This is a genomic window from Streptomyces diacarni, assembly GCF_003323715.1.
Lineage (GTDB): Bacteria > Actinomycetota > Actinomycetes > Streptomycetales > Streptomycetaceae > Streptomyces > Streptomyces diacarni.
Window position 1 is genome coordinate 459,002 of record NZ_QOIN01000046.1, and the last position, 93,067, is coordinate 552,068.

The window sequence follows — 93,067 nt, forward strand, 5'->3', positions numbered from 1 at the left end:
TGCTGGCCGAGGAGATCGAGCCCACGGACGTGGTGCGTGAACTCGTCGCCCTCGACATGAAGATCCCGCCGCCGCCCTACGGGCCCCGGCCCGTGCGCGGTGCGCTGCGCGCGGCCTGGCCGCTGCTGGCGCCCGGACTCGCCCGGCTGCGGCGGTTTGTGATCATCGGCCTGATGCCCCCCGACGCGCGGCGCGCGCTGCGGCTGCCCTGGAGCCCCCGCCAGGAGCGGCGCATGCGGCGGCTGGGTCGCGTCGTCGCCGCCGTCGTGCCCCGGCTGCCGGAACGCCTGCGCTACCTGCCGTACGCGTACCGGGCCCGGGCGGCCCGCTGAGCTCGCCCCGAGCGGTTCGGCACCAGCGCGCCGGCGGCCCCGGACCAGCGCGCCGGGCCGTCTGGAGCACGACACCGGGCCGGCCCCGACCTGGGGGCCGGCCTCGACGCCGTCAGTGGTGCGGGTGGTCGGCCGTGTGGATCTTCTTCCACGACTCGGGCTGCTCGGGCGCGGCCTTCGCCTTGAGCCCCGCCGCGGAGGCGGGCGGCTTGGCGGGCTGGAACAGCCAGGTGTCGAACAGCTCGGCCAGCGGCTCGCCCGACACCTTCTCCGCGTAGGCGACGAAGTCGCCCACGTCCGCGTTGCCGCCCTCGTGCTGCTGGGGCCAGCCCTTGAGGAGGGCGAAGAAGTCCTTGTCTCCGATCTTCTCGCGCAGCGCCTGGAGAGCCATCGCCCCGCGGTCGTAGACCGCCGAGTGGAACTGGTTGTCCGGGCCGGGGTCGCCCGGCTTCACCTTCCAGAAGTCGTCGTCGGCCGGGCGGGAGGCGTAGGCGTAGTCGGCCAGTTCGCGCGCCGTGCCCTCGCCCTGGTCCTCGGACCACAGCCACTGCGCGTAGGCCGCGAAGCCCTCGTTGATCCAGATGTCCTTCCAGCCCTTGAGCGAGACGCTGTCCCCGTACCACTGGTGGGCCATCTCGTGGACGACGACGGAGGTGTTGGAGCCGTCGGCGAAGTCGTCGGGACTGTAGAACGGGCGGGTCTGGGTCTCCAGCGCGTAGGTGGTGTCCGTGTTCGGGACGTAGCCGCCCATCGCGTCGAAGGGGTAGGTGCCGAAGTAGCCCTGGAGCCACTCGGTGATCTCGGCGGTCCGCTCGACGCTCGCCCGCGCCGCGCCCGCGTGCTCGCCCAGATCCTTGCTGTAGGCGTTGATGACGGGCAGTCCTGAGGCGGTCTCGGACGTGGTGATGTCGAACCTGCCGACGGCCAGCGTGGCCAGGTAGGTGGCCTGCGGGGCGCGGGAGCGCCAGTTCCAGCGCGTCCAGCCGGCCTCGGAGCGCTTCGACTGGAGGGTGCCGTTGCTGATCGCCTGGGTGCCGTCGGGAACGGCGACGCTCACGTCGTAGCTCGCCTTGTCCGAGGGGTGGTCGTTGCTGGGGAACCACCACCAGGCGGCTTCCGGCTCGTTGGCGGCCACGCCGCCGTCCTCGGTGCGCAGCCACGAGGTGAAGCCGCTCACCTCGACCTTCGAGGGGGTGCCGGAGTAGCGGACCACGACGGTGGCCTTCTCGCCCTTGGCGAGCGGCTGGGCCGGGGTGATGCGCAGTTCGTGCGCGCCGGTGGTGGCGAAGCGCGCCTTCTCGCCGTTCACCCGCACCTCGCTGACGTCCAGCGCGAAGTCCAGGTTGAAGCGCGACAGGTCCTGCTCGGCGGTGGCCAGCAGGGTCGCCGTGCCGTTCAGCTCGTCCGTCTTCGGCTGGTACCGGAGCCGGAGGTCGTAGTGGGAGACGTCGTAGCCGCCGTTCCCGTAGTCCGGGTAGTAGGGGTCGCCCACGCCCGGGGCTCCCGGGGACGGTTCGGCCGCCGAGGCCGGGACCGCGAGCAGCAGCGAGGCCGCCACCATGGCACCCGGGACGATCAGTCTGTGACGCACGAGTCCTCCAGCTCTTCCGTCAACCTTGCGGCGCCACCATCGGGTTCACATCCCGTCCCCGTGGCGCGTGGGGTGTCGCTTCGTTTGAAGGGTATGTACTCACGTGGCACACCGCATGTCCACAGCAACTACCGTCATGTGAGCGTCATCCGGCCGACACACGCCCCCTTCTGCACACGCGTGGTCGCGGCTACCGTCCCGGCATGGTGATTCGCGCGCGGCTCGGCCGCTCCCGGTGGAAGACCGCCGCCCTGACCTCGGCGGCGCTCCTCGTCCCCCTCCTCGCCACCACCGCGCAGGCCGCTCCGCGAGACGGCTCCGCCGCGCTCCGTACCGGCTTCGAACGCACCCACGGCCAGCACTGGACGACGCAGTCAGAGGAAGAGGAGTTCCTGCGCGCCGTCGACGCGGCGGGCCGCCGCGTCACCCTCGACACCATCGGCCGCACCGAGCAGGGAAGGCCGCTGCGGCTGGCCCGTATCGGCGCCCCGTCGCCTGAAGGCCCCGCGAAGGTCAGGCGCGGCAACTCCCTGCTGCTCATCTGCTCCCAGCACGGGAACGAACCCGCGGGCCGCGAGGCGTGCCTGAGCACCATCCGCGACCTCGCCTTCGCCGAGGACCGTGCCACCCAACGTTTCCTGTCCGCCACGACGGTGCTGGTCGTGCCCACCGCCAACCCGGACGGCCGCGCCGCCGACACCCGCGGCAACGCCGACGGCGTGGACATCAACCGCGACCACCTGGCGCTGGAGACCGCCGAGGCCCGCGCGATGGCCGCCGTGCTGCGCGACTACCGGCCCGACACCGTCTACGACCTGCACGAGTACGGCGCCCACGAGCCGTACTACGTGAAGGACCTGCTCTCCCTGTGGCCCCGCAACCTGAACACCGCGAAGGGCGTACACAAGGAGTCCGTGACGCTCTCGGAGAAGTACGCGCGCCCGTCCGCCGAGGACAGCGGCCACACCACCGGCATCTACGGCATCTGGACGGACCCGCAGACGGGCGAGCCCGTCAAGCAGGTCGCGGGCGACGGGCAGGAACGCATCCTGCGCAACACCGTCGGCGTCAAGGGCGGGGTCGGGCTGCTCGCCGAGACCCGCATCGAACCGCTCACCGGCGCCGACAAGGGCGACGAGGCGCGCAACAACCGGCGCCGTGTCGGCGCGCACCTGGCCGCGCTGGAGGGCGCGTTCGACTTCACCGGCGAGCGCCGCGCCCGCATCGAGAAGGCGACCGGGGCCGCGCGCAGGGCGGGCTTTGCCGACCGCGGCCCGGTGTACCTCGGTGGCGCCGACAACGAGCGGCCCGCCGAAGAGCAGGTGCTGGATGATCCGCCCTGCGGCTACCGGCTGACCGGCGACCAGTTCGAGGACGTCGAACCGGTGCTCGACCTGCACGGGGTCCGCGCCGAGCCCCGCAGGGGTGGCGGCGTCCTGGTGCCGCTGCGCCAGTCGCAGCGCGCCCTGGTCCCGCTGCTGCTGGACCCGCGCGCCGAGTTCGCGCTGACGGCGGGGGCGCCGGTGCGCGACTGCGGCTGAGCCCGGACAGGCGAGAGGTGCGGGCCCGGCTCACTCGCCGGTGGCCGGGCCCACCAGCCGTGCCGCGTCCACGGCGCAGCCCCACGAGACGGTGACACCCGCCCCGCCGTGCCCGTAGTTGTGCACACACAGCGACTCCCCGCCCCGCCCGTCGCTCAGCCGCTCGCTCTCCAGCCGGACGCGGGGCCGGGAGGGACGCAGCCCGACCCGGTGTGCGCGCACCGTCGCGCCGGCCACCTCGGGCCGTACCGCGGCGCAGCGCCGCACGATCGCCTCGGCGGTCGCCGTGTCGGGTTCGCGCTCCTCGGCGTCCTCGTGGGCCGTGCCGCCGAGGATCAGTCCGTAGGGCTGGGGCAGCAGGTAGGTGGTCTCGCTCGCCCCGCTGCCGGCGTCCACGTACCACTCCGTGACGCCCGGGTTCTCGACGACGAGGATCTGCCCCCGCACAGCACGCATCGCGGGGTCGGGCACCAACTCGCGGGCGCCGAGTCCGCTGCAGTTCACGACGACGGGAGCCTCGGCCGCCGCCTCGTGGAGCGAACGTGCCGCGCGCCGCTCGACGCGCCCGCCCGCGGCCTCGAACCTGCCCGCCAGATACGGGAGATAGGTCTCCATGTCGACAAGCGGGGCGCGCGGTGGAGTGCCGGTGAGCGCCGTCCACGCGGCGGGCGGCGCGCTGCCCGCCATCCGGCCCCGCAGCAGCCGCACCCCGGTGCTGTGCGGCTGCTCGGCAAGCCACGAGAAGTGCCGGAAGGAGCGGACCGACCAGTCCAGCGCCTGGGCCTCGGGCTCGATCCGGTAGGGCCACACCAGGCCGCCGGCGACCGCCGAGGTCGTCTCCCGCGGGTCCTCGGGGCTCCACAGCCGCACGTCCATCCCGCGCTCGGCCAGCACCACGGCCGTCGTCAGCCCGATGACCCCGCCGCCTATGACGACGGCGTCCGCCCTGCCGCGACCGCCGTCGCCCGCTGTCACATCGACCATGTCCGGACACTACGGCACGCCGCCGCCCGCCGGCACGCCGGCCGCACGGCCGGACCAGGCGGCACCGCACAGGCCGGCGTACCGGCTCAGCGCCGCGCCGGACCGCCCTCCAGCGCGGTCAGCAGCGCCAGCGGAGTGGCGGCCGCCCAGGCCTGCGGGGAGCACGCGTGCGGGTAGGGCACCGGGGCCCGGTGGTCGGCGCGGGGGTAGCCGGCGAGCACCTCGGGCAGGCGGTGGCCGTGCCGGGCGGCGGCGTCCAGCAGGCCCCCGGCGAGCCGGTCGACCTCCTCGTGCAGTCCGTAGCGGGCCAGGCCCAGCGCGATCAGGGCGTTGTCCTGGGGCCAGACGCTGCCGCGGTGGTAGGAGAGCGGGTGGTACGGGGCCTGCCCGGCGGCGAGCGTGCGGATGCCCCAGCCGGAGAAGAAGTCCGGCTCCATCAGTCTGCGCCCCACGGCCTGTCCCCGCTGCTGTCCGAGGATGCCGGACCACAGCAGGTGTCCCGCGTCCGAGGCGAGGGCGTCCAGGCGGCGTCCGGTCTCGTCCAGGGCGAGCGGCACGAAATCGCGGTCGGGCAGCCAGAAGTCGGAGGCGAACCGCTCGCGCAGCGCGGCCGCGGCACTCTCCAGCCGCGCCGCGTACGCCGTGTCGCCCCACGCGTCGCGGGCCAACGCGGCCGTTGCGCACAGCGCGTCGTAGGCGTACCCCTGCGCTTCGGCGACCAGCACCGCGCCGCTGGGCAGCGTGCCGTCGGCAGCGCAGACGGCGCCGGGGGAGTCCTTCCAGTTCTGGTTGGCCAGCCCGCCCTCGTGCGGCCGGTAGGCGAGGTAGCCGAACGCGTCGAGGCCGCCCCACCGGAACATCCACCGCACGGCGGCGCGTGCCTGCGGCTCCAGGCGGCGGACCAGTTCCGTACCGGCGGGGCCCTGCTGCCTGGCGTAGGCGCCGAGCAGAACGAGGAAGAGCGGCGTGGAGTCGACCGACCCGTAGTAGCGGCCGTACGGCACCTGTCCGAAGGCGGCCAGTTCGCCGTGGCGCACCTCGTGGACGATCTTGCCGGGTTCGGCGATCCGCTCCCGGTCCTCCTCCCGCGCCTGGGTGGCCGCCAGCGCGAGCAGCGTGGCCTCGGCCGACTCGGGGCGGTAGGGGAGGGCGAAGAGCGAGGTGAGCAGGGAGTCGCGGCCGAAGAGAGTGAGGAACCAGGGCACGCCGGCTCCGGGGACGCTCACGGGGGCGCCGTCGGGGCCCGGCACGGTCACCCGCAGCCCGGCCAGGTCGGCCAGCCCCTGCTCGCAGGCGCGGGCGAGCTCCGGTCCGCCGGCGCGGGCGGCGGGCAGCGGCCGCGCGGTCACGAACGCGTGGCGCTCGGCCGCCAGTCGGGAGCGCACGCGCGCCGGGTCGTCGTCGCCGGGCGCGCGCGGGGGCGCCGGCGGAGCGGTGCCGTGGGGCAGCGCCGTCACGCGCAGCCGCAGCTCGGCCGTGCCGTGCGGCGGCAGCTCCACCTCCCAGCCCAGCCGCCGTACCGTGGCTGAGCCCCCACCGGTCGCGTCCGCCCAGTCCGCGCTGTCCGGCCCCTCCACCGTGAGCGGGGCGGGATCGGCCGTCACGAGCGTCCGCGCGTGCCAGTCGGCGCCCCGCCGGTAGTCGAACTCGACGCCGCCGGGGCGAAGGGCGCTGCCGTGTACGGCTCCCGGCTTGGTGAAGGTGCGGTGCTGGGCGCGCAGCTCCATCTGGTCGGCGAAGTCGGCGTCCGCTGTCAGCGTGAGGCCTACGGTCGCCGCCGCACCCTGGTTGCTGACGACACGCAGCAGCTCCGTCAGCGTGCCGTCGGCGACGGCCTGTTCGCGGAAGACGGTGCAGGCCGGGGGCGCCTCGCGGGTGCCGCGCGGGGTCAGCACGGCGCAGCCGTCACCGTCACCCGCGCCCTGGGGAACCAGGACGACGGGTGGCGCACCGTCCAGGGCCAGCTCCCAGCGGCTCAGGTGGCGGGCGTCGCTGCGGAACAGCCCGTGCGGCATCGTGGCCGTCGGAGTTTCGGCGATGTCGCCGGAGGGCGCCAGTACCGCGAACGTGCCGTCGTGCACGAGCACCCTGTGCTCGGTCGCCGTCATCGGGTCAGGAGTCCTTTCTCGGAGCGGGCACGGGCACGGGCGCCGGGGCCTGGCGGGCCCGCCGTGCGAGCAGGTCGAGAGCGAGCGCGGCCGTCCAGCCGAAGTCGCGGGCGCCGCGGCCCGCGCCGGTGTGGGGATCGAGGTACTCGGCGAAGCGGCTGTCCGCCGCCGCCCGCAGGATCTCTTCCGCCAGCGCGTCGGCCCGCTGCCCGGCACCGTGGAGCCGAAGCCCGCGCTCCAGCAGCCAGTTGACGTTGAACCAGGCGGGCCCGCGCCAGTAGCGGTGCGGGTCGAAGGCCGCGCCCCGCAGGTCGTAGCTGGGCAGCAGCCGTACCGTCGTGCCCAGGCCGAAGTGCGGGCCCCGCACGGTGCCCAGCAGCGCCTCGACGACCGCCGGCGGCAGGTCGGGGGTGAGCAGGGGGAGCAGCCCGGCGGCGCTTCTGGCCGTCACCAGCTGCCCGGCGGTGCGCCCCGCGCCGTCCGCGCGCAGGTCGCGGCTGAGGAACTGTCCCGCCTCCGGCGACCACAGACGCTCCACGAGCGCGTCCGTCAGCGCGGCGGCCCGCTCCCGGTGGACGTCCGGTACACCGCCGAGCGTCCGGGCGATCCGGGCGAGGGCGTACTCGGAGGCGACGAGCAGCGCGTTGAAGCCCGGGTCCTCGACGGCGAACGGGTGCGGGGCCGCGGCGTCGCGGTAGCCGTGGTCGCGGTACTCGGCGGCCAGCCGCACGTACCGCCCGTAGTCCAGGTCGGTGGGACGGTCGGCGGCGGCCCCGTGCACCAGGTCGGCCCGGCGGAAGGAGTCCGCCGCCGCGGGCTCGATCCGCGCCAGCGGACCGTCCCAGCACGGGCTGTTGTCCATGCCCGGCTCCCACGGGTGCACCACGGCAGCCAGGCCGCCGCCGCCCAGGTCGCGCCGGTCGGCCAGGTACCTGTGCCAGGCCACCAGGCGCGGGTAGACGCGGGCCAGGAAGCCGCGCCGGGCCGAGGAGGCGGGGTCGGCCCTGTGCACCAGCCACGCCGCCAGCGCGTGCACCGGCGGCTGCACGATCCCGGAGGTCTCCAGGGCCGCGGGCGCACCGGCCGCCGCGCCCGCCGTCGAGGAGCGCCAGAAGTCCGGGCTGGGGAAGTAGGCACCCAGCGGCACCGCACGGTTGAAGACGATGTGCGGGACCCGCCCGTCTCCCCACTGCGCGCCCAGCAGCGTCTCCAGCTCGCGCTGCGCCCGCAGCGGCGACAGGTGGCGCAGCCCGATCGCGATGAACGCCGAGTCCCAGCTCCACTGGTGCGGATACAGCCCGTGGGAGGGCACTGTCGAGTGGCCCGTCCAGCTGCCGAGCAGTACGCGGCACGCACGGCGCCGCAGCGCCCGGTCGGCCTGCCCGAACGGCCGTGCGGGGGCGGGCGGCGGCGCCGGCGCCGTGCCCGGGCCCACCGCCACGGCCGAAGACGTCATCGGCCGGCCCCGCACGGTGCGGCGCCGCTCATCCGGGCCAGGAACGGCGGTACGGAGCGCACGGCCTCCGCCGGGTCGAGGTGCGGCGTCAGCCGGCACTCCAGCGCCAGGTGCCCCTGGTAGCCCGCGCTCTCCAGCGCGCCGAGCCACGCCGGCCAGTCCAGGTGGCCCGCGCCAGGCTGGAACCTGTTGGAGTCGCTGACCTGGGCGTGCCCGATGTAGGGGGCCGCCGCCACGATCGCCGCCGGCGGGTCGGCCTCCTCGATATTCATGTGGTAGCTGTCGATGCCGATCCGCACCGAATCGAGCCCCACTGCGCGGATCAGCTCGACCGCCTGCTCCAGCCTGTTGACCATGTGGTCCTCGTACCGGTTCAGCGGCTCCAGAAAGAGCGTGACGCCCTCCGCGCGGGCGTGCTCGCCCAGTTCCGTCAGCCCGGACAGCAGGACCTCGCGCTCCTCCTCCTCGCCGCGGGGCGGGGTGAACGGCGGCAGCCTGCGGGAGAACATGCCGTAGGAGGCCGGCGTCTGCGCCCCCGCGCCGCCGAGTTCGGCGATGACGGACAGCTGCGACGTCATCTGGGCGAGGGCGTCACGGCGCCGGTCGGCGTCGAACGCGGCGAAGAAGTGCGGCATGTCGACGCAGACGGTCGGCATCGGGACGCCGTCCGCCTTCGCCCCGCGCAGCTCCGGCAGGCGCTCGCGGAAGTGGTGGTCGCCCTTGCCGCGGAGTTCGATGCCGTCGTAGCCGGCCGCTTGGGCGAACTCCCACTTCTCCTGGAGGGTCGCGCCGGGGAGGAGCTGCTCCTGGCAGGCGGTGCGGAACATCTGTGGCCTTTCGTGGTGGGTGGAGGGCGGGTTCAGAAGGCGAGCACCATCTGCAACGCCTCGCCGGGCCGCTCGTCCAGCAGCTCGTACGCCTGTGCCGCGTCTGCGACGGGCAGCACGTGGCTGACCAGCGAGGCCACGTCCACGCGGCCTTCTCCGACCAGGCGCAGGAAGGTGCGCTGCAACCGCTCGACACTCCACCGGCCGTCGAGCGCCTGCGGGACGCCCCCGATCTGCGAGCACACCAGTTGGGCCCGGTTGTGGTGGAACTCGTCACCGAGCCGCAGCCCGGCGCCGTCGCCCTGGTAGAACCCGGCGGCGACGACCCGCCCGCCGACCGCCACAGAACGCAGCGCCTCGTGCAGCGCGGGATAGGCGCCGCTGATCTCGATGGCGGCGTCCGCGCCCCTGCCTTCCGTGGCCTCGCGGAGGCGCTCCGCGACGCTGTCGGTCCGCGCGTTCAGCGTCGTGGTGGCGCCGTGCGTGCGCGCGTGCTCCAGCCGTGCGTCCAGTGCGTCGACGGCGCTCACACGTGCGCCGTTGAGCTGGGCGAGGCGGGTGGTCAGCAGGCCGATGACGCCCTGGCCGAACACGGCGACGTCCTCGCCGAGGTGGATGTCCGCGCCGAGGACGGCGTTGTAGGCGATGGCGCCGACGCGGGCGAACGCGCCGGCCAGCGGGTCGAGTCCGTCCGGCAGCCGGTGGCCCGCCATGCGTGCGGCGGGGACGATGCCCTCGCTGCGGTGGCCCCAGATGCCCCAGGCCAGATCGCCCACCTGGGGGAGGCCGGGTGCGTCGGCCAGTTCGGGGGATACCTCGGTGACCTCGCCGACCTCGGAGTAGCCCCAGCCCACGACCGGGTAGGACATGCCGGCCGCGTCGTCGGTGAAGAGGCGGGACTCCGGGTCCCAGGTCCGCGTCAGGTACGGGTTGGTCCCCCTGTAAGCGGTAAGTTCCGTTCCTGCCGATATGCCCGAGTAGCGGGTGCGGACCCGCACGTGGCCGGGGGGCAGCGGCTCGCTCTCGTGCTCGGCCACCTCGACCGTGCGCGGGCCGGTGAACTGGACAACTCGCTCCACAAGGGACTCCGAACGCCGTGATTCCAGCAGTTTCGTCGAAGATACATCAGGGTTACGTCTTGTAAACAGACAGAACTGGTGCTGAGATGCGGAACTGGCAAGCGAAAGTCGGAACCGAGGGTGAGGCATGGGGAAGTGGACGCGGCGGTCGAGGGTGGCCGCGGCCGGACTCGCCGGGGTGCTCGGCGTGAGCCTCCTGGCCGGCTGCGCAGGCGGCGCCACGGCAGGTCCGGACAAACCGGATAAAAAGATAACGGTGTGGACACTGGAGAACCTGCCCGCACGGATGGCCGCGACCAAGAAGATCGTCTCCGGCTACGAGAAGCGCAGCGGGGTCCAGGTGGAGCTCGTCGGTGTCGACGAGGCCCAACTGCCGCAGCTGATCATGTCGGCGGCCGCCGCGGGAGACCTCCCCGACGTGATCGGCGCACTGCCGCTGGGCCAGGTCTGGCAGATGTACGCCAACGACCTGCTCAACACCGACATGCCCGCCCGGATCGTCGAGGACCTCGGTGCCGGCACCTTCGACGCCAACGCGCTGAAGCTGACCGCCGACGGGAAGAAACGGCTGACCGTCCCCTCCGACGCCTGGCTGCAACTCCTCGTCTACCGCAAGGACCTCTTCCAGGACGCGAAGCTGCCCGCGCCCACCACCTACGGCAGGCTGAAGAAGGCGGCCGAGGCGCTGGACGAGGGAGAGAGGGACGGCATCTCGCTGGCCACCGACCCCGGCGACGTCTTCACCCAGCAGAGCTTCGAGAGCCTGGCGCTGGCCAACGACTGCCGCCTCATCGACACGCAGGGCGGCGGAGGTGATAACGACCACGACGGCAAGGCAGACAAGGACGGCAAGGGTGCCGCGCTGGACTCGCCGTCCTGCCGCCGCGCTTTCAGCACCTACCGGACACTCGCCCGCGACCACGGCCCCGCCGGCACCCAGACGCTCGACTCGACCCGCGCCACCTACTTCGCCGGCCGCTCCCCGATGCTGATGTGGTCCTCCTTCCTGCTGGACGAGCTGGCCGGGGAGCGTGCCGACGCCCGGCCGAGCTGCCGCCAGTGCGAGAAGGACCCCGCGTTCCTGGCGAAGAACAGCGGGATCACCACCGCGATCAAGGGCCCGGACGCGCGGCGCCCCGGACAGTTCGGCGAGATCACGTCCTGGACGGTGACCAGAACCGCCGAGACCGAGGCCTCCCGCGGCTTCATCGAGTACATGATGGGCACCGGATACGAGGACTGGTTCGGCATGGCGCCCGAGGGCAAGATCCCCGTCCGCGAGGGCACCGCCGAGGAACCCGGCAAGTACACCCGCGCCTGGAAGAGCAGCCGCCTGGGCGTCGAGGCCACCCACCGCAAGCCGCTGAACGAGATCTACTCCGACGCGCTGCTGGACGAACTGGCGGACGGCGTGAGCCACATGCGGCGCTGGGGCATCGCGGAAGGCGAGGGCGCCCTGGTCGGCGCCACCAACGGCGAGCTGCCCGTCGCCAAGGCCGTCGGCGAGATGACCAGCGGCGCCACACCGGGCGACGAGGCCGCACGCGAGGCCAACGAGGAAGTCGGCGCACTGCGGAGGTCCCTGCGATGAGCACCACGTCCCCCACCCCGCCCGGCGCCGCCGCCGCGCGCTCGCCCCAGCGGCCCCCGACGGACGACGGGCGAACGGGTCCCGGCGGACCGCCGAAGCGCCGCCGCCCGCCGACCGGCGCGGCGCGGGAGAACCGCGCCGGGCTGGCCTTCGTGACGCCGACCTTCCTCGTCGTCCTCGTGGTCGTCGTCCTGCCGATCCTGTGGACGGTCCTGCTGGCCTTCCAGCACGCCCGGCTGGTCGACATCCAGGGCATGAGCCTGTTCGGCGACTGGACGCTGGACAACGTCACCGGCGTCTTCACCTCGCCCGGCTTCTGGGCCAGCCTGTGGACGACCCTGCTGTACACGATCGGGGCCACCGCCGGATCCGTCGTCCTCGGGCTGGTCGCCGCGCTCGCGCTGCGCAGGCCCTTCCGCGGCCGCGGCCTGCTCCGCGGCTCGATGCTGCTGCCGTACGTCGCACCCGTGGTGGCCGTCGCCTTCGTGTGGGAGATCGCGCTCAGCCCGCAGTTCGGCATCGTCAACGAGTGGGGCGGCACGCTGCTGGGCTGGGACGACCCGATCGCCTTCCTGTCCACCCGCTCCTTCGACGTCTCCCTCCTCGGGCTGCACTTCGACATCCCGCTCGCCCTGCTGACCGTCGTCGCGTTCGAGACCTGGCGCTACTTCCCGTTCGCCTTCCTCTTCCTGCTCGCCCGCCTCCAGGCGGTGCCCGACGGCCTGGAGGAGGCCGCGAAGGTGGACGGCGCCACCCACACGCAGCGCTTCCGCTACGTCCTGTTGCCGCAGCTGATGCCGGTCATCGCGCTGCTGTGCGTCCTGCGCTTCATCATGACGTTCAACAAGTTCGACGACGTCTACCTGCTCACCGGCGGCGGTTCCGGCACCGACGTGGTGGCCGTGCGCGTGTACGACTTCCTCACCGCGCGCTTCGACGTGGGCGCCGCCGCGGCCCAGGCCCTCGTCCTGGCGGCCTTCTTGACGGTGCTGCTGGGCGTGTACTTCACGTTCTTCGCCAAGAAGGTCCAGGAGGAGGCGTGATGAGCGCAGCGCATACGTCCCCGCGCGGCCGCCCGGCGGCGCGCCGGTTCAGCCGCGCCCGGTTCGAGGAGCGCCTCTTCGGCGTGCTCCGCTGGGTGGTGATCGCCTTCCTCGCCGTGATCACCCTTGCGCCCTTCTCCTACATGCTGCTGCTGTCGGTGAAACCCATCGACGCCCTGCTGCTGGACCCCGGCCGGCTGTGGGTGAGCGCCGAGGACTTCACGCTGTCCACCTACCGGGAGGTGCTCAAGCCCACGTCCGAGGGCGGCCAGGGGTTCGTGCACATGCTGGCCAACTCCGCGCTCGTCTCGCTCGGCGCGGTCGTCCTCACCCTGCTCGCCGCGATCCCCGGCGCGTACGCCGTCAGCCGGCTGAAGTTCTTCGGCGGCCGGCAGGTCAGCGCCCTCTTCCTCGCCGTCTACCTCTTCCCGGCGACGCTGCTGGCCGTGCCGCTGTTCGTGATGTTCGCCAAGATGGGTCTGCAGGGCAGCCTGGTGGGGCTCGCGATCGTCTACATCGCGCAGACCGTGCCGGTCTCGATCTACATGATGAAGAACTACTTCGTCACCATCCCGTACTCCATCGAGGAGGCGGCGGCCCTCGACGGGTGCAGCCGGCTCCAGACGGTCCGCAAGGTGATCCTTCCGCTGGCCGCACCGTCGCTGATGGCCACCGGGCTGTACGTGTTCATGATCGCGTGGAACGAGTTCCTCTTCGCGCTGCTCTTCCTGGCGGCCCAGCCCGACAAATGGACCGTCTCGCTCGGTCTTCAGCAGCTCGCGGGCGGTATCGAGGTCTCCAAGACCGTGCTGATGGCAGGATCGGTGGTGCTGACCATCCCCGTCGTCCTGCTCTTCTTCGCCGCGGAACGGCTCCTGACCGAGGGGCTGACCAGCGGCGCGGACAAGAGCTGAGGCGAGCCGCCGAGCACGAACGAGTAGACCGTGAGCTGAGGAGAGCATGACCGGTATCGCCGGGAACCAGTCGAGCGCGGGCCACCTGCTGCGTCTCATCAGGGAGGGCAAAGCCACCACCCGCGGCGCCCTGCAACAGGCCACCGGGCTCTCCCGCTCCACCGTCGGGCACCGCCTGGACCAGCTCTTCACGGCAGGCTGGCTGCGCGAGGGCGAGGCCGCGCCGATGGCAGGGTCCGCGGGCGGGCGGCCCTCGGCGCGGCTGGAGTTCGACGCGGAACACGCCGTGGTGCTCGCCGCCGACCTCGGAACCCGGCACGCCGCCGCGGCCGTCCTCGACCTGGCGGGCACCGTACTGGCCGAGCGCTCGGGCGAACTGCTGATAGGAGACGGGCCCGAACAGGTGCTCGACCGGCTGGCGCAGTGGTTCGCCGCGCTGCTGAAGGAACAGGGAGTGGGACCCGAACGGGTCTGCGGCATCGGCCTGTCGGTACCGGGCCCCGTGGACTTCGCCTCGGGGCTGGTCATCCAGCCGCCGATCATGCCCGGCTGGGACGGCTACCCCATCCCGGAGCGCATGCGGGAGGCGTACGCGGCCCACGTGCGTCCTGCGGCCCCCGTGCCCGTCCTGGTCGACAACGACGCCAACCTCATGGCCTACGCCGAGCAGCGCGCCGGACACCGCGACTGCGCCGCCTTCGTCCTGATCAAGGTCGCCACCGGTATCGGCGCCGGCGTCGTCGTCGACGGGCAGCCCTACCGCGGCATCGACGGCGGCGCGGGCGACATCGGACACATCCGGCTGCACGACTGCCAGGACGCACTGTGCATGTGCGGCAACCACGGCTGCCTCGCCGCCGTCGCCAGCGGCCGGGCCCTGGCCAGGCAGCTCACCGAGGCGGGCGTGCCCACCACCTCGGGCTCCGGCGTACGCGACCACCTCGCCGCCGGGCGCCCCGAGGCCGTCCGGCTGGCCCGCGAGGCGGGCCGCAGGGTGGGCGAGGTGCTGGTCACCGTCGTCACCCTGCTCAACCCCGGCGTGCTGATGATCGCCGGCGACCTGGCGAGCACCCCGTTCGTCACCGGCGTACGGGAACTGCTCTACCAGCGTGCCATGCCGCGCACCACCGCCCACCTGCACGTCGTCACCTCCGCACTCGGTGAGCGCGCCGGGCTGATCGGGGCCGCCGCCATGGTCGTCGAGGACCTCTACGCCCCCGACCGCGCCGACGCCCGACTGGCCGCCGCCGCCACGGCCGCCGGGTGACCCCTTCCCGACCCGAACGCAGGAGAACAGCACCGTGAAACCAGCCTGGCCCCACCCGCCGATACGCGTCGGCCTCGTCGGTGCCGGACCCTGGGCCCGCACCATGCACGCCCGGATGCTCGCCGCCGGGCCCGAGACGGAGCTGGCCGCCGTGTGGGCCCGCAGGAGCGAGGCCGCCGCCGAGCTCGCCGCCGCCCACCGCACCGAGGCCGCCGCCTCCTTCGAGGAACTCCTCGACCGGTGCGAGGCCGTGGCCTTCGCCGTGCCGCCCGCCGTCCAGGCCGCGCTCGCCCCGCGGGCCGCCCTGGCCGGGCGAGCCCTGCTGTTGGAGAAGCCGCTCGGCCCCGACCTGGCGGCCGCCCGCGCCGTCGCCGACGCGGTGGCCGAGCGCGGCGTCGTCTCCCAACTCGTCCTCACCAAGCGGTACCACCCCGCCACCCGCCGCTTCCTGGAACAGGCCCGCGCGACGCGTGTCACCGGAGCCCGCTCCTGCTATCTGCACGGAGCCTTCCTCGGCGGCGACCAGGCCACCACCTGGCGCCTGGAGCACGGCGCCCTCCTCGACCTCGGCCCGCACCTGCTGGACCTGCTCGACCTGGCCGTCGGCCCGGTCACCACCGTGCGCTCCACCGGCGACCCGCGCCGCTGGACCGAGCTGACCTGCGAACACGACAACGGCGCCGTCAGCCAGGCCTCCCTGTCCGGTGCCGTCGCCCTGCCCAGGGCCCGTACCCGCATCGAGCTGTACGGACCCGAGGAAGCGGACCAACTGGTCTACGACACCGCCGAGCTCGACCACGAGGAGTGCTGGCCTGTGCTGCGCCGCGACTTCGCGACCGCGGTGCGCAGCGGCCGCGCCGGCGACCTCGATGCCCGACGCGGACTGCGGCTCCAACAACTGCTGGCCCAAGCGGCGGCGTGACCCGGCGCTACAGTTCCTCGCCCGTCACCTCCCGCATCTCGCCCTCCGCCAGCCGAAGCCACCGGGTGATCCCCAGCTCCCGCAGAAACGGCAGATCGTGGCTGGCGACCACCAGCGCACCCTGGTAGGCGGCCAGGGCCTCACGCAGCTGCCGGACGCTGGCCATGTCCAGATTGTTGGTCGGCTCGTCCAGCATCAGCAGCTGCGGGCCCGGTTCGGCCAGCATCACCGCCGCCAGCGTGGCACGGAACCGCTCGCCGCCCGAGAGGGTGCCCACCGGGCGGTCCGCGCGGGCCCCGCGGAAGAGGAAGTGGGCGAGCCGGGACCTGATGTGCTGGTTGGTGGCCTCCGGGGCCAGGGCCGCCACGTTCTCCACCACGGACAGCCCGTCGTCGAGCACGTCCAGCCGCTGGGGCAGATAGCGCAGCGGCACGTGGGTGGCCACCTCGCCCGCGACGGCGGGCAGCAGCCCGGCGACCGTCCGCAGCAGCGTCGTCTTGCCCGCGCCGTTCGGACCGACCAGCGCGATCCGGTCGGGGCCGTGCACCTCCAGCTCCGCGCGGGCGCCGTTGCGCAGCTCCACGTCCCCCAGCGTGAGCACCCGACGGCCGCGCGGCACCGCCGTGAACGGCAACTCCACGTGGATCTCCGCATCCTGGCGCACCCGCTCGCCGGCCGCCTCCAGCCGCTCCTTGGCATCCTCCAGACGCTGTTCGTGCAGGACGCGGCTCTTGCCCGCGGTCTCCTGCGCCTTCCGTTTGCGCGCGCCCAGCAGGATCTTCGGCTCGCTCCGGCTGGCGGCCACCTTCCTGCCCTGGCGCGCGCGCCGCGCCAGCTTCGTCTGGGCCTCGGACAACTCGCGCTTCTGCCGCCGCACATCCGTCTCGGCCGCGCGCACCATCCGCTCGGCCGCCTCCTGCTCGGCGGAGACAGCCTCCTCGTACGCCGCGAGGTTGCCGCCGTACCAGGTGACCTCCCCGTCGCGCAGATCTGCGATCCGGTCGACCAGCGCGAGGAGTTCCCGGTCGTGGCTGACCACGACGAGCACGCCGGGAAAGGCGGCGACCGCCGCGTACAGCCTGCGCCGGGCCACCAGGTCGAGATTGTTGGTGGGCTCGTCCAGCAGCAGCACGTCGGGCCGGGCCAGCAGCAACGCCGCCAGCCGCAGCAGCACCGACTCGCCGCCCGAGACCTCACCGATGGAGCGGTCGAGGCCGACGTGCTCAAGACCGAGCTCGTCCAGCGTCGCCCTGGCACGCTCCTCCACGTCCCAGTCGTCGCCGACGGCGGTGAAGTGCTCCTCGGCGACATCGCCCGCCTCGATGGCGTGCAGCGCCGCGCGGGCGCGGGCGATCCCCAGCGCCTCGTCGACGCGCAGCGACGAGTCCAGGGTCAGGTCCTGCGGCAGATAGCCGACCTCCCCGGCGGCCTTGACGCTGCCGGAGTCGGGGCGCAGCCGGCCTGCGATCAGTTTCAGCACGGTGGACTTTCCGGTGCCGTTGAGCCCGATCAGCCCCGTGCGCCCGGGGCCGAAGGACAGGTCGAGAGCGGTGAGGACAGGGGTGCCGTCCGGCCAGGAAAAGGTCAGCCGGGTGCAGGTCACAGCGGGGGAAGGGGTGTTCACGGGGGCCTCCTGGTCGCCTCGCGAAGGGCGGTGGACAACGCGGGAGACACCGGACCCCGAAGACGGGATACGCGGGGCGGGAACCAGCAGGAGAGCGGCTCCGACACGGGGTCGGCTCACTTCCGAGGTCACACACGTGGCACACAGACGGGGCACACGGCGTCTCAGACCTCAGACGAGCAAGACCTCTCCGATCAACGACAACAGAGCCACCAAAGACCATACGGGGCGGCCGCCCGCCACGCAAGACTTTCCCGGCGGGCGGCGGTGTGCTGTGCTGCCGCTATGGTCCATACCACGCAGTCCGATCAGGGGCCGACCCCCCGTCCGACCGTGCCGCTGCGGCCGATGCGGGTCACCGCCCAGCAGGCCGAGGAGCGGGCCGAGACGTTCCACGCCCTCATGGAACGGCGCCGCACCGTCCGCGACTTCGACCCCGGGCCCCTGCCCGAAGGGGTGCTGGAGTGGGCCGTGCGCACCGCTTCCACCGCCCCCAGCGGTGCCCACGTCCAGCCGTGGCGCTTCGTCGTGCTCACCGACCCCGCGCGCAAGCGGCGGCTGCGCGAGGCGGCCGAGGCCGAGGAGCGCGAGTTCTACGGGCGCCGGGCCTCCGACGAGTGGCTGGAGGCCCTCGCTCCGCTGGGCACCGACGCGCACAAGCCGTTCCTGGAGACGGCGCCCGCCGTCATCGTCGTCTTCGAGGTCCACAAGGGCCCGCACACGCCGCGCCCCTACTACACGAAGGAGTCCGTCGGCATCGCCGTCGGCTTCCTCCTCGCCACGCTCCACCAGGCGGGCCTGGCCACCCTCACCCACACCCCCAGCCCCATGCGCTTCCTCAACGAGGTCTGCGAACGGCCCGCCGAGGAGCGCGGCGCCTACGTCATCCCCGTCGGCTACCCGGCCCCCGGCGCACACGTGCCCGACCTGCGACGCAAGCCGCTGGACGAAGTGATGATCGTGTTGTGACCATCCTGCCGTCCTGCCCGTGCCCGGCACCGTGCATACTCCTGCTCACCACAGTGACGAAGGGGAACACACATGCACAGCTGGGCACGGGGGACAGCGGGCCTCGCCTGCGCGGGCAGCCTCGTCCTCGCGGCGGCCGGGTGCGGCGGCTCGGACGGCGCGCAGGACGCGGCAGGCGGCGGCCACAAGGCCGCGGACGCCAAGGACCGGCCCGCGACAGGGGTCGTCACCCGCGCGCAGGCCGGCAAGATCTTCGACCGCTACGAGCGCATCAACAACCGGGCCAACAAGCACTCGGACGCGAAAGTGATCTCCCAGGCCGAGGCCGGGCCCGTCTACCAGGAGAGCAAGGCCACCTTCCGGCTCCAGAAGAACTGGAAGAAGAAGCGGATCGAGGAGTACAAGGAGCCCTTCAACTACATCGACCGGAAGTTCTACATACCGCGCAAGGGCACCGCCGACTGGTTCGTGATGGTGGCCCACTCCAAGAGCCCCGGCCAGAAGAAGAACAAGTATCCCGGCATCTTCGTCATGCAGAAGAAGAGCCAGGGCTGGCGGCTCGTCGCCGCCAGCTACAGCGACACCACCAAGATCCCGCGCATCGCCAAGGACGAGGACGGCTTCGCGCAGCCCGTGACCGACCCGGACAAGAAGCGCGGCGCGCTCGCCCCGTCCGGCCTCTCCGACGCCCTGTTCGACCTCTACAGCGAGGAAGGATCGACCGAGTCCACCGGGTTCGCCTCCTCCAAGGCCACCCACTGGATCCGCAAGGTACCCAAGACCCAGAACAAGCTGCTCACCCCCTACGCCGAGGCCGTCTTCAGCCGCGGCGAGTCCGGCGACGAGCAACTGCACGCGCTGCGCACCAGCGACGGCGGCGCGCTCGCCCTCTTCAGCACCCAGGTGCGCGAACACGACCGGGGCACACAGGCGACCGCCACCATCCACCCCTCCGGCGAGATGAAGGTCTACGTCGGTGAGACGGGACGGCCCTCCTTCTTCGTCGACTGGCTGCACCAGTCCAGCGCCCACCTGCCGCCCCACGGCAAGGCCCGGCTGCTGTCCTCCGAATACATCATGACCGGCGCGGCGCCCGGCACCGACTCCGAGGGCCGCATGCCGGGCGTCACCAGCTGAGACGCCGCTTCGGTGGTGTCCGCGGTCCGCCAGGGCACGGACACCACCACGCGGCGCGGAACCTCAGGCCAGGCCGGCCCGGCGCAGAGCCTCCGCCATCTCGCTGTTCGCCGGCGCGGACGCGGCGGACCCGCGACGCTTGCCGCCGCCACCGCCCTTGCCGCCCGCGCTACCGCTGCTCTTGCCGCCTGCACCGCCGCTGCCCTTGCCGCCGCCGCTCTTGCCGCCCTCGCGGGGCGAACCCTGGCGCTGGCGCGGGGCGCCGCCCCGCTGCTGCTGCCGGTCCCGGGAGCCGCCGCGGCGGCCCTCGCCGCCCTGCGCGCCCGGCTCGTCGTCGAGACGCAGCGTCAGCGAGATCCGCTTGCGGGCCTCGTCCACGTCCAGCACGCGGACCTTGACGATGTCACCCGGCTTGACGACGTCGCGCGGGTCCTTCACGAACGTCCTTGACATGGCCGAGACGTGGACGAGGCCGTCCTGGTGGACGCCGACGTCGACGAAGGCGCCGAACGCCGCGACGTTCGTCACCACGCCCTCCAGCACCATGCCGGAAGCCAGGTCGCCCAGCTTCTCGACACCCTCCTTGAAGCTCGCCGTACGGAAGGCGGGGCGCGGGTCGCGGCCCGGCTTCTCCAGCTCGCCCAGGATGTCGGTGACCGTCGGCAGACCGAACGAACCGTCCACGAACTGCTGCGGATCCAGCGCCCGCAGCACCTTCGTGTTGCCGATCAGCGACGGCACGTCGGTACCCGAGGTGGCGACGATCCCGCGCACCACCGGATACGCCTCCGGGTGCACCGCCGAGGCGTCCAGCGGGTCCTCGCCGCCGCGGATGCGCAGGAAGCCCGCGCACTGCTCGAACGCCTTGGGCCCGAGCCGCGAGACGTCCTTGAGGGCCGTACGGCTGGTGAACGGCCCGTTGGCGTCCCGGTGGGCGACGATGTTCTCCGCGAGGCCCGAGCCGATGCCCGAGACCCGGGAGAGCAGCGGCGCCGAGGCGGTGTTGACGTCCACACCGACGCCGTTCACACAGTCCTCCACCACCGCGTCCAGCGAGCGCGACAGCTTCACCTCGGACAGGTCGTGCTGGTACTGGCCGACGCCGATGGACTTCGGGTCGATCTTCACCAGCTCGGCCAGCGGGTCCTGGAGGCGGCGCGCGATGGAGACGGCGCCGCGCAGGGACACATCCAGGTCGGGCAGCTCCTGGGAGGCGTAGGCGGACGCGGAGTAGACCGAGGCGCCCGCCTCGGAGACCGTCACCTTCGTCAGCTTCAGCTCGGGCTTGGCGGCGAGGAGTTCACCGGCGAGCTTGTCCGTCTCCCGGGAGGCCGTGCCGTTGCCGATGGCGACCAGCTCGACCTCGTACGTCTCGGCGAGCGCCGCGAGCCTGGCCAGCGACTCGTCCCACTGCTTCTGCGGCGCGTGCGGATAGACCGTGTCGGTGGCGGCGACCTTGCCCGTCGCGTCGATCACGGCCACCTTCACGCCCGTGCGCAGCCCCGGGTCGAGGCCGAGGGTGGCACGGGTGCCGGCGGGCGCGGCGAGCAGCAGGTCACGCAGGTTGGTGGCGAAGACCCGCACCGCCTCGTCCTCGGCGACCGTCCGCAGCCGGGTGCGCACGTCGATGCCCAGGTGCACCAGCACGCGCGTACGCCACGCCCAGCGCACCGTCTCGGCCAGCCACGCGTCGGCCGGGCGCCCCTCGTCGCGCACGCCGAAACGCTGCGCGATGGAGCGCTCGTAGGACGTGGGGCCCTCGCTCTCCTCGCCCGCCGGCTCCGGGGCGAGGGTCAGGTCGAGGACCTCCTCCTTCTCGCCGCGCAGCATGGCCAGGATCCGGTGCGAGGGCAGCTCGGTGAAGGCCTCGGAGAAGTCGAAGTAGTCGGCGAACTTCGCGCCCTGCGCCTCCTTGCCCTCGCGCACCGTGGCGGCCAGCCGGCCCCGCTCCCACATGCGCTCGCGCAGCTCGCCGATCAGGTCGGCGTCCTCGCCGAAGCGTTCGGTGAGGACGGCACGGGCGCCCTCCAGCGCGGCGGCCGCGTCCGCGACGCCCTTGTCGGCGTCGACGAAGGCGACGGCGGCCGCGGCCGGTTCCACCGTCGGATCCGCCAGCAGCCCCTCGGCCAGCGGCTCGAGACCGGCCTCGCGGGCGATCTGCGCCTTGGTGCGCCGCTTGGGCTTGAACGGCAGGTAGATGTCCTCGAGCCGGGCCTTGGACTCGGCGGCACGGATGCGCGCCTCCAGCTCCTCGGTGAGCTTGTCCTGCGAGCGCACGGACTCCAGGATCGCCTCGCGCCGCTCCTCCAGCTCCCGCAGATAGCGCAGCCGCTCCTCCAGTGAGCGCAGCTGCGCGTCGTCGAGCATCTCGGTCGCTTCCTTGCGGTAGCGCGCGATGAAGGGCACGGTCGACCCGCCGTCGAGCAGCTCGACAGCGGCACGGACCTGCCGCTCGCGTACGCCGAGCTCCTCGGCGATCCTGCCTTCGATGGTCGTCGTCACGATGGTTGGTTCCGCCTTCTCGGTGCTGTGGTCCCCCGGTAGGCATGCATTGTGGCAGGCCGGTCCGACACCCGGGCGCAGGCGGGCGCGGTCGGAGCCGTCCCGTGCGGGCGCGAGACGGCCCGTACGCGGCCCCCGGCAGGCTGTGTGCTCAGTCCTTGCCGAACGCGTCGGCGGGGAAGGCGCCTGCCTCGGCCGCGGTGCGCGCGAAGCCCGACGCCAGCTCGGTCAGCCGGGCCACGTCCGCGGCGCCCAGCAGCTCGTAGGGGCGCCGGTCGAGCCGGTCGGTCTCCTCCTCCAGGTGCTTGCGCAGCGCGGTGCCCGCTTCGGTCAGCTCCCCGTCGCCGCCCAGCAGCCCGCGCTCGGTCAGCCTGCGCTGGGCGGCCGCCCAGTCCTGCGCGTTGTAACCGCGGGTGCTCATGGCCCACTTGGGGCTCATGCCGCGCCCGCTGGCGGTGTGGCTGACCACGGCCTCCAACGCGTCGAGCTCGGCGTGCTGGAGCGCGGCGATGTGGCCGTCCCCGCGGTGCTCGCGCAGCAGCGTCGCGGCGTGCCACAGCGCCAGGTGCGGGGCCGTCTCGAGCGGTGGGGTGGGCAGGTCGGCGTTGGCGGAGTGGAGCGGGCGCCCCGAGCGGGTGCAGCCCTCGGTGGCGCGCAGGGCCAGCCGGGCGGCCTCGGCCATGTGGGGGGAGGCGACGGTCTCCTCGCCCAGCAGGTGCCGCAGCGTCGCGTCGACGGCCCGCAGCCGTGCCGCCAGCACGGTCTCGGGGGAGGCCGCGTCCCACACCTCGGGGACGAAGCGGGCGACGAGGGAGTGGCTGTAGTTGTAGAACGTGGCCGTCACCGTGCCGGCGCCCACGGCACCCAGCGGCGCGGAGCGCGTGGCCAGGTTGATGGCGTGCGGGTCGTCGATGCCGTAGGGCGCCAGTTCCCTGCCCAACGCGGGTGAGAAGTACAGCGCGGAGTGCAGGACGTTGAGGGCGTTGTGACAGCGCCGCCCGGCGCGTTCGGGAAGTGACGTCATGCCCGTACGCTACCGGGCGGTACGGTCGACCAGAAGGGCAGGGGAACCGGCTGTTCCGCTCCGCCGGGCCCTCCTGTCACCGCCGCCACCCGAAGCGTGCCTCCCTGCGCTCCAGGAAGGCCGCCACCCCCTCGGCGGCCTCGTCGCCGCCCGCCGCCTCACGCCGCCAGTGCGCGACGCGGTCGGGCCCCGTGCGGCCGTCGGCGAACTCCTTGGCCGCGGCCTGGGTCAGCGCGGAGCGCTCCGTGAGCGTGTGCGCGAAGCTGGTGACGCGTGCGTCCAGCGCGTCGGCCGGGTGCACCTCGTCGACCAGCCCGGTGCGCAGCGCGCGTGCGGCGTCGATCAGTTCCCCGGAGAAGAGCAGGAACTTGGCGGTCGCCGGCCCGGTCAGGCGTACTGGGGGTACCTCCCAGCCGGAGGCTGGGGGAGCTCGGTGGAGGAGGCCGGGTAGACGAGGCCCAGTCTGGCCGGGGTGATGCCGAAGAGCGCGTCGTGAGAGGCGAAGCGCAGGTCGCAGGCGGCGGCGAGCTGGCAGCCGCCGCCCACGCAGTGCCCGCGTACGGCCGCGAGCGACGGCTTGGGGAAGGCCGCCAGCGCCTCCTCGGCCGCCACGGCGAGCGTCTGCTGCTCCCGGGCCGCGCCGCCTGCGGCGTGGCCGTCTGCCGCGTCGCCGTGTGCCGCGTGGCCGGGCGCGGCGTCGCGCAGTGCGCCGATGTCCGCGCCCGCGCAGAAGGTGCCCTCCGCGCCGGTCAGCACCAGCACCCGTACCCGGGGCTCGGCGGCCAGTTCCGCCAGCAGCGCGGGGAGCCGGCGCCACATGCCGGGGGTCATCGCGTTGCGCTTGGCCGGATGGCGGACGGTGACGGTGGCGACGCCCGCGTCGTCGCACGCCGTGAGCAGGGTGGGCTCCATGGCGCGTGATCGTATCCGGAGCCCACCAGGTTTCTGTCAGCTAGGCGACCGGTGCGTAAGTCTTCTGTCAAATGCCATCGATAAGTGCCCAGTTGCGGTCAGCCGCACAGACCGGCCCCGCGCGGTACGACCATTCAGTGCAAGTGCATCTGCAAGTACAGGCCAGATGTGTGGCCACGAGTCCGACCGAGAGAGCGGGGTACTCAGATGGAGAGCCGCGGTGCACAGCGTTCCGCCGTCATCGACGAGGCCCCCGCGGCCACCGGGAGAACACCGTCCCCGGCCGCGGGGAGCGCCGGGGAGGCGGAAGCCGCGGGCACGGCGAACCGGGCGGCGAGGGCAGCGCCGCCGCGGGAGCGCGGCGAGCGGTCCGTGCACCGCACCGTCGGCTGCGCGCACGACGGCGGGCCCGAGTACGCACGCACCCGCACGCCTGCGCCCGCCCAGGAGGGCGCCTGGCAGGAGGGCAGCTGGCGGTTCGCCGCGCCCGCCACCGACGCCTCGGTACCCCGGCTCCGCCACGCCGTGCGCGACCTGCTGGCGCGACAGCCCACACACGTGCCGGACGAGACGCTCCAGGGCGTGCTGCTGATCCTCTCGGAGCTGGTCACCAACGCGGTACGGCACGCCGCGCTGCTCTCGCCGACGATCGGGGTCGAGATCGCGCTGGGCGGCGGCTTGCTGCGGGTGGCCGTCGAGGACGGCCACCCCTACCGGCCCAAGGCGCTGGCCGCCGAGCCGGCCGGGGACCACACGGGCGGCCGCGGGCTGCTGCTGGTCAAGGCGCTCACCGCGGAGGCGGGCGGCGTCTGCGACGTGGAGCAGACCGGTGCGGGCGGCAAGGTCATCTGGGCGGCACTGCCGTTGGCTGCCGCGTAGGGCCTTTCCTGCGGCTCTTGACCTTGCCCTTGTTCGAGCCGGGGGTGCCACTGTCCGCGGTGTGCGGTCTGCGGGTGGGTTGTGCTTTGTGGGGGCACCTCCCGGCCGAAGGCTGGGGGAGCAGTTCCCCGCGCCCCTCCGGGGCGCCCTCCCACATTCCTGCGTCGGGGCCCTTCCCCTCAGCTCACCAGTCGCCGGCGCCGGCTGTCACCTCGCGGGCCGTGGGGCGTGCGGCGTCCAGCACGGTCATGAACCAGGTCGAGAAGGTGTCCGTCGCGTGCCGCTTCTCCAGTTCCCCCGCCGTCACGAACGCGACCTCGGCGATCTCCTCGGGATCCGGGCGCAGTTCCTCGCGCAGCAGCCCCACGAACAGGTGGTTGTACTCCTGCTCCACCAGGCCCGAGGCCGGGTCGGGGTGGTTGTAGCGGACGGTGCCCGCCTCCCGGAGCAGCGCGGGCGCGACGCCCAGTTCCTCGCCGACGCGCCGGGTGGCGGCGGCGAACGGCGCCTCGCCGGGGTACGGATGCCCGCAGCAGGTGTTCGACCACACGCCCGGTGAGTGGTACTTGCCCAGCGCGCGGCGCTGGAGCAGCAGCCTTCCCTCGTCGTCGAAGAGGAAGACGGAGAAGGCGCGGTGCAGGCGGCCGGGCGCCACATGGGCGGAGAGCTTCTCCGCGGTGCCGATCGTCGTCCCGTCCTCGTCGACCAGTTCGAGCATGATCGGGGCCGCTGAGCTGTTCGCCATGGTCATCCTTCTCGTGGGCCGGTGGGCAGCGCGACCCAGTGTGCCGTAGGTTGCGCCGCAACTGTGCATTCTGCGCGAATTTGTCGCTTTCGCGCACGATCGTGCCGCTGTCCGATCGCGCGAGCCCCCTTTGTGTCCGCCGCGTCGCCGTGCGTGCCGTTCAGGCCCACACATGGATTCAGCGACCCGGTGCGGTGCGGCGGTACGGCCCAGACCGCACGAGACGGCTCAGCCGGCCGCGGTGCGCGCCTCGGGGTGCCGCAGCAGCCAGCCCTCCCACGCCGTGGCGACCATCTCGCGCACCCCGAACCGCGGCTGCCAGCCCAGCTCCTCGCGGATGCGCCGCGCCGAGGCGACCACCCGCGCCGGGTCGCCCGGGCGCCGCGGCCCCACCTCGGGCGCGGGCTCGTGCCGCCCTGTGACCTCGGCCACCAGCTCGGCCATCTCCCGCACGGAGACGCCCTCGCCCGTGCCCACGTCGAGCGTCAGGTCGCGGCCGTCCGCGGCGCCGCCGCCCGCGGCCATCGCGCGCGCGGCGGCGGCGTGCGCGTCGGCCAGGTCCTGGACGTGGATGTAGTCGCGGACACACGTGCCGTCCTCGGTCGGGTAGTCGTCCCCGAAGATCCTGGGCGCCTCGCCGCGCGTGAGGGCGTCGAAGAACATCGGCACGATGTTGAAGACCCCCACGTCGGCCAGCTCGGGGGCGGCGGCGCCTGCGACGTTGAAGTAGCGCAGGCAGGCGGTGTCGATCCCGTGGGCGCGGCCCGCGGCGCGCACGAGCCACTCCCCGGCCAGCTTCGTCTCGCCGTAGGGATTCATCGGCACCGTCGGGGTCCGCTCGGTGACCGCGTCCACGTCGGGCATCCCGTAGACGGCGGCGGAGGAGGAGAAGACGAACCGGCGCACGCCCGCGTCCACCACGGCACGCAGCAGGCACGCCAGGCCGTGCACGTTCTCCTCGTAGTAGCGCAGCGGCTGCTCGACCGACTCGCCCACCTGTTTCCTGGCCGCGAGATGGATCACACCCGTCACCCGGTGCTCGGCGAGCGTGCGGGACAGCAGCGCCGTGTCCGACACCGGGCCGCGCACCAGTGGCACCTCGGCGGGCAGCCGCTCGGACAGGCCCGTGGAGAGGTCGTCCAGCGCCACGACCCCCTCGCCCGAGGCGGTCATGGCCCGCGCGACGTGCGCGCCGATGTACCCGGCGCCACCTGTGATCAACCACGTCATGTCCCGCACCCTATCGGCCCCGGTTGTGAGCCGAGCCGGTGATCGACCATGCTGGTGCGCGCAGGTGCGCCACCGGCAACAGCGGGCCGATGAACGCTCGGTGAAGGCTCGTTCCGACGATCGGATACTCTCTGCCGACGTGCTGCCGGCCCCGGAGGGCGACGGCGCATGCTGCCCGCTGCCTTCGTTGTCCCCTTCTCGCGCGGGCATGCCAGCTTCCAAGGAGTGAGTTCGTTCTGTCGACCGCCATCCTCACCGGTCCGCCGGTCGCCGGGTCGTCGCTGGAGGCCGACCTGCGCTCCCTCGGCTTCGACGTGCGCGTGGCCGACGACGCCGACGACGCGACCGCTGTGGGCGCCCACCTGGCAGCGGCGGCGCCCGGTGAACGGCTCGCCCTGATCGACCCCCGCTTCGTGGGGCACACCCACGCGCTGCGGCTCGCGCTGAAGGACCCCCGCTTCGCGGCGGGCGCGCTTCCCGGCGTGCTCGGCCTCACACCCGGGGCCCGCGCCGCGCTGGAGCCCCGGCTGGCGGGCGACCCCGACGAGGCGGCCCGCGCGTTGGAGGCCGCCGGGGTCGAGGTGCACCGCCCGGAGCTGGGCGTGCTGGTCGCGGACGTGCCCGCGAGCCAGACGCAGCGCCGGGAACGCGAGCAGGCCGTCGCCGCCGTGGACGACGAGCAGGTGCGGCTGCGCTCCGCGGTCAAGTCCCGCGACGGCTTCTTCACCACCTTCTGCATCAGCCCCTACTCCCGCTACCTCGCGCGCTGGTGCGCCCGCCGGGGGCTGACCCCCAACCAGGTCACCACCGGCTCGCTCGTCACCGCGCTGATCGCGGCCGCCTGCGCGGCCACGGGGGAGCGGTGGGGCTTCGTGGCGGCCGGCGTGCTGCTGATCGCCTCCTTCGTCCTGGACGCCACCGACGGGCAGCTCGCCCGCTACGACCTCCAGTACTCCACGCTCGGCGCCTGGCTGGACGCCACCTTCGACCGCGCCAAGGAGTACTCCTACTACGCGGGCCTGGCGCTGGGCGCCTCCCGCGGCGGCGAGGACGTGTGGGCACTGGCGCTGGGCGCCATGCTGCTGATGACCGCGCGGCACACCGTCGACTTCTCCTTCAACGAGGCCGGCCACGACGCCTCCGCCAACAGCAGTCCCACCGCCGTGCTCTCCCAGCGGCTGGACTCCGCGGGGTGGACGGTGTGGGTGCGCCGGATGATAGTGCTGCCCATCGGTGAGCGATGGGCCCTCATCGCCGTCCTGACGGCCGCCACCACGCCGCGCGTCACGTTCGTCGTGCTGCTGATCGCGGGCGCCTTCGCCGCCTGCTACACGACCGCGGGGCGGCTGCTGCGCTCCGTGCGCCGCAGGGCGCGCACCGACCGCGCCGCCGAGGGGGTGCGCGCGCTCACCGACAGCGGTCCGCTCGCCGAGCTCGCCGCCCGTGTGCTGCGCCCGGTCGCCCTGCCGAGCCTGGGCGTGCCCGCGCTCGCCCTGCTGGGCGGTGCCGTGATCCTGGCCACCGCGTGGGCCACGCCGCTGGGCAGCTACTGGCCTGTCCTGGCGGCCGCCGGGTACGCGCTGTGCTCGGGTGTGGCGCTCGCGCGGCCGCTCAAGGGCCCCCTCGACTGGCTGCTGCCCCCGATCTTCCGTATCGCGGAATACGGCACGATCCTGGTGCTGGCCGCACGCTCCCAGGCCGACGGCGCGCTTCCCGCGGCCTTCGGGCTGGTCGCGGCTCTCGCCTACCATCACTACGACACGGTGTACCGCATCCGCGGTGGCACCGGAGCGCCTCCGCACTGGCTGGTGCGGGCGGTCGCAGGGCACGAAGGACGGACCCTGGTGGTCGCCGTCGTCGCCGCCCTGTGGCTGGGCGGTGGGCACCCCGAGGGCTTCATCTTCGCGCTGACCGCGCTCGCCGTGGTCATCGCGGTCCTGGTGCTCGCCGAGAGCATCCGTTTCTGGGTGTCCTCGCAAGCACCCGCAGTACACGACGAAACAGGAGAACCCGCATGATCGGCCTCGTGCTGGCCGCCGGCGCCGGACGGCGTCTGCGCCCCTACACCGACACCCTGCCCAAGGCCCTGGTGCCCGTAGGCCCTGAAGAGGGGGGGGAGGCGACTACCGTCCTCGACATCGCCCTGGCCAACTTCGCCGAGGTCGGTCTCACCGACGTCGCGGTCGTCGTGGGCTACCGCAAGGAGGCCGTCTACGAGCGGCAGGCCGAGCTGGAGGCCAAGCACGGCGTCAAGCTCACCCTGATCGACAACGACAAGGCCGAGGAGTGGAACAACGCCTACTCCCTCTACTGCGCCCGCGAGGTCTTCAAGGAGGGCGTGCTGCTGGCCAACGGCGACACCGTGCACCCCGTCTCCGTCGAGAAGACGCTGCTGGACGCACGCGGCAACGGCCAGAAGATCATCCTGGCGCTCGACACCGTCAAGGACCTGGCCGACGAGGAGATGAAGGTCGTCGTCGACCCCGAGAAGGGCGTCCAGAAGATCACCAAGCTGATGGACCCGGCGGAGGCCACCGGCGAGTACATCGGGCTTACCCTCATCGAGGCCGAGGCGGGCGCCGAGCTGGCCGACGCGCTCAAGGCCACCTTCGAGAAGGACCCGCAGCTCTACTACGAGGACGGCTACCAGGAGCTGGTCAACCGCGGCTTCAAGGTCGACATCGCCCCGATCGGCGACGTCAAGTGGGTCGAGATCGACAACCACGACGATCTCGCCAAGGGCCGGGAGATCGCATGCCAGTACTGACCCGCCTCATTCCGTCGCCGGTCGTCGTGGACATCTCCCGCGGCGCCCTGGACGACCTGGCGGGCCTGTTGGCCGATCAGCGGATCTCCACCAACGGCAAGCTCGCTTTCGCGATCAGCGGCGGCTCGGGCGCGGCGCTGCGCGACCGGTTCGCTCCGCTGCTGCCCAACGCCTCCTGGTACGAGATCGGCGGCGGCACCCTGGACGACGCGATCAAGCTCGCCGACGCCATGAAGTCGGGCCGCTACGACGCGGTGGTCGGGCTCGGCGGCGGCAAGATCATCGACTGTGCGAAGTACGCGGCGGCCCGCATCGGGCTGCCGCTGGTCGCCGTCGCCACGAACCTGTCGCACGACGGCCTGTGCTCGCCTGTCGCCACCCTCGACAACGACGCGGGCCGCGGCTCCTACGGGGTGCCCAACCCGATCGCCGTCGTCATCGACCTCGACGTCATCCGCGAGGCGCCCGAGCGCTACATCCGCTCCGGCATCGGCGACGTGATCTCCAACATCTCCGCGGTCAAGGACTGGGAGCTGGGCCACGAGCAGCGCGGCGAGGGCATCGACGGGCTCGCCGCCGCCATGGCCCGCCAGGCGGGAGAAGCGATCCTGCACCACCCGGGCGACGTGTCCGACGACGGTTTCCTCCAGGTGCTGGCCGAGGGGCTGGTGCTCACCGGCATCTCGATGTCGGTCGCGGGCGACAGCCGTCCCGCGTCGGGCGCCTGCCACGAGATCAACCACGCCTTCGACCTGCTCTACCCCAAGCGGGCCGCGCCCCACGGCGAGCAGTGCGGACTCGGCGCCGCCTTCGCCACCTACCTGCGCGGGGACAAGGACACGGCCAAGCTGATGGTCGAGGTGCTGCGCCGGCACAGGCTGCCGGTGCTGCCCGCGGACATCGGCTTCGACCGCGACGAGTTCGTCGAGGCCGTCGCGTACGCACCGCAGACCCGCCCCGGGCGCTACACGATCCTCGAACACCTCGACCTGTCCACCGACCAGATCAGGGACGCGTACGCGGACTATGCACAAACCATCGGTAGCTGAGCTGCGGCCGGTCGTCCACCCCGAGGGTGTGAAGGACCGGCGCAGCGGTGAGCACTGGGCCGGCCGGCTCTACATGCGCGAGATCTCGCTGCGGGTGGACCGGCACCTGGTGAACACCCGGGTCACGCCCAACCAGCTGACGTACGTGATGACGCTCGCCGGCGTCCTGGCGCTGCCCGCGCTGCTGGTGCCCGGGATCGCCGGGGCCGTGCTCGGCGCGCTGATGGTCCAGGCGTATCTGCTGCTCGACTGCGTCGACGGCGAGGTGGCCCGCTGGAAGAAGCAGTTCTCGCTGGGCGGGGTCTATCTGGACCGGGTCGGCGCCTATCTGTGCGACGCAGCGGTGCTGGTCGGCTTCGGCCTGCGCGCCGCCGATCTGTGGGGGAGCGGGCGCATCGACTGGCTGTGGGCCTTCCTGGGCACCCTGGCCGCGCTCGGCGCCATCCTGATCAAGGCGGAGTCCGACCTGGTGGGCGTCGCCCGGCACCAGGGCGGGTTGCCGCCGGTCAAGGAGTCGGCGTCCGAGCCGCGTTCCTCCGGGATGGCGCTGGCCCGCAGGGCGGCGGCGGCGCTGAAGTTCCACCGGCTGGTCCTCGGCATCGAGGCGTCGCTGCTGATCGTGGTGCTGGCGGTCGTGGACCAGGTCCGCGGGGATCTGTTCTTCTCCCGGCTGGGTGTGGCAGTCCTGGCGGGCATCGCGGTTGTCCAGACGCTGCTGCACCTGGTGTCCATCCTCGCCTCCAGCAGGCTGAAGTGACAGGGGGCGACGTGAGCCGGGACAGCCAGGACGGTCGGGGCAGCCGGGACGGCAAGGGCACAGCGACGATGCGACTGGGCGCCGTGGTGCTGACCATGGGCAACCGCCCCGAGGAGCTGCGCGCGCTGCTCGACTCGGTGGCCGGGCAGAAGGGCGAGAGGATCGAGGTCGTGGTCGTCGGCAACGGCGCGCCGCTGCCCGACCTGCCCGAAGGCGTCCGCACGGTCGAGCTGGAGGAGAACCTCGGGATCCCCGGGGGCCGCAACGTCGGCATCGAGGCGTTCGGGCCCGCGGGCCGCGAGGTGGACGCGCTGCTCTTCCTGGACGACGACGGGCTGCTTCCTTCGCCCGATACGGCCGAACTGGTGCGCGAGGCCTTCGCGGCCGATCCGAGTCTCGGCATCATCAGCTTCCGCATCGCCGACCCGGACACCGGCGTGACCCAGCGCCGCCACGTGCCCCGGCTGCGGGCCTCAGAACCGATGCGCTCCTCGAAGGTGACCACCTTCCTCGGCGGCGCCAACGCCGCACGCACCAGCGTGCTGGCCCAAGTCGGCGGTCTCCCCGACGAGTTCTTCTACGCCCACGAGGAGACCGACCTGGCCTGGCGCGCGCTGGACGCGGGCTGGGGCATCGAGTACCGCGCCGACATGGTGCTGCACCACCCCACCACGGCGCCCAGCAGGCACGCGGTCTACCACCGCATGGTGGCCCGCAACCGGGTCTGGCTCGCCCGCCGCAACCTTCCGGCCCTCCTCGTCCCCGTCTACCTCGGCGTCTGGCTGCTGCTGACGTTGGCCCGCCGCCCCTCCATGCCGGCGTTGAAGGCGTGGCTGGGCGGATTCAAGGAGGGCTGGACGACACCCGCGGGCCCCCGCCGCCCCATGCGGTGGCGTACGGTATGGCGTCTGACGCGGCTCGGACGCCCGCCCGTGATCTGACAAGCTCTCCCTTTGAGAGCATCGGCTCCCAAACACCTGCGCAGTGTGAGGACGAAAGTTTCCATCGTGAGCGAGACAACCCACGACAGTGCCGTCGGTGTGACGCCCCCGCCGTCACCGGACGACGGTCTGACCTCGGCCGAACTCGCGGCCAAGTACGGCCTGTCGGTGAGCGGGGCGCGCCCTACGCTGCCCGAGTACGTGCGGCAGCTGTGGGCGCGGCGGCACTTCATCCTCGCCTTCTCCCGGGCGAAGCTGACGGCGCAGTACAGCCAGGCCAAGCTGGGCCAGCTGTGGCAGGTCGCCACCCCGCTGCTCAACGCGGCGGTCTACTTCCTCATCTTCGGCATCATCATGGGCGGCCGCGAGGGGATCCCCGGCGGGCAGAACCGCTACATCCCGTTCCTGGTCACCGGGGTGTTCGTCTTCACCTTCACCCAGACCTCGGTGCTCAACGGGGTGCGGGCGATCTCCTCGAACCTGGGGCTGGTGCGGGCGCTGCACTTCCCGCGGGCCTCGCTGCCCATCTCGATCTCGCTCCAGCAGCTCCAGCAGCTGCTGTTCTCGATGATCGTCCTGGTCGTCATCCTGCTCGGCTTCCGTGAGCTGCCCGGCTTCTCGTGGCTGATGATCGTCCCGGTCCTGGCCTGCCAGTTCGTCTTCAACACCGGGCTCGCGCTGATCATGGCGCGGCTGGGCAGCAAGACCCCCGACCTGGCGCAGCTGATGCCGTTCATCACCCGCACCTGGCTGTACGCCTCCGGCGTGATGTTCTCCCTGCCGTACATGCTCACCAAGCACAACGCGCCCGACTGGCTGGTCGACGTGATGCAGGGCAACCCGGCCACGGTCTACATGGACCTGATGCGGTACGCGCTGATCGACGAGTACGGGGTTTCGGACATGTCGCCGCTGGCCTGGCCGCTCGCCGTCTTCTGGGCGGTTGTGTTCGGCATCGGCGGATTTGTTTTCTTCTGGAAGGCGGAGGAGCGTTATGGCCGTGGCTGAGCAAACCGAGCGCAGCGGAGCGACCGCCCAGTCCGGTACGAAGACCGAGGCCCAGGCCGAGCGGACCCCGGCCCCGTGGGTGCCGACCGTGGTCGCCGAGGATCTGCACATCGTCTACCGCGTCTACGGCGGCGCCAAGGGCAGGGGCAGCGCGACCGCGGCGCTCAACCGGATCATCCGCCGCAAGCCGGGTGGCGGTATGCGCGAGGTGCACGCGGTGCGGGGCGTCAGCTTCACCGCCTACCGCGGCCAGGCCATCGGCCTGATCGGCTCCAACGGTTCCGGCAAGTCGACGCTGCTGAAGGCGGTCGCCGGGTTGCTGCCGGCCGAGCGGGGCCGCGTCTACACCGACGGCCAGCCCTCGCTGCTGGGCGTGAACGCGGCGATGATGAACGACCTGACGGGCGAGCGGAATGTCATCCTCGGCGGCCTGGCCATGGGCATGTCCCGCGAGGAGGTGGCCCGCCGCTACCAGGGGATCGTCGACTTCTCCGGCATCAACGAGAAGGGCGACTTCATCACCCTGCCGATGCGCACCTACTCCTCGGGCATGGCGGCCCGGCTGCGCTTCTCGATCGCCGCGGCCAAGAACCACGACGTCCTCATGATCGACGAGGCGCTGGCCACCGGCGACAAGAAGTTTCAGAAGCGCTCCGAGGCCCGCATCCGCGAGCTGCGCAAGGAGGCCGGCACGGTCTTCCTCGTCAGCCACAACAACAAGTCCATCCGCGACACCTGCGAGCGGGTGCTGTGGCTGGAGAAGGGTGAGCTGCTCCTGGACGGGCCCACCGACGAGGTCCTCAAGGAGTACGAGAAGTTCACCAGCAAGTAGCCCGCTCCCACGCGGTGCCGTGAACGGCGAGTGGCCCGCGCCCCCCCCGGTGGGGGCGCGGGCCACTCGCCGTTCGGCGGAGCCGGTTCACACGCCCGAGTGCACCGGTTCCTTGTCCTTGCCGCTGTCGTTGTCGGCGGTTGCGGACGCGTCCTCGGTCGCCTTGCCGGGGTCCGACTCGCTCAGCCCGACCCTGGCGTGCAGCCGCCGCAGCGGTCGGGGCGCGTACCAGGAGGTGCGGCCCAGCAGCCGCATGGCGGCCGGCACGAGTACGCCGCGCACCGCGACGGCGTCGATCAGGATGGCGAGCCCGCTGCCGAGGCCGAACATCTGCAGGAACGAGATCTGGCTGGTGGCGAAGGCGAAGAAGCTGACCGCCAGCAGTCCCGCCGCCATGGTGACGATGCGTCCGGTACGGGAGAGGCCGCCGGCCACGGCCTCACGGTCGTCGGTGCCCGCGTCGTGCAGTTCCTTGATGCGGCTGGTCACGAAGACCTCGTAGTCCATGGACAGCCCGAAGACGATGCAGAACATCAAAACCGTCATCGAGGTGTCCATCGGCATCGCGGTGAAGCCCAGCACCGAGGACAGGTGGCCGTCCTGGAAGACCCAGACCATGGCGCCGATGGCCGCCGTCAGGCTGATCGCGTTCAGCACCAGGGCCCGCAGCGGCTGGACGACGCTGCCGGTGAAGAGGAACAGCAGTACGAACGTCGAGCCGAGGACCCACAGCACGGCCGCGGGCAGCTTGTCGGCGATGGCGGTCTTGGAGTCGATGAGCGCCGCGTCCTGGCCGCCGACGAGTACGCGGACACCGTCGGGCCCCGGCATGGCGCGGAGGTCGCGGACGAGTTCTGCGGCCGCGTCCGAGGCGGGGGTGGTCTTCGTGGTGACGGTCAGCCGGTGGACACCGTCGCGTTCGAAGGCGGCGGCCGAGGCGTCCGGCTTCCGTACGGCGTGCCCCGCGGCCCAGGTGCCGGTGGCGGACCGGACGCGGACGACGCCCTCCAGCCGCGAGACGTCGGCGGCGTACCGGGCGACGGCCCGCTGTGGGGCGCTCTCCTCGGAGACCAGGGCGATGCTCGCGGCGTCGTTGCCCGCGAAGTCCTGCTGGAGCACCGTGGAGACCTGGCGGCTCTCGGCGGACTCGGGCAGCACCCGCTCGTCGGGGGAGCCGAACGTGGCACCCAGCAGCGGGCTCGCGGCCAGCAGCAGGACGGCCAGCACCGGCAGGGCCGTCAGCGCCGGCCGCCGCATGACGGTGGTCGCCATCTTCCGCCACAGCGGGGCCTCGGGGCGGCGCACCGCGTCGGCCCAGGGCAGCCGCCCCTTGTTGACCCGCTCTCCGAGCACCGCGAGCAGGGCGGGGACGATCAGCAGTGCGGCCAGTGCGGCGATGGCCACCACCCCGATGCCCGCGTACGCGAAGGAGCGCAGGAAGAACGGGGGGAAGAGCAGCAGTGCGGCCAGTGCGGCGACCACGGTGGCGGCCGAGAAGAGGATGGTGCGCCCCGCCGTGCGCACGGTCGTGCGCAGCGCCCGCGCCGTCTCATCACCTGCGCCGAGCCGTTCGCGGAAGCGGCTGACCAGCAGCAGTCCGTAGTCGATGCCAAGACCCAGACCGAGCGCCGTGGTCAGGTTGACGGCGAAGACGGAGACGTCGGTGACGCTGCCGAGGACGTAGAGCTCGGCGAAGGTGCCCAGGATGGCCACGACCCCGATGGCCAGGGGCAGCAGGGCCGCGACGACGCTGCCGAAGGCGATGATCAGCAGCACGAGCGTCACGGGGACGGCGATGGCCTCGGCCAGCGCGAGGTCCCCGGAGACCTGCGCGGTGATGTCGCCGTTCAGTGCGGCAGGGCCGCCCGCCTGGACGCTGACCGGGCCCTTCTCGCCGGTCCACTGGCCGGTCACCTCGGTGATCCGCTCGGTGTCGGCGTCGTCCATGTGGGCCAGCACGAGGGCGCGGTCGCCGTCGCGTGAGGTGAGCGCCGAGCCTCCCGGAGCCCAGTAGGAGGTCACCTGGGAGACGCCCGGCTCGGCGCGCAGGCCGCGTGTCAGCTTTTCCCCGGCCCGTTCGACGGCGGGGGCGTCCAGGTCGCCGTCCTGGGCGGAGACGAGCAGGACGAGATTGTTCTCTCCGCCGAACTTCTCCTCGATCAGTGCGGCGGCCCGTGAGGAGGGCGAGGCGGGATCGTCGAATCCGCCGCCCTTCAGCTTGCCGAAGGCGCCGAAGCCGACGGCGGCGAGCGCCACCACCGCCAGCAGGGCGAGCAGGAGCACGGTGCGCGCCCTGCGGTAGGTGAAGTCGGCTGTGCGGTCGAGCACGTGGTTCCCCCCGGTGGATGTGGCAGTGCGAAGGCGGGCGGCGGCCCCGCAGGATGTTTACGCCGTCAACATGATGATGGCGGCGAATGTTACGGCCGTCAACATCGGGCAGGATGGAGGCCATGGAGGCGAACAGTGCAGCGAGGGGGCGGACGGCCCCCGGTGAAACCAGGGCGAGCGGTGGCAAAGAGGGCCGCTACCACCACGGCGACCTGCGCAACGCGTTGATCCGAGCCGCCATCGAACTGGCTGCCGAAGGCGGTCCGGACGCCGTGGTGCTGCGCGCCGCCGCCCGCAAGGTCGGCGTCTCCGCCACGGCCGCCTACCGCCACTTCGAGGGCCAGGGCGATCTGCTGGGCGCGGTCAAGGAGTACGGCCAGCAGCGCCTCGTCGCCTGCATGGAGGCGGTGGGCCGCGCGAGCGAGGACGTGGGGCCCCGGACGGTCACGGACCGCATGATGGAGCTCGGACGCGGCTACGTGCGCTTCGCCCGGGAGGAGCCCGGCCTCTACCGCACGGCCTTCTGCCGCAAGGCCCTCGGCGCCGTCGGCCTCACCGAGGAAGGGGGTCTGGCCGACGTGGAGGGGGAGCAGCCCGGCTGGGAGACCCGCTCCTTCGAACTGCTCACCGAGACGCTGGACGACGCCGTCGCCGCCGGTCTGATCACGCCCGAGCGCCGCCCCGGGGCCGAGCTGAGCGCCTGGGCCATGGTGCACGGGGTGGCCATGCTCTTCCTCGACGGCCCGCTCGGCACCCTGACGGACGAGGAGTCCTCCTACGTCGTCGACCGCGTTCTGACCGACATCCTGGCCGGTTTGATGTCCTCCTGACGGGTGATCACGAATGTCGGACCCGGGATGGTGACCCACCGCACGGGGGATTGATGTACGGCGTAAGCTGTTTCGGTGCTGATGCGCGGTAAGTCGGGCGAGTCGGTCCTGGGCGAGGTGTGCCACGGGCCGCTTCCGCAGGCCAGCGCGTGCGGCGTGTCCGAAATAGGATGTTCTGGCGCGGCGGTGTAGAAACGGAGATGTGACGGCAATGGCCATGGGCAGTACGTGGTGACCGCGGAGGAGGACGCGCACGCGAGCGCGGTGCTCTCCAAGGCCAGGGCGGAGAACTTCCCGGTGGCGCCGCGCTTCCTCCCCCGCGAGTGGCGTGACGACCTGATGGCCGTCTACGGATTCGCCCGCCTGGTCGACGACATCGGCGACAGCGACCTGACCTTCGGGGCCGAGCACGCCGTCGCCCTCGGCCTGGCACCCGAACAGGCGGGCGACCCGCTCGCCATGCTCGACGCGTTCGAATCCGACCTGCACCGCGTCTTCGAGGGCACCGCAGGAGGCGCCGGCCCCACCGGCCGTACGGGCCCCACCGGCCGTACGGGCCCCACCGGCCGTACGGGCTCCGCCGCCGCGGCGCGCGAGCCCGGCCACCCGCTGCTGCGCGCCCTGGTGCCCACGGTGCGCCGCAGGGGCCTGACCCCCGAGCCGTTCCTCGCCCTGGTCGAGGCCAACCGGCAGGACCAGAAGGTCCGGCGCTACGCCACCTGGGGCGAACTGCTGGCCTACTGCGAACTGTCGGCCAACCCCGTCGGGCACCTCGTCCTGGCGATCACCGGCACCTCGACGCCCGAGCGGGTCCGCCGCTCCGACGCGGTCTGCACCGGGCTGCAGATCGTCGAGCACCTCCAGGACGTCGCCGAGGACCTGGCCCGCGACCGGATCTACCTGCCGGCCGAGGACATGGACCGCTTCCGCGTCAGCGAGTCGGACCTGGCGGCCCCCACCGCCAACGCCTCGGTCCGCGCCCTGGTCGCCTTCGAGGCCGACCGGGCGCTGGGCCTGCTGGACGAGGGCACGCCGCTGGTGCGCAGCGTCCACGGCAGGCTCAGGCTGCTGCTCGCCGGGTTCACCGGCGGCGGCAGGGCGGCGGCCGGGGCGCTGCGGGCCGCGCGGTACGACGTACTGGCAGGGGCTCCCAAGGCGGGCGCCGCGAGCGTGCTGCGCGAGTCCTGGGCGAGTCTGCGAGGAGAGGGGTGACCGGGACGGTGGGAAAGACAGCGAAGACCGCCAGAGCGGGCCGGGCCACGGAGGCCGGGTCCGCGCAACAGCTTCCGGGTCCCGTGAGCGCCGCCTACCGCTACTGCGAGGCCGTCACGGGAGCGCAGGCCCGCAACTTCGCCTACGGCATCAGGCTGCTGCCCGGGCCCAAGCGGCAGGCCATGTCCGCGCTGTACGCCTTCTCCCGGCGCGTGGACGACATCGGCGACGGCGACCTGCCCGCCGAGGCCAAGCGCGAGCGCCTGGAGCGCACCCGGGACCTGCTCGCCCTGGTCAAGGACCGCCAGATCCGCGACGACGACACCGATCCGGTCGCCGTCGCGCTCAGCCACGCCGCCGACCGCTTCCCCCTCCCGCTCGACGCGTTGGACGAACTGATCGACGGCGTCCTGATGGACGTCACCGGCGCCACGTACGAGACGTGGGACGAGCTGAAGGTCTACTGCCGCTGCGTGGCAGGGGCCGTCGGACGGCTCTCGCTGGGCGTCTTCGGCACGGTGCCCGGCGCGCGGGATGCGGCCCGCGCCCCCGAATACGCCGACACCCTGGGGCTGGCTCTCCAACTCACCAATATTCTCAGGGACGTTCGGGAAGACGCGGAGGGCGGGCGTACGTACCTTCCCTCGGAGGACCTCGAGAAATTTGGCTGTGCCGCGGGATTCAAGAGCACTGCGGTGCCGGACGGCGCCGACTTCACCGGACTGGTGCACTTCGAGGTGCGTCGCGCACGGGCACTGTTCACCGAGGGGTACCGGCTGCTGCCCATGCTCGACCGGCGCTCCGGCGCCTGCGTCGCCGCCATGGCCGGGATCTACCACCGCCTGCTGGACCGCATCGCGGCCGACCCCGCGGCCGTCCTGCGCGGCCGCGTCTCCCTGCCGGGACGGGAGAAGGCCTACGTGGCGGTGCGCGGCCTCTCAGGACTCGACGCCCGGCAGGCCTCCCGGCGGAGCGCCTGATGGCCGCCACCACGCGGCGCGGCGCAACCCGCCGCCCGGATGCGGCGTCCCAGCGGGCGCGGACGGCGGCACCCGGCAGCCGGTCCGAGGGGAGGAGCGTCCATGACAGCGGACGACACACCGTCCGGTGACCGTCCCGCCGGCCCCCGGCGAGCCGTGGTGCTCGGCGGCGGCATCGCCGGCACGACAGCCGCGCTGAGACTGGCCGAAGCGGGCCTTGAGACCACCTTGGTGGAGACCAGGCCCCGGCTCGGCGGACTCGTCTTCTCCTTCCGCCGCGACTCCGCCGCGGGGCCGCTGAACGTCGACAACGGCCAGCACGTCTACCTGCGCTGCTGCACCGCCTATAGCTGGTTCCTGGAGCGCGTCGGCGCCGCCGGGCTCGCCCCGCTCCAGGACCGGCTCGACGTCCCCGTGCTGGACGTCGGCGGCAGGCGGCCCCGGCTGGGCCGCCTGCGGCGCACCGGGCTGCCCGTACCGCTGCACCTGGCGGCGAGCCTGAGCACCTACCCGCACCTGTCCGCGGTCGAACGCGCCTCCGTCGCCCGCGCCGCGCTCGCCCTGGGGAACCTCGACCCGGCCGACCCCGCGCTCGACGCCCTCGACTTCGCCACCTGGCTGCACCGGCACGGACAGTCGCCGCGCGCCATCGAGGCGCTGTGGGACCTGGTGGGCACCGCCACCCTCAACGCCCGCGCCCCGCACGCCTCCATGGGGCTGGCCGCCAAGGTCTTCCGCACCGGACTGCTCAGCGACCCTGGCGCCGCCGACATCGGCTGGGCCCACGTGCCGCTCGGCGACATCCACGACGTCCTCGCCCGCGCCGCCCTCGACGACGCGGGGGCCCGCACGCTGCTGCGCACCCGGGCACGCGCCGTCACCCGGACCGAGGACGGGCGCTGGCGGGTGACGGTCGAGCAGGCGGCCGAAGGGACCACGGAGCTGACCGCCGACACAGTGGTCTTCGCCGTACCGCAGCGGGAGGCGCACAGGATGCTGCCCCCCGGCGCCCTCGCCGACCCGGGCAGACTGCTGGACATCGGCACCGCGCCCATCCTCAACGTGCACGTCGTCTACGACCGCAAGGTGCTGCGCCGCCCCTTCTTCACCGCGCTCGGCACCCCCGTGCAGTGGGTCTTCGACCGCACCAGCGCCTCCGGGCTCACCGGCGGCGGGCAGTACCTGGCGCTGTCCCAGTCCGTCGCGCACGAGGAGATCGACCTGCCGGTCGCCACCCTGCGCGAGCGCTACCTGCCCGAGCTGGAGCGGCTGCTGCCCGCCGCGCGGGACGCCGGAGTGCGCGACTTCTTCGTCACCAGGGAGCGCACCGCCACGTTCGCACCGACGCCCGGGGTCGGGCGCCTGCGCCCCGGCGCGCGCACCGCGTCCCCGGGCCTCTACCTCGCCGGCGCATGGACCGCGACCGGCTGGCCCGCGACCATGGAAGGCGCCGTCCGCAGCGGGGCGCAAGCCGCGCGTGAGGCTCTCGTCGCGCTGGGCCGCCCGTACGGGAGGGAACCGGTCCCCGGCATCGAAGGAAGAGCGCATGAGCACCACTGACGCAGCAAGCACCGCCAGCCAGGGCCGGCCGGCCGACCCGACAGCACCGCACCAAGGAGACCCTGTGATCCCGGCGAAGCCGCATCTCGCAAACGCCGAGAACGACGACGGCGAGGGCACCACGAGCGAGGAGACCGGCAGTAGGGCAGTGGCCGCGCTGCTGGAGCGCGGACGTACGCTCAGCACGCCGGTGCTGCGGGCGGCCATCGAACGGCTGGCCCCGCCGATGGACGCCGTCGCCGCCTACCACTTCGGCTGGATCGACGCCGCGGGCCGCCCCTCCGAGTCGGCCGGCGGCAAGGCGGTGCGGCCCGCTCTCGCGCTGCTGTCCGCCGAAGCCGCCTCGGCGGCGCCCGAGGTGGGCATCCCCGGCGCCGTCGCCGTGGAGCTGGTGCACAACTTCTCCCTGCTGCACGACGACCTGATGGACGGTGACGAACAGCGCCGCCACCGCGACACGGTCTGGAAGGTGCACGGCCCTGCCCAGGCCATCCTCGTCGGCGACGCGCTGTTCGCGCTGGCCGGCGAGATACTGCTCGAACTGGGCACGGTGGAGGCGGGGCGGGCCACCCGCAGGCTGACCACGGCCTCCCGCAAGCTCATCGACGGGCAGGCGCAGGACATCTCCTACGAACACCGCGACGTCGTCACGGTGGAGGAGTGCCTGGACATGGAGGGCAACAAGACCGGCGCGCTGCTGGCCTGCGCCGCCTCCGTCGGCGCCGTGCTGGGCGGCGCCGACGAGCGCACAGCGGACGCACTGGAGGCGTACGGCCACCACCTGGGCCTCGCCTTCCAGGCCGTCGACGACCTGCTCGGCATCTGGGGCGACCCCCAGGCCACCGGCAAGCAGGCCTGGAGCGACCTGCGGCAGCGCAAGAAGTCGCTGCCGGTGGCCGCCGCACTCGGCTCCCGGGGCCCGGCCGCCACCCGGCTCGCCACGCTGCTGTCGGCCGACGCGGCCAAGAGCCAGGCCGAGTTCGAGGACTTCCACGAGACGGAGTTCGCCGAGCGGGCCGCCCTCATCGAGGAGGCCGGAGGCCGCGAGTGGACCTCCCAGGAGGCCCAGCGCCAGCACACCACGGCCATCCAGGCGCTCGACTCCATCGAGATGCCGGGACGGGTGCGCGAGCAGTTCGTCGCGCTGGCCGACTTCGTCGTCGTACGGCAGAGGTGAGTGCCCCGGCACCACACGGCTCCGAGCGATCGGACACTTCGGAAGGAGAAAGGGATGACCGCAACGACGGACGGACCCGCCGGCCCAGGCGTCTCCGGAACGAAGAACACCACGCGCGTCGCACCCCCCGCCGCCCCCGCGGCGCAGGAGAGCGTGACGGCGCTGGCGGAGCGGACCGCGGCCCGCGCCGTCGACCACCTGCTCGCCCGCCAGGACGAGGCCGGCTGGTGGAAAGGGGACCTGGACACCAACGTCACCATGGACGCCGAGGACCTGCTGCTGCGCGAGTTCCTCGGCATCCGCGACGAGCCGACGTACGCGGCCGCCGCCCGGTGGATCCGCTCCCAGCAGCGCGAGGACGGCACCTGGGCCACCTTCCACGGCGGCCCAGGCGACCTGTCCGCCACCATCGAGGCCTACGTCGCCCTCAGGCTGGCCGGTGACCAGGCCGAGGCCCCCCACATGACGCGCGCGGCGGCGTGGGTGCGCGAGAAGGGGGGAGTGGCCCGCAGCAGGGTCTTCACCCGCATCTGGCTCGCCCTCTTCGGCTGGTGGAGGTGGGAGGACCTCCCGGAGATGCCGCCGGAGATCATCTACTTCCCGAAGTGGTTCCCGCTCAACATCTACGACTTCGGCTGCTGGGCCCGCCAGACCATCGTGCCGCTCACCGTCGTGTGCGCCTTCCGCCCCGTCCACCCGGCGCCGTTCGCCCTGGACGAGCTCCACCGCGACCCGGCGCACCCCCGCCCCGACGCGACGATGGCACCCGCCACCACCTGGGACGGCGCCTTCCAGCGCATCGACCGCGCCCTGCACGCCTACCGCAAAGTGGCCTCACGCCGGCTGCGCCGCGCCGCCCTCAGGGAGGCCTCACGCTGGATCATCGAGCGGCAGGAGAACGACGGCTGCTGGGGCGGTATCCAGCCGCCCGCCGTCTACTCGGTCATCGCGCTGCGCCTGCTCGGCTACGACCTCGACCACCCCGTGCTGAAGGCGGGCCTTGCCTCCCTCGACCGGTTCGCCGTCTGGCACGACGCGGACACCCGGATGGTCGAGGCCTGCCAGTCCCCGGTCTGGGACACCTGCCTGGCCTCCATCGCGCTCGCCGACGCGGGGCTGCCGCGTGACCACCCCGCGCTGGTCAAGGCCGCCGACTGGATGCTGGGCGAGCAGGTCGTGCGGCCCGGCGACTGGTCGGTGCGGCGCCCCGGACTGACACCGGGCGGCTGGGCGTTCGAGTTCCACAACGACAGCTACCCGGACACCGACGACACCGCCGAGGTCGCCCTGGCCCTGCGCCGCATCCAACACCCCGACCCCGAGCGGGTCGAGCGGGCCCTCGCGCGTGCGGTGCGCTGGAATCTGGGCATGCAGTCCCGCGACGGTGCCTGGGGCGCCTTCGACGTCGACAACACCAGCAAGTTCCCCAACCGGCTGCCCTTCTGCGACTTCGGCGAGGTCATCGACCCGCCGTCCGCCGATGTGACAGCGCACGTGGTGGAGATGCTGGCCGCCGAGGGCAAACAGCACGACCCGCGCACCCGCAAGGCCCTCGCCTGGCTGCTGTCCGAACAGGAGGCCGACGGCTCCTGGTTCGGACGCTGGGGCGTCAACTACCTCTACGGCACGGGCTCCGTACTCCCCGCCCTCGTCACCGCAGGGCTGCCCACCTCGCACCCGGCGATCCGGCGCGCGGTGCGCTGGCTGGAGAAGGTGCAGAACGAGGACGGCGGCTGGGGCGAGGACCTGCGCTCCTACATCGACTCCGAATGGGCCGCCAACGGCACCTCCACCGCCTCCCAGACGGGGTGGGCCCTGATGGCGCTGCTGGCGGCGGGCGAGAAGGACGGCAAGGCCGTCGAGCGCGGCATCGGCTGGCTGGCCGAGACCCAGCGCGAGGACGGCTACTGGGACGAGCCGTACTTCACCGGCACCGGCTTCCCGTGGGACTTCTCGATCAACTACCACCTCTACCGGATGGTCTTCCCCCTCACCGCGCTGGGCCGCTACCTGCACGGCGACGGCCTGGAACGCCTCGCGCGGCGGGTCGCGTGATGGCGAGCCCGGAAGCCCCTCAGCCGCTGCTGGTCGCGTGCGCGCTCGGCATCGAGCACCTCGCGCTCCGCCGCGGCCTGGGGCGCCCGGGCGACGGCCGACCGGGCGGCGGGCCGCGTGCCGCCGACGTGACGCTGCTGCGCAGCGGAATGGGCGCGCAGGCCGCGCGCCGCGCCGTGACCAGAGCGCTCGCCGACGAGCAGGTGCCCGGCGCCACGCCCGTGCTGGCCACCGGCTTCTGCGCGGGCCTGGTACCCGGCATGCGCCCCGGCGACCTGGTCCTCGCGGAGGAGACCCGCGACCAGCTGGGGCGCACCCGCTGCGCCGGAACCGACCTGCTGGCCACCGCGCTGGCCCGGCACGCCACCGGGCGCACCGTCCACGTGGGCACCCTCGCGGGCACCGACCGCGTGGTGCGGGGCCAGGCACGGACCGCGCTGCACACCGCCGGAGCGATCGCCGCCGACATGGAGTCGGCCGCCACCCTGGACGCCGCCGCCGCGGGCACGGCCCGGCGCCCGGTTGCGGCTGTACGGGTGGTCGTGGACGCTCCCGGACATGAACTGATCCGCATCGGGACACTGCGGGGTGGAATATCGGCATTCCGCGTCCTTCGCGGTGTCCTGCCCGCATTCCTCGAATGGCACCGATCCCTGCTGCTCCCCTGGAGGTGAGCCAGAAATGGCCATGCCGCTCCGCCAGACAGTCCGTATCGGGACGTACTTGTTCCAGCAGAAGCTGCGCAAGCGTGAGAAATTCCCCCTCATCGTGGAGCTCGAACCGCTCTTCGCGTGCAATCTCAAGTGCGAGGGCTGCGGAAAGATCCAGCACCCCGCCGGGGTGCTCAAGCAGCGCATGCCGGTGGCACAGGCGGTGGGGGCCGTGCTGGAGTCCGGGGCCCCGATGGTCTCCATCGCGGGCGGCGAGCCGCTGATGCACCCCCAGATCGGGGAGATCGTGCGGCAGCTGGTGGCCAAGCGCAAATACGTCTTCCTTTGCACCAATGCCATGCTGCTGCGCAAGAAGATGGACCAGTTCAAGCCGTCACCGTATTTCGCGTTCGCCGTGCACATCGACGGGCTGCGTGAGCGGCACGACGAATCCGTCGCCAAGGAGGGCGTCTTCGACGAGGCGGTCGAGGCGATGAAGGAGGCCAAGCGGCGCGGCTTCCGCGTCACCACGAACTCCACCTTCTTCAACACGGACACGCCGCAGACCATCATCGACGTCCTGAACTTCCTCAATGACGAGATCGAGGTGGACGAGATGATGATCTCGCCCGCCTACGCCTACGAGAAGGCGCCCGACCAGGAGCACTTCCTGGGCGTCGAGCAGACCAGGGAGCTGTTCAAGAAGGCGTTCGCCGGAGGGAACCGGGCCCGCTGGCGGCTCAACCACAGCCCGCTCTTCCTCGACTTCCTGGAGGGCAAGGCCGACTTCGACTGCACCGCGTGGGCCATCCCCAACTACTCGCTCTTCGGCTGGCAGCGCCCCTGCTACCTGATGAGCGACGGCTACGTGCCCACCTACCGCGAACTGGTCGAGGAGACCGACTGGGACAAGTACGGCCGCGGCAAGGACCCGCGCTGCGCCAACTGCATGGCGCACTGCGGCTACGAACCGACCGCCGTGCTGGCCACCATGGGCTCTCTCAAGGAGTCGCTGCGCGCGGCCCGCGAGACGGCCGTACCGAGTGGCTCGCGCTAGCGCCTGCCGCCGCACGCCACACGGAACCACTGGAGCACTGTCTCGTTCGAGCAGGGGGGCCTGCCATGTCCTTGCTGGAGTCCATCGACGGCGCCGCGCGCACGGGTGAGGGGAGCGTTGCGTGAGCGACTTCGACCTGGCGAAGCTGCTGGCCCGGCGCGGAGCCGAGCGCTACGACCTGCACGCGCGCCATCTCAACCACCAGTTGCCGCGCATGCTGCACACCCTCGGCTTCGACAAGGTCTACGAGCGGGCCGAGGGTGCCTACTTCTACGATGCCGAGGGCAACGACTACCTCGACATGCTCGCCGGGTTCGGCGTCATGGGGCTGGGCCGCCACCACCCCGTCGTACGGCAGGCGCTGCACGACGTGCTCGACGCGCAGCTCGCCGACCTCACCAGGTTCGACTGCCAGCCGCTGCCCGGGTTGCTGGCCGAGAAGCTGCTGTCGTACGCCCCAGGACTCGACCGGGTCTTCTTCGGCAACAGCGGCACCGAGGCCGTCGAGACCGCGCTGAAGTTCGCCCGGTACGCCACCGGCAGGCCCAGGGTGCTGTACTGCGCGCACGCCTTCCACGGCCTGACGACCGGCTCGCTGTCGGTCAACGGAGAGGACGGCTTCCGCGACGGCTTCGCACCGCTGCTGCCGGACACCCCTGTCCCGCTGGGCGACCTGGACGCCCTGGAGCGCGAGCTGCGCGCCAAGGACGTGGCAGCCCTGGTGGTCGAGCCCGTCCAGGGCAAGGGCGTGCACGCGGCACCGCCCGGATACCTGCGCGCCGCCCGCGAGCTGCTCGACAAGCACGGGGCGCTGCTCATCGCGGACGAGGTGCAGACCGGGCTGGGCCGCACCGGCGACTTCTTCGCCTACCAGCACGAGGACGGTGTCGACCCGGACCTGGTGTGCGTGGCCAAGTCGCTGTCCGGCGGGTACGTGCCCGTCGGGGCGACACTCGGCAAGGAGTGGATCTTCAAGAAGGTCTACTCGTCCATGGACCGGGTGCTGGTCCACTCCGCCAGCTTCGGGTCCAACGCCCAGGCCATGGCCGCCGGGCTCGCCACCCTGTCCGTCATGGACGACGAGCGGCTCACCGAGAACGCCCGCCGCACCGGCGAGGAGCTGCGCACCCGGCTCGCCGCGCTCGTCGACCGGTACGAACTGCTCCACGAGGTGCGCGGCCGCGGGCTGATGATCGGCATCGAGTTCGGCAAACCGAGGTCGATGGGGCTGCGCAGCCGCTGGACGATGCTCCAGACGGCGCGCAAGGGCCTGTTCGCCCAGATGGTCGTGGCCCCGCTGCTGCACAGGCACCGGATCCTCACCCAGGTCTCCGGCGACCACCTGGAGGTCATCAAACTGATCCCGCCGCTGGTGGTGGGCGAGGCCGAGGTGGACCGTTTCGTGAGCGCCTTCACGCAGGTCATGGACGACGCGCACAGCGGCGGCGGCTTCATGTGGGACTTCGGGCGCACCCTGATCAAACAGGCGCTGGCGACCCGCTGACCCGCGGGCCGTGCCGCCACCCGCGCGGGTGGCGGCACAGCCCGCGGACCGGGCCGCTCACGCCCTTCCGGGCAGCTCCCCGCGTACCGTCCGCGCCGCCGCGGTGAGGTTGGCCAGCGAGGCGCGCACCTCGGGCCAGCCCCGCGTCTTGAGCCCGCAGTCGGGGTTGACCCACAGCCGGTCCGCGGGCAGCGCCGTCAGCCCCTTGCGCAACAGCGCCGCGACCTCGTCCGCGCCGGGGACGCGCGGCGCGTGGATGTCGTACACGCCGGGGCCCGCCTCGCGCGGGTAGCGGTGCGCGGCCAGCTCGTCGGCGACCTGCATGCGCGAGCGGGCGGCCTCCAGGCTGATCACGTCGGCGTCGAGGTCGTCGATGGCCCGCAGGATGTCGCCGAACTCGGCGTAGCACATGTGGGTGTGGATCTGCGTGTCCGCGCGCACCCCGCTGGTGGTGAGGCGGAACGCCTCGGTGGCCCACGCCAGGTAGCCGGGCCGGTCGGCGGCGCGCAACGGCAGCGTCTCGCGCAGCGCGGGCTCGTCGACCTGGATGACGGCCGTGCCCGCGGCCTCCAGCTCGCACACCTCGTCGCGCAGCGCGAGCGCCACCTGGCGGGCCGTCTCGGCGGCGGGCTGGTCGTCGCGGACGAACGACCAGGCGAGCATCGTCACAGGACCCGTCAGCATCCCCTTGACCGGGCGCGTGGTGAGGGACTGGGCGTACTGGGTCCAGCGCACCGTCATCGGCTGCGGCCTGGAGACGTCACCCGCGCAGATGGGGGGCCGCACGTAGCGGGTGCCGTAGGACTGGACCCAGCCGTGCCGGGTGGCCAGGTAGCCGGTCAGCCGTTCGGCGAAGTACTGCACCATGTCGTTGCGCTCCGGCTCGCCGTGCACCAGCACGTCCAGGCCGGCCTCCTCCTGGAAGGAGACGACCTCGCGGATCTCGGCCGCGATGCGCCGCTCGTACGCGGCCTCGTCGATGCGCCCGGCGCGCAGATCGGCGCGGGCCGCGCGCAGCTCGCCGGTCTGCGGGAAGCTGCCGATGGTGGTCGTGGGCAGCGGCGGCAGGCCGAGACGGGTGCGCTGCGCGGCCGTGCGCCGGGCGTACGGCGCCGAGCGGCGGGCGTCGGCCTCGGTGACCGCCGCCGTGCGGGCGCGTACCGCCGCGTCGTGAGTGAGCGGCGAGGCGGCGCGCGAGGCCAGGTCGGCCCGGTTGGCGGCCAGTTCGCCGCCGATGGCGCCGGTGCCCTGGGACAGTCCGCGTGCCAGGGTGGCGGCCTCGGCGGTCTTCTGCGCCGCGAACGCCAGCCAGCGGGCGACCTGCGGGTCGATGTCGCGCTCCGCCCCGGCGTCCAGCGGGACGTGCAGCAGCGAGCAGGACGGTGCCACGTCCACGCGGTCGGCCAGCCCGAGCAGCGTCCCCAGGGTGGTCATGGACCGCGCGTAGTCGTTGATCCACACGTTGCGCCCGTCGATGACGCCCGCCACCAGCCGCTTGCCGGGCAGCCCGCCGGCCGCGGCGAGTGCGTCGAGGTTGGCGGCGGCGGGTCCCGTGAAGTCGAGCGCCAGCCCTTCGACGGGGGTCTTGGCCAGCACGGGCAGCGCTTCTTCGAGCCGGTCGAAGTAGGAGGCGACCAGCAGCCGCGGCCGGTCGGCGAGGCCGCCCAGCTCCCGGTAGGCGCGGCCCGCGGCCGCCAGCTGTCCGTGGGTGCGGTCGGGCACCAGCGCCGGCTCGTCCAGCTGCACCCACCGTGCCCCGGCGGCGCGCAGGTCCGCCAGCACCTCCGCGTAGACGGGCAGCAGCCGCTCCAGCAGGGTCAGGGGCTCGAAGTCCTCGGGTGCGCCGGGCGCCGGCTTGGCGAGCAGCAGGTAGGTGACGGGCCCCACCAGGACGGGGCGGGCCTCCACCCCCAGGGCGAGGGCTTCCTTCAGCTCGCCGGTCTGCTTGCCCGAGTCGGCGCGGAAGACCGTCTCGGGGCCGAGCTCGGGCACGAGGTAGTGGTAGTTGGTGTCGAACCACTTGGTCATCTCCAGCGGCGCGGCCTCCTGCGTACCGCGGGCCATGGCGAAGTAGCCGTCCAACGGGTCGGCCTCGACCGCGGCGCGGTGCCTCTCGGGTACGGCGCCGACCATGACCGTGGTGTCCAGTACGTGGTCGTAGTACGAGAAGTCACCCGTGGGCAGCTCGTCGAGGCCGGCCTCGGCCATCGCCCGCCAGTTGGCGCGGCGCAGCCCGGCCGCGGTGGTGTGGAGGGCCTCGGCGCTGACCCGGCCCCTCCAGTAGCCCTCGATGGCCTTCTTCAGCTCACGGCCCGGGCCTTGGCGCGGGTAGCCGTGCACGGTGGCGCGGGCCGTGGAGGCCCGGGGTGTGGTGTCGGTGGTGCCGGTGGTGTCCGTGGCGTCCTGGGGGTCCGACGCGGCGTGTGCACCTGTCGCTGTCACGCAACTCTCCTTCGCGAGGTGACCGAAGCGCTCCCGGGACCGGGGCGACGACGCGAAGGGGCGCGGCGCTGACGGGGCCGCGTGGGCGCCCGCCTGGGCGGACGGATTGGCGCCGCCCGCACTGCTCCGCTCTCCGACCCGCCCTCGAGGTCTCGGGAGAACCGCACGCGTGTGCGTGCGGGCAGCGGGCAGGTCTTCGGACTCGCGGGCACGCCTGCCGGACTCCCGGCGGGCACCTACCGGCCGTCGCTTCCCGGACCGTTCCATCCAGTGCGTATGACGGCTCTCGTTCCCACTCACCGCTGCGGGGCAGTCCCGGATTCCCACCGGGTTCCCTCTTGCGACGCCTCCGCCTGGCGGGCGGGGCGAACCAGCTGCGCCGGCCAGCCTAGCGGCTTCGCCCGCAGGTGTCTGCGGGGCCCCGTGGCCCGACGTCCCGGCTCAGGACTCCAGCATCCTGGACCTGAGACGGGTGCGGGTCGGGTCGGTGAGACCGAGCCCCTTGGTCAGGTAGGTCTCCACGTCGCCCCAGGTCTCGTCGATGGTGGTGAAGGCCGCGTGCAGGTACGCGGCGCGGGCGTCGAACAAGGGCGCCAGCAGCTCCAGCACCTCCGTCGACATCCCGGCCTTCGACTTGGCGCTGCGGTGCACCTTGTACCGCCGGTGCGGGTCGTTGGACAGGAGGTAGTCGGCCTCGATCGCGCCGCGGTCGACGCCGAGCGCCAGCAGCGTGATCGCCACCGACAGCCCCGCGCGGTCCTTGCCCGCCGCGCAGTGCATCAGCGCGGGCACGCTGTCCTCGGCGAGCGCGTGCAGGATCCGGCTGTGCTCGGCGGTCCGAGAGGTGATCATGGTGCGGTACGAGGTCGTCATCCGCTCGACGCCCAGCCCGTCGCCGAGGATGGTCTGGAGCTGGTCGAGCTCGCCGTCGCGCACCATCTTCCAGAACTCCGCGCCGTCGGCGGGGTCCGAGAGCGGGATGTTGACGTTGCGCACGCCCGGCAGCATCACGTCGGGGCCGTCGAGCTTCCGGTCGGCGGCGTTGCGGAAGTCGAAGACCGTGTGCAGTGCCAGACCGCCGAGGAAGGCGGCGTCCTCGGGCGTCGCGTGGGCCAGATGTCCGCTGCGGAAGAGGACCCCGCGCCGTACCCGCCGCCCGTCCGCTGTGGGCAGTCCTCCGACGTCCCGGAAGTTCCGTACTCCGGCCAGCACCTTCTCGGCGGACTCCTGCGTCACGAGTGCGCTCCCTAGCGTGTAAGACGACCGTCCGTTCGACCATACGACATGGATGCCTGAGGCGATCAGTTCCGGCCGGCGCGACCCCCGCGACGGGCGCGGGCGCGGGCCGCGCCCGCGCCGTGAGCGCCCCGTACGCCCGCGCCGTCAGCGCCCCTACGCCCGTACCGCGGGTGCCCCCGTACGCTCGCACCGTGAGTGAGGAGCTGTTTCCGCGTCCACCGGCTCAGATGGCGCCGGGCGCCGTGCACCTGCCGGGATGGCTGGACGCCGGGGCGCAGGGAGAGCTGCTGGCGGCCTGCCGGCGCTGGGCACTGCCGCCCGCCGGGCTGCGGACGGTGCGGATGCCCGGCGGCGGCGAGATGTCGGTGCGCCAGCTGAGCCTGGGGAGGCACTGGTACCCCTACGGCTACGCGGAGACCGTCGTGGACGGCGGCGGTGAGCGGGTGAAGGCCTTCCCCGCGTGGCTGGGGGAGTGGGCGCGCCGCGCGGTGGACGACGCGGCCGCGGTGGCCGGCGACGGCGTCCTCGGGGCGGAGGCCCGCGCCGCCGCGTACGACATCGCACTCGTCAACTTCTACGGCGCTGACGCGAGGATGGGCATGCACCGGGACAGCGACGAGCGCTCCGACGCGCCCGTCGTCTCCTTCAGCCTCGGCGACGCCTGCGTCTTCCGCTTCGGGAACACCGAGGGGCGGGGCCGGCCGTGGCGGGACGTGCGGTTGCACAGCGGCGACGCCTTCGTCTTCGGCGGGCCCGCGCGCCTGGCCCACCACGGGGTGCCCCGCACCGAACCCGGCTCCGCGCCGCCCGCGTTGGAGCTCCGCGGGCGGGTCAACGTCACCGTGCGGGCCTACTGAGCCGGTGGGGGGGCGGATGGTGAGTCATCGCGCGGCCCTGTCAAGCGGAAGCCGGGCGGGTTCACTCTTTGGGAGCTGGCGAACCCTGGCGAATACCCCGTTCGGGTCAGCCGGGGGCGTGGCTGCGGGCTAGCGTGACCATGGCGTCGTCACCTCCCTCACACCGTCTTGACCTCAACTTCCCGAGGACCCCATGGTCGAACCTCCGAGCAACGCGGTGCAGGCCTCCGCAGGAATAGGAACCTCCGCTTCCGGTTCACTGGTCGCCTCAGCCTCCGCGGCCGCATCCGCATCCGCCTCCGGAAACACCGGCAGGCACGGCGCCGCACGCCGCCGGCACGGCAAGCCCCGCACCCGAGAGAACGTGCGCGAGAACGTGGGAGACGCCGCCGTCCGCCGACGGCTGGTGCGGCTCGCCGTCCTGCCCGCCGGACTCGTCGCCCTCACCGGCGCAGCCGTCGTCGTCTGCGTCCTGCGCGGCCGCGGCGGCGCGCCCCTCGGCGCCCCGGTCTGGGGAGTGCTGGCCGCCGGGGCGTTCATCTGCTGCGTCGTGCCGGGCGCCGCCGCCTACCTCGCCGCGGCCGAAGCCCGGGGGACCGCCGAGCGCTGCGCCGCACTGCGCCGTGCCACCGCCCGCGGTCAGGCCGAACTCAAGTCCATGCTCTGGGCGTTGCGGCACGGTGAGCGCCCCGTGCCGCGCACCCGCGCCCCGCAGGGCGAGCCGGTCGGCGACGGGCTCGACCTGCTCGTCCACCAGGCCGCGCTCGCCCAGTGCGGCGCCGAGGCCGCCGTCGCGGAGGCGGTCGCCCTCATGGGCAGGGCGCGCGGGGAGGGCGAGGAGAAGATGGAGGTGTTCGTCAACCTCGCCCGCAGGCTCCAGTCCCTGGTCCACCGCGAGATCCGGTTCATCGACGACCTGGAACACGAGGTGGAGGACCCCGACCTGCTCAAGGGCGTCTTCCACGTCGACCACCTCGCCACCCGCATCCGGCGCCACTCCGAGAACCTGGCCGTCCTCGGCGGCGCCGTCGCCCACCGCCAGTGGACGCGTCCGGTCTCCCTCTCCGAGGTGCTGCGGTCCTCCGTCGCGGAGGTGGAGCACTACACCAGGGTGCAGTTGGTCCCGCCGATCGAGGGCGCCGTGCGCGGGCACGCCGTCGCGGACGTCATCCACCTGCTGGCCGAACTGATCGAGAACGCCACCGTGTTCTCCGCGCCGGAGACCCGCGTCCTGGTCCGCACGGAACCGGTGACCGCCGGGCTCGCCGTGGAGGTCGAGGACCGGGGCCTCGGCATGGACCCCGAGGAGCAGAACCAACTCAACGCCGTCCTCGCCGACCCGGAAGGCATCGACGTGCCGGCACTGGTGCGCGACGGCCGCATCGGACTGTACGTCGTAGCGGCCCTCGCCCACCGCCATGGTGTCGTCGTCCAGCTCCAGAACAACATCTACGGCGGGGTACAGGCCGTGGCCGTCCTGCCCCGGAGCCTGCTGGGCGAGCCGGCAGGACACGGCAAGGCGGCGCTGCCCAACGGCGGACGGGACGGCGGCGGCGCGGGCGGCGCCGGACCGGCCGCCCCGCCGGCCGGCGCCCCCGCGACCACCCTCTCCGGCGCGGCGCCCGCGGGGGCGGCACCGCACGCGGGGTCCGGCCCCGGGGGGTTCGCCCGTGCGGGCACGGGCTCGGACCCTGGTGAGGCACGCCTGGGTGCCGCACGCCCGGGTGCCGCGCCGTCTGCGGCAGCCGGCCCCGCCGGGTACCCCGGTGCGGGAGCGGGCTCGGGACCCGGTGCGGGAGCGGGCTCAATGCCTGGCGGGGGAGCGAGTCCGGGGCCCGGTGCGGGAGTGGGCCCCGGCCCGGGGCCGGGCGCGGGTACCGGTGCGGAAGCCGGCTCCGCGTCGGGGAGCGCAGCTCACCACGCGGCGCTCCCCGCTGAGCAGGGCCGCGCGCTGGGGGAGGAGCAGGGCGCGGGAGACGCCGACGCGGGCGCGGACTCTCCGGCGGACCCCCGGCCACGCGCACGGGCGCGGGGCGGACAGCGCGGCCCCGCCACCCCGGCCCCCCTGCGCACGTCGGGGCAGACGGAGTCCACGGGCCGCCCGGAGGGCGACGCACGCGACCGCGACCGGCGTGCGCCCGGCCCGCCGGGGCCTGCCGGGCAGGCGCGGAGGGCCGAGGGCCCCGGCGAGGTACCGGGCACCTTCTCCGGCCGAGAACAGGGCGCGACCGCGGCCCAGGGGCAGGGGCAGGCGACGCCCACGGGACGGGGGCAGGGCGCCGCTCCGCGCCGGGGCACGGATCCGACACCGGGACGGGAAGCCGCTCCGGCGCAGGGACAGGCAGCCGCTCCGGCGCAGGGGAGGGGCGCAGCCTCGCCGCAGGGGCGGGGTGCTGCGGAGGGCGAACCGTTGGCCGGCCGGCCTCCGTTGCCCAGGCGGCGCCGGCAGACGCATCTGGCGCCGGAGCTGCGCGAACCTCTGCCGCCGGCCGGGAGCGCTCGCGACGAGGGCGGGCACGATCCGGGGCTGATGGCGGCCTTCCGCCGGGGCAGCACTCTCGCGCACGGTATCGACCATCCGGCCGGCGGACACCCGCCGCCCCACCCAGGAGAAGAGCGCGACCATGGCGAGTGAAACCCAGGCACCCCAGGCTCCCCGAGGCTCCAGTGCCATCCCCGGGGCCCACCACACCGACCTGTCCTGGCTGTTGGCCGGGCTGGTGGAGCGGGTGCCGCACGCGAGCAGCGCGCTGCTGCTGTCGGCCGACGGGCTGGTGAAGGCGGCGCACGGTCTGGAGCCCGACACCGCCGATCACATGGCGGCGCTCTCCTCGGGGCTGTACTCGCTCTCGCGCAGCCTGGGGGTGCGCATGGCGGGCGGCGACGGGGTGCGGCAGGTGGTGGTGGAGCTCGACAGGTCGTTGCTCTGCGTGACGCGGGCGGGGCAGGGGGCGTGTCTGGCGGTGCTGGCCCGGCGGGAGGCGGACGCCGCGGTGCTGGGGTACGAGATGGCGATGCTCGTCAAGCGGGTGCGCTCCCTGCTGTCGACCCCGGCGCGGCAGCCAGGGCCCGCGTGAGCGGACCTCGTGCGCACTCCGCCCCCGTCGCCGCACCCTCCCGCGCGGCCGCCCCACCCGTTGCCGGCACGGCCACCGGACGGTGAGGTGCCGCCGCCGGACGGGGAGGCGCCGCGCCAGTGCGGTGAGGCACCGTCGCAGGACGGGGGGACGCCGTTGTCGTGCGGGAGCGCTCCGCCGCAGTTCGACGAGGCGGCGGGGCGGCTGGGGCGCCCGTACACGGCGAGCAGCGGACGTACCAGGCCGACCACCGGGTTCGAGCTGACCACGCTCGTGCGGGCGACGGGGGCCAGGCCGTTGCGCTACTTCGGCCCTGAGCACCGGCGGCTGATCCAGCTGTGCGCGGGCGGCCCCCTCTCGGTGGCCGAGCTCGCCGCGCAGCTGCGGTTGCCCGTGGTGGTGACCAAGGTCGTGCTCTGCGATCTCCTCGACAGCGGTGCCGTCGCCGTGCGTGCCCCGGCGCGGGTGGGTGCCGGTCACGGGGCGGTGGAACGTGAGGTGCTGGAGACGCTGTTGGAGGGGCTTCGCCGACGGCTCCCCACCCGGCCATGACAGGAACATGGTGAGAGAAGTTGTGCGGAACCGTTGTTATTGCTTGGTTGCTGTGGTGTCTTGTGGGTTATGGAAGCGAAGCCCTGGGCACGACGGAGTTTTCTGGCGGCAAGTGGCGGCGTTCTCGCGGGATATGCCGCCTTCTCGGAACAGAAGGCGGCGTTCGCGGCCGGACGGAGACCGGCGGCGGCCCGCACCGGACGGGAGTGGGACGCCGACCCCACCACCTTCGAGATCAACAGGGAACCGGCGCGCGCGGTCCTGGTCCCCTGCCGGGACACCAAGTCAGCGCTGCGCGGCGGGCGGGAGCACTCGCCGTACCACAGGTCGTTGAACGGTGACTGGCGCTTTCGCTGGTCCGAGAACCCCGACAAGCGGCCCGAGGGGTTCCACCGCACCGACTACGACGACGGCGACTGGGACACCCTGCCCGTCCCCGCCAACTGGGAGCTGCACGGCTACCGCGAACCCATCTACCTCAACGTCCGCTACCCGTGGATCGGTTACGAGGAGCCCGAGCCGCCCGCCGTCCCCCAGGAGTTCAACCCGGTCGGCTCCTACCGGCGTACCTTCACCGTGCCGCGCGACTGGGACGGCAGGCGCACCCTCCTCTCCTTCCAAGGGGTGAAGTCCGCCTTCTTCGTGTGGGTGAACGGCCGGCAGGTGGGCTACAGCGAGGACAGCTACACCCCGGCCGAGTTCGACATCAGCGAGCATCTGAGGCGCGGCGAGAACACTCTGGCCGTCGAGGTCTACCGCTGGTCGGACGGCAGTTGGCTGGAAGACCAGGACATGATCGACCTGTCCGGGATCTTCCGCGACGTCTACCTGTACTCGGTACCGCGCGTGCACCTGCACGACGTGGAGGTCCGCACCGCGCTCGACGACGCGCTCACCAGCGCGGAGCTGACCGTGCGCACCCGCGTGCGGGACACCACCGGCGGCACGGTCGGCACGTACACGGTCACGGGCGTCCTCTACGACGCGGACGGGCGCCGGGTGGAGACCGGGCGGCTCAGCGGCACCGTACGGCCGCCCGCAGGTGGTGTCGGCGACGTCGACCTGACGGGTACGGTGCGCCGCCCGGCGCTGTGGTCCGCCGAGAGTCCCGCCCTCTACACCCTCGTGCTGACGGTCGAGGGGCCGAGCGGCGGGAGGAGCGAGATCCAGCGGGTGCGGTTCGGGTTCCGCAAGCTGACCTTCGGGCCCGGCAAGTTGGAGATCAACGGCAAGCCGCTCGTCTTCGCGGGCACCAACCGGCACGAGTCCGACCCCGACCACGGGCAGGCCGTGCCGGAGAAGACGATGCTGCGCGACATCGAACTGATGAAGCGGCACAACATCAACGCCGTCCGCACCTCGCACTACCCCAACGCGACCCGCTGGCTGGAACTGTGCGACGAGCACGGCCTGTACGTCGTCGACGAGGCGAACCTGGAGAGCCACGGCGTCCGCGACACCGTCCCCGGGTCCCTCCCGGAGTGGACCGAGGCCTGTGTGGACCGGGCGCGCAGCATGGTCGAGCGCGACAAGAACCACGCCTGCGTGGTGATGTGGTCGCTCGGCAACGAGGCGGGCGGCGGCGACAACTTCGCGAAGATGGCCGACTGGATCCACGAGCGCGACGCGAGCCGCCCCGTGCACTACGAGGGCATGAGCTCCGTGGCGGACGTCGAGAGCCGGATGTACGCGCCGCCCTCAGAGGTCGAGAAGTACGGCGAGTCGGGCAACCCCAAGCCGTTCCTGCTGTGCGAGTACGCGCACTCGATGGGCAACAGCACCGGCAACCTCAAGGAGTACTGGGACCTCTTCGAGAAGTACCCCAACCTGCACGGCGGCTTCATCTGGGACTGGGTCGACCAGGCGATCCGCAAGCCCGTGCCCGGCGACGCGTCCCGCACCTACCTCTCCTACGGCGGTGACTGGGTGAAGGACTATCCCACCGACGGCAACTTCTGCTGCAACGGGGTCATCCGCTCCGACCGCGAGGCGGAGCCGGAGCTGGCCGAGGTCAAACACGTCTACCAGCGCATCGCGTTCCACGGGAAGAAGGCCGCCGAGGGCGAGGTCGAGGTCGCCAACAAGCAGCTGTTCCTCGGGCTCGACGCCTACGAGCTGCGCTGGGAGGTCACCCGCGACGGCGAGCGGCAGCAGCACGGCACGGCGAAGCCGCCCGCCGCGGGACCCGGCGAGACGGGCACCGTGCGCCTCCCGCTCACCCGCCCTGGCAAGCCCGTGCCGGGTGCCGAGTACTGGCTCAACCTCTCCCTCGTACTGCGCCACGGCACCTCCTGGGCCAAGGCCGGGCACGAGGTGGCCACCGGGCAGCTCCAGCTGGAGGACTGGCAGACCCCGGCGCCGCGGGAACCCGGCGAAGAGGAGCTGCCGCCCGTCGAGTACGCGGAGAGCGGCAACGAGGTCACCGTCACGGGGCGGGACTTCACCCTCACCCTGGACAAGGCCGGCGGCACCCTGACCGACTTCCGGCACAAGGGCGCAGTCGTGCTCTCGGCCGGTCCCGTGCCCAACTTCTGGCGCGGCCCCACCGACAACGACATCGGCCGCGGCTTCCACAAGACCGCCGCGACCTGGAAGGAGGCGGGCGCCAAGCGGACCACCGACGAGGTGAAGGTGGCCAGGAAGAACCGCTCCGTCGTCACGATCGAGGTCCGCAGCACCTTGCCGACCTCGCCGGCGACCTCGGCGTTCACCACCGTCTTCACCGTGCGCGGGGACGGCGAGGTCCGCGTCGCCCACACGCTGGAGCCCGGCGCGGGCCTGCCCGACCTGCCGATGGTCGGCGCGCTGCTCACCCTGCCGAAGGACCGTTCCGCCTTCACCTGGTACGGGCGCGGGCCGCAGGAGAACTACTGGGACCGCCGTACGGGCGCCGCCGTGGGCCGCTACCGCTCAAGTGTCGAGGAGCAGTTCACCCCGTACGTGCGGCCGCAGCAGTGCGGCAACGTCACCGACGTGCGGTGGGGCGAGCTGAGCGGCAAGGACGGCACCGGGCTGCGGGTGAGCACCGAGCCGGGCGACCACCTGGAGCTGAGCGCGCTGCGGTACACCCCCGCCGACCTGGACGGGCCGAAGCACCCGCACGAGCTGACACCGCGAAAGGAGACGGTGCTCGGCGTCAACCACCGCCAGATGGGGCTCGGCGGCAACGACTCCTGGGGCGCGGCGCCACTGGAGCAGTACCTCCTTCACGCGGACCGCACCTACCGCTACGGTTACCGCCTGCGCGCGGTGTGACGGCCGGCGCTCAGGTGGCGAGCGAGCACAGGTGAGCGGGAAGGGGCTGGACGTGACGGACCGGCGGGACGACTTCACGACCGTGGCGGACGGGACGCGGGTGGCGACCTACACCTGGCTTCCCGAGGGGGACGTACGCGCCCTCGTGCAGCTCGCGCACGGCGCCGCCGAACACGCCCGGCGCTACGACCGCTTCGCCCGCTTCCTGACCCGGAACGGGTACGCCGTCGTCGCCTCCGACAACCGGGGGCACGGGGCGACGGCGCAGTTCACCGGCGGCTTGGGCGCCGTCGGCGAAGAAGGCTGGCGCGCCACGGTCGCCGACCTCAAGGAGGTCGGCGACCGGGCGCGCGCCCACCTGCCCTCCGACGCGCCCCGCTTCCTCCTCGGGCACAGCCTGGGCTCCCAGCTCGCCCGCGACTACGCCCAGGAGTACGGCGAGGAGCTGTCGGGTCTGGTGCTCTCGGGCACCTTCCGGTGCCTGCCGGGGACCGAGACCGAGAGCGCGATCCGGCGGCTGGAGCGGGAGAGCGCCGAGCGGGGCAGGAACGCGCCCTCGGACTTCACCGCCGAGCTGTTCGCCTCGTTCAACGACGCGTTCACCCACCGCACGGGGTACGAGTGGCTCTCCCGCGACGAGGCGGAGGTGGACGCCTACGCCGAGGATGAGCGCTGCGGCTTCTCCTTCAGCGCGGGCCTGTCCCTGGACTGGGTGCGCGCCAACCGCAAGATCAACGATCCGGAGCAGTTCGCCCGCATCCCCCGCGCCCTCCCCGTCCACGTCGCCGTGGGCGAGCTCGACCCCTGCCACCAGCGCATGACGCTCGTCTACGAGCTGCTGGAGGACTTCCGCTACCTGGGCTCGCACGACCTGAGCTGGCGCGCGTACGAGGGCGCCCGGCACGAGATCCTCAACGAGACCGACAAGGACGAGGTCCAGGCGGACCTGCTGGAGTGGTTCGAGAGCCACCTGGACGTCGGTCCCTGACCCGGCGCTACCCCGCCCGCGCCCAGTCCTTGGCGAACTCGCCGGGCGGGGCCGGACGCGCGTAGTACCAGCCCTGTGCCGTGTCGCAGCCCAGTTGCCGCAGCTGGTCGGCCTGGCTCTCCGTCTCCACGCCCTCCACCGTCACGGCCAGGCCGAGCGCGTGCGCGAGCGAGACGATGCCCTCGACGAAGGTCAGGTCCACCGGGTCGGCCGGGTGGCGCTGGAGCCCCTGGGTGAAGGAACGGTCCAGCTTGAGCGTCGTCGCCGGGAGCCTGCGCAGGTTGGCCAGGTTGGAGTAGCCGGTACCGAAGTCGTCCAGCGCGATGTCCACCCCGAGGTCGGCCAGCTGCCACAACGGCTTGAGCTCGTCCTCGTCGGCGCTGATCAGCGCCGACTCCGTGACCTCCAGGCACAGCGACGAGGGCGCCACTCCGGCGGCCTCCAGCACCGCGATGGTATCCGGCACCAGATCGGGATGGTGCAGCTGCCGGGGGGAGAGGTTGACGTTGACGCGCAGCGGCTGCCCGCCGGCCCACGTGCAGGCCTGGGAGACGGCCTGCTCCAGCACCCAGCGGCCCAACGGCACGATGAGCCCGGTGTGTTCGGCCAGCGGGATGAAGCGGTCGGGGCCCAGCCGGCCGTGCACGGGGTGCTTCCAGCGGACCAGCGCCTCGGCGCCGTCCACCTGCCCGTCGCTCATCCGGATCAGCGGCTGGTACTCCAGGAAGAACTCGTCGCGCTCCAGTGCCCCCGGCAGGTGGTTGGTGAGGCTGTGCCGGTCGATGGCGCGGGCCTCGGAGTCCGGGTCGGCCAGCGCGTAGCGGTTGCCCCCGGCGTCCTTGGCCCGGTACATCGTGATGTCGGCGCTGCGCAGCACCTCCGCGGGCTCCAGCCGGCCCGAGGCGCCCTCCACGATGCCGATGCTGGCGCGTACGGACAGCTCACGTCCGTCGACGCTGATGGGGGTGGCCAGCGCCGCCAGCAGGGAGCGCGCCAGGCAGGTGACCTCCTCGGTGTCCTGCGGGTCGGACATCAGCACCGCGAACTCGTCCCCGCCGATCCGGGCCACCAGGTGGGCCGGCGCGGTGGTGCAGGACTGCAGGCGCTCGGCGACCGCGACCAGGAGCTGATCGCCCACCGCGTGTCCGAGGCTGTCGTTGACGGCCTTGAAGCCATCGATGTCCAGGTAGCAGAGCCCGAACCTGCGCACGCCGCCGCCGGGGCTGAGGATCCGCTCCAGGCGCTCGGCGAACAGCGTGCGGTTGGGCAGCCCCGTCAGCTCGTCGTGGGTGGCCTCGTAGCGCAGACGCAGGTGCAGCAGGCGCCGCTCGGTGACGTCCTCCATGAGGGCGAGTTGGTAGCGCGGTTCGCCCTCGGCGTCCCGCAGCAGCGAGACGGTCAGGTTGGTCCACAGCATGGTGCCGTCGGGACGCTGGTAGGGCTTCTCCACCCGGAAGTGGTCGCGCCTCCCGCGGGCCAGCTCGCGGTGGAGCCGCCACACCTCGGGGGCGTCGTCGGGGTGGACCCAGTCGTTGAGGTTGCGGCGGCGCATCTCCTCCTCGGAGCGCCCGAACATCCGGGCCAGCGCGCCGTTGGCGTCCCGCAGCCGGCCGCTCATGTCGGCGATGCCGATGCCGATGGTGGCGTCCTTGAAGACGGCGCGGAAGCGGGTCTCGGAGGCGTGCAGGGCCTCTTCGACGGCGGTCTGGGCGGCCAGCGCGGCCCGCGAGAGCGACTCCTGCTCGCCCAGGGTGCGTTCGCGGACCGCGAAGGCGAACCCGGCGGCGAGCGCGTGCTGGAGCCGGGCGCAGCGGGAGCGGGTCTCATCGACGCCGAGCGCGCCCGGGACGCCCGCGGCGGGCGCGAGTCCGGCCGCGTACAGCACGAGGTAGGACTCGACCACGCCGAGGACGTGCGGCAGCGCGTCGGGGCTGGTGCAGTGCGCCTCGTCCACCAGCGCCCGGCCGACCTCGCGGCCTGCCGAGGGGGTGAACGGGTGGGCGTGCAGGGCCTCGCCGAGACGGACGGCGAGCGGATGGAGGAAGTCCTCCAACTCGGCACGGGTGAGGGAGGTCTGGGTCGCCGGGTAGATCGTCCGGCTCCAGATCCGGGCGAACCTGCGCAGCCCGTCTTCCCCGCCGTCGCAGTCCTCGCGGTCCTCCCCGCGCTCGTTTGGCGAAGTCACGCGGCGCCTACCGCCTTACGGCCGATTCCGGCGAAGCCGCCGCAGGCGCCGCTCTCCTCGTACTCCGGTGGTCCGTCGGGCCGCCACTGCGGTACCGGGACCAGACCGGGCTCGACCACTTCGAAGCCTTCGAAGAACAGCCGGATCTCGTCCTTCGTGCGGATCACCAGCGGGGCGTTCGCCGTGCTGTAGACCTCCTTGAGGCCGACCCCGCCGTCGCGTCTCGGCCCCGCCTCGGGGGAGCCGTGGGAGAGCACGAGCAGACTGCCAGGCGCGAGGTGCCGGGCCAGTTCGGTGAGGTACGTGCCCGGCTCGTCGCGGTCCTCGACGAAGTGCAGCAGCGCGACGAGCATCAGGGCCACAGGACGGCGCAGGTCGAGCAGGTCCTCCACCTCGGGGGACTCCATGATGTCCTGCGGGGAGCGGAAGTCCGCCGAGACGATGCCCACCCGCCGCTCGCCCTGGAGCACGGCGCGGCTGTGCGCGACCGCCACCGGGTCGTTGTCGACGTAGACGACCCGGGCCTCCCTCTCCAGTGCGTGCGCCACCTCGTGCACGTTGCCGAAGGTGGGGATGCCGGAGCCGATGTCGAGGAACTGGGTGACGCCCTCCTGGAGTGCGAAGCGGATGGCGCGGCGCATGAAGGCGCGGTTGTTCTGCATGATCTTCGGCAGCCCCGGCCACGCCTGGATCGCCCTGCGTGCCGCCTCCCTGTCGACCTCGAAGTTGTGCGAGCCGCCGAGGTAGTAGTCGTACATCCGCGACACGCTCGGCACCGTGAGGTCGATGCCGTGGGGGGCCCAGGCGGGACGTTCCATCGAGGGGTCTCCAGCTCGCTGCGTTCACCGGGGAGTTCCGGTCGGGGCCATGAGGCTAACGACCGGGGAGCGGCGCACGGAAGGAAACAGCGTTACTGGGGCTGGATCTTGCCCGGGTGTTGACAGCGCGGGCGGGAGGTATCGGGGCATAGTGCATTCCGGCATGATTTAATTGCGAGCTGTTTGCAAGAGCCTCCGATTTCCAACAAGGAGTGTGCCACAGATGACTGCCCGGACGGTACGGACGGCCACCGCGATGGCGACCGCCGCCGTCGTACTCGCCTCAGCAGCGGCATGCTCAGCCCCTGATGACGGGGGCGGTCCCGGCGGTGGCACGGACGCACTCACGGTCGGCGTCGCCCAGGAGCCCGAGACCCTCAGCCCGCTCCTCGGATACGGCAAAGAGGGCAACTCGAAGATATTCGACGGCCTGCTGACCCACGACGCGCAGATGCACCTCAAGCCCGCTCTCGCCACCCACCTGCCGAAGGTGAGCAAGGACGGCCGCACCTACACCTACGACCTGCGCAAGGGTGTCACCTTCAGCGACGGGAAACCCTTCACCGCGAAGGACGTCGTCTACACCTACGAGACGATCCTCGACAAGAAGACCAACAACGCCTCCAAGAGCGAACTCGACGCCGTCGACAGCGTCCACGCCGAGGGCGAGCACACCGTCGTCTTCCGGCTCAAGTACCCCTACGCCGCCTTCGCCGAGCGCACCGTGCTGCCCATCGCCTCGAAGGCCGTCGCCTCCAAGACGAACGTCAACACTGGCTCCTACAACACCGAGCCCGTCGGCACCGGACCCTACGTCCTCACCAGCTGGCGCAAGGGCGAGAAGCTCAGCTTCAAGGCCAACCCGCACTACTGGGGCGGAAAGCCGAAGATCAAGCGCTTCACCGTCGCCGTCATCGAGGACGACGACGTGCGCGCCACCCGGCTGCGCTCCGGCGACCTGGACGGCGCCATCCTGCCGCCCAACCTCGCCAAGACCTACGAGAAGGACGAGGACAAGCGCACCTTCAGTGCCAAGACCGCCGACTACCGCGCCGTCACCCTGCCCAGCGACAACCCCGTCACCGGCGACAAGGCGATCCGCCGGGCCCTCGACCTGGCCGTGGACCGCAAGGCCATGGTGAAGTCGATCCTCAACGGCGCCGGCAAGCCCGCCTACGGGCCCCTGCCCACCGACAGCCCCTGGTTCGCGAAGGGCACCGAGCGGCCGCACGACCTGAAGGCGGCCGAGAAGATCCTGAACGACGCGGGCTGGAAGCCCGGCAAGGACGGCGTCCGCCGCAAGGACGGCGAGCGCGCCGCCTTCACCCTCTGGTACTTCTCCGGTGACAAGCTGCGCCAGGACCACGCACTGGCCTACGCCTCCGACGCCAAGAAGGCCGGTATCGACGTCCAGGTCCAGGCAGGCAGCCGCGAGGTCATCCGGCCCAAGGTGAAGCACGACGCGATGCTGCTGGGCAACGGCTTCCCCGCAGACCCGGACTTCGACCTCTACCCGACGCTGCACTCCTCGCAGGCCGGCAACGGCTGGAACAACCTGGCCTACTACCACGACAAGACCGTCGACGAGCAGTTGGACGCCGCCCGCCGCAGCCGCGACCCCGAGACGCGCAAGACCGCCTACACCAAGGTCCAGCGAGCCCTGGCCAAGAACCCCGGCTACACCTTCCTGACCACCATCGACCACGTCTACGTCATCGACGACAAGTGGCGCGGGCTGACCACCCAGGTCGAACCGCACGACCACGGCATCGGCGCGGGACCCTGGTGGAACGTCCAGGACTGGCAGCCCGAGAAGTGACGGAAACGGACATACCCGCGGCCGCGCGGCCCCCGCGGCAGCGCCCCGCCCGGCGCGCCCTGTGGGGCCCGGCCGCCCGGCTGGTGGGACGGCGGCTGCTGGCCGCCGTCCCCGTACTGGCCGCGGTGACCTTCGGCGTCTTCGCCGTCGCCGCCGCCTCCCCCTTCGACCCCGTCCAGCAGTACGCGGGCTCCGCCGGACTCAACGCCTCCCAGGAGACCCTGGACCAGCTGCGCGCCAACCTGAACGTCGACGGACCCTTCCCGCAGCGCTGGTGGAACTGGCTCACCAGCGCCGTGACCGGCGACTTCGGCGACTCCACCTCCCTGCGCCAGCCCGTCGCACAGGTCATCACCGAACGGCTCGGCTGGTCGGTCCTGCTGTGCGCCGTCGGCTTCGCCTTCGCGGTGCTCGTCGGCACCGTGCTCGGACTCGCCGCGGCCCGCCGCAGGGGCGGCCTCCTCGACCGGACGGTCACCTCCCTGTCCTACACGCTGGAGGCGGCACCGCCGTTCTGGCTCGGGCTGCTCGGCATCTGGCTGTTCGCCCTCCAGTTCGACGTGCTGCCCGCGGGCGGACTCACCGACAGCGGCAGCGACGTCGTCACCGCCTCGGCGCTGCTGCGCCACCTCGCACTGCCCGCGCTGGTGCTGGGCATCTCCCAGGTGCCGTGGTTCCTGCTGTACGTCCGCCAGGGCGTCGGCGACGCGCTGGCGGAGGACGCCGTACGCGGCGCACGCGCCCGCGGCCTGTCCGAGCGGACCGTGCTGCTGGGACACGCGCTGCGCTCCGGGCTGCTGCCCGTGCTCACCCTGATCGGCTCCCGCATCCCCGAACTCATCACCGGCGCACTGCTGGTGGAGACCGTCTTCAGCTGGCCCGGCATCGCCTCGGCGACCGTCGAGGCCGCCACCGCGACCGACTTCCCGCTGCTGGCCGCCCTCACCACGCTGGCCACGGTCGCGGTACTGGCCGGAAACCTGCTCTCGGACCTCGGCTACGGACTCGCCGACCCCCGCGTGGCCATGGAGGAGATGTGAGCATCCCCGCGGCGCTCAGGCGCAGGACCCCACGCGGCACGCCCGCGACGGGCCGCGGCCTGCGGCTGCCCGTCTCGGCCTGTGTGGTGGCGGCCGTCCTGCTGGCCGTCGTCCTCGTGCCGCTGCTCGTCCCGCTGGACGAGCAGGCCGTCGACATGACCAACAAGCTCCACGCGCCCTCCCTCGCCCACCCCTTCGGCACCGACGACGTGGGCCGCGACGTGCTGCTGCGGTGCGTCTACGGACTGCGCGTCTCGCTCCTCGTCGGCGTCGTCGCCGCGCTGACCGCCACCGTCATCGGCACCGCGGTCGGCGCCGCAGCCGGCGCGGTCGGCGGCCGCACCGACCGGATGGTGATGCGCGCCGTGGACGTCTTCTCCTCCGTGCCGCACCTGCTGCTGGGCATCTTCATCGTCGCCATGTTCCGGCCCGGGGTGTGGCCCGTCGTCATCTCGGTGGGGCTCACCCACTGGCTGTCGACCGCGCGGATCGTGCGCGCCGAGCTGCTGTCCCTGCGCTCCCGCGACTTCGTCGACGCCGCCGTCTCGGGCGGCGCCTCCCGCTGGCGGGTCGGCGTACGGCACCTGCTGCCAGGCGTGCTGCCGCAGGCCGGACTCGCCGCCGTGCTGATGGTGCCGCACGCCATCTGGCACGAGTCGGCGCTCTCCTTCCTCGGGCTCGGCCTGCCCACCCACCGGGCCAGCCTCGGCAACATGATCCAGGACGCGCGGGGCACCCTGCTGGCCGGCGACTGGTGGCCCACCCTCTTCCCCGGCCTGTTCCTCATCGTCCCGACCCTCGCCATCGCCTCCCTCGCCGGGGTGTGGCGGGAGCGGATCAACCCGCGGCGCCGATCGGAGCTGATGCTGTGAGCCAGGGCACCGACGCACCCGAGCCCCTGCTGTCCGTCCGCGACCTGTCCGTACGCTTTGGGATGCGGGGCGGGCGCGAGATCGCCGCCGTCACCGACGTCAGCCTCGAGGTGGCCCACGGGGAGTGCCTGGCGCTGGTGGGGGAGAGCGGCTGCGGCAAGTCGGTACTCGCCTCCGCGCTGCTGGGGCTCCTCCCCGGCAACGCGCGGGTCGGCGGCTCCGCGCTGCTGTCCGGGCCACGGCCCGGCGAGACGACCGACCTCCTGGCCGCCGACGAGGCCACGCTGGCCCGCACCGTGCGCGGCCGGCGCGTCGGTCTCGTCCCGCAGAGCCCGGCGGCCCACCTGACGCCCGTGCGCACGGTCCGCTCCCACCTGGCCGAGACCGTACGGGAGCTGACCGGGGCGAAGGGCCGGGCGCTGGCCACCGCCACCGCGGCAGCCGCACGGCGCGCCGCCTTCCCCGCCGACCACCTCGACCGCTACCCCCACCAGCTCTCCGGCGGACTCGCCCAGCGGGCCGCCACCGCGCTCGCTCTCGTGGGCGAAGCGCCGCTGCTGCTCGCGGACGAGCCCACCACCGGGCTCGACCGCGACCTGGTCGAGCGCACCGTGGACGAGCTGCGCGGCCACGCCGACGCGGGGCGCGGACTGCTGATCATCACCCACGACCTGGCGGCGGCCGAACGCATCGCCGACCGGGTGGCCGTCATGTACGCGGGCCGCGTCGTGGAACTGGCCGAAGGGCGCGGCTTCTTCGGCGCTCCCGGACCCCGCCACCCCTACGCCCGCGGCCTGCTGGACGCGCTGCCAGAACGTGCGTTCCGCCCCATCCCCGGCATGCCGCCCGAACTGGGCGACCTCCCCGCCGGCTGCGCCTTCGCGCCGCGCTGCGCCCGCGCGGACGCCACGTGCGCGACCGTGCCGGCCCTGAGCGGCACGGTGGCCTGCCACCACCCGGTGCCGGCGCCCGAGCCCGCCGGGCACGGGCTGCGTCCCGAAGGGAGCCGGACATGACGCCGAACCCGCCCGCGCTGGAGCTGCGCGCGGTCACCGCCGGGTATGACCGGAGCGCCCCCGTGGTCCGCGAGGCCTCCCTGACGGTGGCCGGGGGCGAGGCCGTCGGGCTGCTGGGGCCCAGCGGCTGCGGCAAGTCCACCCTGGCGAAGGTCGCGGCGCTGCTGCACCGCCCCTACGCGGGCACCGTCCACCTCGGTGGCGTCCAGGCGCGTGGCTGGCGGCACCGGGCGCCCCGCGCCCAGCGGACCGCCGTCGGCGTCGTCTTCCAGCAGCCCCGGCTGGCCGCCGACCCCCGGCTCACCCTCGCCGCGCTGATCGCCGAGCCGCTGCGCGCCACCGGGCGGAAGACCGAGGCGCTGACGCGCACCGGGGAGCTGGCCGGCTCCGTCGGCCTGGGCACCGACCTGCTGGGCCGCCGTCCGCACGAGGTCAGCGACGGCCAGCTGCAACGCGCCTGCCTCGCCAGGGCGCTGGCCCTACGGCCCCGGGTGCTCGTCTGCGACGAGATGACCGCGATGCTCGACGCCTCCACCACGGCGGCGCTGGTGGCGGTCGTCGAGGAGTACCGGGAGCTGACGGGCGCCGCCCTGCTCGCGGTCGGCCACGACCGCACCCTGCTGGAACGCTGGTGCGACCGCACGGTGGACATGCCGGGCATCGCACTCCCGGCCCGGGCCCCGGCCCCCGGGCCGAACCGTTAGGACCGGTGGACCGCGCCCCGGAGGGGCGCGGGGAACTGCCCCCACGCGCCGAAGTCCACCCGCAGACCGCCCGCCACGAACAGTGGCACCCCGTTGCCGGGACAGCACCCACAGGCAAAGCTCTACAGCCGCACCCCGTGCTGCCGCAGATACGCCAGCGGATCGATGTCGCTGCCGTAGCCGGGCCCCGTGCGGATCTCGAAGTGCAGGTGCGGCCCCGTGGCGTTGCCCGTCGCGCCCGAGCGGCCGATGCGCGCTCCCGCACCGACCGACTGCCCGGACCGTACGGAGATCGCCGACAGGTGCCCGTACTGGCTGTACCTGCCGTCGCTGTGGCGCAGCACCACCTGGTAGCCGTAGGCGTCCTGCCAGCCGGCCGAGACCACCGTGCCGCCCAGCACCGCCTTGACGGAGGTCCCGGTGGAGACGGGGAAGTCCACGCCGGTGTGGTGCCCTGACGACCAACTGCCGCCCGCCGCGCGGTAGGCCGTGCTCGGGCCGACACCGGCGACGGGAGCGGTAGCCGAACCCCCCGAGGAACGGGGTGCCTTCTTCTGCGGTGCCTTCTTCGGCGGAGCCTTCTTCTCGGGCGTCTGCTCCTGGTGCGCCTTCCGCTCGGAGGCGGCCGGGCGCTCGGCGCGGTCGGGACCGCTCTCCTTCCGCCCGGTCTTCTGCGCAGGCCCCGTCGTCTCCAGGCGCTGTCCCGGCAGGATCAGGTCGGGGTCGGCTCCGACGGTGGAGCGGTTCCAGTCGTAGAGGCGGTGCCAGCCGCCCTCCACGCTGCCCGCTTCGGCGATGCTGGAGAGTGTGTCGCCGCTGACCACCTCGTAGGTCGTCTGCTTCTTCAACCGCTCGGCCCTGGCCCGGTCCGCCTTGTCCTTCGACGCCCTGGCCTTCTCGGCCTTCTCGTCCCTCTCGGCCTTCCTGCCCTTCTCGTCCTCCGACGCCCGCGCCCGCACGCTCTTCGGCTCGCCGGAGCGGGCCCGTTCGCTCTTCGGACGCGCATCGGCGCGCTGCGGCTCGGCGTCGCCCCGGGCGAGACCGGCGCGCGGACCGCAGTGCGGCCACGCCCCGGGGCCCTGCCGGTCCAGCACCTTCTCGGCGACGGCGACCTGCTCGCTCGGCGAGGCCAGGTCGGCCCGCGGTGCGTACGCGCGTCCGCCATACGCCTCCCAGGTGCTCCGGGTGAACTGGAGCCCGCCGTAGTGGCCGTTGCCGGTGTTGATGTCCCACGTGCCGCTGCTCTCACAGGCCGCTACCTTCTCCCACACCTCCTGCGGCGCGGCGTGCGCGAGCTGGGCCGCGGCGAGGGGTAAGGCGATACCCGCGCCACCCGCCGTCACCGTCCTGGAGACGCGCGCGGCGGAGCGGGGCTGGGGTCGGCGGTGGCGCCCACGTGCGGACATGGCCGGTTCCTCCGGTGCTCGGCGGTCCGCGCGCCTGCGCGGCCGGTGGCGGGGTGACGCGGTGCTACAGGTCCAGGCCGCGCCCGCGCCCGAGGCGGTGCGCGGCCTGGTCGGCGACGGACTCCTCCAGGTACACCTCGCACACCAGGCGCCCGCCGGCCGTCATGTTGTGTTCCAGCTCGTAGAGGCTGACCTCGTACCCGTCGGCCAGCAGGAAGGCGTGTTCGTAGACCGCGCACCACACCTGGCCCTCGCCGGGGCCGCCGGGGTGCGCGTGCGGTTTGGGGACGTGGGTGATGTGGTGTCCGAGCGCGGTGGCCAGCTGCCGCAGCGTCTCCTCACCGGGGCGGTCCGGGTTCTCGGCTCTGCGTAGCAGCCTGCGGGCGTGCTCGGCCGAGCCGCCCCGTACGTACTCGCGGGCGGGGAAGACCTCGGCCCCCGGCCGCCCCGGCGGGGAATCGAAAGAGGTACGGGTGATGCCGAACGAGGCGTCCGGTGTGTGGGCCTCGCCCATCTGGCGGTGCACCCGGCGCTCGGAGCGCGCCAAGGCCTCCGCGTCGTCGTATACCTCGTGCAGTTCGCCGGCGCCTTCGGGGCCGTCGTAACACAGTTCCCACAGCAGCACACTGGCCCCGTCGGCCAGCAGGAAGACGTGGCGGAAACTGCTGCACCGCAGCGCGGGCGGCGGGGAGTTGCGGTGCCGCCAGCCGTAGAGCTCGACCTGGAACATCACCGCGTCGCGCAGCCTGTGGAGGACCGCGTCGGGGACGTCGAAGGGGTTCTGGGCGCGGGCCAGCAGCTCGTGAAGGTGGTGAGCAGGCGTCAGGTGAGCTTCCTCGCTCATCGCGGACCCTCCCGGCGTGCAGCAGACTACCGACCGTCCCCGCGCGCACACACCGTAGCGCTCCGAGTGCGGTGAGCGGGAGGAGTTGGCGGAATTCCGCTCGCCCCGCCCCGGTGGCGAGGCGTTCCTTGGGCCGGTTTTGGCCGGTGCGCCGACCCGCAGGCGGGGCACATCCGGGGGTGAGAGGCGTCCGAGGGGGAACGACACTGGTGGACGTCACGGGGGACGGGCCCCGGCTGAAGGGAGCGCGGCGGTGACCACACTGCCCGTCGGATACGAGTCCTACTGGATGCTTTCAGCGGCGGCGACGCCCCAGGAGCCGCTGCCGCCCGACAGCAGGGTCGAGGTGGACGTCGCCGTGGTGGGCGGCGGCATAGCGGGGCTGTCGACGGCGTGGGAGCTGGCCCGCGCGGGGCGGAGCGTCGCCGTACTGGAGTCCGACCGGCTGGCCGCAGGCGTCACCGGACACACGACGGCCAAGCTCTCCGCGCTCCAGGGGCTGTCCTACAGCTGGCTGCGCGCCAACCGCTCACCCGCGGACGCGCGGCTCTACGCGCTCTCGCAGCAGGGGGCCGTGGAGCACGCGGCCGCCGTCGCCCAGCTGCTGGGCGTCGACTGCGAGTTCGAACGAGTCCCCGCGCACACCTACGTCGAGTCGGCCGAACACGTGGCGGAGATACACGAGGAGGCCCGCGCGGCGGCCGAGGCCGGACTGGCCGCCTCGTACGTGACCGCCACCGGGCTGCCCTTCCGGGTGGGCGCGGCCGTACGCGTCGAGAACCAGGCGCAGTTCCACCCGCGCAAGTACCTGCTGGCGCTGGCCGAGGACATTCGGCGCCGCGGCGGACTGCTGTACGAGCGCACCCGCGTCGTCGCCCTGGACGAGGGCGAACCGTGCGTGGTGACGGCGGAGAACGGGGGCGAGGTCGCCGCCCGCGACGTCGTGGTGGCCACCCACTACCCCGTCTTCGACCGGGCGTTGATGTTCTCCCGGCTGCAACCGCGCCGCGAACTGGTCATCTCCGCGCTGCTGCCCCAGGAGGACGATCCGCGCGGCACCTACCTCTCCCCCGAGCGCGGTACCCGCTCGGTGCGCACGGCGCCCTACCCGTTCGGGGACGGCAGGCGGCTGCTGATCGTCACCGGGGAGACCTTCAGCCCCGGCACACCGGGCATCGGTTCGGTCGCCGCCCGCTACGAGCGGCTCGCCGCCTGGACGTACGAGCGGTTCCCCCGGGCACGGCTGGCACACCGCTGGGCCACCCAGGACAACGAGACCACCGACCGCGTGCCCTACATCGGCCGCTTCCACGCCGCCACCCAGCACACCTACGTCGCCACCGGGTTCGGCGGCTGGGGCATGAGCTCGGGCGTGCTCGCGGGGCAGCTGCTGGCCGCGCACATCACCGGCGGCGAGCTGCCCGCCTGGGCGGGACTCTACGACCCCGTCAGGCTCCGCCCGAGCGACGGACCCGCGCTGCTGCGGCTCCAGTCGACGGTGGCCCGCCGCTTCGTCGGCGACCGGCTGCGTCCCGGCTACGTCGACTCGGTGGAGGAGATCACCCCCGGTACGGGCGCCATCGTGCGCGTGCGGGGGAGGCGCTGCGCGGTCCACCGCACCCCCGAGGGCGAGCTGCGCGCCCTCTCGCCGCGCTGCACCCACCTGGGCTGCCTGGTGCGGTTCAACGACGCGGAGGTCGCCTGGGAGTGCCCCTGCCACGGCTCCCGGTTCGGCACGGACGGCTCGGTGATCCAGGGCCCGGCGACCCGGCCGCTGGAGCCGCGTGACCTGGGCGAGGAGTGAGGCGCCGGCGCTCCGCCCCGGTGGCCGGTCCCGAGCCGGGGCCCCGCGCCTCGCCGGGCCGCGCGGGTGAGCGGCCCCGCGCCCGCTACAGCCACTCGGGGTCGGTCTCCAGCACGACCGTCTCCCGCGCCGCCAGCAGGTCGAACTGCGGCCCCGTGCGCGGCAGCTCGGCACGGAAGAAGTACCGCGCCGCCTGCCGCTTGCCCCGCAGGAACGCGTCGTCGGGCCCGGCCTCCAGCGTGGCCAGGAACTGCTCCAGCCAGATCCACGCCACCACCACGTGCCCGACGGCCTCCAGGTAGAGGGACGCGTTCGCCAGCGCCACCTGGGGGTCACCCGGCTCCCACACGCGGGCCGTGGTGGCCACGGCCCGCTCCCAGTAGCCCCGCAGCGTCGCCGCGAGACCGGCCGCCTCGTCCCCCGCCGCCTCGGCGCGCTCCAGCGTCCCGCCGATGACGGCGCCCAGTGCCCGCAGCCCCTCGCCGCCGCCCCGCACCACCTTGCGGCCCAGCAGATCGAGCCCCTGAATGCCGTGCGTGCCCTCGTGGATGGGGTTGAGGCGGTTGTCGCGGTAGTGCTGTTCGACGTCGTACTCGCGGGTGTAGCCGTAGCCGCCGTGCACCTGGATGGCGAGGTCGTTGGCCTCCAGGCACCACTGCGAGGGCCAGCTCTTGGCGATCGGGGTCAGCACGTCCAGCAGCAGCGCGGCCCGCGCCCGCTCCTCGTGGGAGGCGGCCGAGCGCTCTTCGTCGACGAGCTTCGCGCAGTAGAGCAGGAGGCCGAGGGCGCCCTCCACGTACGACTTCTGCGCCAGCAGCATCCGCCGCACGTCGGTGTGTTCGACGATCGGCACCTGTCCGGCGTCCGCGTCCTTGCCCGCCGCGGTCAGCGGCCGCCCCTGCGGGCGCTCGCGGGCGTAGGCCAGCGACTTGAGGTAGCCGGTGTAGCCGAGCGCCATCGCGCCCGCGCCGACGCCGATGCGCGCGCCGTTCATCATGTGGAACATGTACGCGAGCCCGCGGTGTTCCTCGCCCACCAGGTGGCCGACGGCGCCCGCCTCGCCGCCGGGCCGGTGGCGGGCTCCTTCGCCGAAGTTGAGCAGCGTGTTGGTCGTGCCCCGGTAGCCCATCTTGTGGTTGAGGCCCGCGGGCACCACGTCGTTGCGCTCGCCGCGGGTGCCGTCGGCCTCGACCAGGTACTTGGGGACGACGAACAGGGAGAGCCCCTTGACCCCGGCGGGGGCGCCGGGCGTGCGGGCGAGCACGAGGTGGACGATGTTCTCGGACAGTTCGTGGTCGCCGCCCGAGATCCACATCTTGGTGCCGAACAGCCGGTAGGTGCCGTCCGCGCGCCGCTCGGCCCGGGTCGCCACGTCGGCGAGCGAGGAGCCCGCCTGCGGCTCGGACAGGCACATGGTGCCGAACCAGCGGCCCTCCAGCATCGGCCGCACGTACGTGTCGACCTGTTCGGGCGAGCCGTGGGCGCACAGCAGCCGGGCGTTGCCGAGCGTGAGGAAGGGGTAGGCGGAGGTGCCGACGTTGGCGGCCTGGAAGTAGGCGAAGCAGGCGGTGCTGACGACGTGCGGCAGGCCCATGCCGCCGTGCTCCTCGTCCATGGCGGCCGCCAGCAGCCCCGTTTCGGCGAACACCGCCAGCGCGTCGGCGACGTCCTCGTGCGTGTGCACCCGCTCGCCGTCGAACCAGGGCTCTTCCCCGTCGTTGCGCTTGTTGTGCGGGGCGAAGTGGTCCGCGGCGACGCGTGCGCTCAGCGCCAGCGCGTCGTCGAAGGTCTCCCGCGAGTGTTCCCGGTAGCGGGGGCGTTCGGTCAGCGCGGTGATCCTCAGCCAGTCGTGGAGCTGGAAGTCGAGGTCGCGGTGCGAGAGCAGGGTGGCGGGTGTGGCCATGACGGTTTTCCGATCCCGGGAGCGGCGGGCGTGAGCGAGCGCCGCGACGAGGGTGTCTAAGCGCTTGCTTATGCTCGCTTCCGTGTCAGGTCCTGTCAACGCCCGCCGGAACCACGGCCACCCCGCGGCGTCACGGCTTGCGGGCCACCCCCGCGTGCAGGGTCAGCGCCTCCCTCGGCAGGCGCTGAGCCGGATCGCCGTCGGGCCGCCACAGGTGCGCCATCGTGACACCGGGATCGAGGAGGTCGAGACCGTCGAAGAACCGGGCGACCTGCTCCCGGCTGCGCGGCACGAACGCCGTACCGCCCCGCTGATAGATCCCGATGACGTCGTCGGCCCGGTCCGAGGTCCCGTCGTCCGGCAGGTCGGCGATGCCGTGGCTCACACACAGGAAGCTGCCGGGAGCCAGCGGTTCGAGCAGCGCGGCCACGATGCCGTGCGGATCGCGGCCGTCGGGGACGAAGTGGAGGAGCGCGTTGACCGACAGGGCCACGGGCCGGCTCAGATCCAGGGTGTCGCGAAGCTCCGCGGCGCCGAGAATGCTCCCGGGGTCGGTGACGTCCGCGTGGAGGTAGGCGGTGCGCCCCTCGGGAGTGCTCCGGAGAAGGGCGTGGGCGTACTGGAGGACGATCGGGTCGTTGTCGGTGTAGACGACCCGCGCCTCGGGGAGCACCGACTGGGCGATCTGGTGGAGATTGGGTTCGGTGGGGATGCCGCTGCCGATGTCGAGGAACTGGGCGACACCGTGGTCGGCCGCCAGCGTGCGGGTCACCCGCGCCATGAAGTCGCGGTTGGCGCGGGCCGCCGCCACGATCTCGGGAAGCACGGAGACCACCGACTCGGCCGCCCGTACGTCCGCCTCGTAGTGCGTCTTGCCCCCGAGGTAGTAGTCGTACATCCGCGCCGCGTGCGGTCTGGTCGTGTCGATCGGCGGCGCGCTGCCGTGCTCGGGCACGTGCTCCCCCTCCGTCGTCCGTGCGTCCCGGCGGCCGTGCCGCTCGCTCAGGGCTTGCGGGCCACCGCCGCCAGCATGCTGGGCTGCCCCTCCTTGAGCTCGGTGACCTGCTCGGGGTCCGGGCGCCAGTCGTGCGCCATCACGATGCCGGGCTCGACCAGCTCGAGCCCCTCGAAGAACCGGGCGACCTCCGCGCGGTCCCGCAGCCTGAGAGTCGTCCCGCCCTTGGCGTAGATCTCCTCGACGTCGCGGCCCAGCTCGGCGAGCGCCGGGTCGTCGATGTCGGCGGTGGCGTGCGAGAGGCACAGGTAGCTGCCGGAGGGCAGCCGCTCCAGCAGCCCCTTGAGGATCTCGTAGGGACCCCACTCGTCGGGGACGAAGTGGAAGAGCGCGTTGACCGAGAGGGCGACAGGACGGGTCAGGTCGAGAGTGGAGCGCAGCTCGTCGGAGTCGACGATGCTCGCCGGGCGGGCGGCGTCCGCCTGAAGGTAGGCGGTGCGGCCCTCGGGGGTGCTGTGCAGCAGCGCCTGCGCGTACTGGAGCACGATCGGGTCGCTGTCGGTGTAGACGACCCGCGCGTCGGGGGCCACCGACTGGGCGATCTGGTGGAGGTTGGGCTCGGTGGGGATGCCGCTGCCGATGTCCAGGAACTGCCGTACCCCCGCCTCGGAGGTCAGCCAGCGGGTGGCGCGGATCATGAAATCGCGGTTGGCACGCGCCATGCCCCCGGCGAACGGCACGGTCGCGATCACCGCTTCGGCCGCCTGCACGTCCGCCTCGTAGTGGGTCTTGCCCCCGAGGTAGTAGTCGTACATCCGCGCCGAGTGCGGCTTGGTGGTGTCTATGCCGGGGAGGTTTCCCTCTGCCGTCATGCGGCCTCTCCGTTCTCCGGTCCGGTACTGCTGGCGGGCGGCTCGCCGCTCGGTGGCGCCGCCCGGGGTCGTCGCGTCAGTCGGAGGCCAGCAGGAAGTCGGCCACGCCCTGCTTGGCGCCCTGGAGGAAGGTTTCGAACTCGTGGGTGGTGTAGATCAGCGCCGGTCCCTCGGGGTCGGTGGACTGGCGCAGGGCGACCCGGCCGTCGCCGAGCTTCATCGCCTCCACGCAGCTGCCCCCGTTGGTGCCGCTCCACGGCTTCTGCCAGCCCTCGGTGCCGAGGTTCTTGGCCGGCATGCCGTTGTATATGTGGGGGCGGGTGTGGCCTGTGTGACCCATGGTTCTAAAACTCCTTGCGGATCTCACCGAGGACGGTCTCGGTGTGTGGTACTGGCGCGGCCTGCGCGCCCATGCGGTCCAGCACCTCCAGGTAGGCGGCGGTGTCCGGACGCTGGTCCAGGTACGTGGCCCCCGTCAGGCTCTCCGTGTAGACGATGTCCGGGAGCTCCGGAATCTCGAAACGGAACAGCTGGAAGGGCCCGAACATGCCGGGGTGCGCACCTGAGGTGAACGGGATGATCTGAAGCGTGATGTTCTGCGCTCTGGTCATCTCGGCGAGGTGGTCGATCTGGCCCCGCATGACCTCGGGAGAGCCCACGTGGCGCCGCAGCACCTGCTCGTCGAGCACGGCCCACAGCACCGGCGCCCGCGGGCCCTCCAAAAGCCGCTGGCGCCCCATGCGCAGCTGGACCCGCCGGTCCAGCTCGTCCTCGTCGGCGGAGGGGAACCCGGTGCGCAGCAGCGCACGCGCGTAGTCCTCCGTCTGGAGCAGTCCGGGTACGCAGTGCGGCTCGTACGCCCTGATCAGGCTGGCCTCGCCCTCCAGGCTCACGTAGAGGCTGAACCAGGCGGGGAGCACGTCGCGGAAGCTGTGCCACCAGCCGGGCTGGTTCGCCTCCTCCACCAGGGTGAGGAAGGACGCGGCCTCCTCGTCGGAGAGGCCGTACATGCTCAGCAGCTTCTCCACGTACGGGGGCTTGAGCCCGACCTCCGCCTTTTCCATGCGGCGCACCGTGGTCGTGTTCACGCTCAGTGCATGCGCGGCCTCGGCGAAGGAGCAGCCCGCGCGCTCCCGCAGGTCACGCAGGCGCAGGCCGAGCACTATCTGCCCCACAGTCGGCGCGGAACGGGCCTCGGCCACTACTGCCTCCTCGACTTGCCTCCCCGGGCGGACCCTGATGCCTGAGCAGTCTGCCATGGCTCTCGTGCAGCAGCCATACTGCCCATTCGATTCTGCGAATTGCAGAACTCCTCTTGCCATCTGTGAAAGAGGCTGCGCATAGTGAAGAGCGTGACCCAGCTCATGCAGCTGCGGCACCGGAGCCGCACACCAACGTCCGCATCGCCGGAGGGCCTGCCGGTAACAGCCCCCCGGCTCACTCACGCGTGCGCCAGCGCCTCTGAGGGCCGTGCGGAACACCTGCCGGCAGCCGTCCCCACACCCCACAGGTAGACGGAAGGCGATCCCGTGGCCTCCTCGTATCCCCCTGCACAGCTCTCCTCACCCGCACCGGCCGCCGTGGCCGACGAAGCGCGGCAGGAGGGATTCGAGCTTCCGGCACACACCTCGTCCGTGGCCCGTGCCCGCGCCCACCTGCGCAGCCACCTGCTCCGCTGGGGCTTCCCCGAGGACCTCGGGCACACGGCGCAGCTGGTCATCTCCGAGTTCGTCACCAACGCCGTCCTGCACACCGACACGGGGCGCATAGGGTGCAGCATCCATCTGGACGGCAGCAGGCTGCGTATAGAGGTCACGGACGAGGGTACCCAGACCCGGGCACCGCAGCCACGCAGCGCGGGGCCCGACGAGGTCAACGGGCGCGGCCTCCAGCTCGTGGGCGCCCTCGCCCAGCGATGGGGGGTCTCGGCCCGGGACACCCGGTGCGGCCGCGTCGTCTGGGCGGAGCTGGGCACGACCGGCTGAGCGGTACGGCGGCTGAGCTGCGCCGCGCCTGAGCGGTACGGCAGGCACAGCCCGCGCGGCCGGCTGAGACGCGCGGCCGGCTGAGGCGCGTGCGGTGGGCGCGTCGCAACCGCCCCGGAACCTCCCGGTATGTACCGCGCACCTTCTCAATTTCCGCACGTGACAGGCCGATTGACGTGGTCCAGACCGCTTCCGGCGTGTCATGCTTCCCGCCAGGGCAGGCGCACGCGCTGGCAGAGTGCGCGATGCACGGGGAACACGTGGGGCACCGATGCGGGAAGAGCTGGCCGGGGCGGACGATTTCGGAGTGGACGCGGTCGACGTCACCGTTCCGAGCGTGTCCCGGATGTACGACCACTATCTGGGCGGTAAGGACAACTACGCCGTCGACCGCGAGGCGGTGGCGGCACTGGACCGGAAGGTGCCGGGCACCCGCGCGCTCGCGCTCGACAACCGCAGCTTCCTGCGGCGCGTCGTGCACGTCCTGAGCCGGGAGTACGGGGTGCGCCAGTTCATCGACCACGGCTCGGGCCTGCCCACCCAGGACAACGTCCACCAGGTGGCCCAGCGGGTGGACGGCGGCGCCCGCGTCGTCTACGTCGACAACGACCCCATCGTCCTCGCCCACGGCCGTGCCCTGCTGGAGGAGAACGCCCGCACCGCGGTGATACGCGCTGACATGCGGGACACCGACGCGATATTCGACAGCCCCGAGGTGGGCCGCCTCATCGACCGGGGCGCACCCGTCGCGCTGCTCTTCGTCTCGGTGATGCACTGTCTGCCCGATGCCTCCGACCCGGTGGCCCTCGTGGAACGGGTCATGGCGCGGGTGCCGTCCGGCAGCTTCATCGTGCTCAACCAACTGGTCAGCCTCGACGCGGAAACCAGGGAGTTCGTCACCGACTTCATGGGCCGCAGCACCCAGGGGCAGTGGGGCCGGGTCCGCGAACCCCACGAGGTGGCGGGCTACTTCGCCGGGCTCGACGTCATCGACCCGGGACTGGTCGAGATCACGGGCTGGCGCCCGGACTCGGACCTGCGCTGCCGCCACACCGACGACGTCTGGTTCGAGTACGGCGGAGTGGCCCGCAAACGCTGATCCGCCACCGGGCCGACCCGCCGCTGAGCGCTCAGTACTCGCTGAGCAGCTTCTCCAGGAACGTCAGCGTCCTGGCCGGGGGCTCGGCCATGGCGCACAGGCGGTCCATCACCACCAGGTAGCCCTCCACCTCGTCGCGCTTCTCCAGGTAGAGGGAGCTGGTGAGTTGCTCCAGATAGACGATGTCGGGCAGGTCGGGTTCCAGGAAGCGGAGGATGGTGACGGGACCGCCGGCCGCGGCGAGGCCGCCCAGGCTGAACGGGGCGATCTGCAGCGTGACGTTGGGCCGCTGTGCCACCTCGATCAGGTGCTCGATCTGGGCCCGCATCACCTGGCGGGAGCCCAGCGGGCGGCGCAGCGCCGCCTCGTCCATCACGGCCCACAGCCGGGGGGCGTGCGGCTGGTCGAGTATGGCCTGGCGCTCCATGCGCAACTCGATGCGGCGCTCGCTGCGCCGCGCGTCGTCCCTGGGGTGGCCGAGCCGGATGACCTCGTGCGCGTACTGCCGCGTCTGCAACAGGCCGGGGACGAACTGCACCTCGTACATGCGGATGAGGGAGGCGGCCTCCTCCAGCCCGATGAGCCGGTCGAACCACGGCGACATCACGTCGCTGTACTTCTGCCACCAGCCGGGCGAACCGGCCTGGCGCGCGAGCGCGAGATACTCCTCCCGGTCCTGCGGGTCCCACACCTCGTACAGCGTCAGCAGGTCGGCGACGTCGCGTTCCTTGCAGCCGACCCGGCCGAGCTCCAGGCGGCTGATCTTGGCGTGCGAGCCGCGGATCGCCTCGCCCGCGTCCTCGCGTGAGATGCCCCGCTCCTCGCGCAGCCGCCGCAACTGGGTGCCCAGGACGATGCGCAGGATCGTCGGACCGCCTCTGGGGTGGTCGAGGATGCGTCCGGGCGACGCCTCGCGCCGCGGCTGTACTGCCATCGCGCCCGCCTTGCTTCCCTGAGTGACTGTCCGGACGCTCAGTGTCCCATTCCGCTCACCGGGCGTACAGCCATACCGGTGACGTGACCGGATTCAGCGGCTCGTGTGGCGGTGCGGTGCACCTGTGAACTCGGCGCGCCGGCGGGGCCGTCGGCACCGGGCGGTGCGCCGGTGCACACGTGAGCCGCCGCCGCACGTCCGTGTCGTGCGGCGGCGGCGCCGTGGGGTCTTGCTTTTCAGCTGGTGGAGCGACGGGTCAGCGCTAGCTCTCCAGCAGGTCGTCGAAGTCGCCGTCCTTGGCGCCCTGGACGAACGCCGCGATCTCTGCGGGGGTGTAGACGAGGGCGGGGCCCGAAGGAAAGCGGGAGTTGCGCATCGCGACACCCCGGTCGGGAAGGGTGGCCACCTCCACGCAGTTGCCGTTCGGGTTGCTGCGGCGGCTCTTGCGCCACACCGCGCCTTCGATCCGGGTGGCCTCGATGCCGTTCTCGATCTGCATGTACGTCTCTCCCTACGTCACTTGCGTTTCCCCCGTGGGCGGTTGCGACGTCGAAAAGCGTCTCACAGCCGAGCGTGATTGCAGATGTACTTGCATCTGTACTTGCAGAAGTAAGTACGGACCCGCCACAATGCCCGTCGTACTCCACCCCTGTGCCTCCGGGGTCTCAACTCCGCCGCTCGACAACGGAGTTCACGATCATCCGTCCGCCTACAGGAGCTCCAGTGACCACACCAGGCGCCCGACCCCCCGCCGCAGCGGACCCGGTGGAAGACGGTTCCGACGTGGACAACCCCCTCACGCGACTGCTTCTGCTGCTGGAGATCGCCGATCGGCCCGACTGGCTCCGCGATCTCGCGGCCACGGGACCGGCCTCAGGCGGCCACGGCTGCCGGTAGCCCCCGCGCGCCGACGATCTCCAACCGCGAGACCGCGCGGGTGAGCGCGACGTAGAGCAGGTGGAGCCCGCGGGGCCCGCTCCGCGCGATCTCGGCCGGCTCCACGAGTACGACGTGGTCGTACTCCAGCCCCTTGGAGAGCTCGGCGTCCACGACGGTGACCCGGGCCGCCGACGCCTCCTCGCCGGGCTCCTCGGACGGGACGCCCGCGGCGGACAGAGCGTCCCGCAGTGCGGCCACCCGCGCCCCGGCGGCGATCACCCCGACCGAGCCCTCCCGCTCCAGCGCGCCCCGCACCCGCTCGGCCACGACCGCCGGCACCTCGGCGGGCGCGGCCACCGGCACCCTCGTCAACTCCCCGCCCGGGCGCAGCGACCGCGCGGCAGGCACCCGCACCCGGAGTGAGCCGAGCAGCCGGTTGGCGACCTCGACCAGCGCAGCAGGCACCCGGAACCCCGTGGTCAGCGGCGTGACGACCGCGTCGGGCGCGCCCAGGTGCGTCAGCTGCGACTCCCAGTCGCGGGCCGCCCATGCGGTGGTGCCCTGGGCCAGGTCGCCCAGCACGGTCAGCGAGCCGAAGCGGCTGCGACGCGCCAGGACGCGGCACTCCATGGGGGAGAGGTCCTGCGCCTCGTCCACCACCACGTGCCCGAAGCTCTCCTCGGGGTGCTCGATCAGCCCCGCCACCTCGTCGAGCAGCAGCAGATCGGCCCGCGACCAACGTGCCGTGCGGGGCGTGCGCGGGCGGCGGCCCGCCCACAGCAGGGCACGCTGCTCGGGTGCCTCCAGCAGCCCCTCGCCCGCCGCCGCCAGCACCCGGGCGTCGCCGAGCAGGCCGGCGACGACCTCTTCGGGCCGCGCCCTGGGCCACACCGCGTCCAGGAAGGCGGTGAGCTCCCTCTTCCTGCCCATACGGCGCAGCCACTCGCCGCCCGGCGGTCCCGCGCGGCGCTCGGCGCGGTCGCGCAGCAGCGCGACGGTACGCGCCCGCACCCGTTCCCTGCCGACCTCGTAGGGCGGCTGTTGGGCCAGTGTCTCCTCGACGATCGCGCGCAACTCCTCCTCGCCGAGCCGCCACCGGTAGGAGCCGTCCGGCACCGCGAGCGGCCCGTCCGGCAGCCCCACCCGTGCGTACAGGGCGCGGTGCAGCACGCTCGCCATGCGCGCGTCGTGCTTCACCTCCACGGCGTCCGGGGCGTCCTCGGCCGTCACCTCGTGCGCGGGCAGCAGATCCGCCACCGTGCACTGGCGCACGCCCCCCTCGCCGAGAGAGGGCAGCACCGCGGAGATGTAGTGCAGGAACGCCGCGTTGGGTCCGACGACGAGGAGCCCGCCGCGCTCGATCCGGCGCGGGTAGGTGTAGAGGAGGTAGGCGGCGCGGTGGAGTCCGACGGCGGTCTTGCCCGTGCCGGGCGCGCCCTGGACGCACAGGGACGTTCCGGGGCCCGAGCGGACCAGGTCGTCCTGCTCGGGCTGGAGGGTGGCGACGATGTCGCGCATCGGGCCGACGCGGGGGCGCTCGATCTCCTCGGCGACGATGCCGCTGCTCAGCGCCGAGGCGGCGCCGTCCCCGCCGGCTCCCGCGTCGGCCAGCGGCTCGTCCTCCAGGCCCGTCAGGTCCGCGGCCGCGCCCGTGCCGCCCGGCGCCCAGCCGAACCGGCGGCGCGAGCCGACGCCCTGCGGGACGCGGGCCGTCGCCTGGTAGAAGGCGCGCGAGACGGGCGCCCGCCAGTCCAGCACCAGCGGCGGGGCCGAGGGGTGTGCGCTGACCCGGCGGCGGCCGATGTAGTACCGCTGGCCGCGGTGTTCCCCGGCCTCGTCGCCCGCCGGGCCCTCGCTGCGGAAGTCGAGCCGGCCGAAGAACGGCGGCCCGTCGGGCTCCTCCCGTACCTCCTTGGCGCGGCTGCGCAGGTACCGGCCCAGCGCCTCGGCGCTCGCCCCGTCTCCCGCGACGCCTTCCTCGGCGGCGTCGCCCGAGTGGCGGCCGGTCACCACGCCCGCGCCCTCCCGCACCCGCTGACGGGTGGCGGCGTCCGTACGGTCGAGCGCGGCCCGGCAGGTGTCGGTGTAGGCGCGCTCAGTGGCCAGTTCCGTGGCCAACTCGGCGGCCGGCTCGGCGCCGGGAGCGGCGTCGTGGGTGGGGTCTTCCCCCGGCATGGAACGCTCCTCTTCGTGGTGGGTGCCGCGGCGCCCGGTGTCGGGGCGCGGCGGTGGCGGTCAGGCGTACGGGGCCAGGCCGGTGCGCAGGAGGGCGAAGGCGTGGACGGCGTCCTCGCGCGCCGTCACCAGGCAGCGCTCCGCGCTCGCGCCGCGCGCGACGCGGCGCCAGTTCTCCAGCGCGAGGACGCGCTGGGCGGTGATGATCTGCCCGGCGGCCAGCTGTGCCGTCAGCGCCGCGCGTCCGGCGCCCGAGCCGTGCGCCGAGCCCTGTGCCGGCTCGTCGCTTGGCCCGGCGCCTGAGCTGTCCGCCGAGCTGCTGCTCGGGCCGTCGTCCGAGCCGTCGGCCACCCCGGCCAGCTCGGCGGCCAGCGCCGCCTCGGAGCGCGCGGTGTAGGAGTGCAGGCGGGCCACCAGGCTGGGGGTGCCGTACAGCAGCCGGTGGAAGGCGAGCACCTCCGGGTCGTCGCACAGCCCGGTGACCGGGTCCCGGGCGTCGAGCCCCGCGAGGAAGTGCGCCTCCAGCGCGCCGAGCGGTGCGGCGCCCGGTGTGCGGGCGGCGACCACCCGCGCCGCCTCGTCCTCGTGGTCGGCGAAGCGGTGGAGGGCCATGTCCTCCTTGGCGGGGAAGTAGCGGAAGAGGGTCGGCTTGGAGACCTCGGCGGTGTCCGCGATCTCGGACACGGAGACGGCGTCGAACCCCTTGGCCAGGAAGAGGGACACGGCCGCGTCGGAGATCGCCTGGTAGGTGCGCTGCCGCTTGCGCTCGCGCAGCCCGGAGGGGGATTCGCTCATGGGGACGACCGTAGCAGGGAAACGTAACCGAGTTACATTCGTAACCGGGTATCTGCATGGCGGACGCCGTGTCCGCGTTCCCTTTGCGGCGGCCGTGACGTGCTGCTGTAGTGGAGTTGAGCCCGCTCGCGGCGCGGCGCGGACCAGGCGGGGGCGGCCGGCAGTCAGGACAGGTCGCGACCTGAACTGCCACTCCGCGGCGGCCGGCCACGGCATCCGTGCCGGCCGGCCGCCGCGGAGCACGCCGACGGTGCTCAGGGACCGACCGACCACACCGAGCGGCGGCCGGAAGCCGGCAGCCGGACACCGAAGCCGCCGGCCAGAAGCCGCCGGACAAAGTCGCCAGCCAGGAGCCGCCGGCCAGAAGTCGCCAGCCAGGAGCCACCAGCCATCAGCCGGGAGCCCGCATGAAGGCCCTCCAGTACCAGCGCATCTCAGAACCGCCCGTCCTCACCACGGTGGACGACCCCGAACCCGGTCCAGGACAGGTCTTGCTGGAGGTCACCGCGGCCGGCGCCTGCCACTCGGACTTCGCCGTGATGGGCATGACCGCGCAACAGCTCCGCTTCCCCCTCCCGCTCACCCTCGGCCACGAGGGCGTCGGCACGGTGGCGGCCCTGGGTGACGGCGCGAGCGGCGTCCAGGTGGGGGAGTCCGTCGCGGTGTACGGGCCCTGGGGCTGCGGTGTCTGCCACAACTGCGCCCAGGGCAAGGAGAACTACTGCCTGCGCGCCGACCGGGACGCCATCTTCCCGCCAGGGCTGGGCGCGCCGGGCGCCATGGCCGAGTACCTGCTCGTCGACGACGCGCGCCATCTGGTGCCGCTGGGCGATCTCGATCCGGTCACCACGGCTCCGCTGACCGACGCCGGGCTGACGCCGTACCACGCGGTCAAGCTGTCGGTGCCCAAGCTGGTCGCCGGGACCACGGCCGTCGTCATCGGCGCCGGCGGCCTCGGCCACATCGGCATCCAGCTGCTGCGGGCCATGACCCCGGCCCGCGTCGTCGCGCTGGACGTCTCGGAGGAGAAGCTGGAGCTCGCCAGGAACGTCGGCGCCCACGAGGTACTGCTCTCGGACACCAAGGCCGCCGACCGGATCCGCGAGCTGACCGAGGGTCAGGGCGCCGCAGCCGTACTCGACTTCGTCGGCGTCCCGCCCACCACGGCGCTCGCGGGCCAGAGCGTGGGCATCGAAGGCGACGTCACTCTCGTGGGCATCGGCGGCGGCTCCCTGCCCGTCGGATTCGGCATCCTGCCGTACGAGACGACGGTGCGCTCCCCGTACTGGGGCAGCAGGTCCGAGCTGGAGGAGGTGCTGGCCCTGGCCCGCCGAGGCGTGCTCGACATCCACGTCGAGCGGTTCCCCCTGGACGAGGCGCCCCGCGCCTACGAGCTCCTGCACGAGGGGAAGGTCAACGGCCGCGCGGTGATGGTGCCCTGAGACGCGCGGGACGCCCGGCCCCTCGCAGGCGGGGGAGCGCCCGGCGGCCCGCTCTCTCCGCTCTCTCCGCTGTTTCCGCCGTGTTCGCTGTGCCGCGCCTTCTCCCGCAAACGCGCCGTGTGACCGACACTGGCGGGGTACCCGGCCCTGACGCGAGGACGTCGCAGGACGCGAGGAGAAGACGACATGCCGCAGACCAACGAGCGCTCCGCCGAGGCGCCCGCCCCCTCGACCGGCCGTGTCGTGGTCGGAGTCGACGGTTCCCCGCACTCTCTCCGCGCGCTGGACCGGGCCGCCGACGAGGCCGTTCGCCGCGGCGCCGAGCTGGAGGTGCTGTGCGGCGCCGCGCCGCCCCGGCGCAGCGTCGTACCCGAGACGGACTCCGACACCGAGCGGATCCGCCGGGCGGGACAGGAGGTGGCCGACGGCGCCGCCGAGCGGGCCCGCAAGCGGGTGCCCGGGCTGACCGTCACGCCGGCGGGGGTGCGCGAGCCCGCGGTCGACGCGCTGGTGCGGGCGAGCCGTACGGCCGACCTCACCGTGGTGGGCACCAGGGGGCGCGGGGGCTTCCGCGGCCTGCTGCTCGGCTCGGTGGGCCTGCGGCTCGCGGCGCACGCTGCCGGGCCGCTGATGGTGGTGCGCGGTGAGGTGCCCGAGCCCGGCACGGCCCGGGTCGGTGACACGGTGGTCGGGCTGAAGTGGGCCGGTGCCACCGAGCCGGTCGAGTTCGCCTTCCAGTCGGCGCAGCGCGACGGGTCGACGCTGTGGGTGGTGCACTCCTGGAACTATCCGACGCTGCCCGGGGTGTCGCTCAAGCTGTCGCCGAAGGAGCCGTCGGAGGAGACGAAGCGCGCGGAGAAGTTTCTGGCGGAGGCCGTGCAGCCGTTCCGGAAGCGGTACGGCGACGTGGAGGTGCACACCGCGCAGCACCAGGGCGCGGCGGCCGAGAACCTGATCAGGATGAGCGACGGCGCGGAGCGGATCGTGCTGGGCGTACGGCGGGAGCACCGTCGCCTCGGCCTCCAGGTGGGCCCCGTGGTCAACGCGGTCCTCCAGCACGCGGCGTGCTCTGTGGTGCTGGTGCCGGTGCCCTGAGGGGCGCCGCCTCGATTGGGCCTTCATCAGCCCCTCATCGGGGCCGCCCCCTTCGGCCGGGCTGCGGGCCGTCTCCCGGCGCGGCCGACGTTCCGCTTCGGGCGACCGGCCGGCTCTCCGGGCGAGCCCGCCGTTTCGTAGGATCACCCGAAGCGGCGGGGGCCGATCGTGTGGTTCTGTACGATAGAGGGCGCAATGCAACGCGCGTAGAGTCCCCTCACGTCCTGGTCAGGACCCTGCAATGACGCACGTCGCACCAGAGAACCACGCACGGAGCCCCATCCCATGGCAGTTCGTCCCGGCGTAGCCGGCGCCGACGGCGCCGCTACGGCGCCCCCTTCGGCCTCCACGGCCGACCCTTCCGCTTCCGCCCCGGCGACCGCCGCAGCCGTCGACGAGACCGTCGAGACCCGAGGCATCGAGCCCGTACCCGACCACGAGCGGCGCGGCCGGGTCCGCGAACTGTTCCCCACCTGGGTTGCCGCCAACATCAGCGTCCTGCTCCTCACCATGGGCGCCGGACTCGTCGTCTTCAACGGCCTCAACTTCTTCCAGGTGCTCCTCGCGGCCGCCATCGCGGGGTCCGTCTCCTTCGGCCTGGTCGGGCTGCTGTCCGTCTCCGGCAAGTGGGGCGGCGCGCCCGGCGCGATGCTCTCGCGGGCGACCTTCGGCGTACGGGGCAACTACTTCCCCGGCATGATCTTGTGGGTCGCGCGCTTCGGCTGGGAGACGATCAACGCGGTCACGGGCGCGTACGCCGTGCTCACCGTGTTGCGGCTGCTGTTCGGCATCGAGAGCAGCACCCCGCTCATCGTCGTCACGCTGCTCGTGTTCGTCGGTGTGACGTTCCTCGTCAGCGGCATGGGCCGCAAGGTGCTCAACATCTGCAACACCTGGTCGACCTACCTGTTCGGGGTCTTCACCGTCCTCGTGCTGGCCTACCTGGTGACCACCATCGAGTGGAGCGAGGTCTTCTCGCGTCCCGCGGGCGGCACGGCCATGTTCATCGCGGGCATCGGCACCATCGCGGCGGGCGGCATCAGCTGGATCCCCACGGGCCCGGACTTCGCGCGCTATCTGCCGCACAGCGCACAGGGCCGCAAGATCTTCGGCACCACCCTCTCGGGGGCGCTGCTGGTGCTGGTGCCGATGGTGCTGATGGGCGGCGTCATGTCGTTCAAGGACCCCGCGCTGGCCAAGACGAACGACCCCGTCTCCTTCCTCGGCGAGGCCCTGCCCGGCTGGCTGGCCGTGCCGTACCTGCTCATCGCCCTGATCGGCATGGTGCTCATCAACAGCCTGTCCATGTACTCCGCCGGGTTCACCGCGCAGACCATGGGCGTCAAGCTGCCCCGCGCCTCGGCCGTCTCCATCAACGCGGTGATCAGCCTCGTCGGCGGACTGCTGCTGATGCTCGTCGCCAAGAGCTTCTACGGCTCGTTCATCTCCTTCCTCTCGCTGCTGGCCGTCTCCTTCTCCGCCTGGGTCGGCGTCTACGCGGTGGACATGCTGCGCCGCCGGCACAAGACCGTCCGCTACGACGCGGCCGGGCTGCTCGACACCTCGCGCACCAGCCGCTACTGGTACGTCGGAGGCTTCTGCTGGCAGGCCATGACGGCCTGGGGCGTCGCCCTGGTGCTCGGGCTCGCCTTCACCAAGTGCGAGTGGTTCGCCGGACCGCTGGTCGACACCTGGATCGGCGAGAACGGCCTGGGCTGGGCCGCGACGGTACTGCTGGCCGCCGTACTGTTCGCGGTGCTGCCCGCGCCCCGCGAGAAGGAGCCGCAGGCCACCGCCTGAGCCGGCCGCGCCCCCTTGCGGAGAGCCCCGGCCTCCTCCGCCTCCGGCCTCTCGTCCCCTCCAGAGCCCTGGCCCCCCGGCCCTCCGCCGGGGGGCCAGGGTGTTTACGCGGAGCGCTCGGGGCAGGCGGCAGGCACCGACCGCCCCCGGTCGGTGCAGGGACTCACCGAGGCGTGTCCGGCGGAGGGGTGCGGCGCGGAAGGGACCGGCATGTGCGTGAATGGATCACGGGGGGCCGGCAACCCGGCCCGCCCACGCCGCCGGAACCCAGAGCGAGAGCCGAGGTCGCACCGTGAACACCGCACACGTCCCCACCGTCCAGCTGAACAGCGGCACCGGGATGCCGCAGCTCGGGTTCGGCGTCTACCAGGTGCCGGACGACGAGGCCGCGGAGACGGTCGCCGCGGCCCTGGCGGCGGGATACCGCAGTGTCGACACCGCCGCCCTCTACGGCAACGAGGGCGGAACGGGCAAGGCGCTGCGCGAGTCCGGCATCCCGCGCGAGGAACTGTTCGTCACGACCAAGCTGTGGAACACGGACCACGGCCACGACGTCGCGCTGCGCGCTTTCGACGACTCCCTGGAGAGGCTCGGTCTCGATGCCGTCGACCTGTACCTGATCCACTGGCCGGTGCCCTCAAGGGACCTGTACGTGCAGACGTGGCGTGCGCTGTCCGAGATCCACGAGAGCGGGCGGGCCAAGGCCATCGGCGTCTCCAACTTCGAGCCCGAACACCTCACACGGCTGTTCGAGGAGACCGGTGTGGTGCCCGCCGTCAACCAGATCGAGCTGCACCCCCGCCTCCAGCAGCCCCAGCTGCGCGCCTTCGACGCCGAACACGGGGTGCACACCGAGGCCTGGTCGCCGCTGGGCCGCGGCAACGGCGTCCTGGACGACCCCGCCGTGCGCAGGGCGGCGGCCAAGCACGGCAAGACCCCCGCCCAGGTGGTGCTGCGCTGGCACATCGAGCTGGGCAACGTCGTCATCCCGAAGTCCGTGACACCCTCCCGCATCAGGGAGAACATCGACATCTTCGACTTCGCACTCGACGGTGAGGACCTGCGGGAGATCCAGCGCCTGGAGACCGGCACCCGCGTCGGCCCCGACCCCCGCACCCTGAGCTGACCGGGCGGCGCCGCCATGGCCACCGCAGCGGAGTGCGTGTTCTGTCAGATCATCGCCGGTGAGCTGCCCGCCCACCGCGTCCACGAGGACGGTGCCGCCGTCGCCTTCCTCGACCAGCGTCCCCTCTTCCCCGGCCACACCCTGGTCGTCCCGCGTGCCCATGTGGAGACGCTGACCGACCTGGCCGAGGAGTCGGTCGGCCCCTACTTCACCGCCGTACGCCGCGTCGCCGCCGCCGTCGAGCGGGGCATGGAGGCCGACGGGTCCTTCGTGGCGCAGAACAACCGGATCAGCCAGTCGGTGCCCCACCTGCACACGCACGTGGTGCCGCGCCGCCGCAAGGACGGCCTGCGCGGCTTCTTCTGGCCGCGCCACCACTACGCCGACGAGACGGAGGCCCGCCGGGTCGCAGCCCGCGTCCGAGCGGAAGTGTGAACCGCCTCGGCGGCGGCGCCCGCGGGCTCGGCGGTGCGCGCGGGCTCGGCGGCGGCGCGGCGTGCGGGCCCGGCGGCGCCCGCACGCCCGCTCGGCGGCGCAGCATGCGGGCTCAGCGGAGCATCGCCGTGACCGTCTCCACGGTGTCGGCGTCCTCGGGGCGCTTGTCCTCCCGGTAGCGCACCACGCGTGCGAACCGCAGCGTGACGCCCTCCGGGTAGCGGGTGGAGCGCTGCACCCCGTCGAAGCCGATCTCCACCACCTGCTCGGGCCTGACCCGCACGCCCCAGGCGGTCTCCTCGGACGACAGCTCCCCGAGGCGTTCGGTCTGCCAGGCCAGCAGCGCGTCGGTCAGGCCCTTGAACGTCTTGCCGAGCATGGCGAACGTGCCGTCCTCGCGCCGCGCCCCCAGATGGAGGTTGGACAGCTTGCCCGCGCGGCGCCCGTGCCCCCACTCGGCGCCCAGCACCACCAGATCGAGCGTGTGCACCGGTTTGACCTTCAGCCAGGAGGCCCCGCGCCGCCCGGCGGAGTAGCCGGCGTCCAGCGCCTTGACGACCACGCCCTCGTGCCCGCGCGCCAACACCTCCTCTGCGAACGCCCGCACGCCGGCGCGCGCCTGCTCGTCCTGCGGGTCGGGCACCGGCACCCGGCGCACCCGCCGCTCCTCGGGCAGCACCCGGGCGAGCGCGGCGTGCCGCTGGACCGACGGCCGCTCCAGCAGGTCCTCGCCGTCCAGGAACAGCACGTCGAAGAAGACCGGGTGCAGCGGCAGTTCGCTGCTGGCTCCCGCCACGTCGAGCCGGGAGGCCACCCGCCCCGAGACCTCCTGGAAGGGGCGCGGCCAGCCGTTCTCCGCCAGAGCGATCACCTCGCCGTCGAGCACCGCCTGGCTCGCGCCGGCCTGCCGGGCGACCTCGGCGGCCTCCGGCAACCGGTCGGTGATCTCCTCCAGGGTGCGGGTGTAGACACGCACCCGGTCGCCGTCCTTGTGCACCTGCACCCGGATGCCGTCCAGCTTCTCCTCGACCGCGCACGGCCCCACCTTGTCGAGGGCCTCGTCCACGCTCCGCGCGGTGTGCGCCAGCATGGGCAGCACCGGCCTGCCCACCTCGATCCCGAACCGCGACAGGGCGCCGGGCCCCTCGGCCAGCAGCGCCTGCGCGACCGTGCCGAGCGAGCCGCCGAGCATCACCGCACGCCGCACCTCGCCCGGCTCGGCGCCGATGGCGGCGGCCAGCCCCTCGACGGCGAACGCGTCCAGTGCGCCCTGCCGCAGTTCGCCGCCGATCAGCCGTACCAGGAAGTGCTGTTCGTCGGCGGTGGCCCGCGCCAGCAACGCGTCCAGCCGCTGTTTGCGCGCGGCCTGCGCCCCCTTGCCGCTCACCCCGGCCAGGGCGGCGAACGCGGCGTCCGTCTCGGCGATGGTCAGCGTGGGCCGCGCGGCAGGCGGCGGCATCTCGCGCAGGGTGCTCCAGCCGACGCCGGTGCGGCGCTGGGGAAGACGTCCGGCGAGGTAGGTGACCACGACGGGCACCTCGTCGGGCCCGGTGCGCCCGAACAGCTCGGCGAGCAGCGACACCTTCTCGTTGCGGCCGGACGCCTCGGTGATCCGGGCGGACGTGCGTGCGATGTCTGCCAGCAGCATGGCCCCATCGTCGCCGATGCGCGCCCTGCCCGCCCCTCGCCGGGCGCCCACCGGCGGCGGGGAGGCTCGGAGGGGGGTTCTCAGGCGTGCGTGCGGAGAACCGCGTCCACCGCCACGTGGAGGGTCTCTCGCTCTCGTTCCGTGAGCGCGTCCTGTGCCGGCATCGCCCGCTCGAAGGCGAGCCCGTTGACGACGGTGGACAGGAAACGGGCGCTGCGCGGGATGTCGTTCCCTGCCAGTGCTCCCTCCTCTGCCAGGGACGCCAGCCAGCTCTCGACGCGGTTGTGGGTGTCCCGCTCGATCGCCAGATAGGACTCGCGTACCTGCTCGGTCTGCTCGGCGGTGACGAACGTCCTGACGGCGGTGGCCAGGGCCTCGCGTGCGTGCGGTCCGGTTCCCGCCGCTGCCAGGATCCCGCCCAGGCACTCGACGAGGCGGTCCCGGGCAGGCCGGGAGGTGTCGTCGATGCGGCTCGAGCGCGCGACCCAGTCGAAGATGCGGTGCGTCACCTCGTCGCGCAGGTCCCGCTGGGTGGGGAAGTGGTGGCGCAGCGACCCGGTGCTCACCCCGGCTCGCGCGGCGACCGCACGCACGCTCAGGCGTGCCGCCAAGCCGTCCTCGGCGAGGATGGCCGCGGCCGCGGCCAGGATCCGTTCCCGTGTGCTGGGCAGCTTCTCGTCGTTCATCGTGCGGCCATCCTTTCACTAACACATCGTACTAGCACGCCGTGCTAGTGTGTCGCCACGTCCACCAACACAGCGTGTTGGCGGACGTCGGCTACGACGCAACGACGAGGAGGCGCCACGTGCCGCAGCGGTGGCGACCGCCGTTGCGCCGAAGGCCGCGCCCAGCCGGGTGACGGCCGAGAACGCAGGGGGTCACGGCGGCGGCAACCGCCCGGGCGCGCACTGTCCCCTCGGCCCCGCCACCACCGGCTCCTTGACGCGGCACGGTCATGGCGCCGCCCACCCGAACGACCAGCGCCGGAAGAAGGACACCGGATGAAGACGCACCGCAACGCCCTGGCGCTCACCCTCGGCGCGGTCTACGCCACGCTGTTCCCCCGGCGTGGGGACCGGATCGTGCTCGACAGCAACCTCGGCCCCGGCGGCTACGACCGCACGGCGTTCCGGCGGCTCGCGCGCGGCATGCACGACCGCTTCCCGGACTTCGCCGCCTACGCGGCCGAGCACCCGCGCTACGGGCTGGGCCGCACCCCCCTGCCAGGTCACGGCCACCTACCACCGGCTCGCCGCACGCCTGACGGCTCACCCGGTCGGCACCATCGACGGTACGAGCTTCCGCGGACTGACCTTCGACCGCCTCTTCAGCGACGCCTCACTGCCCGCGCTGGCCAAGGCGTGGCAGGACCTCGACCGGGGCGGATCCGGACCGACCCGCCGGAAGCGGGTTCCGAGAACCTGCTGGCCGGCCGCCACCACGTGCTCTGCGCTGACTCGCCCTAGGAGTTGTCTTCAAATGTCACGCCCACATCAGGAGTGAGGCGAGGGTGACGGCTGCTTGGTAGGACTCGGCGGTCTTGTCGTAGCGGGTCGCGATGCCACGCCACTGCTTGAGTCGGTTGAAGCACCGTTCCACGACGTTGCGCCGCTTGTAGAGCT

76 protein-coding genes, 2 pseudogenes and 1 riboswitch (1 of these 79 only partly in view) are annotated in these 93,067 nt (G+C 72.9%); of the genes and pseudogenes, 47 read left to right on the plus strand and 31 right to left on the minus strand.

The window, feature by feature from the left end; all coding sequences use genetic code 11:
• Positions 1-332 carry the end of an oxygenase MpaB family protein gene (locus DTL70_RS18850; protein WP_114023112.1) on the plus strand. The gene continues 541 nt to the left of window position 1, outside the view, so 332 of the gene's 873 nt are visible here — the last part of the coding sequence; its start codon lies beyond the left edge, outside the window; the stop codon is at positions 330-332.
• Between the two features lie 112 nt (positions 333-444).
• On the opposite strand, the gene DTL70_RS18855 is transcribed toward DTL70_RS18850, so the two are convergent.
• On the minus strand, positions 445-1,923 hold the full coding sequence (locus DTL70_RS18855) for a M1 family metallopeptidase (protein WP_114023113.1): 1,479 nt from the start codon (positions 1,921-1,923) through the stop codon (positions 445-447).
• Between the two features lie 203 nt (positions 1,924-2,126).
• On the opposite strand from DTL70_RS18855, the gene DTL70_RS18860 reads away from it, so the two are divergent.
• Positions 2,127-3,464: a M14 family metallopeptidase gene (locus DTL70_RS18860; protein WP_114023114.1), complete on the plus strand. Its 1,338-nt coding sequence runs from the start codon at positions 2,127-2,129 to the stop codon at positions 3,462-3,464.
• A gap of 30 nt (positions 3,465-3,494) precedes the next feature.
• Here DTL70_RS18860 and DTL70_RS18865 read toward each other — a convergent pair whose 3' ends face one another.
• The 5 genes from DTL70_RS18865 to DTL70_RS18885 form a co-directional block, all read right to left on the minus strand.
• The gene (locus DTL70_RS18865; RefSeq protein ID WP_114023115.1) at positions 3,495-4,448 is read right to left on the minus strand and encodes an FAD-dependent oxidoreductase; all 954 of its coding nucleotides are present in this window, start codon (positions 4,446-4,448) and stop codon (positions 3,495-3,497) included.
• Between the two features lie 86 nt (positions 4,449-4,534).
• Positions 4,535-6,556 carry an amylo-alpha-1,6-glucosidase gene (locus tag DTL70_RS18870; RefSeq protein ID WP_114023116.1) on the minus strand — a complete coding sequence of 674 codons (2,022 nt, stop codon included), beginning with the start codon at positions 6,554-6,556 and terminating at the stop codon, positions 4,535-4,537.
• Between the two features lie 4 nt (positions 6,557-6,560).
• Entirely contained in the window at positions 6,561-8,012 is a 1,452-nt protein-coding gene (locus tag DTL70_RS18875) for an MGH1-like glycoside hydrolase domain-containing protein (RefSeq protein ID WP_245979458.1), read from the minus strand.
• Positions 8,009-8,839: a sugar phosphate isomerase/epimerase family protein gene (locus DTL70_RS18880; RefSeq protein WP_114023117.1), complete on the minus strand. Its 831-nt coding sequence runs from the start codon at positions 8,837-8,839 to the stop codon at positions 8,009-8,011. The genes DTL70_RS18875 and DTL70_RS18880 overlap by 4 nt, the downstream gene beginning before the upstream one ends.
• A gap of 32 nt (positions 8,840-8,871) precedes the next feature.
• On the minus strand, positions 8,872-9,918 hold the full coding sequence (locus tag DTL70_RS18885) for a zinc-dependent alcohol dehydrogenase (protein WP_181860982.1): 1,047 nt from the start codon (positions 9,916-9,918) through the stop codon (positions 8,872-8,874).
• A gap of 127 nt (positions 9,919-10,045) precedes the next feature.
• Between DTL70_RS18885 and DTL70_RS18890 the strand changes: the two genes are divergently transcribed.
• Genes DTL70_RS18890 through DTL70_RS18910 form a run of 5 tightly spaced genes read left to right on the plus strand, consistent with a single transcriptional unit; the run spans position 10,046 to position 15,655 of the window.
• Positions 10,046-11,509 (plus strand): ABC transporter substrate-binding protein, encoded by a 1,464-nt coding sequence (locus DTL70_RS18890; protein ID WP_114023119.1) that lies wholly within the window; start codon positions 10,046-10,048, stop codon positions 11,507-11,509.
• Positions 11,506-12,552 carry a carbohydrate ABC transporter permease gene (locus tag DTL70_RS18895; protein WP_114023120.1) on the plus strand — a complete coding sequence of 349 codons (1,047 nt, stop codon included), beginning with the start codon at positions 11,506-11,508 and terminating at the stop codon, positions 12,550-12,552. Before DTL70_RS18890 ends, DTL70_RS18895 begins: the two co-directional genes overlap by 4 nt.
• The gene (locus DTL70_RS18900) at positions 12,552-13,466 is read left to right on the plus strand and encodes a carbohydrate ABC transporter permease (protein WP_114023121.1); all 915 of its coding nucleotides are present in this window, start codon (positions 12,552-12,554) and stop codon (positions 13,464-13,466) included. Before DTL70_RS18895 ends, DTL70_RS18900 begins: the two co-directional genes overlap by 1 nt.
• Before the next feature lie 46 nt (positions 13,467-13,512).
• Positions 13,513-14,733 carry an ROK family protein gene (locus tag DTL70_RS18905; RefSeq protein ID WP_245979459.1) on the plus strand — a complete coding sequence of 407 codons (1,221 nt, stop codon included), beginning with the start codon at positions 13,513-13,515 and terminating at the stop codon, positions 14,731-14,733.
• A gap of 34 nt (positions 14,734-14,767) precedes the next feature.
• Positions 14,768-15,655 carry a Gfo/Idh/MocA family protein gene (locus DTL70_RS18910; RefSeq protein ID WP_114023122.1) on the plus strand — a complete coding sequence of 296 codons (888 nt, stop codon included), beginning with the start codon at positions 14,768-14,770 and terminating at the stop codon, positions 15,653-15,655.
• Between the two features lie 7 nt (positions 15,656-15,662).
• On the opposite strand, the gene DTL70_RS18915 is transcribed toward DTL70_RS18910, so the two are convergent.
• Complete coding sequence (locus DTL70_RS18915; RefSeq protein ID WP_114023123.1) at positions 15,663-17,279, minus strand: ABC-F family ATP-binding cassette domain-containing protein; 1,617 nt, start codon at positions 17,277-17,279, stop codon at positions 15,663-15,665.
• Between the two features lie 285 nt (positions 17,280-17,564).
• Between DTL70_RS18915 and DTL70_RS18920 the strand changes: the two genes are divergently transcribed.
• Both DTL70_RS18920 and DTL70_RS33595 read left to right on the plus strand, forming a co-directional pair.
• A complete protein-coding gene (locus DTL70_RS18920) occupies positions 17,565-18,248 on the plus strand; it encodes a nitroreductase family protein (protein WP_114023124.1) in 684 nt (227 codons plus the stop codon).
• Between the two features lie 72 nt (positions 18,249-18,320).
• Entirely contained in the window at positions 18,321-19,385 is a 1,065-nt protein-coding gene (locus DTL70_RS33595; RefSeq protein WP_181860983.1) for a DUF8094 domain-containing protein, read from the plus strand.
• 63 nt (positions 19,386-19,448) lie between these two features.
• Here the strand turns inward: DTL70_RS33595 and DTL70_RS18930 are convergent, their stop codons facing one another.
• The 3 genes and pseudogenes from DTL70_RS18930 to DTL70_RS18940 all read right to left on the minus strand — a co-directional run bounded on the left by DTL70_RS18930 (position 19,449) and on the right by DTL70_RS18940 (position 23,823).
• Positions 19,449-21,887 (minus strand): Tex family protein, encoded by a 2,439-nt coding sequence (locus DTL70_RS18930; RefSeq protein WP_114023125.1) that lies wholly within the window; start codon positions 21,885-21,887, stop codon positions 19,449-19,451.
• A gap of 151 nt (positions 21,888-22,038) precedes the next feature.
• The gene (locus DTL70_RS18935) at positions 22,039-22,911 is read right to left on the minus strand and encodes an SCO6745 family protein (RefSeq protein WP_114023126.1); all 873 of its coding nucleotides are present in this window, start codon (positions 22,909-22,911) and stop codon (positions 22,039-22,041) included.
• Between the two features lie 76 nt (positions 22,912-22,987).
• Positions 22,988-23,823 (minus strand): annotated as a pseudogene (locus DTL70_RS18940) (enoyl-CoA hydratase/isomerase family protein).
• A 372-nt stretch (positions 23,824-24,195) separates the two neighbouring features.
• Between DTL70_RS18940 and DTL70_RS34975 the strand changes: the two are divergent.
• Positions 24,196-24,702 carry an ATP-binding protein gene (locus DTL70_RS34975; protein ID WP_425470383.1) on the plus strand — a complete coding sequence of 169 codons (507 nt, stop codon included), beginning with the start codon at positions 24,196-24,198 and terminating at the stop codon, positions 24,700-24,702.
• A gap of 184 nt (positions 24,703-24,886) precedes the next feature.
• On the opposite strand, the gene idi is transcribed toward DTL70_RS34975, so the two are convergent.
• Positions 24,887-25,447, minus strand: a complete 561-nt coding sequence (idi, locus tag DTL70_RS18950) for an isopentenyl-diphosphate Delta-isomerase (RefSeq protein WP_114023227.1) — start codon at positions 25,445-25,447, stop codon at positions 24,887-24,889.
• 228 nt (positions 25,448-25,675) lie between these two features.
• The gene (galE, locus tag DTL70_RS18955) at positions 25,676-26,677 is read right to left on the minus strand and encodes a UDP-glucose 4-epimerase GalE (RefSeq protein ID WP_114023128.1); all 1,002 of its coding nucleotides are present in this window, start codon (positions 26,675-26,677) and stop codon (positions 25,676-25,678) included.
• Between the two features lie 236 nt (positions 26,678-26,913).
• On the opposite strand from galE, the gene DTL70_RS18960 reads away from it, so the two are divergent.
• The 7 genes from DTL70_RS18960 to DTL70_RS18990 all read left to right on the plus strand — a co-directional run bounded on the left by DTL70_RS18960 (position 26,914) and on the right by DTL70_RS18990 (position 34,031).
• Positions 26,914-28,695, plus strand: coding sequence for a DUF5941 domain-containing protein (locus DTL70_RS18960; protein ID WP_114023129.1), 1,782 nt, complete (start codon positions 26,914-26,916; stop codon positions 28,693-28,695).
• Positions 28,692-29,444: a phosphocholine cytidylyltransferase family protein gene (locus DTL70_RS18965; protein WP_114023130.1), complete on the plus strand. Its 753-nt coding sequence runs from the start codon at positions 28,692-28,694 to the stop codon at positions 29,442-29,444. Before DTL70_RS18960 ends, DTL70_RS18965 begins: the two co-directional genes overlap by 4 nt.
• Entirely contained in the window at positions 29,432-30,493 is a 1,062-nt protein-coding gene (locus DTL70_RS18970; protein WP_114023131.1) for an iron-containing alcohol dehydrogenase family protein, read from the plus strand. Before DTL70_RS18965 ends, DTL70_RS18970 begins: the two co-directional genes overlap by 13 nt.
• Entirely contained in the window at positions 30,471-31,250 is a 780-nt protein-coding gene (locus tag DTL70_RS18975; RefSeq protein ID WP_114023228.1) for a CDP-alcohol phosphatidyltransferase family protein, read from the plus strand. Before DTL70_RS18970 ends, DTL70_RS18975 begins: the two co-directional genes overlap by 23 nt.
• A gap of 68 nt (positions 31,251-31,318) precedes the next feature.
• Positions 31,319-32,191 carry a glycosyltransferase family 2 protein gene (locus DTL70_RS18980; RefSeq protein ID WP_114023229.1) on the plus strand — a complete coding sequence of 291 codons (873 nt, stop codon included), beginning with the start codon at positions 31,319-31,321 and terminating at the stop codon, positions 32,189-32,191.
• A 66-nt stretch (positions 32,192-32,257) separates the two neighbouring features.
• Positions 32,258-33,199, plus strand: coding sequence for an ABC transporter permease (locus DTL70_RS18985; protein ID WP_114023132.1), 942 nt, complete (start codon positions 32,258-32,260; stop codon positions 33,197-33,199).
• Positions 33,186-34,031, plus strand: a complete 846-nt coding sequence (locus DTL70_RS18990) for an ABC transporter ATP-binding protein (protein ID WP_114023133.1) — start codon at positions 33,186-33,188, stop codon at positions 34,029-34,031. Before DTL70_RS18985 ends, DTL70_RS18990 begins: the two co-directional genes overlap by 14 nt.
• An 87-nt stretch (positions 34,032-34,118) precedes the next feature.
• On the opposite strand, the gene DTL70_RS18995 is transcribed toward DTL70_RS18990, so the two are convergent.
• Positions 34,119-36,359 (minus strand): MMPL family transporter, encoded by a 2,241-nt coding sequence (locus DTL70_RS18995; protein WP_114023134.1) that lies wholly within the window; start codon positions 36,357-36,359, stop codon positions 34,119-34,121.
• A gap of 122 nt (positions 36,360-36,481) precedes the next feature.
• On the opposite strand from DTL70_RS18995, the gene DTL70_RS19000 reads away from it, so the two are divergent.
• The 9 genes from DTL70_RS19000 to DTL70_RS19040 all read left to right on the plus strand — a co-directional run bounded on the left by DTL70_RS19000 (position 36,482) and on the right by DTL70_RS19040 (position 47,384).
• Entirely contained in the window at positions 36,482-37,189 is a 708-nt protein-coding gene (locus DTL70_RS19000; RefSeq protein WP_245979460.1) for a TetR/AcrR family transcriptional regulator, read from the plus strand.
• Positions 37,190-37,417: 228 nt separating this feature from the next.
• Positions 37,418-38,401 (plus strand): squalene synthase HpnC, encoded by a 984-nt coding sequence (hpnC, locus tag DTL70_RS19005; RefSeq protein WP_114023136.1) that lies wholly within the window; start codon positions 37,418-37,420, stop codon positions 38,399-38,401.
• Positions 38,402-38,484: 83 nt separating this feature from the next.
• Positions 38,485-39,381 (plus strand): presqualene diphosphate synthase HpnD, encoded by an 897-nt coding sequence (gene hpnD / locus DTL70_RS19010; protein WP_245979471.1) that lies wholly within the window; start codon positions 38,485-38,487, stop codon positions 39,379-39,381.
• A gap of 102 nt (positions 39,382-39,483) precedes the next feature.
• Entirely contained in the window at positions 39,484-40,941 is a 1,458-nt protein-coding gene (gene hpnE / locus DTL70_RS19015) for a hydroxysqualene dehydroxylase HpnE (RefSeq protein WP_114023137.1), read from the plus strand.
• Positions 40,928-42,118, plus strand: a complete 1,191-nt coding sequence (locus DTL70_RS19020; protein WP_114023138.1) for a polyprenyl synthetase family protein — start codon at positions 40,928-40,930, stop codon at positions 42,116-42,118. Before hpnE ends, DTL70_RS19020 begins: the two co-directional genes overlap by 14 nt.
• 54 nt (positions 42,119-42,172) lie before the next feature.
• Positions 42,173-44,173, plus strand: a complete 2,001-nt coding sequence (gene shc, locus DTL70_RS19025; RefSeq protein ID WP_114023139.1) for a squalene--hopene cyclase — start codon at positions 42,173-42,175, stop codon at positions 44,171-44,173.
• Positions 44,173-44,847, plus strand: coding sequence for a phosphorylase family protein (locus DTL70_RS19030; protein WP_114023140.1), 675 nt, complete (start codon positions 44,173-44,175; stop codon positions 44,845-44,847). The genes shc and DTL70_RS19030 overlap by 1 nt, the downstream gene beginning before the upstream one ends.
• A 7-nt stretch (positions 44,848-44,854) precedes the next feature.
• A complete protein-coding gene (gene hpnH, locus DTL70_RS19035) occupies positions 44,855-45,880 on the plus strand; it encodes an adenosyl-hopene transferase HpnH (RefSeq protein WP_114023141.1) in 1,026 nt (341 codons plus the stop codon).
• 121 nt (positions 45,881-46,001) lie between these two features.
• The gene (locus DTL70_RS19040; protein WP_114023142.1) at positions 46,002-47,384 is read left to right on the plus strand and encodes an aspartate aminotransferase family protein; all 1,383 of its coding nucleotides are present in this window, start codon (positions 46,002-46,004) and stop codon (positions 47,382-47,384) included.
• A 57-nt stretch (positions 47,385-47,441) separates the two neighbouring features.
• Here the strand turns inward: DTL70_RS19040 and metE are convergent, their stop codons facing one another.
• Complete coding sequence (metE, locus tag DTL70_RS19045; RefSeq protein ID WP_245979473.1) at positions 47,442-49,724, minus strand: 5-methyltetrahydropteroyltriglutamate--homocysteine S-methyltransferase; 2,283 nt, start codon at positions 49,722-49,724, stop codon at positions 47,442-47,444.
• Positions 49,725-50,008: 284 nt separating this feature from the next.
• A riboswitch (cobalamin riboswitch) is annotated at positions 50,009-50,203 on the minus strand.
• Positions 50,204-50,267: 64 nt separating this feature from the next.
• The gene (locus DTL70_RS19050; RefSeq protein WP_114023144.1) at positions 50,268-51,062 is read right to left on the minus strand and encodes a tyrosine-protein phosphatase; all 795 of its coding nucleotides are present in this window, start codon (positions 51,060-51,062) and stop codon (positions 50,268-50,270) included.
• A 194-nt stretch (positions 51,063-51,256) separates the two neighbouring features.
• On the opposite strand from DTL70_RS19050, the gene DTL70_RS19055 reads away from it, so the two are divergent.
• The 6 genes from DTL70_RS19055 to DTL70_RS19080 all read left to right on the plus strand — a co-directional run bounded on the left by DTL70_RS19055 (position 51,257) and on the right by DTL70_RS19080 (position 59,794).
• Entirely contained in the window at positions 51,257-51,922 is a 666-nt protein-coding gene (locus DTL70_RS19055; RefSeq protein ID WP_114023145.1) for an alpha-ketoglutarate-dependent dioxygenase AlkB family protein, read from the plus strand.
• 364 nt (positions 51,923-52,286) lie between these two features.
• Positions 52,287-54,557, plus strand: coding sequence for an ATP-binding protein (locus tag DTL70_RS33600; protein WP_181860985.1), 2,271 nt, complete (start codon positions 52,287-52,289; stop codon positions 54,555-54,557).
• Positions 54,547-54,999 carry a roadblock/LC7 domain-containing protein gene (locus DTL70_RS19065; RefSeq protein ID WP_114023146.1) on the plus strand — a complete coding sequence of 151 codons (453 nt, stop codon included), beginning with the start codon at positions 54,547-54,549 and terminating at the stop codon, positions 54,997-54,999. The genes DTL70_RS33600 and DTL70_RS19065 overlap by 11 nt, the downstream gene beginning before the upstream one ends.
• Before the next feature lie 156 nt (positions 55,000-55,155).
• Positions 55,156-55,551, plus strand: a complete 396-nt coding sequence (locus DTL70_RS19070) for a DUF742 domain-containing protein (RefSeq protein WP_114023231.1) — start codon at positions 55,156-55,158, stop codon at positions 55,549-55,551.
• 69 nt (positions 55,552-55,620) lie between these two features.
• Positions 55,621-58,806, plus strand: a complete 3,186-nt coding sequence (gene lacZ, locus DTL70_RS19075; protein WP_114023147.1) for a beta-galactosidase, LacZ type — start codon at positions 55,621-55,623, stop codon at positions 58,804-58,806.
• Between the two features lie 52 nt (positions 58,807-58,858).
• A complete protein-coding gene (locus DTL70_RS19080; RefSeq protein WP_114023232.1) occupies positions 58,859-59,794 on the plus strand; it encodes an alpha/beta fold hydrolase in 936 nt (311 codons plus the stop codon).
• Positions 59,795-59,801: 7 nt separating this feature from the next.
• On the opposite strand, the gene DTL70_RS19085 is transcribed toward DTL70_RS19080, so the two are convergent.
• Both DTL70_RS19085 and DTL70_RS19090 read right to left on the minus strand, forming a co-directional pair.
• On the minus strand, positions 59,802-61,979 hold the full coding sequence (locus DTL70_RS19085; protein ID WP_114023148.1) for a putative bifunctional diguanylate cyclase/phosphodiesterase: 2,178 nt from the start codon (positions 61,977-61,979) through the stop codon (positions 59,802-59,804).
• Positions 61,976-62,797, minus strand: a complete 822-nt coding sequence (locus DTL70_RS19090; RefSeq protein ID WP_114023149.1) for an SAM-dependent methyltransferase — start codon at positions 62,795-62,797, stop codon at positions 61,976-61,978. The genes DTL70_RS19085 and DTL70_RS19090 overlap by 4 nt, the downstream gene beginning before the upstream one ends.
• Before the next feature lie 223 nt (positions 62,798-63,020).
• Between DTL70_RS19090 and DTL70_RS19095 the strand changes: the two genes are divergently transcribed.
• The 5 genes from DTL70_RS19095 to DTL70_RS19115 all read left to right on the plus strand — a co-directional run bounded on the left by DTL70_RS19095 (position 63,021) and on the right by DTL70_RS19115 (position 68,248).
• Entirely contained in the window at positions 63,021-64,616 is a 1,596-nt protein-coding gene (locus tag DTL70_RS19095; RefSeq protein WP_114023150.1) for an ABC transporter substrate-binding protein, read from the plus strand.
• A gap of 59 nt (positions 64,617-64,675) precedes the next feature.
• Complete coding sequence (locus DTL70_RS19100; RefSeq protein WP_114023233.1) at positions 64,676-65,656, plus strand: ABC transporter permease; 981 nt, start codon at positions 64,676-64,678, stop codon at positions 65,654-65,656.
• 2 nt (positions 65,657-65,658) lie between these two features.
• Positions 65,659-66,528, plus strand: coding sequence for an ABC transporter permease (locus tag DTL70_RS19105; protein ID WP_114023235.1), 870 nt, complete (start codon positions 65,659-65,661; stop codon positions 66,526-66,528).
• 62 nt (positions 66,529-66,590) lie between these two features.
• Positions 66,591-67,544, plus strand: a complete 954-nt coding sequence (locus DTL70_RS19110) for an ABC transporter ATP-binding protein (protein WP_114023234.1) — start codon at positions 66,591-66,593, stop codon at positions 67,542-67,544.
• Positions 67,541-68,248 carry an ABC transporter ATP-binding protein gene (locus DTL70_RS19115; protein ID WP_114023151.1) on the plus strand — a complete coding sequence of 236 codons (708 nt, stop codon included), beginning with the start codon at positions 67,541-67,543 and terminating at the stop codon, positions 68,246-68,248. The genes DTL70_RS19110 and DTL70_RS19115 overlap by 4 nt, the downstream gene beginning before the upstream one ends.
• Before the next feature lie 122 nt (positions 68,249-68,370).
• On the opposite strand, the gene DTL70_RS19120 is transcribed toward DTL70_RS19115, so the two are convergent.
• Both DTL70_RS19120 and DTL70_RS19125 read right to left on the minus strand, forming a co-directional pair.
• Positions 68,371-69,654: a transglycosylase family protein gene (locus DTL70_RS19120; RefSeq protein ID WP_114023152.1), complete on the minus strand. Its 1,284-nt coding sequence runs from the start codon at positions 69,652-69,654 to the stop codon at positions 68,371-68,373.
• 64 nt (positions 69,655-69,718) lie between these two features.
• Positions 69,719-70,498, minus strand: coding sequence for a DUF6227 family protein (locus DTL70_RS19125; protein WP_114023153.1), 780 nt, complete (start codon positions 70,496-70,498; stop codon positions 69,719-69,721).
• 253 nt (positions 70,499-70,751) lie between these two features.
• Here DTL70_RS19125 and DTL70_RS19130 point away from each other — a divergent pair, with 253 nt between their 5' ends.
• Complete coding sequence (locus tag DTL70_RS19130; RefSeq protein WP_114023154.1) at positions 70,752-72,302, plus strand: FAD-dependent oxidoreductase; 1,551 nt, start codon at positions 70,752-70,754, stop codon at positions 72,300-72,302.
• Positions 72,303-72,387: 85 nt separating this feature from the next.
• On the opposite strand, the gene DTL70_RS19135 is transcribed toward DTL70_RS19130, so the two are convergent.
• The 5 genes from DTL70_RS19135 to DTL70_RS19155 form a co-directional block, all read right to left on the minus strand.
• Complete coding sequence (locus DTL70_RS19135; protein ID WP_114023155.1) at positions 72,388-74,205, minus strand: acyl-CoA dehydrogenase; 1,818 nt, start codon at positions 74,203-74,205, stop codon at positions 72,388-72,390.
• A gap of 130 nt (positions 74,206-74,335) precedes the next feature.
• Positions 74,336-75,160 carry an SAM-dependent methyltransferase gene (locus tag DTL70_RS19140; protein WP_114023156.1) on the minus strand — a complete coding sequence of 275 codons (825 nt, stop codon included), beginning with the start codon at positions 75,158-75,160 and terminating at the stop codon, positions 74,336-74,338.
• Positions 75,161-75,207: 47 nt separating this feature from the next.
• Positions 75,208-76,032, minus strand: coding sequence for an SAM-dependent methyltransferase (locus DTL70_RS19145; protein ID WP_114023157.1), 825 nt, complete (start codon positions 76,030-76,032; stop codon positions 75,208-75,210).
• A 76-nt stretch (positions 76,033-76,108) separates the two neighbouring features.
• Complete coding sequence (locus tag DTL70_RS19150; protein WP_114017946.1) at positions 76,109-76,372, minus strand: DUF397 domain-containing protein; 264 nt, start codon at positions 76,370-76,372, stop codon at positions 76,109-76,111.
• 4 nt (positions 76,373-76,376) lie between these two features.
• Complete coding sequence (locus tag DTL70_RS19155) at positions 76,377-77,234, minus strand: helix-turn-helix domain-containing protein (RefSeq protein WP_114023158.1); 858 nt, start codon at positions 77,232-77,234, stop codon at positions 76,377-76,379.
• A 327-nt stretch (positions 77,235-77,561) separates the two neighbouring features.
• On the opposite strand from DTL70_RS19155, the gene DTL70_RS19160 reads away from it, so the two are divergent.
• Both DTL70_RS19160 and DTL70_RS19165 read left to right on the plus strand, forming a co-directional pair.
• On the plus strand, positions 77,562-78,017 hold the full coding sequence (locus DTL70_RS19160) for an ATP-binding protein (RefSeq protein WP_114023159.1): 456 nt from the start codon (positions 77,562-77,564) through the stop codon (positions 78,015-78,017).
• A 271-nt stretch (positions 78,018-78,288) separates the two neighbouring features.
• Positions 78,289-79,116 (plus strand): SAM-dependent methyltransferase, encoded by an 828-nt coding sequence (locus DTL70_RS19165; RefSeq protein ID WP_114023160.1) that lies wholly within the window; start codon positions 78,289-78,291, stop codon positions 79,114-79,116.
• A gap of 31 nt (positions 79,117-79,147) precedes the next feature.
• Here the strand turns inward: DTL70_RS19165 and DTL70_RS19170 are convergent, their stop codons facing one another.
• Together DTL70_RS19170 and DTL70_RS19175 are read right to left on the minus strand one after the other, a co-directional pair.
• Complete coding sequence (locus tag DTL70_RS19170; protein WP_114023161.1) at positions 79,148-80,050, minus strand: helix-turn-helix domain-containing protein; 903 nt, start codon at positions 80,048-80,050, stop codon at positions 79,148-79,150.
• Between the two features lie 262 nt (positions 80,051-80,312).
• Positions 80,313-80,549: a DUF397 domain-containing protein gene (locus DTL70_RS19175; RefSeq protein WP_114023162.1), complete on the minus strand. Its 237-nt coding sequence runs from the start codon at positions 80,547-80,549 to the stop codon at positions 80,313-80,315.
• Positions 80,550-80,773: 224 nt separating this feature from the next.
• On the opposite strand from DTL70_RS19175, the gene DTL70_RS33605 reads away from it, so the two are divergent.
• A complete protein-coding gene (locus DTL70_RS33605; RefSeq protein WP_181860986.1) occupies positions 80,774-80,947 on the plus strand; it encodes a hypothetical protein in 174 nt (57 codons plus the stop codon).
• Here the strand turns inward: DTL70_RS33605 and DTL70_RS19180 are convergent.
• Together DTL70_RS19180 and DTL70_RS19185 are read right to left on the minus strand one after the other, a co-directional pair.
• Positions 80,924-83,104, minus strand: coding sequence for a HelD family protein (locus tag DTL70_RS19180; RefSeq protein ID WP_114023163.1), 2,181 nt, complete (start codon positions 83,102-83,104; stop codon positions 80,924-80,926). The genes DTL70_RS33605 and DTL70_RS19180 overlap by 24 nt on opposite strands.
• A 60-nt stretch (positions 83,105-83,164) precedes the next feature.
• Positions 83,165-83,899, minus strand: coding sequence for a TetR/AcrR family transcriptional regulator (locus DTL70_RS19185; protein WP_114023164.1), 735 nt, complete (start codon positions 83,897-83,899; stop codon positions 83,165-83,167).
• Between the two features lie 407 nt (positions 83,900-84,306).
• On the opposite strand from DTL70_RS19185, the gene DTL70_RS19190 reads away from it, so the two are divergent.
• From DTL70_RS19190 to DTL70_RS19210, 5 genes are all read left to right on the plus strand, one after another.
• Positions 84,307-85,341 carry an NAD(P)-dependent alcohol dehydrogenase gene (locus DTL70_RS19190; protein ID WP_114023165.1) on the plus strand — a complete coding sequence of 345 codons (1,035 nt, stop codon included), beginning with the start codon at positions 84,307-84,309 and terminating at the stop codon, positions 85,339-85,341.
• A gap of 186 nt (positions 85,342-85,527) precedes the next feature.
• On the plus strand, positions 85,528-86,436 hold the full coding sequence (locus DTL70_RS19195; protein WP_114023166.1) for a universal stress protein: 909 nt from the start codon (positions 85,528-85,530) through the stop codon (positions 86,434-86,436).
• A 285-nt stretch (positions 86,437-86,721) separates the two neighbouring features.
• On the plus strand, positions 86,722-88,236 hold the full coding sequence (locus tag DTL70_RS19200) for a purine-cytosine permease family protein (RefSeq protein ID WP_114023167.1): 1,515 nt from the start codon (positions 86,722-86,724) through the stop codon (positions 88,234-88,236).
• A gap of 340 nt (positions 88,237-88,576) precedes the next feature.
• The gene (locus DTL70_RS19205; RefSeq protein ID WP_114023236.1) at positions 88,577-89,362 is read left to right on the plus strand and encodes an aldo/keto reductase; all 786 of its coding nucleotides are present in this window, start codon (positions 88,577-88,579) and stop codon (positions 89,360-89,362) included.
• A 15-nt stretch (positions 89,363-89,377) separates the two neighbouring features.
• Complete coding sequence (locus DTL70_RS19210; RefSeq protein WP_114023168.1) at positions 89,378-89,797, plus strand: HIT family protein; 420 nt, start codon at positions 89,378-89,380, stop codon at positions 89,795-89,797.
• A gap of 112 nt (positions 89,798-89,909) precedes the next feature.
• Here the strand turns inward: DTL70_RS19210 and DTL70_RS19215 are convergent, their stop codons facing one another.
• Positions 89,910-91,445: an ATP-dependent DNA ligase gene (locus DTL70_RS19215; protein WP_114023169.1), complete on the minus strand. Its 1,536-nt coding sequence runs from the start codon at positions 91,443-91,445 to the stop codon at positions 89,910-89,912.
• A gap of 80 nt (positions 91,446-91,525) precedes the next feature.
• Positions 91,526-92,131: a TetR family transcriptional regulator gene (locus DTL70_RS19220; protein WP_114023170.1), complete on the minus strand. Its 606-nt coding sequence runs from the start codon at positions 92,129-92,131 to the stop codon at positions 91,526-91,528.
• A 348-nt stretch (positions 92,132-92,479) separates the two neighbouring features.
• Here DTL70_RS19220 and DTL70_RS19230 point away from each other — a divergent pair.
• Positions 92,480-92,905 (plus strand): annotated as a pseudogene (locus tag DTL70_RS19230) (alpha/beta hydrolase); the annotation flags it as partial.
• A gap of 22 nt (positions 92,906-92,927) precedes the next feature.
• Here the strand turns inward: DTL70_RS19230 and DTL70_RS19235 are convergent.
• The coding region (locus DTL70_RS19235; RefSeq protein ID WP_147266794.1) for a transposase at positions 92,928-93,067 on the minus strand (140 nt) is incomplete at its 5' end.

What these genes read in the sequence shown, in the direction of transcription:
- DTL70_RS19090 (WP_114023149.1), bottom strand. Translation starts at nt 62,797, where the DNA reads ATGGAACGTCCCGCCTGGGCCCCCCACGGCATCGACCTCACGGTGCCG.
- DTL70_RS19000 (WP_245979460.1), top strand. Translation starts at nt 36,482, where the DNA reads ATGGAGGCGAACAGTGCAGCGAGGGGGCGGACGGCCCCCGGTGAAACC.
- DTL70_RS18895 (WP_114023120.1), top strand. Translation starts at nt 11,506, where the DNA reads ATGAGCACCACGTCCCCCACCCCGCCCGGCGCCGCCGCCGCGCGCTCG.
- DTL70_RS18980 (WP_114023229.1), top strand. Translation starts at nt 31,319, where the DNA reads ATGCGACTGGGCGCCGTGGTGCTGACCATGGGCAACCGCCCCGAGGAG.
- DTL70_RS19190 (WP_114023165.1), top strand. Translation starts at nt 84,307, where the DNA reads ATGAAGGCCCTCCAGTACCAGCGCATCTCAGAACCGCCCGTCCTCACC.
- DTL70_RS18870 (WP_114023116.1), bottom strand. Translation starts at nt 6,556, where the DNA reads ATGACGGCGACCGAGCACAGGGTGCTCGTGCACGACGGCACGTTCGCG.
- DTL70_RS19030 (WP_114023140.1), top strand. Translation starts at nt 44,173, where the DNA reads ATGGCGAGCCCGGAAGCCCCTCAGCCGCTGCTGGTCGCGTGCGCGCTC.
- DTL70_RS19150 (WP_114017946.1), bottom strand. Translation starts at nt 76,372, where the DNA reads ATGGGTCACACAGGCCACACCCGCCCCCACATATACAACGGCATGCCG.
- DTL70_RS18890 (WP_114023119.1), top strand. Translation starts at nt 10,046, where the DNA reads ATGGGGAAGTGGACGCGGCGGTCGAGGGTGGCCGCGGCCGGACTCGCC.
- DTL70_RS19205 (WP_114023236.1), top strand. Translation starts at nt 88,577, where the DNA reads ATGCCGCAGCTCGGGTTCGGCGTCTACCAGGTGCCGGACGACGAGGCC.
- DTL70_RS19135 (WP_114023155.1), bottom strand. Translation starts at nt 74,205, where the DNA reads ATGGCCACACCCGCCACCCTGCTCTCGCACCGCGACCTCGACTTCCAG.
- DTL70_RS19165 (WP_114023160.1), top strand. Translation starts at nt 78,289, where the DNA reads ATGCGGGAAGAGCTGGCCGGGGCGGACGATTTCGGAGTGGACGCGGTC.
- DTL70_RS19065 (WP_114023146.1), top strand. Translation starts at nt 54,547, where the DNA reads ATGGCGAGTGAAACCCAGGCACCCCAGGCTCCCCGAGGCTCCAGTGCC.
- DTL70_RS19220 (WP_114023170.1), bottom strand. Translation starts at nt 92,131, where the DNA reads ATGAACGACGAGAAGCTGCCCAGCACACGGGAACGGATCCTGGCCGCG.
- DTL70_RS19215 (WP_114023169.1), bottom strand. Translation starts at nt 91,445, where the DNA reads ATGCTGCTGGCAGACATCGCACGCACGTCCGCCCGGATCACCGAGGCG.
- DTL70_RS19175 (WP_114023162.1), bottom strand. Translation starts at nt 80,549, where the DNA reads ATGCAGATCGAGAACGGCATCGAGGCCACCCGGATCGAAGGCGCGGTG.
- DTL70_RS19180 (WP_114023163.1), bottom strand. Translation starts at nt 83,104, where the DNA reads ATGCCGGGGGAAGACCCCACCCACGACGCCGCTCCCGGCGCCGAGCCG.
- DTL70_RS18965 (WP_114023130.1), top strand. Translation starts at nt 28,692, where the DNA reads ATGATCGGCCTCGTGCTGGCCGCCGGCGCCGGACGGCGTCTGCGCCCC.
- DTL70_RS19095 (WP_114023150.1), top strand. Translation starts at nt 63,021, where the DNA reads ATGACTGCCCGGACGGTACGGACGGCCACCGCGATGGCGACCGCCGCC.
- DTL70_RS19210 (WP_114023168.1), top strand. Translation starts at nt 89,378, where the DNA reads ATGGCCACCGCAGCGGAGTGCGTGTTCTGTCAGATCATCGCCGGTGAG.
- DTL70_RS18865 (WP_114023115.1), bottom strand. Translation starts at nt 4,448, where the DNA reads ATGGTCGATGTGACAGCGGGCGACGGCGGTCGCGGCAGGGCGGACGCC.
- DTL70_RS19185 (WP_114023164.1), bottom strand. Translation starts at nt 83,899, where the DNA reads ATGAGCGAATCCCCCTCCGGGCTGCGCGAGCGCAAGCGGCAGCGCACC.
- DTL70_RS19145 (WP_114023157.1), bottom strand. Translation starts at nt 76,032, where the DNA reads ATGACGGCAGAGGGAAACCTCCCCGGCATAGACACCACCAAGCCGCAC.
- DTL70_RS19195 (WP_114023166.1), top strand. Translation starts at nt 85,528, where the DNA reads ATGCCGCAGACCAACGAGCGCTCCGCCGAGGCGCCCGCCCCCTCGACC.
- idi (WP_114023227.1), bottom strand. Translation starts at nt 25,447, where the DNA reads ATGGCGAACAGCTCAGCGGCCCCGATCATGCTCGAACTGGTCGACGAG.
- DTL70_RS18905 (WP_245979459.1), top strand. Translation starts at nt 13,513, where the DNA reads ATGACCGGTATCGCCGGGAACCAGTCGAGCGCGGGCCACCTGCTGCGT.
- lacZ (WP_114023147.1), top strand. Translation starts at nt 55,621, where the DNA reads ATGGAAGCGAAGCCCTGGGCACGACGGAGTTTTCTGGCGGCAAGTGGC.
- DTL70_RS18920 (WP_114023124.1), top strand. Translation starts at nt 17,565, where the DNA reads ATGGTCCATACCACGCAGTCCGATCAGGGGCCGACCCCCCGTCCGACC.
- DTL70_RS18990 (WP_114023133.1), top strand. Translation starts at nt 33,186, where the DNA reads ATGGCCGTGGCTGAGCAAACCGAGCGCAGCGGAGCGACCGCCCAGTCC.
- shc (WP_114023139.1), top strand. Translation starts at nt 42,173, where the DNA reads ATGACCGCAACGACGGACGGACCCGCCGGCCCAGGCGTCTCCGGAACG.
- DTL70_RS19020 (WP_114023138.1), top strand. Translation starts at nt 40,928, where the DNA reads ATGAGCACCACTGACGCAGCAAGCACCGCCAGCCAGGGCCGGCCGGCC.
- DTL70_RS19110 (WP_114023234.1), top strand. Translation starts at nt 66,591, where the DNA reads ATGCGGGGCGGGCGCGAGATCGCCGCCGTCACCGACGTCAGCCTCGAG.
- DTL70_RS19125 (WP_114023153.1), bottom strand. Translation starts at nt 70,498, where the DNA reads ATGAGCGAGGAAGCTCACCTGACGCCTGCTCACCACCTTCACGAGCTG.
- DTL70_RS33595 (WP_181860983.1), top strand. Translation starts at nt 18,321, where the DNA reads ATGCACAGCTGGGCACGGGGGACAGCGGGCCTCGCCTGCGCGGGCAGC.
- DTL70_RS18880 (WP_114023117.1), bottom strand. Translation starts at nt 8,839, where the DNA reads ATGTTCCGCACCGCCTGCCAGGAGCAGCTCCTCCCCGGCGCGACCCTC.
- DTL70_RS18900 (WP_114023121.1), top strand. Translation starts at nt 12,552, where the DNA reads ATGAGCGCAGCGCATACGTCCCCGCGCGGCCGCCCGGCGGCGCGCCGG.
- DTL70_RS18970 (WP_114023131.1), top strand. Translation starts at nt 29,432, where the DNA reads ATGCCAGTACTGACCCGCCTCATTCCGTCGCCGGTCGTCGTGGACATC.
- DTL70_RS18860 (WP_114023114.1), top strand. Translation starts at nt 2,127, where the DNA reads ATGGTGATTCGCGCGCGGCTCGGCCGCTCCCGGTGGAAGACCGCCGCC.
- hpnH (WP_114023141.1), top strand. Translation starts at nt 44,855, where the DNA reads ATGGCCATGCCGCTCCGCCAGACAGTCCGTATCGGGACGTACTTGTTC.
- DTL70_RS18935 (WP_114023126.1), bottom strand. Translation starts at nt 22,911, where the DNA reads ATGACGTCACTTCCCGAACGCGCCGGGCGGCGCTGTCACAACGCCCTC.
- galE (WP_114023128.1), bottom strand. Translation starts at nt 26,677, where the DNA reads ATGACGTGGTTGATCACAGGTGGCGCCGGGTACATCGGCGCGCACGTC.
- DTL70_RS19115 (WP_114023151.1), top strand. Translation starts at nt 67,541, where the DNA reads ATGACGCCGAACCCGCCCGCGCTGGAGCTGCGCGCGGTCACCGCCGGG.
- DTL70_RS19120 (WP_114023152.1), bottom strand. Translation starts at nt 69,654, where the DNA reads ATGTCCGCACGTGGGCGCCACCGCCGACCCCAGCCCCGCTCCGCCGCG.
- DTL70_RS18875 (WP_245979458.1), bottom strand. Translation starts at nt 8,012, where the DNA reads ATGACGTCTTCGGCCGTGGCGGTGGGCCCGGGCACGGCGCCGGCGCCG.
- DTL70_RS19170 (WP_114023161.1), bottom strand. Translation starts at nt 80,050, where the DNA reads ATGGCAGTACAGCCGCGGCGCGAGGCGTCGCCCGGACGCATCCTCGAC.
- hpnE (WP_114023137.1), top strand. Translation starts at nt 39,484, where the DNA reads ATGACAGCGGACGACACACCGTCCGGTGACCGTCCCGCCGGCCCCCGG.
- DTL70_RS19200 (WP_114023167.1), top strand. Translation starts at nt 86,722, where the DNA reads ATGGCAGTTCGTCCCGGCGTAGCCGGCGCCGACGGCGCCGCTACGGCG.
- DTL70_RS18975 (WP_114023228.1), top strand. Translation starts at nt 30,471, where the DNA reads ATGCACAAACCATCGGTAGCTGAGCTGCGGCCGGTCGTCCACCCCGAG.